Raw genomic sequence first — 115,343 nt, forward strand, 5'->3', positions numbered from 1 at the left:
TGATGGAACGCAGATTTTTATGATGGTTTATGATGGTAATCTATCGGCGCTCATCATAATAATCATAAAAAATCTGCAGCCCATAAAAGTTGAGAGAAAACAATGATTGCGGAGACAGGTATGCACACGGAATAAATAAATTATTCCGCCGTTCAACGAAATTTTCAAGCGATTCAGTTCACCACCTTATCAGCACAGCAACTACTCGCAAAAGCTTCCGGCTTGGCTTTGAAGGCAAAGCCCATACCTAGGATATAACCCATGGCTTCGCGTAATGCATCATTGCTTTTGAATTGCGGATTGGTATTGATGTCGGCATGCACTTCCATGTCTACCTGGTGCTCAATAAAGAGATCACAGAGTTCATAGGCGATCTCTATACTTTTGGCTACTTCAACCAACATCCGCTCTTTGATGTGGTATTTCTGCTTGGTCTTCTCATTGTGAATGTACATGAACCCACCATTGTGTTCGCGCAGAAAAACGATGACCGTTGCAAATTCGGTATCATCGCCCTTAACCTGGCTGTCGGTTCCGATACATACTTTGAGCTTAGTGCCATTCGCAGACTCCCTTTTAATAGCTTCTGCTACAGCTTCTTTGATGGGAAGGTGAATAGGTTCACCATTGAATTTTCTCCAACGCATAAGTGGAAGGTTTTTGTAAGTTACCGATTAATCTGCTTTCCTTGAACGAGTTAAGAATTTCTTATTGTTCACAAGTGTGGATTAGTCCATAGCTGATGGTCCATAGTCCATGGCAAGCACAATTCATCTGCCATAAGCTTCCTAACATTGCTGTCCGGTAAAATCAGCTATGAGCTGCGTGCCTTGAGCTATGCGCCTTTTAATATTGAATTTGCAGCTTCAAATAGCATCGTTGTAACGATCAAATACTTCTTTTATACAAGTATTTTCCAAAAACTATTTCGCAAACCCCTCTATTTATTCTAGAAATGCAGATAGTCTACAATAGCCGGCAATCTTAGCACGGAGCTTGTGGCTCAAGGCTCACAGCCTATTTTCCCCGGACAATAATGGCTTCCTACTATGGACTATCGACCATGGACTATGGACTATGACGCCCCGCAACTTTGTCACATTTTCAATATTTGTACGGAAATTGAAGGTTAATTGCACTCAAATCTTATACATGAAAATTCTCCTGCATTATCTCAAACCTTATAAATGGCTCGTGGTGCTGGCTTTGGTGCTGGCTGGGATCAATCAAACTTTCTCACTTTTCGACCCTATGATCTTTGGTAAACTCATTGATCAGTTCGCCAATAGCCCTAAAATAAACCCGGATGGCAGTTTTCGTACAGAAAGTCAGTTCATCAATGGCATTATGTTCATGTTGCTGCTGTTGGTAGGAACTGCCATGGTGAGCCGAATCGCCAAAGCTTTTCAGGATTATACCGTAAATGTCATCATCCAAAAATTTGGCGCGAAAATCTTTACCGATGGATTGAAACATTCTATGCGCCTGCCCTATCAGGAATTTGAAGACCAGCGCAGTGGCGAAACTTTATCGATCCTTACCAAAGTTCGTTCTGATACCGAGAAATTCATCGGTTATGTCATCAATGTATTATTCGGCATCATTGTGAGTGTGGTCTTTGTATCTATTTATGCTACCAGACTTCACTGGTCGATTGTTCCTATTTATTTGGGTGGCGCTTTGATGATTGCTTTTGTCACCAACTTGCTGAGTAAGAAAATCAAAGTGATCCAAAAAAATATCGTAAAGGAAACCACTTCATTAGCAGGTTCCACCACAGAGAGTTTAAGAAATATTGAATTGGTAAAAAGTCTGGGACTGACAGATCAAGAAGTAAAACGACTCAATACCAACACGTATAAAATTCTGGGGCTTGAATTGAAAAAAGTGAAAAGTATACGTTCACTTAGTTTTATTCAGGGCACCATGGTGAACTTTCTCAGACAGGTCATTACTTTTACCTTGATGTGGTTGATTTATCGTGATGTTTTAACAGTGGGTCAATTGATTTCATTACAGTTTTATAGCTTCTTCATTTTTGGTCCATTACAAGAGATCGGAAGTATCATCATGAGTTATCGTGAGGCAGAAGCTTCCTTACAAAATTTTCATAACCTGATGGGCAAAAAAGTAGAACCCAGACCCGATCATCCTCAACAAGTGGGCACCATTGAAGAATTGGCATTTGATCAGGTAGTGTTCAAACACCAGACTGCTCAATATCGTGCATTGGATGGTATTTCATTTGATGTAAAGAAAGGAGAAACCATTGCTTTTGTTGGACCATCCGGTTCCGGAAAAAGTACTTTGGTGAAATTGTTGGTAGGATTGTATCGTCCACAAGAGGGACATATTTATTATAACAAAGTGAATGGCGCCAATATGAATTTTGATGAACTGAGAAATCAGATCGGATTTGTAACGCAGGATACACAATTATTCGCCGGTACCATCAGAGAAAATCTCAGCTTTGTATACCCACAAGCTACTGAGGCAGAATTACTGGAAGCTTTATCCAAAGCCAGTTGCAACAATTTATTATCACGTGCGGAAAAAGGTTTGGACACCATGATTGGTGAAGGTGGATTGAAATTGAGTGGTGGAGAAAAACAGCGCTTATCTATTGCCAGAGCATTACTCAGACATCCGCGTTTATTGATTTTTGATGAAGCAACTTCTGCATTGGATAGTATCACCGAAGAAGAAATCACCAATACCATCCGTAATATCTCGAGAGAGAAAGAACAGATCACAGTTATGATTGCTCACCGCTTAAGTACCATCATGCATGCAGATCGGATCTATGTTTTAGAAAAAGGACAAGTAGTGGAGACAGGCAATCATAGTTCGCTCATCAATGAAAAGGGATTGTACTATGCTATGTGGAGACAGCAGATTGGCGAAAGAAAAAATTTATCTATACCCGTTTAAACAGAGAAATAAGAAACATGAAATAAGAAATCAGGAAGTGAAATTTCTCTCCGTTTCTGATTTCTTATTTCATGTTTCTTATTTCTTATTTCCTAGTCCCTTCCAAACTTCTTTCTAAAATACTCAATCACCGAAGGATCTTCCAGTCCTTCCATATCACTGAGTTCTAATTCAAGGGCTTTGGTGCTGAGTTGGATTTCAATAAGAGAAAGAAACAAGGAAGCAGCAAAGCAGATCAAACTGATGGCAAATACAATATTGGCGGCGATCATGAATTGGGTATAGATGAGGTACATACAGATGATACAGCCTAAAAAAGTAACCACCCCCAATGCCTGCATATTTTTGATCAGCTTCAATCGGTAACGTAGGTTTTTGATCTGACCATGAATGATATGTTTCTGTTCATGGCTCTGGTATTTATCATGCAAGCTTCGAATACGATTCGATAAAGAAAGGAACCGATTGGTATATGCCAGCATGATGAGGCTAATGGCGGGGAACAGCAATGCGGGTGTGTTTAAGTTGATCTCCATGCTTAAAATTAAGAAAGAACCGGTATTTAGGGGGTGTCAAAAATGAAGTGACCGCCGCGAGATTGGTTTGATGGCTTATGGTTCATGGCTTATAGTCGATAGTCCATGGTCCATGGTCTATAGTAAAAGATTGGGGATGTCTCAAAATAAAGTAACCGCTGCGAGATTTGTTTGATGGCTAATGGTTCATGGCTGATGGTCGATGAACCATGGACTATGGACTAAAAAAAAGAGGCTGTATCAAAAGTCTGATACAGCCTCAATGCTTAAACTAAAACAAAACCCTGAGAAAAATTATTGAATGCGTGCTACAAAATTCACTTCAATATCTGTTTCACCAACGGTTACAGGATCATTGGATCCTTTAGAACCCGGCTTATGTTTCAGGGTAACTTTTACGGTACCCGGACCGCTTACAGCACCACAATTCCATCTGCTGGTAACACCCAAAGGACGACCATTCGGGTCTGTATTCAAACCATTTATAGTAATATTCACCCCATTTGGCTGAAAATAGAACTGATGATCGTTGGCTTCTGCATTGATTTCTATAGTAATATCTTTAGCCGGCGATTTACTTTCATCCAATACCTGAACGGTACAGTTGTACTGCTTGTTAGGCGCTAATATGATTTGTTCATTTTGTGTGGGAGCATTACCGCCCGGACCATCGGCATCTTTGAAAGTAACTGTTGAAGTAGCTGTTCCACCCACTTCAGTAAAAGTCAACCTTAATGTTGTGATCAATTCCTCTTCGTTCTCCGGTTTTTGGGGATCTTTTTTACATCCGGTTGCTACAAAAGTGACCATCAGTAACGCTACCATCAAATAAGAAAGTTGCTTTTTCATACACACTTGATTTTTAGAAATTATGATTTGGTTTTGGGTTCAATGGGAATCTTAATTTTCAATCCAATATTTCTACCCATTTCATCGGAGAAATAACGGAAGGCATTCATGTATTCTCTATACACAACATTCAAGGCATTACTCACGGTTATTGTAAACTGAATTTTTTGATGTTTGGTTTGTAAAATCGTTCCTACTTCTAATCCAAGTAAAGCATAAGCCGGTGGCGGCATCAGATAATCTGATTCCATGGCAGTACTTCCATCCGGTTTCACTACCGGAATATTACCGGTAGCAGGAACACGTGTTTGTCTGCTCACGTATTGTACGGTTGGTTTGATATAGGTTTCTTCCCATTTTTTAAAATCACCCAAACTATATTGAATGCCGGCTTCATAACGATCTGCCGGCATTTGTATCATCCATTCTTTGGTATTCCTGTTTTTAGCACGTACGATCGAGGATTTTGCATCCACTTGAAAATGTGAACTGATCGTATAGGCAGCATTCAAATCAAAACCATGCATGGCCACCGGTGCTTGTCCGAAACGGAAAGTAGGAAACGCTCCCCTGATGGTAAGCTCCGGAGGAAATACAGGAAAGAGATAAATAAATCCGTCAATTCTTTTTACATAAGCACCTGCATCGATATGCCATCTACCTCGGTTATACACCGTATTGAACAAAACACTATTCGATCGTTCAGGTTGCAAATTTGCATCTCCTTTCTCTATTCTTGCAGAGCCATGGTGTAATCCATCACTATATAATTCATTCACCTGTGGCGCCCTCCACGCTGTAGATGCATTGATGGTGAACTGAAGTCCATCAGCTGCTTCATAAGAAATACCGGTATTACCCGATACATTATTAAATCTGCGATCAGGATATTGAATACCACCATTCGAATTGGTATTCACCATACTACGATGATCAAAACGAAGTCCTCCTTCAATCAACCATCTTTGATAATTCCATTTTTCTACAATAAAAGCACCGAAATTGAATGCTTCATAATTTGGAATGAACAAACGGTATTCATAGCTATTTCGCTGATAGCTTCCGGTAATACCGGCTGTTCCTCTGAAATGTCCGGTATTAAAATGATCCCAGATCAGATCAGTACCCAATGTGGTCATTTTCAAATCCAGTTGTGGTACATTGGCACTGCTTTGGAAGCGTCTAACATCATATTCTCTACGCCAATTGTGTTGTAGTGATAAGATCATGTTCAGCTTACCGATATCACCCGTATTGCGAAAAGCTTTTACTTTCATCAATTGATGCTGTACTTGTTGATAAGGTCTATTGATCTGATAAGTAAATCCAACATTACGGATATAATCAGGCGGTTCTTTACTACTGATGGCTTGCATCAGATCTGTAACATTACCAATATGTGATCCGGAGAAGATCGCCAGTTTGGTATTGAAAATACTATAAAAAAATTCCAATCCGTTTGTAGCAGAACGCCAACCCATCGCTGCGGAACCATTGAACTCTTGATTACCTGAATTCGCTAGCCAATAATTCGGTGTTCTGGCATTACCACCACGTTTAACAGTTCCTTGTAAGCGCCAGGAGAAGGCATTATTTCTTTTTGAATTACCCTCTATAATACCAGATAAAGTGCCCTGACGATTATTCGAAAATGCTGCTATATTCAATTCTCCACTCACCCCTGGAACAGAACGTAGTAATTTAGGTTCTACCAATACAACACCTCCAATCGCATCGCCTCCATAGCGAATGGTGCTGGCTCCTTTTACAACTGATAATCGATTGGCCACATAAGGATCAATTTCAGGAGCATGTTCACTACCCCATTGTTGTCCTTCCTGCCGAATTCCATTATTCAGAATCAAAACACGATTGCTGTGTAAACCATGAATCACCGGCTTATAAATATTAGAACCTGTTTGCAAAACACTGACGCCGGTAATTTTCTGCAAAGACTCCCCTAATGAAAGTCCGCGTAGCGCTTCCAATTCCTTCCCTTTGATATCCTGAGAAATGGCTGCGCCTTTGGTGCTGATGGTTCCTCTTACCGTTACATCAGCCAGTTCATTACTGGTATGCGGAAGAAAAAAATTGTGTTTGATATCATCTTTGAAATGAAGATGCTCAGTGATAGGTGTACAACTTACGTGGGAAATATTCACATCATAATTACCGGCACAGATTCCCGCGATCTTGAAATTACCCTCTGCATCAGTAGCCTTACTGATCTTCAATGCAGGTATTTGTATCAGTGCCCCACTTAAAGGCAATCGGGTATCAGCATCGATGACTTTTCCGGAGAAAACAAGCGTACACTGCCCCAGCACCTGAACAATGCTTCCCCCCATCAGAATAAGGAGACATAATAGCCGATATCTTAATTTTTGAAACAAGGTTGTAAAAATAATAGGATTTTTTCATTTTTACATCATTGTTGCAAAAAATTTACCGATTATCTCACTTTTAACATCGCCCTCACCTGCTGAACTACCATATTCTGGAATCGGATATAATAAACCCCCGGTTGTAATCCGGAACCATCAAAAACAACATTGTAATTGCCTGCCTCATATTCTCTGTCGATGAGGTTCTTCAATACCCTTCCCATGGTATCCATGATTTGGATGAGGGTATGTCCACCCGCAGTTTTAAAACTGATATTGGTAGACTGTGTAAATGGATTGGGATAATTGGTAATGAAATTCTCCCCTGACAGGTTCACTGATTTATTACATGCCAATGAGTTGACGATGGGTAATACCTGAAAGTTTTTCAGCATGATCTGCTCCAAGTCATCGGCATCCACACAAAGCCATTTGTTTAAGATGGTAGCATATACACTTCTGAAATCGTATTGAAAAGGAAGGTTATCATTGAAAGAAGCGGTTACGGGAATATTGGGTGTATCTCCGATTACACCTGAATCAACATTTTTACCAAATACAAACATGGGAGCTGCAGATCCGTGATCGGTTCCGGTACTTCCATTGCTTTTGATACGTCTGCCAAATTCAGAAAATGTCATACCCAATACACGATCGTCTACCTTCTGTAATTTCAGGTCATCCTGAAAAGCTTTGATCGAATCGCTTACATTTTTTAAAAGGTTCGCATGTGTACCTGTAGTATGATCTAATGAATTCACCTGAGCAGAATGTGTATCAAACCCTCCATAGCTCACCATATAAATTCTTGTCTTTAATCCACCTGCAATCAATCTCGCTACAATCTTTAACTGAGCTGCCAATGAATTATTCGGGTATTCAGCCTGTTGTGTCACTTTCGCTGAAGCTGCTTTGATCACTTCAGCATATGCGGTGGTTTGTTGTGCTACTTTTCGGATATAAGTCAATTCCTTTCCTGCCGGTGTATTCGGCGCAGGATCCTGAACACCTGCAATGAGGTTATAAAAATTACTGGGATTGGAAATACTCATCCCCATACTTACAGCTGGTCCTTGCAAAGCTAAAGATGTGGTGGATCCAATTTGTATGGCCAAAGGATCCGGCATACTACTATTCGGATATCCATTCGGAAAGTTCGGATACTCATAATTCAAATAGCGACCTGTCCAACCACTGTTCACTACTTCTTTGCTATCACTGGCACTCATCCAGATATCGGTAGCCCTGAAATGAGAAAAATTGGGTTGAGGATATCCTACTGAATGTATCACACTCATCTTTCCGTCATTGTACAAAGCCTGCATGCCCGTCATAGCAGGATGGAATCCGACTCTATCATTCCCCGATAATCCCAATACTTTTTGTTGAGGGATATACATATTGGATCTGGCGCGGATATAATTAGGGAAATATTCAATGGGTATCACGGTATTCAGCCCATCATTCCCTCCATTGAGTTGAACAATTACCAATACATGATCCGTATCTGTTGTTGCAGGAAATAAACCTTGCATCAATAATGATTCAGCACCATAAGCTTTTACGGTCATACCATTGATCAACGAAGGCAGCATCACCCCGGCGGGTACTGTATGGCGTAAGAAATCCCTTCTTCTCATAGTATTGTATTTTATGCGAGTTGATACTCAGCGAGGTTCATTAAATATTTGAGGAGATCACGGATATAATTGCGAACGGTAGTGGCATTGGCCATATCACCCGGATTATTGATATACTGATTCCAGGCATTGGTCCAATAATAATCTTCTGATTGTCCACCCAATAAAATATCCTTTTTGATCTGTGCTTTGGAAGTATCTGAAATGTCCAGTCGATACATCAGTTTCGTGAATTCATTGATCAACTGATTGGGGTCTCCGGGATTGGAGAATGTTTTGGCAAACTCAGCTCCATTAATGATCATACGTTTACCTCCGAAAGTAAATCCATTCATCACCATGGTATCCGTAAACTGATTTCGTTTAGGAAGGGTATCGCTATTAATCCATATCTCATAGAATTGAGGCTCCTGATAATAAGCTTTCCATCCACTCACATCAGGTGGGTCTCCGATATTCTGCTGCAAGTTGTTACATTGATTTACCAAATAATTCCAATGACCATAGTTGATGGTATACTCAGGTGCAGGTTCAAATGGTATCTCGAATTCGCGACATAATCCAACAGTCAAATCTACCGGACTCTTAATCTGACAGCCTCTGGAAAGGATATCATAAAAATGTTCACTCATCAATAAAGTACGTAGTACCGGAGCTACTTCATAATTGGCATTTCGAAAAATGACCGCCAGGGGTTTGATGATATTGTTTTCAACTGTTTCATCAATATCATAATAAACAAACCAGCGATAAAATCTGCGACACATATACTCCGCCACTTCATTGGTAGCAAAGATCATATCGAGCATCGCATCCAGCTCTTCTTCCCCGGCAGTTGGTCCGTTTTTACCGATGATGACAGTATTGTTATAAAAGGAAGAGAATTTTTTGTCTTTTTTATCGTGTCGGTTATTATCAAAAAAGGAAGAGATGGTATTAACATTGTTTCTCCAACCGGTCAATACACGTGCCGAAGCTTGTACATCTTCTTCTGTGAACAATGAACCCGGACCTTTACCGCAACAGAATAGTTCTTGTAACTCACGGCCATAATTTTCGTCGGGTGCAACGGCTTGGTTTAATTGTCCATTCAAATACACCAACATCGCCGGATCAATGGTAACAGCTTTCATTAAGGCTTTAAAATTCCCCAAAGCAAAACTTCGTAAAAGCGCATGATGTTTGTACAGAAACTGGGCATTGACCTCGGTACTCTCCGTTGCGAGATGGTTATGCCAAAACAGGGTCATTTTCTCACGCAGGTTTTGATCTTGATTGATCATTAATCCCATCCACCATTTTTTGAAAGAGTTTCGTCTTAAACTATTAACGGTTCCGTCGTTGTTAGGGTCATTCACCCAGGTATCACCTTGTAAAATATTGGTATCGGGATTGGTAGCATTGGCAGGGGTTGCATACTCTTTTACCGGTGGTGCAGGTGGGTCTGGCGGAAGGGTCAACAACAAATCAACCGCCTGTGCACAAGTAAGTGTCTTAAAATAGGCAATATCACTTCTTTTGGCGCCAAACAATGCACGCTTCAACAAGTGAATGACTTCACTCTCGGTCCAGGGACCCGTATAAGGTGCTAGTCCGGTAGTGGGTGGCGGGGTATCATCTTTCGACTGCGATAATATGCCGCCGGAGGGTTTAGTTAAGGTTACTTCCATACTCAGGCTTTATATAGGATCTTGAAAATCAAATCTTTCCGTTAAAATAACGCTTTTGTACGTTCCTTTTTGCTTTTCGGAAAGCTTTAATGATCAGTTAATAAATTAACAGATACAAATCCGTTACACAATGCAGCATCAGAAGGTAAAATATGTCTATATTTAGGGTAAATCTATTTTACCCCTCATGACCGAGCAGGCTATCATTGCAGGCTGTTTACAAAACGACGCTGCTGCGCAGCGCGAGTTGTACAATCGGTACAGTCCTAAAATGCTGAGTGTGTGCTATCGTTTTGCACCCAACAGAGAAGATGCAGAGGATATGTTACAAGAGGGGTTTATTAAAGTATTTACCCAAATACATACGTTTCAGAACAAGGGCGCATTTGAAGGATGGATCAGACGCATCATTGTGCATACTTGTATCAACTTTCTAAAGAAGCATAAAAAATTCAATGAAAGTTTGGATATCAGTTTCGCTACATCGGTGCATATTAAAGAAGAAACCATTCCTTCCATTATGCAAGCCCGACAGATCATTGAATGCATCAGGTTATTACCGGTAGGTTATCGTACCGTTTTAAACCTGTATGCGTTAGAAGGGTATAGTCATAAAGAAATCGGCATCATGCTGGATATCGAGGAAAGTACAAGTAGAAGTCAGTACACTCGAGCGAAAGCCATGCTGGAAAATATATTGATTCGTAAAAAGATCATTGAGGCACCCAAGCAGGATTATCAATGGCTCGCAGCCTTTAATAAATCCTAGTGTGTTGAATATGGAAAACCAGAAGTACCAAGACGAATTTGAGCAGTTTTTACACGATGAGGTAAAGCAGCACCGTATGTATCCATCCGATCGGGTATGGACCAACATACGTACTGAGTTACATGGACATCGTTCATGGCCGGCACTTACTTTTATTTCTTTATTTATTATTACGGCGCTTACATTAAGTACGGTATTAAGTACCCAAGAGAATTTTCATCCTCAGCCATTGTCAATCCCTAACATTGCCAAGGTGGAGCAAGAAACCATTGCCGCGCATAAAGCAGCCGGTGAAAAAAGCCGTCACTATTTCAATAAACTGGCTCCGGTTCATATTACCATGAATACCATTGCAGCAATGGATTATCCGGCTGCAGATCTGTTTGCGACCAATAATAGTCTATCTCAAACCGATCTCACACTCGCGAAAGAAAATATTCAACAACCGACGATTTCAAATACTAAAAACAATAATAGTTTAGCACTTTTTCCTGTCAAAGCTTTACTGCAACCTCTAGAAGTGATTCAACATTCAGAAGTGGTTGCATCAGAAATCAACACCGCAAAACCGGTTGATGAAACAGTTTCGGCTCAAGATATTCATTTGCTACAAGAGAAAGATCCTACAGCAGATGATTATCTGAAGGATTTTTCTTACAACAAAACTCAGCCATTAAAACGCTCTGCCGTTTCAAAATTTGGTTTTCAGTTTTATATTACGCCGTCTACCAGTTATAGACGTTTATCCGACGAAAAAGTGAAAGAGATCATTCAGCCTGCTGTTGCTTCTTTACCTATAAATACACCGTTGAACCAATTATCAAACGTAAATGAAGTTGTACGCCATCGTCCGGCAGTAGGTTTGGAAGTAGGTTTTGCAGTACTGTACAATATAAGCAGTCGCTTGAAACTCAAAACAGGTTTACAACTAAATATCAGACAGTATCAAATCGAAACATTCCAATCTCGCACTTATGATCCTACTACGATTTCATTGATCAGCTTTAATGGCGTAGAAAATATTACACGTTTTTCTCCTTATAATAATAATGTTGGCTATAAGCAAACAGAACTAGAGAACAAAGTATACCAATTGGCCATTCCAATAGGTATTCAGTGGGATGTGATCAAGGGTAAACATGTAGGTATTAATATGGAAGCTTCTGTGCAACCTACTTTTAACCTGAATAAAAGTGTTTATCTCCTTTCAACCGATTACAGACATTATGCAGAAGGCAATGATTTGGTCAGAAAATGGAATATCAATACCAGTATAGGACTGAATCTTAGCTATAAAGCGGGTAAAACCAGTTGGCAGATCGGACCACAGATTCGTTATCAGCACTTACCTACTTATTCCAATAAATACCCCATCAAGGAATACCTGATGGATTATGGCATGCGTATAGGCTTTACAAGGGCTATTCAATAACCAACTACTATCTGTTTATGGCCATCCACCTAAGGCGGATGGCTTTTTTATGTGTGGTTTAAATAATTTTGTCGGATGAAACAATTAGCAGTGATACTGATGAGCTATTGGCTCTTGGCTTGTGGTGAAAGTGTACAAACAAACCCTCAATTACAACCATCTCCGGATAGTACCCAATTTTACCCGACCGCTTCTTTTTTTGAAAATCAAATAACCATCCTTCCAACCATGAAAAAGAAGATGCTCGTTTTTCATACCAAGGATGGGAAAAAAGATTCTACCCAATTGTCTATAGCTACTTTTCAAGAACTGGTAAAAGAGTTCATAGCAAAAGATATAACCGATGCTACTACAAAGAAGCATTACCGCGAAACCATTTTTCAAGATGCTGCTACCAACAGTTACACTTTGAGTTATACTGCTGTTGACACTACGGTAACAGTAAAAGGAATGGAAGTACTATTGGATGAACAAACCAATCAGGTAAAACGTGTTTTCATTAGAAGTGTATACCGAAAGGGAAATGGCTCTATTATGGAACAACATAATTGGAATACAGCCAAAGGGTTTCAGATCATTCGTTCAATTACGAATGTACAAGGATATACTACGAACGAACTTACTGAAGTTCGATGGGAAGAGTGAAATAAGCAATCAGGTCCACAGGACTCCTTCGGAGAATAAGAAATTTTTATGACGCAGCAGGAATTTCAACAGATAGCACATACCATACCGCTTCAGCCAGGTATCTATAAATATTTTGATGCGGATGATACTTTATTATATGTAGGAAAAGCCAAAGAACTGCGCAAAAGGGTGAGTTCTTATTTTTCAAAAACGTTTACTACTTATAAAACCCATGAACTGGTTCAACGTATTCAACGTATTGAGTTCACGATCGTAGACTCTGAACAGGATGCTTTTTTACTGGAGAACGCATTAATCAAAGAATACCAACCACGTTTCAATATCAATCTCAAAGACGATAAAACCTATCCCTATATCGTCATCAAAAAAGAACCTTTCCCGCGTATTTTTCTCACCAGAAAAAAAATCAATGACGGATCTGAATATTTAGGTCCTTTTACGTCTAGCGGCAAGGTCAGAGAACTGATCAGCTTTATCAGGCAATACATTCCTTTACGCACTTGCAAGTTAAACTTGGGTGATGCACAAATTCGCAGAGGTAAATACAAGGTTTGTCTGGAATATCACCTCGGCAATTGTAAAGGTCCGTGTGAGGGATTGCAGGATGCAGCATCCTATGATGAGGGATTACAACAGGTGAGAAATATCTTAAAGGGCAATCTTGGATCTGTGATCCAGCATTTTAAAAAACAGATGCAAGAACATGCTACGAATCTTGAGTTTGAAAAAGCTGAGTCCGTTCGCAAAAAAATAGAGCACTTAGAAAACTATCAGTCCAAATCTGTCATTGTCAGTAAGCATCTCAGCAGTCTGGATGTATTTGCCATTTTAAAAGATGGCGATACTGCTTATGTAAGTTATCTTATGGTCCAAAATGGAACCATCGTTCAAACACATACCGTACCATTGGAAACCAAACTGGAAGAAACAGAAGAAGAAGTACTGAGTTTTGCCATCAGTAGAATGAGGACCGATTTTAATAGTTTATCCAAAGAAGTGATTGTTCCATTTGAAATAGAATATCCTGATCCAACCTTAGTATTTACTATTCCAAAAGGTGGAGATAAAAAGAAGTTATTAGAACTGGCACTAAAGAATGTAAATTATTTTCAAGAAGAGTTACGAAGAAAGAAAGTATTACATCTGGAAGGGCGTACAGACATGGAAAAGAAAAAAGTATTGTACGAATTACAGGACTACTTGCATTTACAAGAAACACCCGTGCATATTGAATGTTTTGATAACTCAAACTTCCAAGGCAGTTACCCTGTATCAGCGATGGTATGTTTCAGAGATGGAATGCCCAGTAAAAAAGATTATAGACACTACCATGTAAAAACGGTAAAAGGTATCAATGATTTCGCTACTATGAAAGAAGTGGTATACAGAAGATACCAACGATTATTGACAGAAGAAATGCCATTACCGCAATTGGTCATTATTGATGGGGGTAAAGGACAATTAGGTGCTGCTATGGAAAGCATTCATGCATTGAATTTGCATGGCAGATTAACTATTGTTGGATTGGCAAAAAATGAAGAGGAGATTTTCTTTCCGGGAGATTCTGCTTCTATCAAATTGCCTTGGGACAGCAATTCGCTAAAACTCGTTCGCAGAATACGCGATGAAGTTCACCGATTTGGTATTACTTTTCATCGAAACCAACGATCAAAAGGCACATTCAAAAATGAACTGGAACAGATTGATGGAATCGGTAAACAAACGGTCATCGTTTTGCTGAAAGAATTTAAATCAGTAAAAAATATTAGAAATGCAGATAAAAAAGACCTTGTTCATTTAATCGGCAGTAAAAGAACGGATGCTTTATTGGCATTTTTTGAAGAGAAAGAAGAGAAGGAATAAAATAAAAAAGGGGTCAGGATAGAAATCCAACCCCGTTTTTAAAATCCAATATCCTATGAAAAACCGTGGTAAAGTTAAGGAATCCGTTTAATTAATCAATATTCAAATTTGAAAAATTGTATTATAATGTATTTTTAATAAAAAAGGGAGCCTATAGGCCCCCTTTTCTGCATAACATATTGATTATGAGCTCTTAATACTGCCATAGGTCTTGTTCATAGTTGAACAAACGTTCTTTGATATTCTCCCCTTCTAATAACCTAAACAGCGGATCACGAATTAGGGCACTGAGGAAGCGATCACTGGGGTTATTGCTACTGGTTTTCACAATATAGCTTCCGAAAAAGCGACTTTCAAAGAGCTCTTCCCATGTCATTCGACCTGCATAATTCTTTGTATTGTATACATTGTATTTAGTAAGGGTCTTACGCAGATCGGGGTAATAGATCCAGAAAAGTGTTCTGGGGGTTGACTTACCATTGATCACCAGTTTGGCAACAGGAGCTATCCCGATGATGCGTACAAACATACGGCTGGCTTCTTTGTCGAAGATCCATTGTTCTTTTAAACGAAAAGTATAAATAGAGTCAGGATTGGGCGCAAACTTCGTATCATAAATAACTGCGGTATCTACAACATTCGGATTATCGGCATTCTGTACTAACTGTGTATCCAAACGTCCTTTCAGCATTTTAGTGATATCATCATAAGACATTGGCTTGGTAAAACGATCATCTCCCCCTTCTGCAGAGAAAGGAACCACACTGTCGTTTTTGATAGCACTTAGCAAAATAGAGAAGAAACGTTGATCACCCAGATCATCTTTACCCGGATACATGAAAGGCTGGTTTACTTTTTCACGCGCATCAATCTCTCTCCAAATAAATTCACTGAATAACCAATCATCTTCACGAAGATGTTCATATTCCAATGGACGTTTTTCTCTTGTCTGACTGCGGTCTGCCGCAGTTTCGTTACGAAGGCTACGAGGAACTACTTCTCCAAAACCACCCACAATAGTAGTATCCACCGTTTTGCTAGGCTTAATGCTTGCCGGATCTACAGCAGGCCTATTGGCATTGGTAGTTGTTGTTGCCGGTTTAGTAGTATCACGCTTAGCAGCAGCAGAATCCGCCGCATTTCTGGGGCGATTATTATTATTCCGCAAATTGAATTGTGCCATAGCAGTGGTACCTGCTAACAATGAAACCGTCACGCACAATAAGAATGTTTTTTTCATAACCAATGCTTTATTGCAATATGAATGTAATGTTCTGATCTATTTTTCTGGTTCCGCCACCCGGTTGTTTCAGTTTGATTTCACCAATAGTAACGGTAGTACCGGGCTGGCAACGTCTGATCAGATTTTGGGCGTCGCCACTGAATGATGGACCATTCACTTCTGCAAATTCAGGTTCATCGAAACCTTTACCGGTACAAATCAACATATAGCTCAATACTTCAAACTTCACTCCTTCAAAAACGAAATCACGTAAATCAGCGATTACCCCTCTTTGAACACGGAATACATTGGCGTTCATCGTTCCACCTGCACTACCACCTACAATGGCAATTGGATCTGGAACACGTTTTACAGGAATAGCGATACGTTGTGTTGTTTTACCATCGGTGGCCACCACATTTACTGTACCCAGTTGGTTACAAGTAACAATGTATTGTCCGGCACCTGCCTTGGTAAGTGTAGCACCAGCACCCTCAATATTCACTTTTACTTTTTCATCGCCGCCGCCGCCGGTTACGCTCAATGGATTTTCAAGACCTTGATAAAACACGCGCGTTTTATCGGTAGATACCACCAATCCGGAGGGAACACCCACTGTATAACGAACTTCTTTTTCTACAACTGCGGAGGTACCATCGGGTTTTAAATAAGATATTCTTACTTTTTTTACAGCGGCGCCTGAGTTATTTACACGGGTTTTGTATTCAGCTGCTCCTTCTGCATTCAAAGCAACGGCTACCCCATCTACTGTAATATTGGGTTTAGCTGCTTTACTGAATGCGCCGATACCAGCAGTGATCACAAGTTCTTCTCCCGGCATCAGGTATTGAGAATTGGTTCCTGCGAATGCCTGAAATTCATCATAAATCAACTCCACTTGTCCAATCTGACGATGACAATAATCTACCGCTAATGCCTCACTATTTTTAATATCGTTTTCAAACTTGCTTAATATAGTAATTGCCGCTACGGAAGGTGTCATATGAAAATATCCATAAGCCCAATCACCTTTTCCTGCTTCACTCGTAGATGGAAGTGGAGTAAGGTCTAATGGTAATGAGGCTTCAATCTCTTTTTTCATATCCGGATCAATCGCCAACAATTGATCTTTAAATGCTTTTAACCTGCTCAACAACTCCTTACCTCTTCCTTTCCCATTGGGGGGTTCAGAAATGAACATACGGGTTGCTGCATCCAGATTATCTTCTTTATAGGACTCCTTTCCATCTTCGCCAACAGTTAATCCAGACTCTTCTTTCAATTCCTTTTTTAAAGCCTCCATGTAAGCATACAGATCATCAGCTAATTTTTGTGCCTGTTGGGCCTTTGGTAACCATATCTGTGCTTTTTCTCTTGTTTTTGGATCTTCAATCTTTGCTTGAAATGATCTGAATATCTCTGCATTCTTCTTATCTACAATTCCATTCGCAGTCATAAGGCTCCTGTCTACCGTTTTAAAGGCATTCAGAATCTCAGATGAAACATTCAGCGCCAACAGTGCCGTAAGCACGAGGTACATCATATTGATCATCTTCTGCCTCGGTTCCTTTGGTAATGACATTTATCTAAAGTTTTCTATTCGGTTTATAATAGGTTTTGCAAGCAAGGAAATATTAAGCGCGCCCTTGCATAGCTGTCAACATATTGCCATACACCTGATTCAACTTACCCAGGTTATTGGCCAGCACTGCAATTTGTTCTTTTGCTTTCATCGCATCATCTGCACTGCTCGACATTGCCGCTGAAGCTTGTGCCAGTTTACCATAGAACTGATTCAATGCTTTTAAGTGATTATTACTTTCCTGCAACTCCAATTCATAAATAGTATTCAATGAAGACAGATTCTTGGTCAATACCTGTACCTGCTCATGGAATTGTTTGGTTCCTTCAGATGCACTGTTGAAACCAGCCAATGATTGTGTTGCCTGATTCACTGCACCTGATATAGAAGAAAAAGCAGTAGTTGCTTCTTTAGCTTTAGCTGAAAAATCGCCGGTTGATTTCACCACATCGCTAATCTCTCCCATATTATCTACCGTAGTTCCCAATTTCTGGAAGCTGGCACTCAATTTTGATAAGTTAGCCGGTGTAATATCTGCTTGTTGCAACATATCATCCAGACTTTTTAAAGCAGGGTTACCTGCAGCTACCGGTGCAATCGGTGCTCCCATATCTGGAGGAGGCAAAATAGCATAAACTACGAAGATGAGCGCTTCTGTTGTTAGTCCAATCTTCAATGCCCAATCTGCCCATGACAAGTGAAGGATTTTTGCCATGGCACCGAAAATTACTACGGAGGCACCCAGACATACAATAACATTTACAATTCGGTTGGTTGCGGGAGAAACACCTGAAGCCATAATCTTAAGTTTAGTTTTAATAGTTTATTGAATCTCGGATCGTATTCAACGTTCCGGACGGATTTTATTTTTTGGATTTAGGAGCCAAATCAATCACACAACGAAAACCGATGTATGATTTAGCAGTATCCTGGTATTCATAATTACGGGTACTTACCTGGAGGTAATAAGCAATATCTTTCCAGCTACCCCCACGTACCACTTTACGCTTCATACGAGGTAGATCTGAATCGGTTGCTTCAATACGTACATCCGGACTTAAATCTGACATAAAGTTGTATGACCCTTCATAGAAATAAGAACCGGTCCATTCAGCTACGTTACCGGACATATTGTACAAACCATAATCATTTGCCCAGTAAGCATCCGCTTTTACCGTATAGAAACCGCCATCTTCAGGATAGTTACCTCTACCGGGCTTAAAGTTGGCTAACAAACAACCTTTTTTATTTCTCAGATAGTAGTTACCCCAAGGGAACATAGAATTGGTTCTACCTCCACGAGCCGCATATTCCCACTCTGCTTCACTTGGTAAACGATAGTCACCATCTACTGCAAACTTTTTCTTCTCAAGGAATGAGTTCTGATAATGTGTACGCCAATGACAGAAAGCAACAGCTTGTTTCCATGTTACACCTACCACAGGGTAATTACCATAAGATGGGTGAGCGAAATAACGCTTGGTCATGGGTTCATTATAGGAATACGAGAAGTCTCTGATCCAAACAAGGGTATCAGGGTATACTTTCTCATCATACTTTACAATAAAATCTTTCCTAGGTCTATCCGCATTCTCGCGCTTAGCTGCTTCGGGTAAGTTAAAATATTCTACTTTGTATTTAAGTTTACCGGGATCAATTTCGTTTCTTCCGAATAGACGATTATCTGGAGCTAAGTTTAACTCATTTAATTTTTCGATAGTCGCTTTATCATATTTGATCTGGGCTACTTTTCTCCAGTCTACTGCTGAAGTATCATCTTCTTTATTGATACCACCACCATACAAAATCTTAAAAGATAAAGAATCACGTACCCAGTTTACGAACTGACGATATTGGTTATTGGTAATTTCTGTTGCATCCATCCAGAAACCGGGAATTGACATTGATCTATTCCTGTTGGTATAATTAAAACTGATATCCTCATCACTGGGTCCCATATGAAAGGTTCCAGGTGGAATGTATACCATGTTTCTCGGTGTTGTCATACTGGGTCTGGCCGTTGGCGCTACTCCATGCAACTGACCGTCATCAGGTAATCCTTTTGACTTCTTGCCCTTATTCAGGAAGCACGAGCTTAGGCTTAGCGTGAATACGGCCAAGGTAATAGTAGTTAAATAACCTTTCATCTGTTCAACTTAATTTATGACAGTGACAAATATAAGTTCAGAAGCGCAGTTAAATACAGCTTCCGTTTTAAAACCAATAATTTCACAAGGCGGGTAAAGATGATTCCAGTAATTTCAGAATTTTATTTTCACTAACTGAATGGGGCTTTTAGAGCCACTGTCAGTAAGCAAATTACCGCAATTCTTGTTACACAATTGCTAAAAAGTCAACTATTTTATCAGTAGTGTAATCACTACAAGTAAAATTCTGGCATACATACAACAAAACACCGCCGTTTTCGGGCATTTTTCCTGCTAATAACGGGAAAACCTCGGTTTTAGTTTCCGCACATTGGAGTATTTTATATGGGCTATATTTCTCGAGCGCTTGGGGCAGGTACTGACGAGCTCCTTGACCCATCAAAGCCACTTCTTTCCAGCCTGTTACTTCCCCCTGTATTACCAATGCCCAGATGCCGAAAGAAGTGGGGTATTTAACAATAGCTTGTGACAAACTTCCTGTCATTTGCTCCATTCTTTGTAACCAGTTCTTTTGGTCGAATACCCTTCCCAGGTATTGCAAATTGATGGCCATAATGGCATTGCCGCTGGGTGTGGCCCCGTCATACACTTCCTTTTTACGAACAATCACATCTGTTTGGCTTTCTTTGGTATAGAAATAATAACCCGTTTCTTCTTCTCCGAACTCCCGGTTCACCTGCTCCAATAATGTTTTGGCTTTTAAAAGATAGCTACCCTCTCCAGTTATCTCCTGCAAAAAAATATACGCCTGTATCAAGTAAGCAAGATCATCCAGAAAAGCCGGGATCATTGCTTTACCGGCTTTGTAAGTATGCTTCCAGGTTTGGGTTAGGGGGTCATAAAATTTGTCTTCCAAAAAAGACATATTCCGAATCGCTATCTCTTTATAGGCTTCATCACCCAATGCCGCATAAGCTTGTGAAAAAGCGATATTCATTAATGCATTCCAACCTAATAACTGTTTGTCATCCAATGACGGACGAATTCTTTCCCCTCTTTTTTTCAGTAATGTTGCTTTGATCTGCTCCAATTTTGAAAGCCATTCTGCTTCTTCCATGCCGTATTGTTGTGCAAATGCAGATAACTCTTGACGTACATGCAGGATATTGGTATGCTCCCAATTGCCTTCCTCTGTAACCCCATAATATTCACAACATAAAGCAGCATCTGCTGCAGATAATTCTGCTTTGATCTCATTTTTCTGCCAGGTATAAAATTTACCTTCTACTCCTTCGCTATCTGCATCCAGTGCACTGTAAAAACCTTCTTCCGGATGCATCAGCTCTCGTTGTACAAAGCATAGTGTCTCTCGAATGACTCGGGCATATTTGGGAGAATGGGTTAACTGATACGCTTCACAGATGGTACTTACGATCAATGCATTATCGTACAACATTTTTTCAAAGTGTGGTGCCAGCCATTCGGTATCAGTACTGTAACGGGCAAAGCCACCACCTAACTGATCATAAATACCGCCATCGATCATTTTGTCAATGCTTAACAATGCCTGTGTCAATGACGCCTGATGATGATTGAAATAATGATGTCGCAATAGATAACGGATCGTAGCTGTTTGTGGAAATTTAGGTGCTGCACCAAAACCACCCCATACTGTATCAGCCTGCTTTAGCATATTGTTACAGATGTCTTCAAGCATTTCTTGATGAAATGATCCATCCGTTACTATAGATCCTATCCCAAACTGATTGGATTTTAAAAGATGTGCAGTAAGTTTTTCTGACTGCTGATCGATCTCTTCTCTTTTTTCTGTAAAGGCTTTGTGTAATCCACTCAATACTTCTTTCCATGAGGGTCTGTTGTGCGCACGAACCGGCGGAAAATAAGTGCCCCCATAAAAAGGTTTGGCATCAGGTGTCAGAAAAACATTCAATGGCCATCCTCCACTACCCGTCATGGCCTGAACCGCGTCCATGTAAATATGATCGATATCGGGTCTTTCTTCTCTGTCGATTTTAATATTGATGAAATGTTCGTTCATCAATGCTGCAGTTACTTCATCTTCAAAACTTTCCCTTTCCATCACATGACACCAATGGCAGGCTGCGTAGCCAATACTTACCAGAATAGGTTTTTGTTCACTGCGCGCCAATGCCAAAGCCTCTTCTCCCCAAGGGTACCAGTTTACCGGATTGTGCGCATGCTGTAAAAGATAGGGACTCGTTTCGTGAATCAATCGATTGGTATGGGTATGACTGCTTGGCATGGGTGGATATAAATATTGAATAATGAATGTAGTATAACCCTTAACGTGTTATACGATTAAAAATAAGTCACTCTAATTGTTGGAGTTCTATATTGCTCCAGGGCCGAATGGCCCCGTCCTTGTTCCCGGGCTGCATTGGCCTCTGATGAAATCTGCTACGCATGATTTCATCTGTCTTCGCTACGCTCGACACCGACCCCAATGAGGCCCGTCCACAAGGACTGATTAAAAGTTATTACTGCAGCTAGCTCATGCTTTGTAATTTTTGTATCTATTTATTTTCTAAGTAATTAAATATAAGACACCTCAATCCTGAATTTTAAAGACTGCATGCTACAAAAAACCCCTTGACCATGCAAGGGGTTTGAAAAAATATTAGATGAAATATTATTTTTTGGATACGGTTGATGCCAGAAATTGATCCAATGCTGATACCATACTAGGTTTTTGTGGCGATGGCACTTTGATTTCCAATTTCAATCCCGCATCTTCTACTGCTTTAGAGGTATTGTTTCCAAAAGCCCCGATGACGGTTCCGTTTTGTTTAAAACCGGGTAAGTTATCAAACAAACTCTTAACACCACTAGGTGTAAAGAAGCAGATCACATCATATTCTTTTCCTTCAATCACTTCTTTGATATCATTACTAATCGTTCTGTACATGAATGCCAACTGAAACTCACAGTTATTGGATTTCAGCCAGGTAACGATTTCATTGTCTTGCTGGTTCTCGCTGCACACGTAAAGGAACTTCTCATTTTCTTTATGCTTATTGATCACATCGAACATGCTTTTATTGGTACCATCAGCACCATAAAAAACTTTTCGCTTGCGATATAAAATGAATTTTTGCAGGTAGAGCGCCACAGCTTCTGTGATACAGAAGTACTTAGTGTCCTGACCGATGGTTACTTTCATTTCTTCACAAGTACGAAAAAAGTGATCGATGGCATTCCTGCTGGTGAATATCACGGCAGAATATTGCATGATATCGATCTTCTGTTTCCGGAATTCTTTAGCAGGTATTCCCTCCAGCTTAATAAAGGGATGGAATACCAACTCTACTTTGTACTTGCGCTCCAGATCAAAATAGGGCGATTTATCGCTTTCCGGTCTAGGCTGTGAGATCAGGATTCTTCTTGCGGTTTTGGTCGCTCCTGATTGTTTGGATCCGTTCTTTACCATGCTTGCTTTCTGAGATTTTGCAAAATTAAAACCTTCCGCCGATATAATCAGCCATCAGTTTATATAAAACCAATAGCGGCAATATCTCCACCGCGCAAAGGTATAGGAAAAAATGTAAAGCATTCACTTTCAATGTGTTCCTAATATTAGCAAAGGACATAACATAGCGATATAATAATAATAAACCGGTTAACCCAATGGATACCGTAAAAGCCACTTCACGCAGTGTAGACGCCGAAAATGCCATCAGGAAGAGAAAAGGAACCAAACTGATCCCTAATACCTTGTTGACTAAAAAAACGGTGAAAGTATAATTCATCGCTGCTTCTCGGGAATTGAATACCCATCCGGCGAACTGCAAAAAGAGAAATTTTCCGAAATACACGATAGATAATAACCCTGCACCAAAGAAAATCACATGCCAAAAAGGATAATCGAGCCATTCTCTGTGTCGAATAATGAGTGCTCCATAAATACTAGTACTGACAATGAATAAAAGATTTACAAAGACAGACCCCAGGTTATCTTGTAATAGCTGATCACGTGTTTGTTTTTGTCTTAGGGAGGTTTGGAAAAATAACACAAATAAGTTCTTGAAGTAACGTGGAAAAACAGACCGTATAAAAGCGAGTAATAATAATACTCCCATTAACAAATAAAACAGATCATCCAGTGTTCGCGTTTCCCTAAAATCGGAAATCATGAACATCGGTTTTGCAGACAAGGGCAAATAAGGATGAGCCAGGTATTTAGCATAGGTACTGGTATCATTCTTTTGCACAGCCATTATCGCAACAGATGATTGCAGGCTATCAACAGTTGTTGAATCCATTAAAAGAGCAGCAGAATCTGTTTGCGAGAATAAAGAATCTTTTTGTACCTGAGTAGTTTGTATTTGTCTACCGGAATCTAAACGAACCCTTTGTTGAAGTGAGTTACTACGCACCGGTGTATCACTCTGCGCAACCACTAATACCTGTAACAATAAGGTGAGCATCAGTAAAGAAAGTTGCTTCATCAGGTTCATCGATGCAAAAATAAGGGAAGTTGTGGATTAGGTGATGGGTACTAGGTACAAGGTGCTAGGTGCTAGGTGCTAGGTGCTGGTAAAAAACTTAGGGATAAGTCATTAGTACATTAAACGTAATTCCCGATTAACTAGTACCCAGTACCTTGTACCTAGCACCTATCTTTGCCCCATGCCCGGCATCTACATTCATGTTCCTTTTTGCAAGAAAGCTTGTCACTATTGTAATTTTCATTTTTCGACACAGTTACAACTGAAGTCTGATTTGGTAGCGGCTATTTGTAAGGAGGCGGTACTGAGAAAAACATTTTTACAAGAAACTGTTGATACCATTTACTTTGGTGGGGGTACTCCTTCTTTATTATCAGGCTCTGAATTAGAGATACTGCTCAATACCCTGAACGAACACTATACGATTGCTCCTAATGCCGAAATAACACTGGAAGCTAATCCGGATGATATTGATCCAAAGACATTGAATCAATGGCATCAAGCAGGTATCAACAGATTGAGTATCGGTATTCAATCTTTTTTTGAAGAAGACTTACAATGGATGAATCGCGCGCACAATGCTCAACAGGCAAACCATTGTATTGAACTGGCACAAACTGCAGGATTTTATAATTTGACCATCGATTTGATTTATGGCACTCCCGGTCTCACCAACGAACGCTGGAAACAAAATATTGAAACAGCATTAACATTAGGCATTCCTCATCTATCCTGTTACGCATTAACTGTAGAACCCAACACGGCGCTGGATGTTATGGTACGAAAAGGCACGAAAGAAGAAGTGGATGCTGATCATCAGGCTATTCATTTTAATATTCTCACAGAAACTTTACAGAACGCAGGTTTTGAGCATTATGAGATATCCAATTTTGCCAAACCGGGATTTAGAAGTAAACATAACAGTAGTTATTGGCAAGGTAACCCGTATCTGGGCTTAGGACCTTCTGCACATTCTTTTGATGGTCATGTAACCAGACAATGGAATATTTCCAATAACCCGTTATATATCAGCAGTCTGCAGCAAGGAATCATTCCTTTTGAATCTGAAATGCTAACCATGGTTCAAAGAATCAATGAGTACCTGATGACCAGCTTAAGAACCATAGAAGGTATTTCATTGAATTTCTTAGAGAAAAATTGGGGGGAGGAAAGAAAGCAGGAAGTTTTGAAAGCGGCACAAATTCATGTGGTACAGCAAAATATTCAATTACAAGAACAGCATATTATTTTAACAGCTCAAGGGAAATTTTTGGCAGATGGCATTGCTGCAGATCTTTTTGTGGAATAATCTTCAAATCTCACGGCACTGAAGTACCGTGCAATTTAAATAAGCATAACTATTATGACTGAGCTAAAAAAAATGTTCAGCTGGGAAAATCAGCTTGAAGCCTGTAGCTTGTGGCTTGCAGCTCATGACTTGCAGCTATTATTCATGACGCAACAGTTTCCTTAAAAGATGGATACCGATGACTGCACCAAGCAATATCAGTAGTACCATTGGGCTTAATAAGGTAAATGAAACTGGCATGGAATAAAGTTACCACTTTTATCAGACCAAAAAACCTTCTATTTTCTTAAATCCATCAGCGGCAGAATGATGCTCCCATAATATCTCATAAATGGCTGATGCTATGGGCATGATGGCTTTGACACTCTGGTTTGTACGGTAAATGCATTTGGCAGCATTGTAACCTTCTGCCACCATATTCAATTCTAACTGAGCTGCTTTTACAGAATATCCTTTACCGATCATATTTCCGAAAGTACGGTTACGACTATACAGAGAATAACAGGTTACCAGTAGGTCACCTAAATAAACAGATGCTGCATAATTATGTCCCTTCTCCGTTTCAACCCCTTCTTTTTCGTTCAACTTGCGTAAGAATGCAACCATTTCATTAGCACTATTAGCGATATAGACACTAAGAAAATTATCGCCATATTCCAATCCATGTGCAATACCTGCACCCAATGCATAAATATTTTTAAGTACAGCCGCATATTGAACACCTACCACATCATTATTGACAACGGTATTGATATATTCTGTTCCAAAATCAGTAGCGATCTGTTGTGTAGTTGTACTATCTTTTCCCGAGAAAGTGAGATAAGATAATTTTTCTGATGCCACTTCTTCAGCGTGACAAGGTCCTAATAAAGCAAAATAATTTTCTACCGGAAACTGAAAATGAGTAAACAGGTATTCGTGTAATAACCTGTTATCAGTAGGTAAGATACCTTTAATGGCAGAAATGATTTTTTTTCCTTGCAGATCTTCCGGTTGTAATTGTTCAAACACTTGTTCTGCAAAAGCAGAAGGCACTGCAATGACCAACGCATCTACGGCTTGCACTACATCCTTCAGATGATTACTGAGTACCAATTGAGAGGGATTGAAATACGCGGCACTGAGATAATGTGGATTGTGTTTTCGCTTCTCGATGTACTGAATGGTTTCTGCATTCCTTACCCACCAGTAAATATTGTTTCCATTATCTGTAAGGATTTTAGCCAACGCTGTTGCCCAACTCCCACTACCAATGATTCCATATCGCATGCATCAAAGAATTGTTTCGGTACGAAGATAGGAATTGTGGTTGGATGCGGATAGGTAATGGCAAATGGTTCATTGCAAACAAATGACGCTATTCCCTCCGGACTGAAGTCCGGAGCTATTTAAAGCCATTTCTATTCTTAATTGCTTGTAACCTACTACTTGTACCTTTCTTATTTCTTGTTTCTTATTTCTTGTTTCTCACTCTCTACTCTTTTTTCTTTTCTTCAAAAAGCTTATCCTTTGGTACAATTTTTACCAGATTGCCATCTTTTAAGATCTTGCTCACGGTATTATACGGCCCCGTTACTACTTGATCTCCATCATTGAGTCCGTCTATAATTTCAATATAGTTCAAGTCTTGGATAGCGGTTTTCACCTTTACCTTTTTTACTTTATTATCTTTCTGAACAATGAAGACCACTTCTTCTACTGCCTCATCATCAATCCCCGTTTTATCCTCTGAAGATAGTTGTTTGGAAGCACCATCTTTTTCATCACTGTTTTTCTCACGCGTGGTTACTGCATTGAGTGGAACTGCCAATACATTTTCTTTGGTGTTGGTTTGAATATCTGCGCTGGCGCTCATACCCGGACGAAAAGGGAAAGCCCTGCCCGGAATCATCATATCCTTATAACTATCCGGAATCAATCTGATATGTACTTTGTAATTCGTGACTTCAGTACTGGTTGCTGTGGTTGTTGCTTGTGTATTCGGATTGGCAATTTTATATACCAGCCCTTTGAATTTACGATTGGTATATGCATCTACTTCCACCAATGCTGTATCTCCTAGTTTTACTTTGGGTATATCATTTTCACCAACATCAACACGTATTTCAATGCTTCGCATATCTGCTACACGCATCATTTCTGTTCCTGCCATTTGCGCGGTTCCTACTACTCTTTCTCCCTTCTTTACTGCCAACAAACTAATCACACCATCCATCGGTGCTACCAGTGTGGTTCTGGATAGATCTTTATGAGCTCTTGCCAACTGTGCTTCAGCTCCCATGATAGATGCTTCTGTTCCTTTTAATCCTTCAATTGCCGCTTTATAATTGGCTTCTGCGGTGCGGTATGCTTGTTCAGCCTGATCGTATTCTTGACGTGAAGTTACTTTCTCGGTATACAATTTTCGCTGACGTTCAAAAGCTGCTTTGGCATTATCTAATATTGCCTTTAATCCCGGAATATTGGCATTGGAATTGGATAATTGTGCTTTTGCTTGCTCAACGCCGGCAGCAAACTGATCGCGCTGAGTAGAATAAATATCTGCATAGATACGAGCCAACACCTGTCCTTTGCGAACACTGTCGCCTTCATTTACATTCAATTCAATGATCTCTCCACTTACATCCGGACTCACTTTCACCTCAATCTCAGGGTATACTTTACCACTGGCATTTACTGTTTCGATGATGGTTCTGAGTGCTGCTTTTTCTGCAGACACATTCAATCCTTCATCTTTCCCAATAACACCTGTTTTTTTCAGTCCAATAAATGCACCCACAACAACTACTAACCCTACAATCGTCCACAATAGTTTCTTGTTCATAATAATTTTCTTTTAAATCCGCGATACTGATGCTTGGGTTACAGTTTTAGACCTTGACCTTTATAAAACTCCAATACTTTCATTCTAAATACATATTCATATTGATTACTCAACTGCTGCACTTTGGCACGCAATAGATTATTTTGATTGGTGATTAATTCCAATGAACCCAATAATCCTACCTCATAACGCTTTAAAGCAAAATCGTATGCCTTTTGTGCATTTTCTACCGCTTTCTTACCTGCATTGAATTTTTGTAATGACGCAGTGGCGTTATTATATGCTGTATAAATATCTTGTTTCAGTTTAAGATCAGCTTGGGTTTTCTGTAACTCTACATTTCTCAGATCCAACTTAGAACGTTGATAAGCATTTCTGCTCTGACCACTGTTAAAAATGGGAACAGATAAGTTGATACCCACGTTTTGTCCAAAGTTGTTACTGATTTGATTCGCCCATCCATTCCATAAACCTCCAAAACTTCTACTTTGCTGATTAAAACGATAGAGTGGCTCTTGAACATAATAATCAACATTGCTCACTGTTACTTTAGGTTCAGCACCGGTGATGGGACGGTATCCTAAGAATGTAAACCCCGTTGTACTTTTAAAAGAATTGGAAAAGTTGCTGGCCAGATTCCCACCGAAACTCAGTGTAGGATACATTTGTCCCTTTGCCGCTAGTACTGATTTCTGTGCTGCTTTGATTCTGAAATCATTGGCTTTTTGTAATGGCTGAGTGGTCATGGCCAATTGATATACCAACTCCGGTTGTAAATCGCCAAAGCTTTCAAGCGGAATACTTTCTACCGGAGGAGTATCGATTTCAAAAGCAATAGCCGGATCAAGGTTGAGTAATCCTTTCAGATTTAAAATATTCAGTTCATAATTGGTAACAGCTGTCACATAATTACTGCTATCATTCGCTAACTGTGCTTCTATTTCAGCCTGATTTAATTCCGGTAAAACACCTGCTTCCACTCTTTTCTTAGTAATATCCAACTGAGATTGTGATTGTGCGATCTGTACTTGAGTAATCTTTACTTGTTCTCTCGATGCCAATACTTGCAAATAGAAATTCGCCACATTAAGTGATACATCATTCGCAGCCCTCTCCACTTCAGCTAAGGCAGCTTTAGCATTAAAATCAGCTGCTTGTAAAGTATAACGCAGACTTCCATTATTATACAATTGAATACTGGCGTTCATGCCGAAATTCTGATACAGGAATTGACTGGTAGAGAACTGGTTGGTAGTTGGATCGATAGATCTACCAAAACGAACACCGGTTCCCGAGTTCATATTCAAGGAGGGGTACTGACTTAGTTTTGCCTGACGCGCTTGTAACGCACTGATACGCGCTTGAATATCTGCCTGTTTCACAGAAATATTATTCTGTGTAGCATAATCCACACATTTACGCAGATCCCATTTTTCATTGGTTGTCTGTGCCTGGACTTGTAAAAAAATAACACACCCAAGAAGGGTCAAAAGCTTCTTCATATATAACAAAAATAACGGTTTCCCTAGCAGATCGATAAATTTCTGATGGGCGGAGCTGAAAGACATTTATCCGTTAATAAAATGTTATGAAAGGACCTTTATTACATCAAACGCCTGTTGTAGATCGGCAATGATGTACTCCGGCTCCTCCAATCCCACATACAAACGGCAACTCCTATGTATGTCTAGCTCCGCATTAAAATCTGCCCGCTGCAGTCCCGCACATTTTGGAATGATCAGGGATTCATGTCCTCCCCAACTCACTGCCATGAGTATGTGTTTCAGACTGTTACAGAATTTCTCGATGGTTTCACAGGACTGGGTTTTGATAGTGAATGTCAATAATCCACATCCTCCACTCATCTGGCGTTGTGCCAGCTCGTATTGAGGGAAAGAAGGATGCAATGGAAAGATAACCTCTTCAACACGCGGATGAGATAAAAGGAACTCTATTACTATTTGGGTGGTGCGAGTAATCCGCTCCAATCTTGCAGGTAATGTGCGTAGCCCTCTAATCAATAGCCATGCATTAAAAGGTTGGATACCGGACCCTATATTATTGTATTCACTATTGAAGATACGTTCAATTTGTTGTTTGCTGCCACTTAAAACACCCGCAATTACATCACTATGCCCACTAATATATTTTGTAGCAGATTGTAATACCAGATCTATCCCCATTTCATAAGGTTTTTGATACAGGGGCGTACAAAAACTATTATCACAAATGGTTATCATATTTTTTGACCTGGCCAGTTGGGCTACCGCAGACAAATCCTGCAAGTCAAACATCCAGCTATTGGGTGATTCCAAATAGATAACAGTGGTATTGGACTGAATGGCATTTTCGAAATTGGTGATGGAACGTCCGTCGATATAGGTAACCGTTACACCAAAACGAGGAAGAATTTCATCGAACATTTTCCTAGCCCAGGTATATGGATCTTTCACACTAACGATATGATCACCTGCTTTCACATTTGCCAATACCGATGCAAAAATGGCAGCAGCGCCACTGTTGAAAACCAAACAATCTTCTGCACCATCCAATGCCGCTAGTTTTTTTCTTAAAATCTCTACCGTTGGATTTAATCCACGACTATATAACCATCCACCATATTCATTTTCAAATGCTTTTCGAAGGTCATCTACCGTTTTGAAAGCAAAATTGCTGGTTTGTACTATTGGGGGTGATACTGCACGAAAATATTCATCCCGATCTTCTCCCAATTCATTCAATATGTATGAAATATCCATGAGCTTATACTTGTTGTTCAGGCGTGTTGGTTCTGAATTTTGAAGTGAGGAAATAAATGAGCATGAAGCCGGCAAGTACCACCAGTCCTACCAATGCCGTATCCGGTGTTTGCATGGCGATACTGATACCTACAAATAAATAAGCACTCATAAAAATCAATGGCATTAAAGGATATAACTTCATCTTAAAAATGCCTGTGCCATCCAAATGTTTGGTTCTCTTACGAAGAATAAAAATGGTAGCACTGGAGGCAACCATACCAAAACAATCTAAGAAAATAGTGAAGTTGAGTATCTTATCAAAAGTTTGTGCAAAGAATAAAATTACAATACACATCGCTGCGAATACAGTCAAGGAAATCGTAAAAACCTGATTATTGGGATTCTGTTTTGAAAAGAATGCCGGCAAAGTTCTTTCCTGACTCATTGCGTACATCACCCTCGGATTACTCATCAACAATGCATTGACATAAGCCAATACTCCAAAGAATAAAAAGAAAGAAAAAATATCCGCCCCTCGGGTACCAAATGTTTTTTCCATGACCACATAGGCAATTTCTCTTTCTCCTTTCATTTGATCAAACCCCACAATGGTATAATAACTAAGATTCACCAAGAGATACAAACCGATAATAATAGCAATACCAATAAAGATGCCTCTCGGAATATTTTTTGCAGGTTGATTCACTTCATTTCCAAAATTGATGGTCTGTTGGTAACCTCCATAGGTAAAAGAAACAGCAATCAAACTAATACCCAAACTCTGTATCCAACTCATCGATGAACCAGTAGCTTCCGGAAGTACTGTAGTTGCAGCGACAGTAGCTGTGTGATCCTGCGGAAAGAAAAGCGCAAGAATCAATACCACAATCATTCCAATTTTGATCAGCATCAAAATATTTTGCGCTCGTGAACTCATACGTAGTCCCATTAGATTGATACCATAGAAAACAATAATAGCTACACAACTGATCAATGCTTTGTCAATATCTGTCCAATTATACCCCGGAAATAATTTTGTAATATATCCACTACCAATCAATGCTACCGCACTCAAACTTGCCGCATTACTGATGAGAATGATACAATTAATAGCAAAGGCAATACTGGGATGATATGCATAAGAAAACACTTTATAATATCCGCCCGTCACCGGATATCGACTCCCGATCTCAGCATAAGTCAGTGCTCCGCAAAGAGCTACAAATCCGCCTAGTATCCAAGCCGTAAAATACACTGAGGGTTCGATAGCATCTTTGGCACTGGTAGCCGCCGTTCTAAAAATTCCCATCCCAATCACCAGACCCACAACGATCATGGTAAAGCTGAACAAATTAAGTTTTTGATTTCCCTGCATAATGAATTGATATGGTGTTAAATGTAAGGAAAAGATGGGTTATAGTCTATGGTCGATAGTCCATAGTCCATGGCAGATGGGTCATGTAGAGTAGCTGATAGTTCATAGCAAATAGTAGAAAATATTTTGGAACGGGTAATAATCTTTGCAATCTCTTTACCATGAGCTATCATCTATTGTAATGAACTATTAGCCATATGCTATGGACTATCGACTATCGACCCCCTCAACTTTTCCCCCTCCCGTGTAAAACTTAATTTTCAGAAAACAAAGGAGCCCCTACTTTTGCTACCGTATTTGGTTCTCGCTATATGCGGGATTAAAAGGGAAGTCCGGTGTGAATCCGGCGCTATCCCCGTAGCTGTAAGTTCTTGGGTGGTTTGCTTATAGCTAATAGATCATAGCTAATAGACTATTTGCTATGATCCATTAGCCATTACCCTCTCACCGCTGTCGTTTCTACTAACCACTGTTCCTAATTAATGGGATGGGAAGGTTCAATGACAGAGAACAAGCCAGAAGACCTGCCAGACACAAACGTTCATTCACGGCTTTCGGGTGAAAAGCATGGAATGTAAATGCTGTCTGCAGCGGCTATTTATGTTTCTCCGTTTTTTAAAATTTCCTGAAAGCTCATTGTTCAACCTTATAACAAACAACAATGAGCAAAACAATTACGCTCCTTGCATGCCTGCTGTCTGGCACCCAGGTATTTGCACAAAAAGACACGGTTATCCTTGATGAAGTAGTGGTAACTGCCAACAAAATTGAACAGAAACAAAGTAGTACCGGTAAAGTGATCTCTGTGATCACCAAAGCCCAAATTGAAAAAAGCGGTGGTAAGAGCATTTCCCAATTACTCAATGAACAAGCCGGGATCACCATTAATGGTGCTTTCAATAATATCGGTAGCGTTCAAACCGTGTATATGCGCGGGGCTTCTCCTGGTCGTACATTGATCATGATGGATGGAATTCCATTGAATGACCCCTCTACCATCACTACAGATTTTGACCTGAATTTGTTTTCCATTAATGATGTTGAAAGAATTGAAGTGTGCAGAGGTGCTCAATCTACACTATATGGCAGCGATGCCATTGCGGGGGTAGTGAATATCATTACCGTAAAAAAAGATGCCCAAAAAGCATTCAATGTAAAAGCAACTTTGAGTCAGGGTAATCTTGGTACATCCCGCAATAATATTCAGTTGTATGGTAAGAAAAATAAATTCACTTACACTGCCCGTTATGCACGTTTATTTACCAATGGATTTTCATCTGCCTATGACAGTACAGGTATTCGTAATTACGATAAAGACAAATACGATGGTTCTGTTGCCAACGCCCAATTGATGTACCAGGCCAACGATCATCTCATGTTCAAAACATTTCTGATGCACAGTCAATACAAAGCAGGTATTGATGCAGGGGTATTCAATGATGACCGTGACTATAATATCAATAACACATCACTGATCACCGGTACCGGATTTCAATACAAGAAAGGCGCTTTCGCATTGACCGGAAACTATCAATACAGCGAACTCGGACGCAATTACAGAAACGATAGTGCGCATAAAACCAGTACTATTTTTGAAGACAACAGTTATAACGCTATTTCTCAGTTTGCTGAATTGTACAGTTTAGTGAAACTGGGTGCAGGTTTCACATTGCTCACAGGTATTGATTATCGCTATGGGTCGTACAACCAAGACTATTTCGCGATCAGCTCATTTGGTCCATTCAGAAGCAGGTTTCGTGATACCTCTATGTCACAAACCGCCTTGTATGGTTCATTGATCTATAGTAGCGCCGATAAGAAACTGAATATCGAATTTGGCGGACGTTATAACGATCATTCTCGTTATGGCAACAATGCTACTTATACTTTCAATCCTTCTTATAGTATCAATGATGCCGTTCGTGTATTTGGTAGTATTTCAAGTGGATTCAAAACACCTTCATTATACCAGTTGAGTTTGAATGCCAACTTGAAAGCAGAAAAATCTGTGAACTATGAAGCAGGCATCAGCTATCAAAGCAAACAACTGAGTACTCGACTTATCTATTTTAATAGAAAGATCAATAACGGTATTGACTACAACTATATCACGTTCAACTATTTCAATTATGTAAAACAGATTGTGAATGGTTTGGAATGGGAAATAAATGCGAAACTGGGCAAAAAAGCAGGTATTACTGCCAACTATACATTATTGCTGAGTGAAGAACTAACCCAAAACCGTTTGTCCACCAAAGACACAGTTACTTACGATTATCTCTTACGCAGACCCAAGCACCATTTCAATATCAGTGCCAATGTGGACTTGTGCAAGGGATTGAATGTAGCGGTTACCGGCAAATATGTAAGTCAACGTTTTGATATTGGCGGATTCAGAAGAGCAGATGTTTCATTACCATCTTATTTTATTCTTGGTGCTTCAGCTGATTACGTACTGAATAACAGCGTTCGCTTCTTTACTGATGCACAGAATATTACCGGCAAAAAATTCTTTGATGCACGCGGATTTAATGCCATCCCATTTTTGTTTAATGCCGGGGTGACGTTTAATTGGTAATAAGTCAAAAATCAAAATGCAAAAGTCAAAAAAGGCATAGTAACTAAGTAGCTAATTTGCACTACTATTTACCATGGACTATTAACCATTAGCTATTGTCACTTTTGACTTTTGCATTTTTAATTTTTCTTCCATGACACATAAACATGAGATAAAACATTGTCCGCGTTGCACTAAAACATTTGAGTGCAAAGTGGGCAATATTCCTGCCTGTCAGTGCAGTGGTCCTAAACTCAGTTATGAGGAACGTGTTTATATTGAGAGTAAATACACAGATTGTCTCTGTAAAAACTGTCTGGAAGCCTTGCAGTTTGAGTATAAGTTGGTGAGGAATCATGTGTTTAGATTTTGATGGTGATTAATGAGTAGTGAATATTCAGTAGTGAGTTAGGAGCAATCCATAGTTCTTCAAAAAATTACTCACTGCTCACTACTGACTACTCACTATTCCCTACCTTAGTCTAAACTTCCACCACCATGACCTTCCAACTCGACCATCTGCTGACCATTACTTTTACTTTGTTTGCAGTGATTGATATTGTGGGATCGATTCCATTGTTGATCTCTTTGAAGGAAAAGATGGGTGGAATACGTTCTACACAAGCCACTTTAATATCTGGCGCATTAATGATTCTTTTTCTGTTTGCAGGAGAAGCTTTTTTAAAGATTTTAGGATTAGACATTCGTTCTTTTGCAGTAGGTGGTTCTGTTGTGATTTTTTTATTGGGATTGGAAATGGTGTTAGGACATGAGATTTTTAAAGGAGATAAAGATGCCAAATCAGGATCGGTAGTGCCCATTGCTTTCCCCATTATTGCAGGTAGCGGTACACTTACAACCGTCATGTCTTTAAAAGCCAACTATGAGGAATTGTATATTCTCAGTGGTATTCTGATCAATTTGGTGGTGGTTTATATTGTGTTAAAGTCTTTGAAAGTTATAGAACGCGCATTCGGACAAGCCGGTTTATTGGCAGTTCGTAAATTTTTTGGTGTAATTCTGCTGGCCATTGCGGTGAAAATCTTTAGTAGCAATATTGCTGCTTTCGGAAAGTAATCCGAACTTCAAACTATCCGATACATCCGCAAACATATCGAACTCATTTTCTGGATCAGTGCATTGATCTTATTATTCTTTTTACCTGATACGGAAGGTCAGCAATCATTATGCCCCTCACAGCTATTAGGACTGGGTAAATGTCCGGGGTGCGGTATTGGACATGCCATTCATGATGCCTTGCATTTTCGTTTTCAGGCTTCCTTTTATCATCATCTATTCGGAATTGTGGGAGTAATCATTATATTTATAAGGATAAAGCAACTTATACAACCTTTACGCAAACAACATGAAACCCAACCTCTACAATCTGATCCCCGCTCTTGAAGGCGAAGAGCTGGTGTATTTACAAAACCTTACTTCAGATTTATCACCTGAAAGATTGCAAAACTTCATCGCCGTTTATAATGGTAAAAGAAGAAAAACCGATCAGATACTACTTGGCTGTATACTTGGCTTTGTACTGGTAGCAGGGGTACAAAGATTCATGGTCAGACAAAATGGAATGGGTTTGTTATACCTTTTCACTGCCGGACTCTGTTTCATTGGAACGATTGTAGATACTATTAATCACAAACAGCTTACGTTTGAATACAATAGCCAAATGGCAAGAGAAAGTTTGGCAATGGTGCATGCGATGTATTAGCTATGAGCCATCAATAATTTTTGCATGAAAAAGATGATAATTTGTTGGGTATTACTTGTATTCGTTGCTATTAACGGTAAATCCCAAACCAATTCCAAAGAACTCCGCCATGTAGTGCTATTCGGCTGGACATCAAAAGCAGATTCCGCTGCTATTGATAAAGTGGTTCGTGCATTTAAAGAATTATCCAATCAAATAAAAACCATTAAAAAATTCGAATGGGGAGAGAATAATAGTCCAGAGAAATTGAATAACGGTCTTACCCATTGTTTCCTGCTCACTTTTTCCAGTGAAAAAGATAGGGATGATTATTTGGTACATCCTGCCCATACAGCTTTCACCAAACTGCTACCGGGGTTACTTGAAAAAGTAACAGTACTGGATTATTGGGTAAAGTGATTTTTGATTGAATCGCATATGGAACGCGGATAGTCATGATTTTCATGATAATCCGCGTTCTATTTTAACCCTACTAAAGAATTAACATATCCTCGCAATAGCGGTTTTTAAAAACTGCTTACTTTTAAATGTAACATTAAAGTATCTGCCATGGAACTTAAGTTTCATCAAAAAATTTCATCTCATTCTTTAGCCATCATACTTGTTTCGATCGGGTTCCTTTTTACACTTATAAAAGACTTTAGCCAAACAGTTTTCACTGATTCAGCTTACTATTTTTCGGAATCTTTTTTATTCAGCAGTTTTTGGTGGTGGTTTATTCCATTTTGTATACTTCAAAATAAAATACTGAAAAAAGAGTCTTTATCTTTCAAGCATCAGATTTTGCTCTATTTTTTCTTTGTTGGGACTCACCTATTTACATGTGCTGTATGGATTGATTTGATCTCTAGTATTTTTTATGAACAAAGATTCCTCTTTTGGAAAGGCATGGGATTTAGTTTTGCAGAAAATGGGTATTCACTTTTATTGTTATATGGTCTCCCTTTCTTTTTCAAGTCCTCAAAATTCCAAGAAGCTATCATTCAGCCATCATCACCTCTTGATAAAGTTCACTCATATAGTCCTAACCTTCTTGTACATGAGGGTCATCAAACAATACTGGTAACCAAACAAGAGATACTGCATATTCAGTCAAGTCCACCTTACGTGTTGATACATACCCCATCCAGAAAATACTTGCATAAAACTACGCTCGGAAAGATACAGGAGGAATTACAGTCTGATCAGTTTATACGTATCCATAAATCTACGATTGTAAATATCCAACAGATCGCTTCTTTTCGCTCGCGGCAGAATGGCGATTATGATATTGTGTTAAAGGACCAAACATTATTACGTCTAAGTAGAAATTATGCGTCTGATTTTAAACGGGTGATGGGTTCGATCACTCAGGATACGACAATATAAACTCATCTTATAACATCACATTTGTTGGGCGAGTACATTGACAGGAATTTTGTAGCAAAAATTCATGATGTCCAACTATCTTTCTTCTCTCACAATCATCTGCTTATTAGCATTCACATCCTGTGAAGCACAACCTACCCATCAAAAAAAAGACACGGTTCCGGTAGGCGGTAGTTGCGAAACCTGCGAACTGATGTTTGAAGGAATACCTGATAAGGTTGAATCTTCAGATACCAGTGCAGGGTGGTATGAGAATGCCCAACAATTAATGATCACAGGACGGGTATTTCAGTCGGATGGGAAAACGCCTGCCCCCAATATCCTCATCTATTATTGGCATACGGATGCCAAAGGTTTGTATAGCAATAAAATCGGAAGCCATGGGAAAGCAGCACAACACGGTTATTTACGCGGCTGGGTAAAGTCTGACAGTAATGGGAATTACATGATTCATACATTGAGACCTGTACCTTATCCGAAAGAAGATATCCCGGCTCATATTCATCTTTTGATCAAAGAATCAACAATTGCTAACCCTTATTATGTTGATGATCTTGTTTTTGATGAAGACCCTTTATTGATCAAACATTTGAAGAAATATCCTGCAGAAGAAAGAGGTGGCAATGGTATACTTCGTGTACTGCTGAATGGAAAAGTACAGATAGCAGAACATGATATTATACTAGGACTTAATATTCCCAATCATCCTGCCACAAAAGACTTACCCAAGGAATCAGGACTATCTATTGGACAAGATCAACCTTCCTTTATACCTTATCATGCTTATGGACCCGATAAGGGCAGCAGGGCTTGTCCGGTTTGTAAATACGGACGTTATCACGGCATCATTTTTTATACCGGCAATAGACCCGATTGGCCCTCTATTAAACAGTGGCTACAATTTCTGGAAGTTAGTGCGGAGCAGTATAAGGATTCACTGAAAGCCTATTTTGTATATGGCGATGAAAGAAATTATAATGCTGCAGACAGACAGCAATTGCTAGAGTCTCTTGGGAAAGAATTGAAATTACAAAGAACAGCGCTTACTTATGTCCCATCCATGAATGATCAAGAAACAGAAATGTATTTAAACAAAATAGATCCTAATGTAGAGAATACGATCATCATTTATAAACACAGAAGAATCGTAGGAAAATTTGTAAACCTGTCACCAACCGAAGATCATTTCAACACAATTAAAACGGTGATCGAAACATCAAAAGGGAAGTATTTTAGATTGAAGGGATTACCTCATGAACAATAATTAATAGTCATAAAAGAAAGAGAATGTAAACTTTTTGAAACTTGTTTCTTCCTTCTTGTTTCTTACCCTTGTGGCCTCGCCATCCGCCGCGGCGGAGAACCTGGGTCTGGAGCTTCGGAAACTCTCAAATACAATTAAATTATTAATCCTTGTTACTTACCGTTGTGGCCTCGCCATCCGCCGCGGCGGAGAACCTGTGTCTGGAGCTTCGGAAACTCTCAAATACAATTAAATTATTAATCCTTGTTACTTACCGTTGTGGCCTCGCCAGGAATCGAACCTGGATCTGGAGCTTCGGAAACTCTTATACTATCCATTGTACTACGAGGCCATTATAATAAATTACTTCAAATAACTAAAAGAACTTTGACTAACCTGCAGCTTAAGCTTTGCCCCAACACTACTGTTCGGATTATACTATCTCCGCCCTGGCGGATACTACAAGGCCATTTTACATTGTGATATCGCAAAAATAACAGAAACTATATTAACTACCTGAACAACTGTTGCATCGCTGCTTTTAGGAATATACCAGTGGGTACACTATTCATGATATGCAGGTCATCCCATACACTGGTTTCATTATCTAAAAAACGAAGTACACGCTGAGGCGGATTCTTTTGAAAGATCGCTGCAAATATCTGATCGCCGTTGAGTTTTTTATGGTGTAATACACTCAATAATACACTATCGTACAAGCGAAATTTTTTCGCATTAATACTATTATCAGCTTTAGGAACACGATTGTTTTTTAAAGCATCCACCACACTTGCTGTTCTTTTTTGTATGAACTGAAATGCATATCCACTGCTTCCTTTGGCTTGTCCGCCTGCAATTCCAATATAAATGACTTTACCTTCAACTGAAGGGAAAACATGATTGGTCATAGGGATGATTCCAAATTCTTCTTGTTCAATGGTAAATGTATTGATCCCCAGATAGTCAGAAAGATATTGTATCAGCTCCTCCGAATACTTCTCCTGTGGTAATAATGTCTCTGTAAATAAAGTATACTCTACCAGTGCTTTATTAGTTGATACCGGTAATACATACATAAATGTTGTTCCTTCTTTCTGCGACACCCTGAAATCCATAAAAGTAGCTTTGGAAGGGTCAAAGACCGGCGTAGGTGTTTCAATGACCCAACCTTTAAAATGCTGCAGCAACATATATTGTCTGGCTGTGATTTTTGGTTCCCGGAAAAGAATGCTATTGAAAATATAGTCAGCGGTTATCTTTCCTGAAGGCAATGTCAATACGGCTTTATTATTTTCATTCCCAACTCCCAGCACTTCCTCATAATGAAAATGAACATTACTTTTATTGGCTGCCTTTTGTAACACATACTGATAAAAATCAATGCCCCTTATCATTTTATACCGATACGGATCGATAGCTAATGTGGCTGAATAATCATTTGAAAAGAAATCTAACTGTTTCCATTGATGATATACGATTGATTCGAAAAGCCCTTTTTCTTTTTCCCAAAAACACCAGGTTCTGTCGTTTTGCTGTTTTGGCGCTTTATCTACAACCAATATTTGTTTGTCATCAAAAAAAGGGTCTTGCATCATGCGCATAAGCAGGCTCATACCTGCAAGACCTAAACCGGAGATGATATAGTGATAGTGAGTTGTCAGTAGTGAATGGTCAATTGTGAATGGTGAAATTATTGCTTTTGCATCATTTCATCTTTTCGAACTTTATCCCAGTATTTTTTAGCAACGATGAGCATACCGAAACTTTCACCTTCATGTTTGTCTAGATGTTTGTGATGCATTTTATGTGCCCAACGTATGGCTTTAATGTATTTATTGTTACTTCTTGTAAACAATTTAATACGTTGGTGGATGATGATTTCGTGTACCAAAAAATAAGCAAACCCATACATGGCAATACCCGCACCAATACTCACCACCCAATACACTTGATTCATACTTCCTAACATGATACATAACCAACTGGGTATTGCAAAAATGATAAAGAAAGCATCGTTCTTCTCAAAAAATCCGGGACCTTTCTGGTGGTGATCTTCATGCAAATACCATAAAAATCCATGCATTACATACCGATGGGTAAGCCAGGTAATGCCTTCCATGATGCAAAAAGTTACCAGTGTAATCAATACGTATAACATATTACAAATGCCATCTGAGTGTTAAGAAAAACAGAAGCTGTATAATAAACAAATGTACCGCAAAATGGTTGGTCTTATCGAACCGCAAATACCGGAAAAGTAACAGTAGCGCTGCACTGATGAGAAACCAACAGAGATAATTAAAAAAGGGTATCAGCCCTCCTTCCCATTGCCAGAATCCTAATTTCACGGCTACCGGCTCCATTACCCAGTCAAAAAAAACGGTTAACAAAGCTCCATCAAGAACTAGTGAAATAGTGACCATACGCTTGGATAAGCGTCCGCCAGACTCTTCATATTTCAAACTCATCCAGTCAATGGCTTTCTGCATGATCACACCAGAACAATAAACAATCACAAACCAATTTACACCTATCAACCAAGGCACTCCGTTGAAATGTGGACCGAGTACTTGTCCGTAATGATAACAGCCGAATAACTTACCCGTATTTACCCCTATCATTTCAGAACCCATGCCTGTAAGAAATGCAGCCAATAAAAAAAGTAAAAAAGCCTTGTTGGGTTTGGGTTGATTCCAGACCAACAGTGCCGCCATCAAAATCAGGTTCAAGGGAGTGTTGGCAATGAACCAATCTTTATGATCGGTATACAACATACCGATCAGTCCACTCACATGAAACAGAATGGCCAAAAAAGCTGATATGGTTAGTTTATACTTGCTCAATGTCTTTTCCTTTTTCGTGCATCTTCTTGTACAATCGTACTCATGATCTTAGCACTCTTCAAACACAAAGGTATACCACCACCCGGATGAACGCTTCCACCCACAAAATACAGTCCTTCGATTTGTCTTGAAAAATTCGGATGACGCAAGAAAGCCGCCATTCTGGAATTCGAACTTGTTCCATACAATGAACCCTGATAAGAACCCGTTTTTGTTTCAATCAAGACAGGATCTAGTACATCTTCTGTTTCAATCAATGATTCAATATCGGTTTGTAACATCCGATTCAATTTATCAATCACTGCTTTTCGATATACGGTCTTCAATTGTGTCCAGTCTTGTCCAACATTAGCCGGAACATTCACCATGACGAACCAATTCTCTTTTCCCTCCGGTGCTTGTATGCCTGGTTCACACTTAGCAGTTATATTGATATACACTGTGGGATCTTGATATGCTTTCTTCAATCGGAATAAATGATCAAATTCTTCTCGATAATGATTACTGAAGAAAATATTGTGTAATCCCAATTGAGAAAACGATTTATGAATACCCCAATAAAAGATCAGTGCACTACTGCTTCTTTCCTGCTTTAAAATTTTCTTCGCTTTTTCCGGATCATTCAATAATCGTAAATACGTGAAGTATACATCCACATTACTCACAACAATATCAGACAATATATTTTCACCTGCCACTACTACGCCAATCGCTTTGCTATTGTGCCGAATAATTCTTTCAATCGGTTGCTTGAAATGAAAGATCACTCCTTTTTTGGTAGCCAATCGGTATAATGCTTTTGTGATGCTGATCATCCCTCCTTCCGGATAAAACGTTCCTTCATTATGTTCCAAATGTGGGATCAAACTCAACATTCCGGGTGCTTTATATGGGTTACTACCATTATAAGTAGCATACCGATTGAATAGCTGTACTACTTTTTCACTCTGAAAATTTTGTTGATTCACCTGGTGCATACTTTTCATCAAGTGTGATATTCGAACGGTTTTAATGGCTTTTCCAATATTCGCCTTGACCAAAGTCTTTCTTTTATGAAGCGAATGATTCAGAAAAACATTCGCAACCCCATCATATAGTTTAGCAGAACTATTCAGATAGTGTTTTACATGATGTGCAGGCTCTCCTGTTTTTTGTTGCAATTCAGCAGCGAAATCATCTGTATCGGCTGCTGCACGAATCATGGTGCCATCTTCATAGAAGTAATGACATGAATGATCCATTTTCCTATAATGAAAATAATCTCCGATGGGTTCTCCTGCTAGTTCAAACAACTCTTCAATATTGTCAGGTTGCGTAAATAAACTTGGCCCCGTATCAAAATGATATCCCTTTGTTTCAAAGTATCCCAACTTACCCCCGGGTTGATCAGATTGTTCATATACATGTACTGTATATCCCTGAACTGCCAATCTGATAGCTGCAGCCATTCCTGCAACACCTGCGCCAATTACAATTGCATGAGGAGATGTATCCATTATCAATTGTTTTGTTGTTTCAGATACCAATCACGCACTTTAGGAAATGCAATATGAAACCAAACAGTAAAGTCATCAGGATTTTTTTGTAACATTTCCTCAATGGATGCTAATGAATAATACGCATAGTTTTCAACTTCATCAGCATTGGGTTCAATAGCTCCCATATAGGTACCGACAAATACATGATCAAATTCATGTTCGGTTAAACCATTACTAAAAGGGGCTTTGTAAGTAAAGTCAAATGCTTTGGAGAGTGCTGTTTCAAAACCCATTTCTTCTTTTAGTCGACGTAAAGCGGCATCAGCAACTGCTTCACCCGGACGAGGATGGCTGCAACAAGTGTTGGTCCAGAGTCCACCACTATGGTATTTACTGATGGCTCTTTGTTGTAAAAGCAGTTCATGATGGTTATTGAAAATGAAAACACTGAAAGCTCGATGTAGCAAAGCTTTTTTATGTGCTTCCATTTTTTCCATAACGCCCAGTTCGATATCCTGCTCGTTAACCAGTATCACCTGTTCCATACATTAAAAATAAGTCTTCCTGCTTTGTGTGGCTATAGTAAATTCAACTGACTACGGATACCCGCTTTGGCCAGAATAAAAACCTTGCCGTAATCGGGTATTCTAATCCGCTCTTCCATGATATTTTGTGGGCGAACTTTTTTGATTTTTTTGAAGAGAGAGAGATAATATTTATAAGCTACATAAACCCCAAATCGCGCTTTCAAAGGCAGCAATAGAATACCCTCATAAGCATGATCAAAATCTTTTTGAATATCGGCTTCAATAGCAGCTTTATCTTCTGAAGTAAAATTTCTAAAATCGCAACCCGGAAAATATACCCTTTCCAATCCTTCGTAATCAGCTTTTAGGTCACGCAGGAAGTTAACTTTTTGGAATGCGGCGCCAAGGCTTCTGGCATAAGGCTTCAATTGCTCATACATTTTTTTATCCCCTTCACAGAATACAAACAAACACATCAACCCTACTACTTCTGCACTGCCATAAATATATTGTTCATAACCGGCACGATCGTATTTGCGCTGATCAAGATCCAGTTCCATGCTATACAAAAATGCATCGATCAATTCCCTGTCTATTCCAAACTGATTAACGGTGATCTGAAAACTGTGGAGTATCGGATTCATACTGATGCCTTTTTCAATGGCATCATACGTAGCAATTTTAAATTCTTGTAATAGTATCGGTTTATCAAAATCATGAAAAGTATCTACGATCTCATCCGCGAAGCGAACAAAACCATAAATATTAAAAATGGGTGTACGCAGGTCTTTATTCAACAACCTAATGGCCGAAGAAAAACTGGTACTGTATTTTTCCGTCGTGATCCTGCTGCACTCCTGACTTACTTCATGAAACAGATTGATCATGGGTTGTGTTTTTGCTTATGGCCAATAGCTCATGGCCTATTGAAATATTTTTATCCAAATGCTTTTATGACTTCTCCCGCCACTACTTCCCCACTGATCAAACTCGGCGGAACACCTGGTCCAGGAACCGTTAATTGTCCGGTATAGAACAGATTCTTCACTTTTTTACTCCTACATCTGGGTTTTAAAACAGCGGTTTGACGTAAAGTGTTCGCTAAACCATAGGCATTTCCACGAAAAGCATGGTACTCAGATACGAAATCGCTGTGTGCAAAGGATTTTTTGTAAATAATAGCCTCTCGTACCGACTGTCCGAGCTGTTTTTCCAATCGGTCAATCACCCTATTGAAATACATATCGCGTCTTTCTTCGCTGTCATCACTCAGTCCTGTAGCTACGGGTATCAACAGGAATAAATTTTCACATCCTTCCGGAGCTACAGTGGGGTCTGTAACCGATGTGGCACTCATATAAAACAAAGGATCCGAAGGCCATTCACGGGTGGTATAGATTTCTTTACCGTGCACTTCAAAAGAAGTATCAAAGAATAAGGTATGATGATGAATATTATTGAGTCGCTTATTCAAACCCACATAATACAATAAACAGCTCGGAGCCATTACACGTTTATCCCAATATTGATTGGAGTATGTCCGGAATGCTTCCGGTAGTAACCCGGTTTCAATATGATGATAATCTGCCCCACCAATCACCACATCGGCATTGTAATCACCTTTTTGGGTCACTAGTTCTTTCACAGCATGCTTATCAATAGAAATGGTAGTTACTTCTTCCCCAAAACGAAATTCTACACCCAATTCTACTGCCAGATCATACATAGCTTTTACAATCTGAAACATCCCGCCATCCGGATACCAAGTACCGCCTTTGATATCGGCATAATTCATCAAACTATATAGCGCAGGTGTATCTTCCGGCAAAGCACCTAAAAACAAAACCGGAAATTCCATCAACTCTTTCAGCTTCGGATTTGAAAAATGTTTGGCTACATGCGACTTGATAGAGTTGAATACATCTAAACGAAATATACCGGTGATCAATTCCCAATCTAAAAATTCAGCGAGCGATTGTCCTGGTTTGTATACCAATTTTTGAATCCCTACTTCATATTTATAAGCGGCTTCTTTCAAAAATTTATCCAGCTGAACAGCGCTACCCGGCTCAATTTCATCGAATAAACGTCGCAATGCTTCATAATCGGCGGGTATATCAACCGGACCATCAGCCCAGTAAACACGATAGGATGGATCCAATCTTTTTAAATGATAATAATCGGATACTTTCTTACCAAACTGATTGAAATAACGTTCAAATACATCCGGCATCCAGTACCAACTTGGGCCCATATCAAATGTAAATCCGGCTTCTGAGAATTGGCGGGCGCGGCCACCCGGCATGGTGTGCTTTTCTAAAACGGTAACCTTCCATCCTGCTTTGGCCATGAAAGAGGCAGCAGAAAGTCCGGCAAAGCCGCTTCCTATAATAATGACAGACTTGCTCACTCGACTAGTAAATTAGACAAAAAAGTTAATACCGCTGTAATTGGTTTTTGAGCAGTTTACGTGCAAAATGGATCCTGCTTTTGATGGTTCCCAATGGCTCTCCCAACATATCTGCTATTTCATGGTATTTGAATCCATCGAAATACAACAAAAAAGGATTGCGAAATATTTCTGGAAGATGATGAATTGCCTCCTGTACTTCTTTGAGATTAATTTTCGCCACTGCATCATTCGTTACAGCACCCTGGTTGAGATTTAACAAAAACTCATTGGGTGTGCTATCAAAAATGGTGGATTGTTTAGCCTTGCGACGGTAGTTATTGATGAAGATATTACGCATGATGGTGTACAACCATGCTTTAATGTTGGTTCCTACATTGTATTTGTCCTTGTTGGCAAGGGCTCTGTACATCGTTTCTTGTACCAAATCCTTGGCAGCCTCTGCATCACGGGTGAGTGTAATGGCAAAAGGCTTTAAGAACTCGGTATTGTTCAACAGCATCTGATTAAATTCCAATGTAGACATAAACAGTGTGTTTAATTATTTAGGACATAAAATTAAACATAAATATCCTACCCTTCCAAAATTTTGTTTAAATATTTCTTAAAAAAGATAAAACAAACCAAATCAACGGATTACAAATGTTTAAACATCAAAAAAAGGGCCGATTGCAGTTCCAATCGACCCAAATGCTATTAAAATACGATGAGAATTAGGAAAAAGTTGCTACATATTCCATCACTTCAGACAAAGATCTCTTAAAGCTAATATTTGACGGAACGCGTTTTTTGTAAGTCTGCGTCAACAAACCGGAAACAATGATTGGAATATCCGGCATGCGGTTATGTGCATTGATCAAGAACTTCTCGAAGTTGAAATTATGTGCTACGGAAGTTAAGTGTGAATATAGAAAATCAGGTTTTTTGAGGTTCACAACATATTCCACGTCTTTCAATGGAACATTGGAGCCTAAGTAATACACTTTTACACCCCTGCTCTTCAACAGAAAGTACATAAAAAGAAGCCCTAATTCATGGTGTTCTCCTTCCGGCAGAAACAATAAAGTAGTTTTATTGAGAGAAACATGACTGCTTACACCTTCAATACCAATAATCAGCTTTTGTCTGATAATATTGGTCACCAAATGTTCTTGCGCCGGATTAACATGATTGGTAAGCCAAAGAATTCCGATTCTTTCGAGAAAGGGGAAGATGATCTGAGTAATAGTTCTTTCAACTCCTTTTGCCATGATATAGTTATCCAGAACGGTTTCGAAATCCTCCATTCTCAGATCCACCATACAATGAATCAAATCATTGACAATACGCTCTTGTTGTGCTTGTGCCTGCGTCAATGAAAGAATTTTTTCTTTCATTTCTACTGGCGTCATGCGATCAATATGGGAGATCTTGTACCCATACTTGTTCAACAAGGCAATGTTCAATACTGTTTTTAATTCGCTATTGCTGTAATAACGAATATTGGTTTGCGTACGCTGTGGATTTAGAAATCCATAACGTTGCTCCCAGATCCTGATCGTGTGGGCTTTGATACCGGTCAGGTTCTCCAAATCTTTGATGGTAAAAGCGTCCATACCATAATAAACAGGCAGGAGGCTGTTTTGTTTAAAAAGAAAAGATTAAAACTTAATCAAAAAAATGTTGAATTTATTGATAATCAAATCGTTTAGAGACTCCACAAAGCATCTGTTAAAAGTTATTTTAGGTTCATGAGGTAGGCACCATAGCCACTTTTTGCATATAGCTCTGCCAGTTTCCGAAGCTGCTCCTTATCAATATAGCCCATTCGCCAAGCTACTTCTTCAATACAACCAATCTTTTGACTTTGTCGCTTTTCAATAACCCTGACGAACTCACTGGCATCGCTCAATGAATCAAAAGTACCTGTGTCTAACCAAGCTGTTCCTCTGTTCATAATACCCACTTTTAATTTCCCTTGTTGTAGGTATTCATTGTTTACAGTTGTAATCTCATATTCACCACGTGCAGATGGTTGAATTGATTTTGCGATACGCACTACCGAATTATCGTAGAAATAAAGTCCGGGTACAGCATAGTTCGATTTAGGCTTCACAGGCTTCTCTTCAATAGAGATCACTTTTTTATGTTCATCAAATTCAACCACACCGTAACGTTCCGGGTCATTCACCTCATAGGCGAACACTGCAGCACCTTCTACATCATTGAAAGATTGAACAAGTTGACTAAAACCTGCACCATAAAAAATATTATCGCCAAGGATCAATGCAACTTTATCATTCCCAATAAACGACTCCCCGATTACAAATGCTTGTGCCAGTCCATTGGGAGTGGGTTGTACAGCATATTGAAAATTGCATCCCAATTCTTTTCCATTACCCAATAGTCTTTTAAATTGATCACTATCCTCAGGCGTGGTGATGATCAATATTTCTTTGATACCCGCTAACATTAAAATAGACAGCGGATAATAGATCATGGGTTTATCATAGATCGGCATTAACTGCTTACTGATTCCCTTTGTGATCGGATACAGCCTTGTTCCTGAACCACCGGCTAGAATAATACCTTTCATACTTTAAAATTTTAAAGAGTTTGACACATCCTGAAAAGCAGGTAGAACCTGATCCTTTTCAGATAATATCAAATTCGTATCAGGCAGTTGCCAATTGATTGCCAAATCCTTATCGTTGAAAATAATGCCTCTTTCTGATGCTTTGTTATAATAGTTATCACACTTATAAAAAAAGACTGCTGTTTCACTCAATACAACAAACCCATGTGCAAAACCTCTTGGTACAAAAAGTTGCTGGTGATTGTCTTCTGTTAACTCAATCGTGAAGGTTTGTCCATAACTAGGAGAATTTTTCCTAATATCTACTACAACATCCAACACTTTTCCTTGTAAAACCCTTACCAGCTTGGCCTGTGCATGTTCCCCTTCCTGAAAATGGAGTCCGCGTAAAACCCCCTTTTGAGACTTAGACTGATTGTCTTGAACAAAATCAATATCCAAACCTGTTTCTGAAAAAAATGTTTTTCGATTAAAGCTCTCAAAGAAATATCCTCGCTGATCACCATGTACGGTATCATGAATGATATAACAATCTGCTAAAGGTGTTTTTTCGATTTTCATATTTATCGATTACCATACATTGATTCATAATAATGTTGATAGGCGCCGGAAGTAACATGTTGTAACCATTCTGTATTGCTCAAATACCAATCAATTGTTTCAGATAAACCTTCTTCAAATGTTACACTGGGCTCCCAACCAAATTGTTCTTTGATCTTACTTGCATCAATGGCATATCTTCTATCGTGTCCGGGTCTGTCTTTTACATAAGTGATCAATTGTTCACTTTCACTTTTTGTTCTTCCTAATTTTTCATCCATCAATCTACACAGCAATTTAACCAGATCAATATTTTTCCATTCATTAAAGCCACCAATATTATAGGTTTCGCCTGCTTTACCTTGATGGAATATGGTATCAATAGCTCTGGCATGATCTTTTACATAGAGCCAGTCACGAGTGTATAAACCATCGCCATAAACCGGCAATGGTTTCTTTTCAAGAATATTATGAATAAACAAAGGAATCAATTTCTCAGGAAAATGATTAGGTCCATAATTGTTAGAACAGTTCGAAACAATCGAAGGCAAATGATAGGTTTCGTGATAAGCCCGAACAAAATGATCAGAGGACGCCTTACTGGCTGAATAAGGTGAACGGGGATCGTAAGCTGTGGTTTCTGTAAAAAAGCCGGTTTCTCCTAAACTACCAAATACCTCATCAGTAGAAATATGATAAAACAAATGATCACTCATATTTTCCGCCCAGAACTTTTTAGCTGTATTCAATAAGTTAACAGTGCCAATGATATTCGTGTATACAAAATCCAATGGCGACAATATGGAACGATCTACATGGGATTCAGCCGCCAGATGAATTACATCAGTAATTTGATACGCTTGAAAAACCTGTTCCAGTGATTCTGCATCCAAAATATTGGCTTTTATAAAGCGATAATTAGCTTGCTGCTCTACATCTTTCAGATTCTCCAGATTACCGGCATAGGTCAGTGCATCCAGATTAATGATGGTATAGTCGGGATATTTATTAACAAATAATCGGATCACATGAGAACCAATAAATCCGGCACCTCCGGTAATCAATATCTTTTTGCTCATATATGTTGTACTGAATGGCTGCAAAATAAGCAAATGCGTGGATATGACTCAGATACCCACTATTCAGCTTAACAGAAATTTCGCTTACTACTGATTGGACTCTATTTGCTGAATAAATAGGTCTATTTATTATCTTTCACTTCCAAACAATTGCTATGAACCAACGATACTACTCTCTCGATGTTTTTCGTGGAGCTACTGTTGCCTTAATGATATTGGTAAATAATCCCGGAAGCTGGTCGCATATCTATGGCCCATTGGAACATGCCCCCTGGCATGGTTGTACTCCTACAGATCTGGTTTTCCCCTTTTTTCTGTTTGCTGTAGGTAATGCCATGGCATTTGTGATGCCTAGATTTGAGCAAGCCGGACCTGCTACATTTTGGAAAAAAATAATCAAAAGAACTGCATTGATATTTTTGATCGGTTTACTCCTGCATTGGAGTCCGTTTGTAAAATGGGAAGATGATCATCTGGTAGCCAAAAGTCTGAATAACCTTAGAATATTTGGTGTACTCCAAAGGATTGCACTTTGTTATTTCTTCGCTTCGATCATTGTTTTTTATGGTAAAACAAAGGGGTCATTTGTATTCAGTGGTATTTTACTCTTACTGTATTGGTTCATTACTGTTTGGTTGGGCACGCCGGGTGATCCATTTAGTTTAGAAGGATACTTTGGTACAGGCATTGATAAAGCTGTTTTAGGTGAAGCACATATGTACAAAGGTGAGGGTGTTCCTTTTGATCCGGAAGGTATTACCAGCACAATGCCATCTATTGTACAAGTGGTGTTTGGGTTTATGGTGGGACAATACATTCAGCAAAAGGGAAAGACTTATGAAATGCTCACCAATTTGATGATTGCGGCAGTGGTATTGATTGTGGCAGGATTATGCTGGGATCTTGTTTTCCCCATCAATAAAAAAATATGGACCAGTAGTTATGTACTGTACACTACAGGACTTGCCATGCTTACGATCAGTGTTTTGATTTATCTCATCGAATTCAAAGAGATCAAAGGAGCCTGGAGTAAATTCTTTGATGTATTTGGAAAAAATCCTTTGTTCATTTTTGTATTGAGCGGATTCTTACCCAGATTACTTGGATTGATTCGTTTTGCAGATGGAGAAGAAACCACCACCCCTCTATCTTGGTTCTGGAATCATATCTGTAAACCCATATCAGAAGATTTAAGAAATGGATCATTGTTATATGCTATAGTAATGATCGTATTCTACTGGCTGATTGTTTATTGGATGGATAAGAAGAAGTGGTATGTGAAGGTTTAACTTATGTTTCATAGCTTATAGTTCATAGCAGATAGCAAGAAGATTGGCTATACGCCATGAACTATAAGCTATTAGCTCAATCGAACAGCTGGGTTGCCGGTATATACACCTGGTTCGGTGATGTCTTTTGTAACTACTGCTCCGGCACCTATGACAACATGATCACAAATAGTAACGGGGAGAATAGTGGCATTGCTACCAATACTTACATGATTCCCTATAAATGTTTTCTGCCATTTTGATGGGTCTCCTCCGGCAGGTTTACCTTGTTGAAACTTATCATTTACAAACATCACACCATGACCTATAAAACAATCTTGACCAATGGTTACCAATGAACAAATAAAACTGTGTGATTGTACTTTTGTTCTGTCGCCAATCACTGCCTCTTTTTGAATTTCTACAAAAGGACCAATAAAACATTGATCTCCAATCTTGCAGCCATATAGATTACAAGGTTCTACAATGGTAACATCCTTACCAAATGTAACATCGCGAATAGTTGATGGTATAGATCGAAAAGACATAAATACTTAATTGTTAGATGCCGCATACATACGCTCAATCAAAGCAATTGTACGTACACTTTCTTTTGGATCAACATAATAGGGTTCTCCATATTGTAAGGTACGAAGCATTGAATGATATACCTGCGCCAATGACTTTTGTGGATCTGTTGATGCTGAGATAATGGGACTTTCTATTTCTTGGTATACTATTTCATTCAAATAAGTACCCCCAATTTTCACAGTTCCCTTTTCCGCAATTATGGTAACAGAACCCTCCATATTTTTTTGATAGGCATTGGTTGAAAACTGAATCGTACCAATGATATCTTTTTCAAATCGTAGCAATACAGCCCCTTCATCTTCCAGTAATTCTGTTTGAGGATGATTTGCGTTGTGCATCATGACAGACAGTTCTTTCACTTCACCAAAATACCAAAGTAACAAATCTATAAAATGACTAAACTGCGTAAATAACACTCCTCCGTCGAGCATTTTATTTCCATGCCATGGGTGTTCGTAGTAAGTAACATCTCTATGCCAAAAACAACTTACTTGAACACTGAATATTTTACCAAGCTTACCCGTTTGAATAGCCTGATAAACAGCTTGTACCGGATCATTGAACCTATTTTGCAGTACTGTAAATAAATATTGCTTTGATTGGATGGCTGTTTCAACTACCGCTAAAGCATCTTGTTCAGTTAAAGCAAGGGGCTTTTCTACCAACACGTGATAGCCTGACTGTAAACATAGTTTAGCTTGAGAGGCATGTAATCCATTAGGCGTACAGATGACAATAATATCAATGGCTAACCTTGCTGACAATAATGTTTCAAGGGAGGAGAAAAAAACCGTATCAGACCTATTGATCCATGACGTTTCCCGATCAGGATCCGAATCGCAAATGGCTACTAAAGTTCCTATAGTATCAATCTGGAGCAGATGTTTTTTGGCAATCTGTCCACACCCTACTATAGCGAACTTTATTTTTTCCATGTTATGAGAAAATTTGTTCTGCTTTACTAATACTTTCCGGCTTACCCACATCTACCAATACGGCACCTGTATGATCATACCCAAGAATAGTATGTTTCTCGCAGAGATCAAGATAAACATCTACCATTGAGAATTTTCCGTTACGCTCCATTAGTTTTAATAGTAACGGATCTATGATATGAATTCCGCTAAAAGCCATTTCTTTTAAATTTGGAATTGTTGTTGAGATACTAGCAGGTTTCTCTTCACCTGTTTGCACGTTACGCCAACCTCTTAAACATAGTGTTGTATCAAACAAAAAATAACGAGAAGTTTTTCTTTCACTAATTGCAAGTGTAGCAAGTGGCTTAGAAGATTGATGTGCATCTATCATTGCGCCCATATCCATAGATGTGAGTATATCTACATTCATTAAAACAAAAGGAGATACTCCTTCAAAATACCATCCGGCTTTTTTTAAGCCGCCACCTGTTTCTAAAACCTCATCAGTTTCATCAGAAATGGTAATCTTGCTTCCCCATCCGTTATTCTTTTGAACAGCATCCCTGATCTGATCCGCAAAATGATGCACATTCACCAATACTTCAGAGATACGAAATTGTTGCAGGTATTCAATATTTCGTTGCAATAAACTTTTACCATTCACCACCGCCAATGCTTTGGGGTGATGATCTGTCCAGGGTTTTAAACGTGTACCCAGTCCGGCTGCCAGTATCATTGCTTTCATAAGCTGCTTATTTAACCCAGTTCTCCCGATTGGTATGTTGTAACTGTACTTTCACTTTGTATTTATTCCTGAGGTGCCTGGCCGTTTGTTCAGCAGCATACACACTTCTATGTTGCCCACCGGTACAGCCGAAATTAATCATAAGGTGTTTGAAATCTCTTTTTAAATAATCTTCTACTGTAATATCAATCAGATCCCATACACTATTCAGGAATTCATTCATCTTAGTACGTTGTTCTAAAAAGTCCTGAACCGGTTTATCCAATCCACTTAACTTTTTATACTCATCAAATCTTCCAGGGTTGAGGATACCACGCATATCAAATACAAAGCCACCTCCATTATCACTTTCATCAGTAGGAATTCCTTTTTTATAACTGAAACTGCTGATCTGTATCACCAAGGGCGTTTGTTCATTGGCTTGTGGAGGTTCGAAACGTACAACCATTTCATCAGCTACCACTAATTTCAATACCCGATCAAATTCAGGCGTGATGATGCCGATACGCTTGTGTTCAATAAAAAATTTCAGATTGCGCAACGCCAAAGGAATGCTGGCTAAAAAGTGTGCTTTTCTTTCAAATAATCCGCGAAAACCATAAGCACCCATGACTTGTAATAAGCGGATCAATACATAGCCATTGTACTGACTTACAAATGTGATACGATCAACCGGCTCTTTTAATAGTTGATCAATCTGATCCATATAATAATCCAACAAACTATTCTTCCACTCCTCGCTTAGTTCTGCTTTCGCCTGCCAGAGTAAAGAAGCCACATCATATTGTAAAGCACCTTTCATTCCACCCTGAAAATCGATAAAACTCACTTCACCATCTTTTACAATGATATTTCTGCTCTGAAAATCTCGGAACATAAAATACTTGTATTGTGTATGGGTGAGGTAAGTGCTCAATGCTTCAAAATCATCCAACATAGCTTGTTTATCGTAGGGAAGCTGAAGTGTATCAAGGAAGTAATATTTGAAATACAATAGATCACTCAAAATGGCTTGCTTACCAAACTCTTTGGCAGTAATACACCAGTTATAATCCAGCCCTTGATCTCCCTTGATTTGAATTTGTGCCAGTGCAGATAAACTTTTCTGAAATAACTGATAGGGGATTTCCGTATGCCCATGTTTTTCCAGTTGATTCAATAAGGATTCTGTACCCAGATCTTCTTGTATATAAATAGTATTGTCTTCATTGACACCTAATATTTCAGGAACAGGCAAACCCGCTTTTTTGAAATGTCTACTAAACTGGATAAAGGTGTTGGTTTCCTTTTGATTACTATTATAGGTGGCAATATAACTTTCATCAGCTGTATAAATTCTAAAATACACCCTATCACTACCACTCTGAGGTAGTTTCTCGATACGCTCAGCTATTTGATTTTTTAAAGAAGAAAAAAGATTGTGGATACCTTGTATCACCGCTTCCATGTTGACATTGATTTGTGGCGAAAATAGTGAATAGTCCATGGTCTATGGTTGATAACCATTGGATTATTATTTTTTTCTCGAAAGATAATAGACAGGGAGTCCAACTAAGGTGATGAGTATCCCTAAAACAGAATGAATAACCTGTGTTTGTCCATGCTGATAATGACTGATATCATTCACCAAAGTAACGACCAGAAAAAAAGCAGTGAATATGACAAAGACCGCCGGTACAAAAGGATAGCCCCATACTTTATACACCCTTTTTTCTTCTTTCATTTTCTTTCTTAACAGAAAAACACCTAAAGCGCTCATGCCATAAAAAAACCAACTCACAAAAATGAGAATATCTGTAAGCATGTCAAATGAACCACTGATGATCAAACAAATAGTCCATGCCGCATTGAGCCAAAGTGCATTACCTGGTGTCTTGTACCGAGGTTGTACTTTACCGGCCCAAGCAAATAACTTGTTGTTATCAGCCATGGCAAATGTTACCCTTGATGTGGCGAGGATATTGGCATTCGTAGTTCCCAAAACAAAAAGCATTACCATAAGTGTAATCAGTACACCGCCTATACTTCCCCAAGCAATATTGGCTGCATCTGAAGCAATGAATGAAGAAGCTGCTATTTGTTGAACAGGCATCAGGTATACAAAAGCTAAGTTCACCAATACATAAACGATGATACAAAAGCTTAATCCCAAGAATAAACTTTGCGGAATATTTTTTTGCGGCTCTTTGATTTCACCGGCTACAAAAGATATATTGTTCCATCCATCATAAGCCCAGAAAGCTCCTGCCAACGCAGCCATATAAGCACTCAACATCATCCAATCGGTGGGCACATGTGTTGTGCCTTGTAAAATATTGGATACATCTCCTTTGCCTGAGAAAAAAATACCACCGATCAACAATAGAATGGCTGCAGCTTTCAAAGCAGTAAGAATACGTTGTACCCTTCCGCCATATTGAACACTGCGATAACTGATGGCAGTAAATATGACGATCACTAGAATGGTCAAAAATTTAACACCCAGGTTTTGCAGAGGAAAAAAAGTTCCGATATAAGGAATGACCAAGCTAAAAGATTGTTCAGTTGCAGTATTGAGTCGAGGCAATTCAATGAGGTATCCAGTATACTGTGAGAACACATAGGCAATCGAAGCATTACCAGCTGTGTTAAAAACAGCAAATGCAGCCCAGCCATAAATAAACGCAAATCCGTTACCATACATTTTTTGAAAGAAGACATATTGTCCACCCGTTTCGGGGAACATGGCTGCTACTTCCGCATTGGACAATGCTCCGAATAATGTAATGATACCTGCTACTACCCAAACACTCAACAATAAAATAGGTGATTGCAACTGAGCGACCATCAAAGAGGGCTTCATAAAAATACCCGACCCAATGACGCCACCCACCACGATGGCAATAGCAGTATTTCTATTCAGTTGACGGAGCAGGGTGGGCATGGTTAAAGATAAGAGAGATTTTTGGAGAGTTGATAGTTGTTAGTTGACAGTTGACAAGGGTTCATGACTAATGGGGATGTCGTATAGTTCAACTATGAACTAATAGTCTTCTATAATCTGTCAACTATCAACTGTCAACTCACATCAAAACAACCGCCCCTGCTCCCCAGGCCGCCTAAATCTTGTCGCATCGAGCTCCCATCGCTCCGCGTTGAGTTGATAGAGTTTATTGTACTTGATAAATTGTTGTCTTACCATATCTGCAATCGGACCTTCGCCACGCATTCTCACACCATAGCGACTATCATTCACTTGTCCACCATGACCATTTTGAATTAGGTGCCAGACTTTATCGGCCCTATCGGGAAAATTTTTATAGAGCCAATCATGAAAAATCAGTTTGATGGCTCCATTCAGGCGAATAAAAGTATAAGCACTGAATACAGCACCATGTTCACTGGCTGCTTTCATGATACGTTGCATTTCATGATCATTCAAACCGGGTATCATCGGACCTAACATTACTCCCATTCTTACACCTGCAGAACTTAATTCTTTGATCACTCGTAATCTTTGCTTAGCCGTTGTTGTTCTGGGTTCCATGGCCCGGCGCAAGTCTTCATCAAAAGAAGTGATACTCACCAATATGCTTACTAGATTTTTCTTCGCCATTTCCTGTAGCAGATCTTTATCGCGTAGAATACCTGCATTCTTGGTAATCATTCCCACCGGTTGATTGAATTCATTACATACTTCTAATAATTGTCGCGTTAACCTGAATTTTTTCTCTGCCGGCTGGTAGCAATCTGTATTACCACTCAAACTAATGGGTACAGGCTCCCAGTTTTTGTGCATCAAAAATTTACGCAGTAATTGTGGTGCATTTTTTTTGACGATGATCTTTCGCTCAAAATCCAATCCGGCACTATAACCCCAATATTCATGTGCATTTCGCGCATAACAATAAATACAACCATGCTCACAACCCTGATATGGATTCATACTGTACCACATACCTACATCCGGACTCTCCACTTTATTCACAATACTTTTTGCTTGGTCTTCCAGATACACAGTTTCTTCATTGGGTTCTGTCCAATCGTCAATCGCTTCTATATGTTCCCTAACCCTTTCGTTTTTTAAAAACCGATTACGCGGATTGAATTGTGCGCCACGCCCTTTTAGATAGGATGATTCCTCTTCCATAACTTTTCTTTCTTCGCTTATGATGCGATTGTTAATATCAAATTAATCAGCACTTACCAATCAAAAAGTGAACTTTGTTCAATGGTTTGTTTGTGCCCAAGCAGCTTGAATCGTTGTATGACTTCATACTTTTTTGCATCCATCTGTTTTCTCATCAGTAATACATGATTCGCCATGAATTTGCCTGTAAACTGAGTATTACTGTATTCCAACCATCCTTTCTCATATTGCCAAGGCAATAGTTTTCTGGCAATGGTCATATGCGGATCCATGATAAAATGCGGCTTGTGCTCTTTATCGGTTTTGATCATCGGTTGCAAGGGTCGCAATGACTTCACCAATTCAATGATGGTATTTTTTGTTTTTACCTGAATAAAAATGGTATGTGTTGGGAAACTGCCAAAGTCACTCAGCTCTACCATAAAAGGATCTGCAGCTGCAATGATGCGCTCTAACCTGGGTATCCACCTCGTTTCTGCCATCGTGTATTGCAAACAACTCAGTAAAGTGATATGAGGTTTGGAATAAACAGCAGTGGGACAGTCATAGCTTTCCGAAAAGTGTTTTTTCAATTGCAGTATCTGTTGCTGCAAAGCCTCATGGGGTTCCAGTACCAATAGGTATTCAGAAAAATGATGACCATTCAAAGAAGTAAACATAGCGGGTATAAGTTTCAAGCATCAAGAAACAAGGATCAAGAGATATATCTTTATTAAGCAGGTTGTAGATGAAATACGTTGATCTGTCTGCCTTTTTCCTGTTCGTGATTGTATCTGACGAGTAAGAGTTCTTTTACTTCGAAAGAAAGATCTGTCTTACGAGTAGCATATTCAGCTTCCAATTCTCCAAATACATGATCAGCTACTTTTCCCGTTAATGGCAAATAAGGATGCGTGTATCGTTTTACCGGCGGACAATCATAACTTCTTACATACTGATCTATCACTTGCAGAGCCGTCGCTAGTTCCTGAAAAGGTTCTTGCTCTTGTACACGCAGGTAAATTTGTTTGGACGATAAAGCACCAAACCCAGCCATACTCACCCGAAAGCTTTGTTGTAAGCTGATGATGCGATGCATCCATCGGATAAGGGTGGGCTCCATTTCTTCTCTGGCCATAAACTGTGCTACCATAATACCTGTGGGTTGAGGTAGCAAAGCGGTTTGATACCTTCTTACCAGATATTGTTGTTCGGCATGAATGCCTGCCCCTGTGACTGTATCGGGATATGCCATCAACTGATAACTATTCAATAAAGTGCCTGGAGCGGCTGTCCATCTTTCGCTGATTACAGTATGTATTTCCATAAACAAAATTTTACCGTGTCAATTATTTTAGCATAAATTTACTAAAATATTTAGCTAAACAAAATTTATTTATATGGATGGGGAACAGTGGTACGGAGCTGCCTACAAAGGCTCCAAACAATACAGTCAGTGGGAAGTTCCCACTGCCAACGCCACCGGTTTTGGTGCCGCTGCAGATGATTATATGGAAAGAGGCATTGACCTCAATGAACAACTCATCCGCAACAAACCGGCTACCTTTTTTTTCCGCATGAATAGCGAAGCCATGACAGGCACCGGTATTTATCCCGGTGATATCTTGATCGTAGACAGAAGTATCCGCAATGCCAATGGCCGTGTAATCGTAGCCATTCTCAATGGTGAATTGCTGGTTCGAAGATTTCAAGATGCCTTCAACAAAAAAAGATTACTCGCCGAAAACAAAAAGTTCGGAGATATTGAATTGGATCCGTATGGAAGTTTCGCGGTGTGGGGAGTGGTACTTTATAATATTCATACTATATAACCCCCTTTCCCCCTGCCCCCTGAAGGGGGGTATAAGTGAGCTAGTATGAAAAAGACGATGTATTATGATGCTGGGCCTATTGCATTTCAGCGGGCGAAGGAGCTACGTAAGCAACTTACGGATGCTGAAGTCATTTTATGGAATCGGTTGAAGCAAAATTTACTGGGTTGTAAATTCAGAAGACAACATCCCCTCGCAGGCTATATTGCTGACTTCTATTGTCACCAACATCGATTGGTAATTGAAGTAGATGGTTCTATTCATAATAGACCAGACAGAAAGGAATATGATCAAGAACGCGATGCAGAACTCCGAAGTTTACAACTTACTATATTAAGATTTACGAATCATGAGGTCTTACATAACACAGACCAAGTCATCAAAACCATTTTAAAATACATAAAATCCCCCCTTTAGGGGGCTAGGGGGCTATGAAGGCGATTGTTGATTGTAATAGTTTTTATTGTTCCTGTGAACGATTATTCAGACCTGAACTGAAGCATCGTCCGGTAGTGGTATTGAGTAATAACGATGGTTGTATCATTTCACGCAGCGATGAAGCCAAACAATTGGGAGTGGAAATGGCCGGACCGTATTTCAAAGCCAAACCATTGATTGAGCAATATGGTGTCGCCACTTTCTCCTCCAATTATAATCTGTATGGTGATCTGAGCTGGCGTGTAATGGAAACATTGCGCATGATGCTACCACCCGGTTGTGTAGAAGTATATTCAGTGGATGAAGCTTTTCTGAACCTTGATCATATTCCAGCAGAACAATTATCTGCCTTTGCATTACAACTAAGAGAAACCGTAGAAATGTGGACAGGCATTGCGGTATCCATCGGCGTAGCCCCTACCAAAGTATTGAGTAAGGTAGCCAACAGGCTTGCTAAGAAAAATAAAGTAATCACCAATTGCGTACTCGTTTTAGATACCCCACGCAAAATTGAACAGGCATTGAAAAAAACTCCGATAGAAGATGTATGGGGTGTGGGGCATCAGTATGCAGTAAAACTACAGCGCATGAATATTCTGAATGCGTATGATCTCAGCATCAGAGATATTCATTGGGCAGGCAAACAACTGGGTGGCGTTACAGGTGTTCGTTTGGTCAGAGAACTGAAAGGCTCGATCAGCAGAGAAATGGAAGATGAAAGAATCAGAAAAAAAATGATCGCCACTACCCGTATGTTTGGTTCACCGGTATCCGAACTCAAAGACATCAAAGAAGCAGTAGCTACTTATACTTCAAGAGCAGCTGAAAAATTACGCCGACAATATTCCGCTGCCAATACCATCAGCGTATTTGTGGTTCCCAAGCAACCTTCTGTTGAACCTTATTTCAAACACGGACCCACACTCAGTAAGTATACTACTTTACCAGTCGCCACTTCTTTTACACAAGAGCTTATCAAACCCGCGATGGCATTGGTAGAGGAACTCTATGAAGAAGGAACACTTTACAAAAAAGCCGGTGTGATCCTCAGCGGTATCGTACCCGATGATTCCGTACAAGGTAATTTGTTCAAAACACCCTCGCAAAACCACAACCGTCTACTCATGGATATGATGGACAATGTCAATTTCGCCATGCGAGACGACATCATCAAGTTCGCCTCCTCCGGCACTACTCGCAACTGGAAAATGCGACAAGAATTACGCAGTCCACGTTATACAACGAGATGGGAGGAGTTGTGCGAGGTGGGGTGAGGAGTCCATGGTCGATGGTCCATGGTCCATAGTTAAGCAGGTATTTTTCTTGCTATGGACTATCGACCATGGACTATGGACTAAAACAAAGACTGTTGCTGTTGCACAAACACTGGCTTTTTCAGTTCAAGTCCGCAGGCGGCATTGAGTTTGTCTACCATGTACACCGTAAGCTCGGGAGAAAATGCTTCATCGTGCATATGCATGAAAAAATAGATCTCTTCCATTCCCTGATTGATCCAGTATTTCATTCTTTCAATCCATGCATCCACACGTGTATAATCTGTCGGATGCAAACTATTACCTACATAACGAATAAAGGTTTTAGAAACCGTCAAATGCATGTGTGCACAATCTCTTCTACCGCTGGTATCAGTAATGACTGCGCCGATACTCATTTCTTTCAACCTAGTAAACAATTCTTCACTGATATCCGGTTTGGTAAACCAATCGGGATGACGTACTTCCATGAAGAATTGCATATCGGTGGGGAGAGACTTGAGAAAATCAAACAACTCTTCTTTTCGTTTCGGAGAAAAGCTATCGCTTACCTGAACGAATACTGGTCCGAGGTGCTCCTTAAATGCGATGATGCCACGTAAAAATTCAGTGGTGATAAAATCCTTGCCCTTCAGGTTACCACGATGGGTAACACCTTGATACATTTTTGGACAAAATTTAAAATCCTTTCCTACCGCCTTATCCACCCATTTTTCAATACCTGCAGCACCATATACCTTATAATGAGTAGCATTCAGCTCAATGCTATTATAGTGCTTTACATAATGCTCTAGAAAATCTTTCTCTTTGGTTTTAGGCGGATAGATTTTACCAATCCACTCCGTACGCCCCCATTTGGCACAACCCAAGTATACTTTGGGATGCTTTTGTGGCTTACCTTTCAATACCTGTTGATTGAATGCAGGCTCTGTGGGAAGGGTAAAATCAATCGTATTTAATTCCGATTCATGTACGCGGCCAAATTCCATACCAGTAAGTTTGTATACAAAGCTAACAGGTTTATATTTCCTTTATTCAGCATTTACCCTTCGAACATGAAAAAATACTTATTGCTTATCTGGCTATTGCCCATCATCGTAACAGCACAGCAAAGACCCAATATTATTTATATCATGAGTGATGATCATGATGCCAATGCGATTAGTGCTTATGGCTCTCAACTATTAGCTACACCGAATATTGACAGACTTGCAAAAGAAGGAATGCTGTTCAAGCAAGCATTTGTGGGAAATTCAATCTGCGGTCCGGCAAGAGCAACTCTGTTAACCGGACAGCACTCGCATAAAAATGGAATGAAAGATAATCGTACTCGTTTTGACGGTTCACAAATCACCATGCCTAAGTTGTTTCAACAATACGGTTATCAAACTGCTATCGTAGGTAAATGGCATTTACATACTTATCCAACCGGATTTGATTACTGGAAAATTTTACCCGGGCAGGGGCTGTATTACCAACCCAGATTGATATCAATGACAGGCGATACGAATACCTACGCCGGTTACGCTACAGAAGTAATCACCAAAGAAGCCATTGATTGGCTGGATAAAAAAAGAGATGATACAAAACCATTTTTACTATTGCTACATCACAAAGCACCCCATCGCTATTTTTTCCCTTCTCCTAAAAATATTGAAGCATTCAGAGATAAAATTTTTCCCGAACCTGCTACCCTATACGCAGACACTACAGGAAAAGGCACTGCATGGAAATTGCAGACCATGAGCATATTACATGACATGAAACTATCTAGCGACCTCAAAGTAGACCCTGTTTACTTAATAGATATTCCATGGCTGAAACCTGATTCAGCTGAGATCGCTTACTATAACAGCATTTTTAATAGAATACCTGTTACTGAAAGAGAACGAATAAAAAAGATCTATTCCATACGCGGAGAAATATTACAACAACAAAAACCCAAAGGCAATGACTTATTGAAACTCAAGTACCAGTGGTACATGCAAGACTATTTAGCCTCTGCAGCTTCAGTTGATGAAAGCGTTGGGGAGATATTGAATTATCTGGATAGTACCGGTCTTGCAAAAAATACAATGGTCGTATATACTTCAGATCAGGGTTTTTATTTGGGTCAAAATGGTTGGTTTGATAAACGATGGATGTATGATGTATCTATGCGTACTCCATTGATCATACGTTGGCTGGGTAAAATCAAAGCCGGTAGTAGCAATGAAACCATGGTTCAGAATATTGATTACGCGCCTACTTTTTTAGCTATGGCAGGCATTACCGTACCTACTTCCATGCATGGGCTTAGCTTACAGCCATTACTTATTCAGCAAAAAACCACCTGGAATAGAAAAAGTTTGTACTACCACTTTTATGAGTATGAGGCTGATCATACGGTATTACAACATTTGGGCGTAAGAACTGAACGTTACAAACTGATCTATTTTTATACAGTCAATGAGTGGCAATTATTTGATTTACTGAAAGATCCATCAGAACAACGTAACCTGATTCAGAACAAAGCCTATTCCGGGATCCTTGCTGATATGAAAAAAGAGTTGCTGCGTTTGCGTGATCAATATGATGACCATGAAATGGCAGGCGAACTAAAATAATGACAACGATAAAAAAATGATAGATCATTACAATATAGCATTTCTTGATTCGTCCATCTAAAGGTATGGATCAGGCATGGCAACTACCGGCTAACATGAGCGATTCCCGCGGCAAGCATATCACTGAAGTCATCAATACTTACAGCAAGCGATTGATGGGGTTTATCCGTAAACGGGTAAGCAGTGAAGCCGATGCAGAAGATATTCTGCAGGATGTCTTCTATCAGTTCATTGGGAATACTACCCCTATTGAACAACTAACCAGCTGGCTATTCACGGTTACCCGAAATAAGATTACCGATAAACAAAGAAAGAAAAAGCCGGAATTACTGGAAGACCTTTACGCTTCTGATTCCGATGAAGGTTTTGAATGGTCGGATCTTTTCTTTGATGATGAAAACAATCCTGAATCGGAATACATGCGTTCCTTGTTCTGGGATGCCTTGTATACTGCTTTGAATGAGTTACCTGCCCCGCAAAGAGATGCATTTGTATTGAATGAAATTGAAGGCATTCCTTTCAAAGAAATCGCAGAGCAAACAGGTGACACCATCAATACCCTGATCAGCCGTAAACGCTATGCAGTATTACACTTGCGTGAAAGGCTAGGGACTTTAAAAAATGAATTATTGAACCACTCCTAAATAGAATATGATGAACAAGAAATTTTGGATCAAAAAAGTAGTAGGGCTTACCGTACTTGCCATCGCAGGAATAGCTTTGCTTACCTGGGTGGTAATGTTGTTATGGAATGGTGTACTCGCAGAAGTGGTACCCGTTTCTACCGTTACCTACTGGCAGGCTTTGGGCTTATTGGTATTAAGCAAAATATTGTTCGGTGGCTTCCGTGGTAAAGGGGGCGATTATAAAAAACGCTGGAAAGAAAAAATGGAAGCCAAACTGGAAGGATTGAGTCCGGAAGAAAGAGAAAAAATAAAAGAGGAATGGCGTAACCGATGCAACATGTGGAAGCGGAATAGTGTCGAACCGGATGCCTAAATAGAATATACGACCATCACCTAACAACTGTAAGCATGCAAGTTCTTGTTTTTAAAACCAATCTGGAAGACCAGGGTCAGATTCTTCATGCGGGTCAATTATTGCATCCCATTCGGGGCATACATCGCTGGAATGTAGATATGCATGATATTGACAATATTTTAAGAATAGAAGCAGACCCTACTTTATCGCCCCGAATCATTGAAAATACGCTTCAAACCGGCGGTTGGCTATGTGAGGAATTGACCGATTGATCGCTTCATTTTAAACTATTCTTCGATTATTCGAAAAATAACGACGGTAAATTCTTCCAACCCCTTATTTTTGCGCAATTTGTCGCAAATGAGCCATCCTACCTTATCATCCAACGAATCAATCCCATCCGCTAAGAAAAAGATCATTGTTTTAGGCAGTGGTCCAAACCGCATCGGACAAGGTATTGAATTTGATTATTGTTGTGTACATGGTCTTTTGGCCATTAAAGAATGTGGTTATGAAGCCATTATGGTGAACTGTAACCCCGAGACAGTTTCTACCGATTTCGATATGGCAGATAAACTGTATTTCGAACCCGTTTTCTGGGAACATCTCTGGGAAATCATTGAACTGGAGCAGCCTTATGGTGTGATTGTTCAGTTGGGTGGACAAACAGCCCTCAAACTGGCGAAGCGTTTACACCAAAAAGGTATTCGCATCATTGGTACCTCTTTCGATAGCATGGATATTGCTGAAGACAGGGGTAGATTCAGTGATTTGCTGAAAGAACTCAATATCCCTTATCCGGAATACGGAACAGCCTACACTGCCGAAGAAGCTATTGAAGTGGCGAATAAGGTTGGGTATCCGGTATTGGTGCGTCCGAGTTATGTGTTGGGCGGACAAAGAATGCGTATTGTGATCAATGATGAGGAAGTGGAGAAAGCGGTGATCAGTTTGTTGAAACATATTCCGGGTAATACTATTTTGATCGATCATTTCTTGGATCGTTGTCAGGAAGCAGAAGTGGACGCCATTTTTGATGGTGAAAACTTTCACATCATGGGTGTGATGGAACATATTGAACCGGCAGGTATTCATAGTGGTGACAGTAATGCCGTACTTCCTGCTTTCAATCTTACACCACTGGTTGTAGAGACCATGGAATATTACAGTGAAAAGATTGCAAGAGCACTCAATATCAAAGGCCTTATCAATATTCAATTTGCAATCAAAGATGGTAAAGTATATGTGATTGAGGCCAATCCAAGGGCTTCACGTACCACTCCATTTATTGCGAAAGCATATCAAATCCCTTATCTGAATATTGCTACCAAGATAATGTTGGGTGCCAATAAACTGACAGATTTCACCATGGATAAAAAACTGGAAGGGTATGCAATCAAAGAACCTGTTTTCAGTTTTGAGAAATTCCCGGGCGTCAACAAAGAACTCGGACCTGAAATGAAGAGTACCGGTGAAGCGATTCGTTTTATCAAAGACTTAAGAGACCCTTACTTCAGAACTTTGTATAAAGAAAGAAGTATGAATCTTTCTAAATAACAGGTATAAATACGTAGTATTCTTACTTGAATTGACAGACCGCGTTCCACAACGCGGTCTTTTCATGTAGGTTTAATAATGCGTGTATTGTCTATCCCACTTTATAGGAAAATTCCCTTCATACGAATACTGCCTTGTTTTATTGCGGGTATTCTGATTCAATATTACTTCCCACATGCAGCCTTCTTGCCTGCTGTTGTCCTGCTGATATCCCTGCTGCTATTGATGATACACGCATTCATTTCAGTAAGATCAAAATTTCGTTTCAGAAAACTAACAGCAACATTATTATATACCTCTTTGTTTTGTATAGGGTCGCTGCTGACGCGAGAGAGAAATATTTCTTATCAAAAAAATTGGATCGGAAAATATGCAACAGAAGCAAAGTCAATTTTATTGCAATTTTCTTCGCAACCCATCGAAAGAGATAAAACATGGAAAATAGAAGCCAACATACTCGCTTTTCAGGATCAACAAGGATGGAAAAAAGCTTCCGGTAGAATTTTGTTGTATATAGATAAACGTACAAAAGGGTTACAGAAAGACCAGCAGATCATTACAGAAAAATCTTTACAGCCTATTACTCGAATGCAAAATCCGGGCAGTTTCGATTATGCTGCCTATTGCGCTCGACAAGGCATTTATCATAGCTTGTATTTGACAGCAAAGGATTTTTATGTTGCACAACAAACCAAAAAAGCTAAGAATATATTGACTCAGGCACAGGAATATGTTAAGGACATTTTTCAACAGTATATCCGAGGACAACAAGAAAAAGCCATTGCGGAAGCATTGACGATTGGCTACAAATATGATTTGGATGACGATCTTTTACAAGCATATAGTAATACAGGTGTAGTACATGTAATCGTAATCAGTGGTATGCATCTTGGATTGATCTATGGCATTCTATTATTCTTTACAAAACTGCTTCAACGCAACACCATCTCTAGATGGATCAGAACTTTATGTATACTATTACTGATATGGACTTTTACCTTGCTAACAGGTGCCGGGCCCTCGGTATTAAGAGCGGCTGTTATCTTTTCGCTGATGATGTTGGGAGAATCATTGCTTCGCAAGAACAACACTTATAATACGCTTGCGGCATCGGCTTTTTTATTATTATTAGTGAACCCTTTTTATTTATGGGATATCGGATTTCAGCTATCCTATCTAGCCGTACTGAGTATTATTTGGTTATCCGGACCACTGTATCGATCCGTGTATATTTCTTTTCGCCCGTTTCGTTATGTATGGCAGTTGATGGCTGTTACAATCAGTGCACAGGTATTAACAACACCTATCATCTTGTATCATTTTCATCAATTTCCCAATGTTTTTCTTATCACTAATTTACTCATTGTACCTCTATCAGGATTGGTACTATATGGTTGCATTGTTTTACTAGTCGTATCTCCTTCCCATGCTGTAGCCATGATTGCAGGTAATATTATTGAAAACATATTAAGGGTAATGAATCAAATGATTCTCTTTTTTGATCAATTGAATTTTACAGTCACCAATCATATTGAGCTTCATTTTATTCAGGTAGTACTTTACTATGTGATGGTGATAACGATTGGATGTAGAATTATCTATAAGAAACCCATATATACAATAATAGGAGGCGTCAGTGGTCTCGTAATAGTTGGTTTCCATAGTAATCGTCAAATCACCATCCGAAATACCGGACGTTTGGTTATTTACCAGTCCCGCGGACAAACCATGACTGATATTGGTAGCGGAGGTGCTTATTATTCATGGACTAGTGATCACCCGGATAAAAAAGCTGAAAAATTTCTCATGTCTTCCCGAACTCAACTTGGTTTGGTACAAAGAATGGGTATATTATCTACCAAAGAATATCCTGTTGTACGTATCAAGCAACACCGTTTGGTCTTTACAGACAAAGCCCCGATTCATGGGTCTTTTCCGGTTGATATTGTGGTTGTACAACAAGGTTCTTTTTTGAATATGAGCGATTTACATCGTGTTTTCAATGCCCGCCAGTACATATTTGACGGAAACAATGCCTTGTGGAAAATCCGGAAATGGAAAAAAGAGGCAGACAGCCTACATTTGCGCCACCATTCGGTACCTGAACAAGGTGCTTTTGTAATGGAATACTGACGATTGCGCCAACCATTCACTCATACCACCGGATTCCCGGTGATAAACCAAACTGTTCATCATGCAAAAAAAGATTCAATCTGCACTTATTTCCGTTTTTTATAAAGATGGTCTTGAGCCATTGGCTAAACGCTTACAATCAGAAGGTATCACGATCTATTCCACCGGTGGCACCCAACAATTTTTGGAAGGTTTAGGGATTCAGTGTGTTGCGGTGGAGAGTTTGACAACCTACCCTTCCATTTTAGGAGGTCGTGTAAAAACGCTACATCCTGTTGTATTTGGTGGAATATTGGGTCGCAGATATGAAGCACAGGATTTGGAGGAGATGAAGCAATACAAAATACCAGAGATCGATTTGGTGATCGTTGACCTCTATCCTTTTGAAGAAACCTTGAAGCATACAAGTGAAGAAAAAGCCATCATCGAAAAGATAGATATCGGTGGGCCATCCATGATACGTGCTGCTGCTAAGAATTTTAAAGATGTGGTAGTGATTGCTGCCAAAGATGATTATGCATCACTTGAAAAAATACTGGCTGAGCAAAAAGGCTCTACAACTATTGAACAACGAAAAGTATTTGCTGCGAAAGCATTTGAAGTAGTAATGCACTATGATATTGCCATCAGTAATTATTTTAATCCCGGACACCAACAATCATTGCGTTATGGTGAGAATCCACACCAGCAAGCCGTTTTTCATGGCGACTTAACTCAATTATTTGATCAGTTGAATGGTAAAGAACTCTCTTATAATAATCTGGTAGATGTTGATGCAGCGGTTCAGTTGATCAGAGAATTTACAGATACCACTTTTGCAATCATTAAGCATACCAATGTATGTGGCATCGCTGCTTGCAGTTCTGTAAAAGAAAGCTGGGATGCAGCACTCGCGGGTGATCCGGAAAGTGCATTTGGTGGAGTATTGGTTACCAATGGTACTGTTGATAAAGCCACTGCTGATGCCATCAATGAAATTTTCTTTGAGGTATTGATTGCGCCTTCTTTTGATGCAGATGCTTTAGAAGTATTGAAAAGCAAAAAGAACAGGATCTTATTACAATTGAAACCCGGCACTCCTGTATTGAAAGCTCCATCCAAATCCATTTTAAATGGTGTATTAGAACAAGGTGCTGATGAAGGTAATTTTGAGAAATGGGAAGAAGTAGGTGGCAGAACTAGCACTGCTGCAGAACAGGAAGATCTTCGTTTCGCCAATCTGGTATGCAAACACTTAAAGAGTAATGCCATTGCATTGGTAAAAAATAAACAACTGGTAGGAAAGGGATGCGGACAAACCAGTCGCATTGATGCACTCAGACATGCCATTGAAAAAGCACATCAATTTCAGTTTGATCTGAAAGGTGCGGTATTGGCATCGGATGCATTCTTTCCTTTCAATGATTGTGTACAGATTGCTCATCAAGAAGGTATTGAGGTTTTCATACAGCCGGGTGGTTCTGTAAGAGACAAAGACAGTATTGCCTATTGTATAGAACATCAGCTGGCAATGGTAATGACGGGTATGCGTCATTTCAGACATTGATCATGACAGTAAAACAAAAAGCATATATCGGTTTAGTAGCTACCAGTATTCTCTGGGGCACTAGTTGGGTGGCCAGTAAAATTGCTGTTCAACAAGGTGTACCCGGATTGGAAGTAGCTGCTATCCGTCAATTTTTGGGTGGTAGTTTGTTTGTTGCGTTCTTTTTAATCAGAGGAGAAAAACTACCCACCTTCAAACAATTACTATGGCTTACAGGAATGGGGATGCTTTTATTTGTAATCGCCAATGGATTTGCTACGGTTGCACTCTTATACATCCCCAGTGGATTTGCTGCTTTAATTGCAGCACTCTATCCCTTATCTGTTGTAGTGATTGAGAAGTTATTTTTTAAAAATACCAAAATCACTGCCATTACTTTTATAGGAATGTTATTAGGAATTACAGGTATCGGCTTTGTTTTTTATGATAATGCATTTCATAATTATACAGAAGGATATATCTGGGGATTGTTACTTTCTGTCATTGCCATGTTGAGTTGGAGTGTGGGAACTATCATCATTGCCAGAAATAAAGTAAAGATGAATGCCTATAATGCCACCGGTTGGCAAATGTTGATGGGTTCCTTTGTACTGATGATCATGACATTGGTTTCGGGTGAAAGCATCCCACTCACCAGCGTGCCTGCGAATACATGGCTGGCCATTACATATTTGGTACTTGCCAGCTCAATAGTGGCGTTTGTGGCTTTCATTTATACGATGAAACATCTTGAACCCGCCATTGCTTCCTTGTACGCTTATATGAATCCGCTGGTAGCCATCTTATTAGGAACCATGATCACGAATGAAAAATTAACGATCAATATCCTTATTGGTTCATTGATCACACTGATTGGCGTGTTTCTGGTGAATAGAAGTCTCAAAAAACAAAGAGAACAAGCTTTGGCTGATGTAGATGAGATGTAGTATCAGCAATGTTTACCAAGAAAATCTTCATACAGTTGTCGCCATATCATCCATTCAAATTGCTCTGCTAAAAAGTGATTATGTAGAATAAAGGAGAACGTACCCTCCACCTGCTTTACGCTTTCATAGAAGCTATTCATTCGCTCAAATGCCATTTCTGTATTCAATCTTTCATAGAAGATAGCCGTGCTATCCATATAACAGAATGGATGGATCAATAGGGAAGTTATTTTTTCATTTTCCAGATCATACCAATAAAAAGGACGAGCAACAGATGCCCTAAAACCATTGACAGACCCATATCCCAATGAATAATCATGTTGAATACCCAATGCGATCAATAACCGATAAGTATCAGGAAAATTCATCATTAAATAATGCTGTCTGGATCGATTGACTTTTTTATCGGTATGATACGCCAGTAACTGACATTCTCGTTTCATGGTATCCATACTACCGAAGCTTTGTGTTGATGGATGAATACCGACATTGTATCTTTCAGTATGTCTTTGTACCAATTGCTGCATTCCTTTTGTGTAAGGGTCTATGTTTTTATCCAGCGAAGTCCTTTTTTCTGCCAACAGAAAAAAGTAAACAGGATCTAGGTGATACTGTTCATGCAATTGATCTAACCATTCATACACATCATATGGATCTTTTTGCTTTACTGCCAATACTTTCATCCTATTGGTAACATGCTCAAATTTCCCTTGTAAGAAGTCTATAAAATAACCAAGAATATTTCTGAAAGGCGATTGCCATATGTAGCGATACGCTTCATCAATATCATAGCTGGGTTGTATGGTAAAAATACGAACCGGTAAATGCCAGGATGATCGTTGTTGTTTTAGGATGAGCTCCAGTTGTTGCATCCATAGATCAATCAATGGCTGATCGATGAACTGATGCTTGTATGCAGTGCTATTGGTATGTGCGTATCGACCATATCGGTCTTTCTCATGAGGTAAATACTCTTCGTAGCGAGATAACAGATAAAATGAAGCAGAGAAAATATCAAAAGGTATAGAACCGTTTGTTGCAAAAAAGATGGGTAATCCATTCCATCGTTGTACATCAATCTCTACTTCATGAATGGTATCCTCCATCAATAATCTTGAGGGCAGTACCCATAATTCATTCTCGAAAAGAGGTGTAGGAGAATAATTGATCTTTATATTTTCATCATGCTGATACTCTTCAATTGATGTGGTGATCCTGGCTGATCCTTCAAACAGATGTGCTACAATATATTGCAGGCGTGGACTGATATGTGGAGTATAAATGACCGGCACAATGATTCAGTGAGACCTGTTATTTTTTTTGTTTCTCCTTCCACAACTCATTAAAGGTTTTCTGACTGAAATCCAGTTCTGATCGATGCATCGACCATCCTTTGAATACCTTGTTCACTACCCAATTCTTCATTTTGCCATTCCCCATATTCATCATGATACGGTTCAAACTCGCCATCTTCCAAGCTTTCCAAGCAACACGTTCAGCGATGGTACTAGAACCTTGCACGACTGCTTCATGACGATTATCCAATAACAATTCATGCAGATTGATTCTTACCGGACATACTTCCGTGCAATTACCGCACAATGAAGAAGCATAACTCAGGTGTTTATAATCATCTACTCCGCGAAGGTGTGGTGTGATCACTTTACCGATGGGACCACTGTAAGTGGTTTCATAAGCATGTCCACCAATATTCTTATACACCGGACAAGCATTCAAGCAAGCGCCGCAACGAATACAGTACAAAGCTTCACGGCTCGTTGGATTGGCGAGCAGATTGGTTCTGCCATTATCCAACAATATCACGATCATTTCTTCCGGGCCATCGGTTTCATCAGCTTGTTTCGGACCAGAGATGACAGTGTTGTATACCGTTACCTTTTGTCCTGTACCGAAAGTTGAAAGCAAAGGCCAGAAAAGTGACAGATCCTTGATAGATGGAATCACTTTCTCAATACCCACGATCACGATATGTGTTTTGGGCCAAGCGCAACTAAGTCTTGCATTTCCTTCATTCTCCGTAAGCGCAATGCCTCCAATATCAGCAATAATAAAATTAGCACCTGTAACGCCTACTTCTGCTTCTACATATTTTTCACGGAGTTTTTGTCGCGCAACCAATGTCAGTTGCTCGGGAGTAAGATCTGGTCTTGTACCCAGTTTATTGGCAAAAAGTTTGGCTACATCTTCTTTGCTTTTATGCATGGCAGGTGTAACAATATGGTAAGGCGGTTCCCCATCCAATTGTTGTATGTATTCACCTAAATCCGTCTCCACACTTTCAATCCCATTTTTTTCAAGATAGTCATTCAAGTGTATTTCTTCCGTGACCATGCTTTTGCTCTTCACCAGTGTTTTGCAATGCTTCTCTTTACAGATCTTACCGATCTCTGCCAATGCTTGCTCTGTATCTTCTGCCCATACTACACGTGCACCTCTGGCTGTAATCTTTTTTTCAAATTCTAACAGGTATTGATCCAAATGTTCAATGGCTTCCCATTTGGTATTTTTTGCTCGTTCTCTTGCATCCATTACATTGGTGAACTGTTGCTTGCCAATAGGAACTACGGCATTGTATTTACCAATATTAAAATTGATCTTTCTTCTGTGTTCCAGATCAGCAGCTTTAATGGTACTTTTTGCAATAAAAGAGGCGGCAGTATCTGTCATAAATTGATGTTATGCTTTTTTCATGTGTTCAGCAGTGGCTGACAACGCTTCATAAAATTCTTCCCCGTATTTTCTGATCAAAGAATCTTTCAGAAAAACATATACAGGTACTTTTAGTTTCTTACCTAATGAACAAGCTGCTTTACAAAGATCTGCACGAGGTTCATAGTTCACATATTCAATATCGGGATCTCTTTTGCTCTTTTTGGTTTTAATCGGAAAAAGATGGCAACTCAAGGGTTTTTTCCAATCCAGTTTGCCATCATTGTACGCTTGTTCAATCCCACACTTTATAATTCCTTTTTCGTCACGATAACCATAGGCACAGATACCGCTATTGATGGTAGGTGTTACCCATCCAAATTCTTGATCATATAAATATTTACCCTGACGCTCTACCTCTTTTATACCTTCCGGTGTCATATAAGGCTTGATGACATCATAGTATTCTTTCAATTTTTCAAGTTCCCATTTTTCCATGGGCGCTCCGGCATCTCCATCTTCACAACAACCGCCTTTACACTTGGTAAGATCACATACAAATTGCTCTTCCAGTACTTCGTCACTGATCAATTTATTATCAATAGCTATCATGAAAACAGTTATTAAAATATGGGAACGAAGATAACCAGATTTAGTGGCGTATACATCTTTTGTATAAGCTAAGATTTAACAGGGTAACCGGTAACATTCGTATGTTTTCAGCGTATACATAGTATACTGGTTACTGAAGGGTAGTTCAGTGTTTGCCTGAGAGCCGCCCATTCCTGGGCGGCTGTATTATTTTTTCCAGCGAAAACTGTTGATCAGATGCCGTACATCCTGAAGAATAAATGCATTCACAATGCCCAAAGAATCTGCATTGGGAGTAGCATCAAAATACATCGCCCCACGTAAAAAATGGCGTGTAGAGTCTGTCAGATAAAATTGATTAGCAGTAGCCACATCCCCTCCCACAGAAAAGAACATTCCATGGACGCCATTCGGCGTTATCATTAATGAATCATCAATCGAATATGCTTTTGCAGAATGTTTACCTGTAAGCACAAATGCATGTTTCACCAAAGTATCAAATCTGTTAGGACCTATTTCTTTATAACTGATATACACTCGACCATTGAACTGAGGAAACTCTATATTGATCCACCACGGATTCTCCGTTGCATCTCCAAAAAAAGTACTGTCTTTTACTACATTAGCATATACCGGATATTCGAACGCATAAGGATACCCTGTTGTATCAAATTTTTTGTACGCTTTTTCAGGAAAATCGATCTTGAAATAGCCGTTGGGTTTGGGGGTGAATGAACTATTGCAAGCAGTGAATATGAGAATAGTTAATAGTCCATAGACCCTGGTCAATGGATGGATATGATTCAACAGATTCCTATTTTTTCTTCGCATAAGTAAAATCCAACACGTTTAAAGCCCTCCAATAATGTTTCTCGCTCCTACCATGGACTATGGACCATGGTCTATGAACCATAAGCCATGAACTATAAGCTAATGCCCTCTCTCTTAATCATTAACTTAATCTTCTGAATACGATTCTTTTCGAGCTCCAGCACTGTAAATTCGAAATCACCACTGTGTAAAATAGCACCTGTCTTGGGTATATCACCTGCAATCTCAAGTACCAATCCGGCCAGTGAATCACTTTCACCTTTTATTTCATCAAAAGTTTCAGCGGGTATGTCCATAATCTTGCATGCATCATGAATCATGGTACGACCTTCAAAGACATAGTTGTTGTCATCAATTTTTTTGAATACAGTGTCTTCTTCATCAAACTCATCTTTGATCTCACCAATTACTTCTTCCAAGATATCTTCCAAGGTTACGATACCACTGGTACCGCCGAATTCATCTACTACTACCGCAAAATGAATTCTTTTTTGTTGAAACTCCTGTAATAAGTCTTCAATAGGCTTTTGCTCATGCACAAAAAATGGCGGACGCATTAACGGATGCCAGTTATAATCATTGTGTTCATGAAGATATGGTAGTAGATCTTTGGTGTGGATCATTCCAAGTACTTCATCAAGGTCTTCTTTGTAAACAGGTAGACGACTATAATTCAGTTCTTTTACCAGTGTAATTAATTCACCAAATGAAGTTCCATATTCCACACCATGAACATCCATACGGGTCTTCATGATTTGTTTCACGGAGATATTACTGAACTTAACAATACCCTTTAGGATATTCTTCTCATTTTCAGAAGCCGTTTCATTGGTAGTAAGATCAATGGCATGATCCAGTTCTTCCAAGCTATACGCACTTCCTGTTTTGCTGGCTAGTTTTTTTTCAATGATATCCGAATATTTCACCAACCATTTACTCATACCGGCAAATGTATATGCCACAGCCTGTACCACCGCTCCAAAGTCTTTGGCAAAACGAATATTGTTTTGTGTAGCCAGCACTTTCGGCATCACTTCGCCAAAGAGCACCAATAAAAAAGAGACAGCCAATACTTTAATGAGAAACTCTACCCATACTGCATTGAACTGTTCAAAGTTGAACATATTATCAATAAGCAGGTTTGAAATAATGATAATGGATATATTGATGAAACTATTAGCAATCAATAAAGAAGCCAATAAGGTTTTGGGCTGCTCTAATAGATCTACAATTCTTTTGTAAGAGGGTATCTGCTTAGACTTCAGGTTGTTGATGTCTTTGTAAGTGAGTGAAAAGAAAGCCACTTCAGATCCTGACAAAACGAAAGAAAGAAAAAGCAACACAACCAGTATCATCACAAGTACAGTGGTACCTTGTGGATGAATGGCCGATAAGAGTTGGGTATACAATACCGAGTGATAATCCAAAACAGGTGTTTTTAGTTAACAATGAATGACAGGTGCATTCTTTTCATCACAAAAATACATTGCGCAGGGTTATCAGAAAGGCAATGATTCTCCGGGATCAGACAATGGTGGCATATCATCGCCTGTATAACCATCAATACCTTCTCCGGAAACATGTCCACCGGAACCGTCACCACGTTTATCCAGCATGATCAGGTTATCACCTACTACTTCCGTAGCAAATTTCTTATTACCTTCTTTGTCTTCCCAACTACGGGTACGCAAACGACCTTCCACATAAATCAAACTCCCCTTGTGCAAATACTTTTGTGCCAGTTCTGCCAGCCCTCGCCACAAAACAACAGTGTGCCATTCTGTTTGGGATATTAATTTCCCCGAGCGGTCTTTGTAGGTTTCTGTGGTAGCTAGGGGGAATTTCGCAACGGCAATATTGCCTTCTAAATGTTGTACATCGGGGTCTTTTCCCAGATTTCCAATGAGCATCACTCTGTTAACACCTCTCATACGATTGATTTTTTGTTCGTCGCAGATTAATCACTCTTAAAAATAACTTTTTTTAAGCAACAAAAGAACAGCTCACAAAAAATTAGGATTTTAACTGAGGCAGGTAGGATGTAATCAATTTGGGGAAAGCCAGTTCTTGGATTTGGGCTACCGTCTTCCAGTCACCACCCTTTAAAGAAGCAGGTTTTTGCTTCAATTGCAGATGTATAAACTGTCCTTTGATTTGTTGATGGGTTAACTGCTGTACCAATGGCTCAGCTATCTTTCCTATTACCGGTTCATGAATATTCAACTGATCCCTTAACCAATTTTGAATCAAAGAATGATCCCAGCGTACCTGTTTTTCGGTTTCTACCAGGTAAAACTCAAATAACTGTTGCCAGATATCTTTTGCAGTTCTTTGTTGTACCCAAATTTTTTGCCGGTATTCCAAGATAAAATAGTTGAAGTACCTCGTTCTTCTTTGTAATGTTTTCTCTTTAACCGGAAGTTGATTTACCTTACCTGTAGACAATGCCGCGCAACCATTTTGGAGTGGACAGGCAGCGCATAATGGGGACATTGGCTTACAAACAGTGGCGCCAAAGTCCATGATAGCTTGATTGTACAAAGCCGGTTCTTTCTTGTCTAGCATTTGGTAAGCCAGATCATGAAATATTTTTTTCCCTTCTGTGCTATCGGTAGGGGTATCAACTCCCATGTAACGGGCTAAAACACGAAACACATTACCGTCTACTACTGCATAGGGTAAATTATAAGCAAAAGATGCAATAGCAGCAGCTGTATAAGGACCCACCCCTTTCAGCGCTAGCAATGCTTCATAAGTATCTGGAAAAAGTCCATTGCGTTGGTGTACAATTTCTCTGGCTGTGTATAGTAGGTTACGGCATCTATTATAATAACCCAAGCCTTCCCATAATTTGAATACTTGTTGGTCGGGGGCTTTTGCAAGATCTTGAATGGTAGGATATTGTTCAATAAATCGATGATAATATCCCATTCCCTGCTCAACACGGGTTTGTTGTAAAATGATCTCGCTCAACCAGATCCTATAAGGTTTTTTTTCTCCTTTCCATGGCATTTCCCGGTCATTTTGATGGCGGTGCCAGTCCATTAATATCTGAGTAAACGACTTTTTCATCCTAAGAGACAAAGATGCTCAAAACAACGCATGATTGGTAATAAAGTTGATAGACTGTAGAAATATTTTTAATATGAACAAATCTTAACCAATTGCATGCTCTTTGAATCATTTATCTATCAATCAGTAACGCACATAAAATTTACACTATCTTTCTTGCAAATACCATTTTTTTTGTCGTACTTTAAATCTGATTCATAAAATAACATTATACAAATGAGAAAGTCAGATCTCATCAACCAGATTTCCGATAAAACGGGTATACCGAAAGTGGATGTACTGGTGACGCTAGAAACCATGTTCAAAGAGGTAAAAGAAAGCCTTTCCAACGGACAAAATATTTATATCCGTGGCTTTGGCAGCTTTATTACCAAGAAGCGTGCAGCCAAAATTGGTCGTAACATCAAGAAAAACGTAGCAGTAGAAATACCTGAACATTATATTCCTGCCTTTAAGCCGGCAAAAGAATTTGTAAGTGAAGTGAAAAGCAAACGGAAGTCGGACTAACTTCGCCGAAATTTCCGATCAGTGAAGAAACAGCAACTTCTGTTAGCGGGTGGAGGCTTGGTTATATTTATTCTGTTGTACTTTTTTAGTCCAACCGTCTCCCCCAGTAAACATGTCCATAAAGAAGGCGAAGCGCCACATAGTACTGTAAATCAATCGATTAAGTTTGAAGACCTCTTAGTAAAAGCCAAGGAGCGCATTACTCCGGAGCAGGTTGCTCGCTTAGGTGCCCTTGAAAATTCCGTTGTAAGAGGGGATATTAATGAACAAAAGATCCATGTTTATCATCAGCTAGCACGCTTCTGGGCTGATTCCGCCCGCATTTTTGAACCCTATGCCTGGTATACCGGCGAAGCTGCTAAGTTGGAAAATTCTGAAAAAAGCCTCACCTTTGCCGCCCATCTGTTTTTAGATAACCTAATGACAGAGGGTGAGCCTGCCATGCAAAATTGGCTGGCCTCACAAGCAAAAGTTCTTTTTGATCAGGCATTAAGCATTAATCCGGCAAATGATTCGAGTAAAATCGGATTGGGCGCTTGCTATCTTTTCGGAAACATTTCAGATAACCCAATGCAGGGTATTCTAAAGATCAGAGAAGTAGTAGAGAAGAATCCGGGAAATGTATTCGGACAAATGATGCTCGGATTGGGTAGTAAGAAAAGTGGTCAATATGATAAAGCCATTGAACGCTTTTTGAATGTATTGAAAGTTGATCCGGAAAATCTGGATGCCATTTTCAATCTGGCTGAATCTTATGATATCCATAATGAGAAAGCCAATGCGATCAAATGGTATGAGGAAGCAAAGAAAAGAGTGGCGATACCGGAAGCTAAGCAAGCACTGGAAAAAAGAATCGCTGAACTGAAACGATAAATTTATTTTTTAACTGTATAAAATTACTTTGGTATGCCTTGTGGTAAGAAGAGAAAGCGTCATAAGATCGCTACACACAAACGTAAAAAGCGTCTGAGAAAGAATCGTCATAAGAAGAAGAATAAGTAATTCTTCGGATTACCGATCATGATACTAAACGGGTTTAATCTTGCTACGGCCTGATTAAACCCGTTTAACACTTATCTGGAAGCAGCCTTACCTTCCTCCTTTTCGCAACTTTACCTTTTCCTTCCTAGGCTGCCTTAACGGATGTTGTGGATGTTGATCTACCGAATACCGGTATGTGATTTTGTATTTAAAAGTTGCACTTTGTGAACAAAGAATTAATTATTAATGCTGCTCCAACAGGTGTAGAAATAGCATTGTTGGAAGATAAAAAATTGGTGGAGCTGCACAACGAAAAAACGGACGCCAACTTCGCAGTGGGTGACCTTTATCTGGGTAAAGTCAAAAAACTGATACCCGGACTCAATGCCGCGTTCGTAGATGTGGGGTTTGAAAAAGATGCCTTTCTACACTATACCGATCTGAGTCCTTATGCTCGCTCTATTATCAAGTTTACGCAAATAGCGATGACGGATAAAGGAGATCAGCCTTTTGATTTTGCGAAATTGCAAGCTGAACCTGAGATCCTAAAAACAGGAAAGATCAATGAAGTACTGAATGGCAAACCACATGTACTCGTTCAAATCTTAAAAGAACCAATTGCTGCAAAAGGACCTCGTTTGAGTTGTGAGATATCGTTACCCGGAAGATTTGTGGTAGTAACACCTTTCAATGAGATTGTTGCCGTATCCAAAAAAATACACTCTTCCGATGAACGTAAACGTTTACACAAAATCGTTGAAGCAATTCGTCCGAAAAATTTTGGTGTGATTGTTCGTACTGCAGCTGAAGGAAAAAGTACAGCAGAATTACATCAGGATATGTTGTCATTGGTAGAAACCTGGAAAACCATTCAGCATAATTTAAAAGGTGCTGTTGCACCAGTCAGGATTCTGAGTGAAGAAACAAAAACAACCAGTATACTGAGAGATCTGCTGAGTGCAGATTTCAATCGCATTGTTGTAAATGATAAGAATTTGTTTCAGGTAACGCAATCCTATATCCAACGTATTGCACCCGATAAAACGGATATTGTTTCATTCTATCATAATGGGCTTCCCATTTTTGATCAGTATGGTGTAACCAAGCAAGTAAAATCATCATTTGGAAAAACAGTGAACTTACCAAGTGGTGCTTATCTGATCATTGAACATACGGAAGCCCTGCATGTCGTTGATGTGAACAGTGGTTATAAGAGCGTAAGTAATAACCAAGAAGAAAATGCACTGGAAACCAATCTTGAAGCTGCAGAAGAAATTGCCCGTCAGTTACGTCTACGAGATATTGGTGGTATCATCGTTGTTGACTTCATTGATATGAAGTTACCTGATAACAAAAGAAAGGTTCAGGAAGCCATGGAGCAATTCATGAAAGCCGATAGAGCCAAACATTCTGTTCTTCCAATTTCAAAATTCGGACTACTTCAGATCACGCGTCAACGTATGCGTCCGGAAGTGAATATCAATACAGCAGAGAGTTGTCCTGCTTGTAATGGAACAGGAAAAATCACTTCTACATTATTATTGGAAGATGAGATCGAAAAGAAATTACATTATCTCGTTACACACTCACATAAGAATCTTACCATCGTTGTACATCCGATTGTTCATTCTTATCTTACAAAAGGATTATTCTATTCTATCATTAAGAAATGGAGAAAGAAACACAAAGTGAAAGTAAAGGCACAAGCCAATACCAATTATCACCTCACAGAGTTTAGATTCTTTGATGAAAGAGAGGAGGAAATCAAGTTTTAGTGTGAATGGTGAATTGTCAATAACAGAGAAAGGAACTTACTCATAATTGACAATTCACCATTCACAATTCACCACAACACCTCTTAATCATCATTTCTTGATCCATTCAAAAAGATCAACACATATTGAATCAGCGTAGCTACTGAAGCAAGTGCTGCTACAACATAAGTCATCGCTGCCCACTTTAAGGCATCCTTTGCTCCTTCCTGCTCTTTACCTACCAATACACGTTTGTTTTCTAACCATGCCAATGCACGGTTGCTGGCATCAAATTCTACAGGTAATGTAATGACTGAGAAAAGCGTGGTGAGGGCAAATAAAATGATACCCCCTAATAATAACATCGGGAATGTATTGATCAACACAATACCTGCCAATAATACCCATTGAACGATTGAGCTGCTGAATTGAACAAAAGGCACCAATCGGCTTCTCAACATCAGCCAATTATAAGCCGTAGCGTGTTGAACGGCATGACCACATTCATGGGCAGCCACAGCCGCGGATGCAATACTTGTTCCACTATACACTTCCGAACTCAGGTTCACAGTTTTATTCATGGGATTATAGTGGTCGGTTAGGAAGCCCTCAACAGATATTATTTTTACATCATATATTCCGTTGTCGCGGAGCATTTGTTCAGCCACTTCCTTACCACTCATGCCATTGGTGATGGGCAGGTGGCTATAATGGGTAAATTTCGACTTTAAGCGCATCGAAACCAGAAAGCTGATTCCGACAAATAATAAAGACAATAATAAGATTGAGTTCATACGACTTGTTTCGGAGACTGCTGCAAAATGCCTACCAAACCCAAAAATGGGTATTTGGCACCTTAAAATCACTGATTCCTGACAAAAAGCACCAAAAAAAATGACATTTTTCCCCACTTCGACAAAATGGCTGTAACCCGTTTGATTAACAAACTGTTAAGGTCATTTACGAAATTTTTCGGATTCAAAAAATTATTCACAGAACCCAAAAATTATTTTGCCATGTGCCTCGGTTTTGTAACTTAGTGGTAGAATTTAATGGGTTAGTAAGTAAACAGGGTCAACAGCAATGTTGGCCCTTTTACATGCCCGTCAGTACTGCGTTTCAGCGTTTTTCTACTTTCATGAATAGCAAATTTTTGATTCTAAAAACTGTTGATTTTACACAAGATTTCATCATTTTTTTTTGTGCATTTTTTTACTGAAAAGAACTCATCATTTCAACAGTACCTTTAACCAATGAGTAAGATTAAAACAGCTTTTTTCTGTAGCAATTGTGGTTATGAAAGTGCGAAGTGGATCGGAAAATGTCCGGCTTGTTCTCAATGGAATACTTTCACCGAAGAAATATTGGATAAAGGAAATGTGAAGGAAGAAAAATGGGATGACTACAAAGAAGAAAAAAGAAAAACAAAAACGATTTCCTTAAACGAGGTTCAGACAACCGAAGAAAAAAGAATCAAAAGTCAAGATCCGGAATTAGATCGAGTATTGGGGGGAGGTATTGTTCCGGGAAGTATTGTTCTGGTAGCAGGTGAACCGGGTATTGGTAAGAGTACTTTGTTTTTACAAAACGGATTACTACTCAAGCAACTAAGGGTTTTATATATCAGTGGTGAAGAAAGTGAACAACAAATTAAAATGCGGGCAGATCGGTTAAAGATTCAGTATGAAAATTTTTATTTGCTGACAGAAACATCTACACAAACTATTTTTCAGGAAATCAAAAAGCTGAAACCTCAATTGGTCATTGTTGACTCTATTCAAACTTTACAATCTAATTTGATTGATTCTTCTGCGGGCACAGTTTCACAGATCCGGGAATGTGCTGCCGAATTTCAACGCTTTGCAAAAGAAACCAATACTCCTGTTTTCTTGATCGGACATATCACCAAAGACGGCGCTATCGCCGGTCCGAAAGTGCTGGAACACATGGTAGACACGGTTTTGCAGTTCGAGGGCGACCGTCATTATGCTTATAGAATCCTAAGAACTTTGAAGAATCGTTTTGGTAGTACCGCCGAGTTGGGCATTTATGAAATGACAGGTGATGGTATGCGGGTAGTAGCCAATCCATCAGAAATTTTAATTGCACAAAGAGAAGATCAGTTAAGTGGTAGTGGTATTGCTGCTACACTGGAAGGTATGCGTCCTTTACTGATTGAAGTGCAGGCATTGGTCACGCAAAGCGTGTATGGAACACCTCAACGTACAGTGACCGGTTTTGATACCAGAAGATTACAATTGTTATTGGCAGTTCTCGAAAAACGTGGAGGTTTTCAATTTGGAATGAAAGATGTTTTTGTAAACATTGCAGGTGGTATTAAAGTAGAAGACCCTTCCATTGATCTTGCAGTGATCTGTGCTTTACTCTCTTCCTATGAAGATGTTCCACTCCCCCCTCATGTATGTTTCGCAGGTGAGGTAGGATTGAATGGAGAGATCAGAGCCGTTAATAAAATAGAACAACGTATTGCCGAAGCAGAGAAACTCGGATTCGAAAAAATATTTGTCTCCAAATACAATAAGAAAAGTTTCAACGCACAAGCTTACAAGATTCAGGTAATTGCATTGAGTCGCGTAGATGAAGTGTATCAGCAACTTTTTTGAGTGAAAAGTGAAAGGTCAAAAGTGAAACGGAAGTACGCTTTTCACCTTTCACTTTTCACTTTTGACTTTTACATTTTGACTTCCATCATTTCTGCGGCAAATACTTACTCCCGAGCATGTAGTTTCGGAGCATGATATCCATAGCAAAATCCCTTCTACAACTCGTATATCCGCATTACTGTATAGGTTGCGGAAGCGATTATTTGAGTCTCCACCAGCAGATTTGCAGCCGCTGTACCCATCAGCTACCGGAAACGGGGTTCTTTCGCCAGCCCAATAATCCGGTTGAAAAAGCCTTTTTTGGCAGAATTCGGGTGGAAAACGCCGCTGCCTTGTACTATTTTACCAAGCAGTCATTGGTGCAGGAACTGATGGTACAGCTCAAATACCATCAGAATAAGCATGCCGGACTCTTTTTGGGCAGAATGATGGGGTATGCGCTGAGATCCGAGCCCCGCTTCGCCGACGTAGATCTACTTGTACCGCTTCCTTTAAATCCTAAAAAACAATTCAAAAGAGGATATAACCAGGCCGAAGTGATTTGTGAGGGTATTAGGGAAGTCTGGTCCAGACCTTTGAACGCAAAAACCATTCAAAGGAAAAAGTTTACAGATAGTCAAACTACCCGAAACCGGCTATCTAGGTGGCAGAATATGGAAGCCGTATTTCAGGTGACAGCACCAGATCAATTGATGAATCAGCATGTTTTACTCATAGACGATATCATAACGACCGGCGCTACCCTGGAAGCCTGCGGACAAACATTGATGTCGATACCCAATTGTAGACTTAGTATTGCTGCTGCCGCATATACATTGTAGGTACCATTTTCATCCATTCACAGAAATGCTATAACAATTCCCTTATTTAAGTGTTATTTTGAAAAAAATCTATTGTATGAAATACATCCTCACATTAGTAGCAGTGGTTATGATGTCTGCCTTCACTTTACCCGATAATGGCAGTATTCACGCTTTCAAGGTAAAATCTATTGAAGGCGGCACTATCGATTTCGCTAAATTCAAGGGAAAAAAGATACTCATTGTCAATACTGCATCTAAGTGTGGCTATACCCCACAATATGAAGCTTTGCAAAAAGTGTATGATCAGTATAAAGACAAGCTGGTAATCGTAGGTTTTCCCGCCAACAACTTTGGTGGACAAGAGCCTGGTAGTGATGGTGATATTCAAGAGTTTTGCAAAGCCCGTTTTGGTGTAAAATTTCCATTGGCCAGTAAAGTGAGTGTAAAAGGAGAAGATATGGCACCTATTTACCAGTGGCTGACAAGTAAAGCGAAGAATGGTGTTTTGGATGCAGATATCAAATGGAACTTCAATAAGTTTTTGTTGGATGAAAATGGAAAAATGATCGCTTATTTTCCAAGCAAAGTAACTCCCGATAGCGATGATATTTTGAAATACGTAAAATAAATTAGCTTTCGAATCAAGGAATCCCGACCCATACAACTGGTCGGGATTTTTTTTGCTTCTCTATTTATCAAAAACATGCACATTTAAAGTAGCAGCATACAGTATATTTATAGCTCAAAAATTGTTGGCATGTCTTATCCCTATCAGATCAAAAGTTTTGAAGCCTATCAGGAAGCGTATCAGAAAAGCATACAAGATCCTGAAGCATTTTGGAGTGCAATTGCTGAGCATTTTACCTGGAAGAAAAAATGGGATAAAGTTCTGGAATGGAATTTTACAGAACCCAAGGTAGAATGGTTCAAAGGAGGAAAATTAAATATTACGGAGAATTGTTTAGACAGACATCTTGCCACCAAAGGCAATCACCCTGCCATTATTTGGGAACCCAATGCCCCTGATGAGAATCATCGCATACTTACCTATAAAAAGTTGCATGAGAAAGTGTGCCAATTTGCACATCTACTTAAAAACAATGGCGTAAAAAAAGGAGATCGTGTTTGTATATATATGGGTATGATCCCTGAACTCGCTATTGCAGTTTTGGCTTGTGCCAGAATTGGCGCCATACATTCCGTTGTGTTTGGCGGTTTCTCTGCACAAAGTATTGCTGACAGATTAGAAGATGCCAAGGCTGAATTCATCGTTACCTGTGATGGCGCTTACAGAGGTGCGAAAGATATTCCTTTGAAGAGTGTCATTGATGATGCATTGATTGGAAACAAGACTGTGAAACGTGTTATTGTTGCCACACGCACACGCACACCCGTATCCATGATCAAAGGAAGAGATGTGTGCTGGGAAGATGAGATGAAACAAGTGGAAGAAAAAGGCATCACTTTTATTGAAGCAGAAGCAATGGATGCAGAAGATCCATTGTTTATCCTCTATACATCCGGTTCTACGGGAAAACCCAAAGGAGTGGTACATACTGTAGCCGGATACATGATCTATACCAATTACACTTTTGTAAATGTATTTCAATACGAACCCGGACAAGTACATTTCTGTACAGCAGATATTGGCTGGATCACCGGACATAGTTATATCGTGTATGGACCACTAAGTGCCGGTGCTACATCATTACTATTTGAAGGCGTTCCTACTTGGCCAGATGCTGGCAGATTTTGGGATATTGTAGACAAATACAAAGTCAACATTTTATATACGGCCCCTACCGCTATTCGTAGCTTGATGGGATTTGGTTTAGGCCCTTTACAAGGAAAAAATCTTTCCTCCCTTAAAGTATTGGGAACTGTGGGTGAACCCATCAATGAAGAAGCATGGCATTGGTATGATGAACATGTAGGCAAGAAAAAATGTCCGATCGTTGATACCTGGTGGCAAACAGAAACAGGTGGATGTCTCATTTCCAATCTGGCAGGCATTACTCCCGCCAAACCCGGATGGGCGACACTTCCAATGCCGGGTCTGCAAATGGTATTGGTAGATGAAAATGGAAAAGAGATCATACAAGAAGGGGAAGAAACCATTTCCGGCAATCTCTGTATCAAAGCACCTTGGCCATCTATTTTAAGAACCACTTATGGTGATCATGAAAGATGTAGAACAAACTATTTCGCTACTTATAAAAACATGTATTTCACCGGTGATGGTGCTTTAAAGAATAAAGACGGTTTCTTCCGTATTACCGGTCGTGTAGATGATGTGTTGAATGTTAGCGGACACCGAATTGGTACTGCTGAAGTGGAAAATGCCATCAATATGCATGCAGGTGTGGTGGAAAGCGCTGTAGTGGGTTATCCGCATGATATCAAGGGACAAGGCATTTATGCTTATGTGATTTATCAAGGATCGCATACGCAGGATACACATGGTACGGGAGATCTGGTGAGAAAAGATATTCTGCAAACAGTGACTCGAATTATTGGCGCCATTGCGAAACCTGATAAAATTCAATTTGTAAGCGGACTACCCAAAACAAGAAGCGGTAAGATCATGCGAAGAATTCTTCGAAAGATCGCAGAAGGAGAAACAGAAAATCTGGGTGATACATCTACACTGCTTGATCCGGGTGTGGTAGATGAGATTAAGAACGGGAGATTATAACTTATCTTTATTCGGATGAGAAAAATATACTTCCTGATTGTATTCTCCATAATCATTTGCTCTTGCTTACAAGCGCAAAGCCTCATTCCTTTTATTGAGAAAAATCGATTTGGTTTTCTTCATAAAACCAATGGAAGAACCGTAATACCTCCTCAGTTTATTTTTGCAAGTGCATTTAAAGACAGCATGGCAGTAGCTGCAATCGGGAATTATATTGTATCTTCTCAATATGGGTTCATCAATGAAAAAGGAAAATGGATCATCACTCCCCAATTCAATTCAGCCGATCAGTTTTTTGAGGGTAAAGCAAGAGTGCAAAAAAATGGTAAATGGGGTTATATCAATAAAAAGGGAGTCATCATTATTCAGCCACAGTTTTCACAATGTCATAATTTTTCAGAAGGGCTTGCACCTGCATCACTAAAAAATAATTTGTGGGGATTGATTGACAGCTCCGGAAAATTTGTATTGCAACCTATTTACTACAATATCAGTTCTGTTTTTGCAGGTGTTGTTTGTACACAGCAAAATATGACTGATAAGTGGGAGATCATAACTATCAAAAACAAAACAAATATCAAAACTTCCTTCACACGCATGAATGGTTTTGCGGATAGTGTGTCTGCTGCTCGTGATACTAGCAACAAATGGGGATTTGTAGACTTAAGCGGACAATGGATCATTCCGCCTACCTATACCAATGCCGGAAATTTTAGTGAAGGTCTTGTCGCCGTTCAAAAAGATTATAAAAGTTGGGGCTTTATCAATAAAAAAGGAGAATGGATCATAGCACCTCAATTCGATCGCATGGGCAGTTTCAACAATGGATTGGCCATGATGGAAATGGGGAATGATATCGTTTATATCAATAAAGAAGGAACAATTTTATACCGTTTTCAACGATGATTGTTGATGCATCAATTATCCCTTGATTAGATTCAACGCTTTACCATCCCATCCGGGGAATAAGCCTTTTGTTTGCTTCAATTTCAGATGTCCCATCGCCACATCACTGAATACTGCTCTAAAATCTGTTGAAACAGGCAAATCACGTCCGTCTTCCAAATCAGATTTCGCTAATGATTTTATTTGATGATACACTTTACCTCCTACAATATCATTACCCAAAACAAATAAACAACTGGCTCTTCCATGATCTGTTCCACCGGTCCCATTTTGATGTGCCGTTCGGCCAAATTCTGTCATGGTCATCACAGTAACATCATCCTGATAAGTTCCCATATCTTTCCAGAAAGCTGCAATACTATCACTGAAATCACGCAGGTTACGAGCAAATGCACCATTTACAGTTCCTTGATTGAAATGCGTATCCCATCCACCACTTTCTGCAAACGCCACTTCCATGCCTACATCCATTTTAATTAATGTTGCAATCTGTTTCAAAGAATTTCCAAATGGCGAATTGGGATATACTGCACCATTGGCAGGTTGATAATTTTTAATATCAGTAGATTTCAAAATCCGCATCGCTTCAAAACTCTCTTTGCCTGTTTTATTCAATAACTGATTACTGGTTTGATCATACAAAGACTCAAATGATTTGGCGGCCATATTACCAGCCATGGGATTGCCTTGCATTTGTATGGCAAAGTCCTGAAGATTACTAATGGCCAAAGCCTCTTTATCACCATACAAACTACGTGGTAATGCATTTGTGATACTTACAGCACTAAAGGGTGTTGCTTCATGTCCGGTCAACCCAATGGCTCTATTCAACCAACCACTCGTAGTACCTTTATTGAAAGGTGTTCCACTCTCCATGAAATCCTGCGCATCGAAATGACTACGTGTGTTGTTCGGACTACCGACACCATGCACAATACCCATTCGTCCCTCTGTAAAATAAGAAGACAAACTTTGAAGTGATGGATGCAATGCAAATTGTCCATCCAAATCCAGCATACCCCCCTGTGTTTGTGCCGGACTCATGTACAAAGTTGGACGCAGTGTTTTCAAATTTGGGTCAGCAAACGGACTCACCGCCATCAATCCATCCATAGCTCCTCTTTGAAAAATACAGATCAGAACTTTATTTCTTTTATAGGGTGGAATGATCTTGCTACTCTCTGCTGCACGTGCAATAAAGTTGGGAACACCACCAAACCCCGCTGCGAACAAGGCCATAGCGCCTGATTTCATAAATGCTCTGCGATGAATCATTTGTTTAGTTTTTTTATGCTGTAAGTTTTTAGCTTCAAGCTGCATGCCTCAAGCTACAAGTACAAATACTATTAACTGTTCATTTCACTTTTCACCTTTCTCCGATGGAGTCCTATGGACACTTTTCACGTCTTCTCCTCACTTCCGTTGAAACTCCGGAGAACCAATAATGATCCCCACCACCTGCGCCATACTTGTTATTTCTTTCTTGTAATCTTCCTTGTCTCCTGTCACTTGTCTTCTTGTTTCTTCTTCTCCTTCCTCATCCATATTATTATTCTTTGCTTTAGCAGCTGCAACAGCTATTTTTTCTTCCACATTTGCATCACGTACCATAGCTGTTAGTCTTTTAATGTTTTCTTCGTTATCTCTCTCCGGTAACAATATCTTACTGAATGCACGCAGCGCTTCATCAGCACTTTCGGGTTCGTGATCGTTGTTTAATGCTAAGAGATTTACACGAACACCCGGAATCTTTTGAGTAGCCAATGCCAATCCAAAGTTCATTCGATTCAAGAGCGCTCCACTATTGATCCAAAAGTTAGCGCGATCGGGAAAACCTGTAGGTGCCTGATAGTAATAAACCCTTTGTCCCATTTTACTACACCAATTAAATACCTGAAAAGGTTGCATGACTTGTGCTTTTGTAGCCCGCAGTGCACTGATAGCGAATTCAAAAGGAGATTTAATTTTTTCACGCAATGCTTTCTTTGACCAGAAATCCGGATGATTCACCATAGCAATGATCATGGCTTTAATATTTCCATCTGTTTGCTGATAAGTATTTGTCAACGCTTTAATTAATGCCTGAGAAGGTTCATCCGATACAAAACGTATCGCCATTTTTGTTGCAATAAATTTAGCTGTAGAGACATGGGATGCCAACATATTCAATACTGCTACGCCTTCTTCATACCCATCTGTTCCGCTGTATTTTTTGCCAAGAATGATTTTTTCACTTTCATCGTGTTTATCGCCACGAAATAAAAAATCTCCATCTATAATCAGTCCCCTTCTTTTCAGTTGTACTTCATCAAGATTTTCAATCAACCGCATCGCCGGACCATTTTTAAACATGGGTCGTACAGACCAGCCTGTTAATGCTCGTGCTAGTTCTGTTACATCTTTCTGTGTATAACCACCATCTACACCCATGGTATGCAACTCCATGACTTCTCGCGCATAATTTTCATTCAAGCCTTGTGTTCTTCTTGCAGCAACAGCTTGTTGTAATAAAGCATTCCCTTGCATGGTTGTATCATTCAATCTGGCTTCTGCTCTTTCTCTTGCAGCACGCAGCATGGCATTATTTTGTTGTCTGCGTGCACGCTCATTGTCATTGCTTACACTTAATGCATTATCGAGATACTCCAGCATCGCAGGGTGCTTGGCTGTTGCCAATAACATATTTTTAAAGTTTCCGAATACATGCGGTCTGATAGCATCACGCTCATAACTCATTACATATTGCTGCGATTGTCCTTTGGTTAACGATACATTGAAATGGTTGAACCAGAAATCTGTCAACACTTCTTTCAATTGATTATTACTATATACCGCACGAAGAACTTTCTGGTTTACCAATTGACGATGCAACTCTTGTACCGGTTTTACTCCGGATGCTCTCATCACTTTAGCTAACTCTTGTCTGTATTTTTCACGGTCGGTATTACTGAGTGAATCATTACGAATAATCTTTTGCTGAATACCCAAGCGTATGATCTGCGCAGGAGTTAAATAATGATTTACAATCTCTTCATTATTCATCTTCAAGGCATCAAAATCTGCCAAACGTTTATCCAGTTTTGTGTCAGGTACAGAAGCTTCCAGCTGTTGTTGTAACCAGTTTTCTAGACCCATCTTTACTACCTCATCGATTTGTCCGGGTTGTATGCCGAAACTAAATCGATTCAATAAATGGGCTGCCGCTTGTTCTTTGGAGAGACCTGCCTGCTGATAAGGCATTCGAATGGTAGAAGAATAAGGATCTACAGGAATGAATGCTGTGGATGCTATCAATGAGAAAACTGCAATCGATCGTTTCAGCCACATGGTTTTTCTTTTGTGTTTTGACGGGTGAATGGGGTGGAAGTTTAAATTGTTCTGGAGAAAAAAATTGCCACTGAGGGCACAGAGGAACACAGAAACCTTTCTGTGCCCTTCAGTGTCTTCAGTGGCAATAAAAATATGCGTTCTAAGCTAGCTACTCCGTTTTCTTCATAGCCACCCTGTATAATATAAGTCCCATTAAAGCAAAGAACAAAGTACCTAATAGGAAGTATCCATTTTCGGATAACAGTTCTACCAGTCCATGTTCCATACTGATGTTCCTCAAGAATTGTTCTCCTCCGGAGGTTCCCGTAATGAATGCAATCACCACCCCTGCCACAGCACCACCAGCTACCAGTCCGGTTGCAAACAAACTACCCTTACTGAGTTCCTCTTCTTCAGTACTCACTTCTTTTTTCTCTTTTTTCTGACGACCTTCTACCAATCCACGTACCGCACCACCAATAAAGATTGGGAGTGTAGTCGCTAATGGCAGATACACACCGATAGCAAAGCTGAGTGATTTGATACCACAGAGTTCCATCACCACTGCCAGGAACATCCCTACAATCACATACTGCCAATCTAAATTCTGGGAAAGAATTCCTTTGATCAATGTCGCCATCAAAGTAGCTTGAGGTGCAGGATATTTTTCAGTACCGATAGCATGTTGCACACCCTGTTGTACCATTTCAGTAGTTGGCTTATCAAGAAACTTCACTGTGATACCAATTACAATGGAAGAAACGATCGCACCCACAAACAATGCGATCTGTTGATTACGTGGTGTGGCACCTACAATATAACCACTCTTCAAATCCTGAGAAGTAGCACCGGCATTGGCTGCAGCGATACAGATCATACCACCTACAACTAATACAAGCGGTTCATATGCTTGTCCTGACCATCCCAAACTCAAGAATATCAAACTGGTTCCCATCACCGTAGCAATGGTCATACCGCTGATCGGATTATTGGAAGACCCGATCAATCCAACAATACGTGATGAAACCGTTACAAACAAGGCACCGAATAATACCACCAGAATACCGATCAGAATTTTCTGAAGAAATCCATCGCCCGGTAAGCTTGGAATGATGGAGATGATAGCGATCAATGCTAAACTACCAAGTCCTACTACTTTCAAGTTAAGGTCTTTATCTGTTCTGGATATTGAACTCTCCGCAGCTGAAGATCCACCACGCAGAGAGGCCATACTTCCTTTCACGGATTTGACAATAGTAGGAATGGTTTTCACCAATGTAATGATACCACCCGCAGCAACTGTTCCAGCGCCTACTTGTCGAACATAGGCATAGTAGATCGCAGCAGAATAATCATTGAAAGTATGTGTTACAGGATCCCATCCTCCTTTACCACCTGCATTGGCGATATCAGATAGATAACCCAGCTTCACCAATTGAATAGCAATTACATCAGGCGGCACAAGTGTTGACAATAAAGGAATGAAAACCATCCAGCTTAAAACACTACCTGCTACCAACACACCTGCGATCTTCGGACCAATGATATAACCCACACCTAAATATTCAGGGGTGATCTCACCACTGACTTTTGCAGAAGGGAAAAATTTATTGATCTGTTTCGTGGCATAAAAAGGTGTTTCAGCAATCACATGCACAACTTTCTGAAAGATGGCATACACAAATGCAACACCTAAACCCCAGAAAGCAGTTTTAGCAAAATCACCACCACGCTCGCCGGCTTTTAATACATCACCACAAGCCGTTCCTTCAGGATAGGGTAGGTTATCATGCTCGTTTACGATTAGTGCTTTACGCAAAGGCACCATTAAAAGTGTACCCAACAATCCACCTACAATGGCTAGGATCAGAATGGTGAGATAGTTAAAATATTCTGCGCTACTGGGTGAAGAAAGAAAAAGAAAACCCGGTAAAGTAAATGCCACACCTGCTGCAATACTTTCTCCTGCAGATCCTGTTGTTTGAATGATATTATTCTCAAGGATGGTGGTCTTCAAAAATTTTCTTCCCAGCGTAATAGCGATCACCGCAATGGGAATAGACGCTGATACTGTTAGACCTGCCTTTAATGCGAGATACACAGTAGCAGCACCGAAGATGACACCAAAAAGACTCCCCACGAGAATCGATTTTACCGTGAGTTCTTTCATGTTTGTTTCCGGAGAAACAAAGGGTTTGAATGTTTTTTTGGGTTGAGACATGAGTTGGTTTTTAGATGAAGCAAGCAATTTTTTCGGTATACAGATGAATCTTTACCGATAGTTTCCAATACTTTTAAATTTCAAAATACGATTTATGTCTGATATACAAAATGAGTCGACTAAAGTCAGAATGCCAAAATCGATTCCGTACATTATAGGTAGTGAGATCGCAGAACGATTCAGTTTTTATGGTTTACGTTCTATCATGGTGACTTTTATGGCAGTCACTTTTTTCAATCCAACCCTCAATCCGGCACTTACGGCTGAAGCAGATGCAAAAGCTAATGAAATGTCACATTTATTTGTTACGCTGGCGTATTTCATGCCGATGGTTGGTGCAATAATGGCCGATTGGTTTTTTGGGAAATACCGGGTTATCCTACTTGTATCGATTCTTTACACATTTGGACATCTGATACTTTCTGTATCAGGCGACAGTTATACTATTTTTAGTTTAGGACTAATCGTTATTGCCTGTTGTGCCGGTGGTATTAAATCATGCGTATCCGCCAATGTAGGCGACCAGTTCAACAAATCGAATGAACACCTGCTTTCAAAAGCCTATGGTTGGTTTTATATGAGTATTAACCTGGGTGGAACACTAGCGCCATTATCTATTCCATTACTTAAAAAATATTATGGGCCTGAAATCGCTTTTGGTGTACCTGGTATACTAATGGCGATTGCAACTGTTGTATTCTGGCTTGGTCGAAAAAAATATGTTCGGATTAAACCTGCTGGTATCAAAAAAGAGAACTTTTTTTCCATTTCTATTTATGCATTGATAAAGCTATTTAGCCGGAAACCTGGCCAAAAAGTTTGGGAAGCAGTTGCAGAAAAATATTCAGTTACATCCATCGATGGTATCAAAGCGGTGTATCGTGTACTGGCCGTATTTGCTTTTACACCTATTTTCTGGGCGCTTTGGGATCAAAACCTTTCTGAGTGGGTCTTGCAGGCTACACGATTAGACCTAAAACTAGTCGGAGATTTTTCCATTTTACCTGAGCAGATCAATTTTATCAATCCCCTTTTTTTAGTACTACTGATCCCCGTTTTCAACTCATTTCTGTTTCCTTATCTGGATAAAAAGGGAATACGAGTAACCCCTTTAAAAAAGATAGGTGCGGGATTGGTCATCATAGGCCTTTCATTCACCATCATTGCATTCTTACAGGAAAGTATAGATGCAGGAGGTAAACCTTCGGTATGGTGGCAGATACTGGCTTATATTTTATTGGCAGCATCTGAAATACTGGTTTCCGTTACCTGTCTTGAATATGCCTATACACATTCACCGATATCCATGAAAAGTACCATGAGTGCCCTGTATTTACTAGGTATTTCCGCTGGAAATTTACTCGTTGGACTGATCAATGGAAACATAGTGGACAAAGGCTTTTTCAGTCAATTCACAGGTGCCAAATACTACTGGCTATTCATCGGTATCTTGGCTGTTTCCTTTATTTTATTCCTTTTAGTGGCTAAACGTTTGCCTGAGAAACGTTATGTTGGTGTAGCAGAGGAAACCGAAAACTAATTTTTCAGCATGAGCGCGGTCTGTACAAAAAAATCCCCCGCTCATGCTGAAAATCCTGCATAGAGACTACTTTCGCCACCTGAACTTCATTTTATGAATATTCTTTTACTTGGATCAGGTGGCCGTGAACATGCACTGGCATGGAAAATGTCGCAGAGCCATCATTGTGATGCCCTTTTTATTGCACCCGGTAATGCCGGTACCTCTCAATTCGGTACCAATTTATCGATGGCTGTCACAGATTTCGAAGCCATCAAACAAGCTTGTATTGAAAACAAAATCGATATGCTGGTGGTAGGACCGGAAGAACCCTTGGTGAAGGGCGTATATGATTTTTTTGAAAAAGATCCTGCACTACAAAGAATTGTGGTGGTAGGACCTTCTGCAAAAGCTGCACAATTAGAAGGCAGTAAAGCATTCAGTAAAAAATTCATGCAGCGTCACCAGATACCTACGGCAGGGTATGCTGAGTTTACTGCAGACAATTTTGAAGAAGGAAAAAAATACATTGTAACGCATAGTTTACCTGTTGTATTAAAAGCGGATGGACTTGCTGCGGGTAAAGGTGTTGTAATTGCTTCAACACATGAGGAAGCATTACAAACATTTGAAGAAATGATTCTTCATAAACAATTTGGTGATGCTAGTAGCAAAGTAGTGATTGAAGAATTCTTGAAAGGTATAGAAGTAAGTGTATTTGTTTTAACCAATGGATCAGATTATCAGATTATCGGTCATGCAAAAGATTATAAAAGAATCGGCGAAGGCGATACCGGCTTAAACACAGGTGGCATGGGCTGTGTAAGCCCTGTACCTTTTATGGATGATGTATTTATGCGCAAAGTAGAAGAACGCATTATTGTGCCAACCGTAAAAGGATTGGAACAAGAAGAACTCATCTATCATGGTTTTATTTTCTTCGGACTGATGAATGTAAATGGTGAACCTTTTGTGATTGAATACAATTGCAGAATGGGAGATCCGGAAACTGAAGTGGTAATGCCACGTTTACAAACTGATCTGGTTGCTTTATTTGCTGCGATGGATAACGGTACACTCGCTGATGCTAACATTGCTTATGATGAAAGATACTGTGCAACAGTAATGGCAGTTAGTGGCGGTTATCCGGGCGATTATGAAAAGAATAAAATCATTCATGGATTGGAACATGCTACTGCATCAAAAGAAGTCATCGTATTTCATGCAGGTACAACACAAAACGAAAACAATGTTTTAACAAATGGTGGCAGGGTTTTAGCAGTAACCGCGTACGGAAATAATATTGCGGATGCTGTGAACAAATCAAAAAATAAATTGAAAGAAATATCGTTTGAAGGAATGTATTTTCGGAGGGATATTGGGTTTGAGTTTGGGGGGAGTGAATAGTCCATAGTTAATAGTCCATAGACCATGGTTGAAAACCTTGCAAGGAAATTAAAAACTATGGACTATCGACCATGGACCATGGACTCTTCTCCAGCCCGCGAAAAATCAGTATTTTAGGCTTTGTTATTTCAAGTAATTTCATCCACCTTTGCAATCATTGACGAACAAATAAGAACTTTTTCTATACAATGGGATTATTCAACTTTTTTACGCAGGAAATAGCCATGGATCTGGGTACCGCTAATACCCTCATTATCCATAATGATGAAGTAGTGGTAAATGAGCCATCGATCGTGGCCCTGAACCGTAACAATATGAAGGAAGTACTTGCCGTAGGTAAGAAAGCCCTCATGATGCACGAGAAAACCCATGAAAGTATTCGTACGGTTCGTCCGCTGAAAGATGGTGTAATTGCCGATTTTAATGCTGCCGAGTTGATGATCAGGGAGTTGATCAAGATGATCTACCCCAAAAAACCCCTTTTCCCACCCAGTTGGAGAATGGTGATTTGTATCCCTTCCTCTATTACCGAGGTAGAAAAACGTGCCGTTCGTGATAGTGCCGAGCAGGCAGGAGCCAAAGAAGTATACATGATCCATGAACCCATGGCTGCGGCGCTGGGTATTGGCATTGATGTGGAAGAGCCTGTAGGAAATATGATCATTGATATTGGAGGTGGTACCACCGGTATTACAGTAATTGCCCTTGCAGGTATTGTGTGCGACAAGAGTATCCGTGTAGCAGGTGACGAGTTTACTGCAGATATCATGGAAGCCCTCCGTCGTTACCATAGTTTATTGATTGGTGAGCGTACCGCTGAACAGATCAAAATCAATGTAGGTGCTGCCATGAAAGACCTAGATAATCCACCGGATGATATGCCCGTAAATGGTCGCGACCTGGTAACAGGTATCCCTAAACAGATCATGGTCAGCTATCAGGAAATCGCTGAAGCATTGGATAAAAGCATTTTCAAAATTGAAGAAGCGATCCTGAAAGCGTTGGAAACCACACCACCTGAATTGGCTGCTGATATTTACCGCAGAGGTTTATACCTCACCGGCGGTGGCGCTTTGTTACGTGGACTGGATAAGCGTTTAAGTGCAAAGATCAAATTACCGGTTCATGTAGCGGATGATCCTTTGAAGAGTGTAGTACGTGGTACCGGACTGGCACTGAAAAACTATCAGCGTTTTCCATTCATTATGAGATAACACCGAAACCGGTGAATGTATCCGATCATTTTGAATGTCCTAATCAAAGTTTGCGTTGAAGAATATATTTCTTTTCATACGGCGTTATTTCACTTTCCTGAGCTTTTTACTGCTTCAGGTATTTGCCATCGTTTTATTGACCCGTTCCAGCAAAACGCATGAGGCTTTCTTTTCTGATGCAACCAGTGAATTAACCGGAAAACTCAATGAACGTTATAGTAATCTGCGCAGTTATTTTAGTCTTTCAGAAACCAATCGACAATTAGCAGAAGAGAATAATCGACTGAGAAATCTCTTGGCCAGTAATCATATCGCCCCGGATAGCACTACCATCAACTATACAGATACTACATACAGAGACTCAACCGGTCGTTATCGTAAGTTCACCTGGCTTCCTGCCAAAGTCATTGGTAATACCGTCACACTTCAAACAAATTTCCTAACCCTAGAAAGAGGCAGTAATCAAGGTGTGAAAAAAGGAATGGCAGTTATTGGACCAGAGGGAATTGTGGGAGTAGTAGTTGAAACCAGTGCCAATATCAGCAAAGTCATGAGCTTACTTCACCGCAATAGCCGTGTAAGTGCCATGCTCAAAAAAGACAATAATGCAGGTAGTATTGAATGGGATGGCAGTGATCCTTCGATCCTAACGCTTCGCAACGTTTCTAAAAGTGCGAAAGTAGTGAAGGGCGATACCGTTGTTACCAGCAATTATTCCGCGAACTTCCCTTCAAATTTGATGGTGGGAACTGTAGCATCCATTGTAGCAGACCCGTCCAGTAATTTTTATACGCTGAAAATCAAAACAGCCACCAATTTCTTTAGTATTCAATATGTTTACTTAGTAGAAAATGTCCGTTTTGCTGAACAGGTACAAATTGAAAATACCCCATTGACCAACCAATGAGTAGTCTTGTAAAAAATATTGTTCGATTTACTCTGTTCATCTTTTTACAGGTATTCATCCTCAATGAGGTTCCACCTCTGCATCGGTTCATTGTTCCCTATGTTTACTTCTTATACATACTCTGGTTGCCTTTTAATATGAACCGGGTGTTATTGATGGTCATCGCATTTATTTTTGGTCTCACACTCGATTCTTTTACCGGAACCTTAGGACTGCATGCCGCTCCGTGTGTACTGATTGCATTTATTCGCCCATTTATGCTGAGCATACTGCTACCCCAAGAAACCATTGAACAGAGCTATAGCGAACCGGGCAGTAGGAGTATGGGCTGGGCTCCTTATAGCCTCTATGTAGGCTTACTCACTTTTATCCATCATTTCTATCTTGTACTCATAGAATGGCTCCAATTCGGAGACTTCCTCTACTTCCTCGGAAAAGTGCTGGGTACCACTGCTATCAGCTTACTGATGATTTTCCTTGCAGAGCTATTGTTCCTGCGGAAAGGAAAGTATAGAACGAATGCGGCTTAGAAATCAAAAGTAAAAAGTCAAAATTCAAAAAGGGAAAAGTTTTGAATTTTGACTTTTTACTTTTGATTTTGACTTCTTCACACTTTTGCAAAATTTTTTTCGTTTGATCCATAACAAAGCGTCAAATTTGTAATACACTTCACTTTTAAGTTTAGTCCCAAGATCTATGCCTGTCTTCAACCAGAGTCGCAGCCGTGTGATACAGTTTATTTTTGCAGGTGTTTTCATTGCTATCACGGGGCAATTGATCAACCTGCAGTTGTTTTCTGGTCAGTATAAACTGGCTGCAGATAACAATGCTTTTTATCGGAAAGTCATCTATCCCGATCGCGGTATTATTTTCGACCGAAAGAAAAGAGGGATTCTGGAAAATACCATCAGTTATGATTTGGTTGTCATTCCATCAGAAGCTCGTGGTACCGATACAATGACCCTTTGTAGATTATTGAATATAGATACTGCTGCTTACAAAAAGAGGATGCGAGACCTTATCTTCAAAAATACAAGTGTAAAACCCAGCGTTTTTGAGGCCTTGCTAACCCCTGAAATGTTCGCGAAGTTGAATGAAAACATGTATCGTTTCCCCGGCTTTTCTTTGAATGAACGTTCTGTTCGCACATATCCTTACAATGTAGGAGCTGCAGTATTGGGTTATATGGCAGAAGTGGATACCGGATTTTTACGTCGGCATAAAGGAGAAGGGTATGAAATGGGGGACTACTTTGGCAGTACCGGATTGGAAAATATTTATGAGAAAGTGTTGATGGGACAAAGAGGTATCAAACGATATATACGCGATAACAAAGGTCGTTTACAAGGCTCTTGGGAGAACGGTGCATATGATACAGCCGCAGTTGCCGGAAACAATTTATACTCCAGTATTGATGTGGAGCTACAAGAACTTGGTGAAAAACTGATGCAGAATAAAGTGGGCAGTATTGTAGCGATTAATCCTAAGACTGGCGGTATATTATGTATGGTGAGTGCACCAACCTACAATCCCAACTACCTCACAGGCAACCAACGAAAAAAACACTTGGTCGATATGTTATACTTCGACCCACGACTTCCTTTGTTGAACAGAACGGTGGGCACATTCTATTCACCCGGCTCTACATTCAAAACAATGGTAGGGATTATTGGTATGAATGAAGGAGTCATTGATGATAACTTCACCGTGAGTTGCGGTGGTGCCTATTATGGTTGTGGCAGACCGATGGGATGTCATGCGGCAGGTACTTTCACTTTAAAACCTGCTATTTCAAAATCATGTAATAGTTATTTCGCTGCTACATATAGACGTATTCTCGAAAATGGTAAATATCCTAACCGTGACAGTGCATTGAGTTCATTCAATCAATATGCTTATTCATTTGGTTTGGGTAGAAGATTGGGGGTTGATTTACCATCGGAGAAAATGGGTAATATGCCTACTCCTAAATATTATCATGGCATATTTGGTAAGAATTGGCAATCCTGCAATATCATTTCCAATAGTATTGGTCAAGGTGAAATCACCACTACCCTTACCCAACTTGCGAATGTAATGGCCATCATTGCTAATAAAGGATGGTACTATACACCTCACCTGATTGATTCTATTGAAGGTGGCGATGAGTTTAGTATGTTGGATAAGTTCAAGATCAAACATAAGACCAAAGAAATTCCTGAATATGTATGGGAAGAAGTGCATGAAGGCATGCAGGGAACCATGGAATTTGGTACCGGTTTTTATGCAAAAGTTCCGGGTATCAATGTGTGTGGTAAGACAGGTACGGTGGAAAACGCGTACCGTGGTGAAAAATTAAAAGACCATGCTTTCTTTGGTGCATTTGCACCGAGAGAAAATCCACGCATCGCTATTGCTGTGATGTGTGAGAACGCGGGGTATGGTGCTACTTCCGCTGCGCCTATTGCCAGCTTATTGATTGAAAAATATTTGAAAGATTCCATCAGCGGTAATGATCGAAAAGCTAAAATTGAACAGTTGGCTAAAATGGATCTGATTCCACCTCAGATGAAAAGACAAATGGCGAAAAGAGATTCTTTGAGGCAGGCGCAACAAATGGCTGCAGCTAAAAAGGCAGCGCGTGACACTTCGGGTGTACAAGAAGCTCCTGAAGAAATGGAAACAGAAAGCACGCCTACAAAGCCAAATCCCGCAAAGACCCCTAAAAAAGACAGTGGTAGAACAGCAGCAGTTCTTCCCGAAGAATTACGCAAATCAACTACTGTAAAAAGAAAAACTGCGGCATAACATGAACAGAAGAAATCAAAATATCGTCACGCAGGGGGTTGATTATGTTGTTATTTGGTTGTATGCCATTTTAGTAGCCATTGGCATTCTTTGCATCTTCATGGTGGAGTATCGTCCTGAAACAGATTGGTTGGCTTCGTTTTTAGATGGCAAGACCAGCTATAGCAAGCAATTGATATTTGCCGGTGTATGCGCTATTGCTGCCACTTTTATTTTATTGACTGATAGCAAATTGTTCACAGCATTTGCGAATCTGTTTTATCTCTTTGGTATTCTTTTAATGATCGCAACTTTTGCAATTGGTAAAAATATCAATGGATCAAAAAGCTGGATACCATTGGCAGGTGGATTTAACCTTCAACCTGCTGAACTGTGTAAGATATTTGTATCATTGGCATTGGCGAAATACTTATCCAGACAAGAAATTGATTTTTCAAAAATTCGCTCACAATTGGTAGCAGGAGCTATCGCCTTGGCTCCGGCCGTGTTATCGATTCTACAACATGAATTAGGGCTTGCATTGGTATACACAAGTTTTGTTATTGCCATGTATCGTGAAGGCCTACCCGCACAAATTTTGATTGTTGGTTCTTCTTTTGGTGCACTGGTTGTTGCGACGCTCATTTTAGAGCCCAACGTTTTAGCAGTGATCCTTACCATGATCGCCGCCGCAGTCATTTTTGTTTTGCGCAAACAAATCAAAAAGAAAAAAGGGTTATTAACAATTATCATTACCATTTGGCTGGTTTGTGTAGGTGTTCAACGATTTGTGGTTCCTTATATCTTTAATAATGTATTGGAGTGCTATCAGAGTACACGTATCTATAGCATGGTGGGTAAAGAGTATAACTGTGAAGACAACAAGCGTGCACAGGATAAATCGACCTCTAATAAAACCGTTCGTAAACCGGATGATTACAATGTGCGACAAAGTAAAATTGCCATAGGGTCAGGTGGTTTTTTTGGTCGAGGATTTTTGAAAGGCACGCAAACCCGTGGCAAATATGTACCAGAACAACGCACCGATTTCATCTTCACATCACTGGGGGAAGCATTTGGATTCGTAGGTTGTTTTGTATTTCTATTGTTATACCTCTTCTTATTATACCGTATTGTTATGATTGCTGAGCGTCAACGTAGTACCTTCAGTAGAGTGTATGCATACAGTGTGGTGAGTATATTTTTCTTTCATATTGCCGTAAATGTGAGTATGACCATTGGTTTGTTTCCTATTGTGGGTATTCCATTGCCACTCATGAGTTACGGAGGATCGTCTTTGCTTACTTTTACAGTATTGATTTTTATTCTGCTGCGTTTAGATGCAGATAGACAAATGGTTTTACGTTAAATAGTGTAGTGTGTATGAAAATTATTCCACTTTCGGAGGGCAGTTTTACCATTGATAAAACAAAGATTTTTGTTCCATTTGATACAGAAAAAGAAGAACTGAATAATAGACCCATTGGTAGTTTATTGGTGGAGATCCAGCCATTTGTGGTGATTACTGAAAAAGATGTGATACTGCTGGATAGTGGTCTTGGTTACAATGAAGCAGATGGCACCCCACAACTATACAATAACCTGCAACGTGCAGGCATCAATCCTTCACAGGTTACAAAAGTATTGATGAGTCATTTACACAAAGACCATGCAGGTGGCGTAACCATTGATGGCAATAGTGGTCAAGATAGATTCATCGCTTTCCCTTATGCCACGTATTATGTGCAACAAAGAGAAATGGAATTTGCTTTAGGCATCGGCTCAGCATCGTATATACCGGAAGATTTCAGATTATTAGAAGAGTTTAGCCGTGTTGAATGGTTAACAGAAGATGAAGGATTCATAGATGGATATATCCGTTACCAGTTAACCGGGGCACATAGTAAATACCATCAGGTATTTTGGATCGAGGAAAACGGACAAACGATTTTTTTTGGTGGTGATGACGCTCCGCAACTACAGCAAATGAAAAGCAGGTTCGTAGCCAAATATGATTACGACGGAAAAAAATGTATGGAACTTAGAAAACAGTGGTGGGAAGAAGGTCAGAGCAAAGGGTGGACTTTCCTCTTCTATCATGATATTCAATCACCGGTTTGGGGACCATTAAAATAGTAATCCTATTCTCCGTCTTTCTTTTCTCGCATTTTACGACGTAACTCCATACGATCCTGCAACTCTTTACGAACTACGTTCATGAATTCACGTTCAGCAACCAATGCTTTGTTTACTCTTTCATCTGATACCAATACTTTTTTGAGCTCAACACGATAACGCTTACGAATATTCAATACAGCTTCTTCAAAAGCAATAATATCTTCCTTGTTATCTTGTTTTGCCTTCCGTACTTCTGCACTGTGACTATTATACAATGGCCAGAACTTTTCAGCTTCTTCGGTCGTCAAAGCAAGATGTTTGGTGAAATAAGCCACTTTTAGTATCTCAATATTCTCACGTGGCCCTCGCATTCTTTCGCCGGGAGGCTGTGCCTGAACATGACTATAGGCAATAAGTAACATTAAAAAGGAAATTGTAAAGCGTATTCTTGTTTTCATGATCAGTTATTTAATATCTACTGTTTCTGTTGATCCTGTAGATTCTTGTAAGTACTGTTTCAGTTCATCATCCGACATATCACCCAAATGATCGTTTACATCCGGTAATTCATCTATTTGTAAAGATTCTCGATCAGCCGTAGCAATCACTAATTTCTCAGCACTACTTAGATAATTCGTTAATTCATCTTCACTCAGTTTAGATATTTCATTGGAAACATCCATTTGTGCATATTGATCAGTATTAACTGATTCAATGGTTTGATTACCGTTATAAATAAAAGCTGCTGTTACCAACAAGCCTATCATTACCGCCGCCACTACAAAACGCATCCATGGGCTTTTTCTGAAAGCAGGCATCGAAATAACCTTTCCTGTATCAATTGTTGCTTTCTCTGCAATTATTGCTTGAATATCTAATTCAGGAACGGTATTGGTTTGATAAGGATTGGTTTTAGGTATCGACTGTAAGAATGGTGCTACTTCCTGTAATTCGTCACTCACTTCAGTATGTCTTACTGCTAGCAAAATAGTATCAGGAAGCTGTTCAAAATAATTTTCCGGCACTACAAATACATTGGTTTTGTCGGACAATCCAATACTGATTCGCTCCAGGATTATTTCAGATAAAGCATCAAAATAACCAACAGGTACCATATAAGGTACTGCAACCGGCCAAGCATTAGCAGCACTTACTATGCTTGTCAATTCTATTGTTATTTCTTCCCTGTTCTGCATATTCATTAGATAACTGTGGTGTTCGTAGGTTTAATATTCCAGCATAAATGCCTCAATTTTTTTTGCAGCATGGTGATAGCTTGCTTTTAAAGCCCCTTCACTTGTATCCAGTATCCGACTCATTTCTTCATAGGGCATTTCATCATAATACCGAAGATTAAAGACTACTCTTTGCTTTTCCGGTAATTGTTGGATGGCTAATTGTAATTTCCACTCCAGTTTATTGGCATCAAAATTACTGTCAGCCTTTATTTTATTACTCAATACTTCCCCTACCTCGTCCATGCTAATGGATGCTTTTCGCTTTTGCTGCTCAATAAAACTTAAACATTCATTGGTAGCAATCCGATACAACCAAGTGTACAAGCGACTGTCTTCCCGGAAGTTTTCCAACCCCTTCCAAACCTTAATGAATAGGTTCTGCAATACATCATTGGCATCTTCATGATCAACTACCATTCTCCGAATATGCCAGTATAGTTTCTCCTGGTACTTTTTAATGATACCTGTAAATCCCTGCTCTTTTGTAGCCGGCTCCCGAAACTGTTGCAGTAATACCAAATCGTCTGATTGCATGCAGGGCTATTTTACGCTAATATAAACGCTCCTACACGTTGGACTCGCGTTTTATCCAAAAGTTTAATCCATCAATAACTAACATTTGTTTTGTAAAATGTTATAAATCATTGGTTTATTGAGCGAAATCTGTTAGTTTTTAGGATAAAAATGTATATTAGGGTATGTCATCGCGTCAATATATCCAACAATTCAGGCGTAACGTAACGGATAAATATACCATTTACAACAGCCTTTTTGCTGCCCTGCCTTTTTCAGGTATTGCCAATGTAGGAGCTTTATTGCCCATTCTTTCTCAAACCTGTGAGGATGATTATAAATCAGGGAAAAATCCGGTTGAAATCATCAACGACTTTTTTTTACAGCATACACCGGTTCGTGATGAAAAAGAAAAAGTAGATCGCTTGTTCAAGTTTGTTCAATACATCGAGCGACAAGTGGTATTGTTTGATGCCATAGAAGACGCCGCATTCAATACCGTTAACAATATCGAAGGTCCGGGCAGTTTAAAAGCCCTGTACAATGAAGTAGTATTTGCGGGCAAAACACAAGCTTTAAAAAATAAATTGAAAAAATTTAGGGTTAGAGTGGTATTGACAGCCCATCCCACACAGTTTTATCCGGGTAATGTCTTGGGTATTATTCATGATATGAGCGAAGCCATTGCTAAAAATGACTTCCATACCATCAATGAATATATTCAACAATTAGGCATCACCCCTTTCTTTAATAAAAAGCAACCCACTCCCTATGATGAAGCGTTGAACCTGATGTGGTACCTGGAAAATATCTTATACCATTCTATCGGCAATATTTACAATGTTATTGAACGAGATATTTTTGATCACACTTATGACGGCGATAACCCTTTTATTGAATTAGGTTTCTGGCCGGGTGGTGATAGAGATGGTAATCCATTTGTAAATGCAGCAACCACACTCAAAGTAGCAGAAGCCTTACGCAGTTCTATCACCCTGTGTTATTACCGGGATATCCGCAAACTCAAGAGAAGGCTCACTTTCTACAATGTAGATATATTACTGCAAGAACTGGAAGCCATATTGTATGAAAATGTTTTTCGTCCAACAGAATCGGAGCCTATTCAAGCTAATACATTACTTGAAAAACTCTTCATCATCCAGCAGTTGGTGAAAGAAAAACATCATGCTTTGTTTTTACAAAGACTGAATAGTCTAATCCATAAAGTGAAAATATTCGGGACTCATTTTGCTACGATTGATATTAGACAAGATAGTCGTATTCATACCCAGGTCATTCAAAATATTCATGAAACACTGATCAACATTCGTGGCAAGGGACTATTGCCCGATGATTACAACCATCTTCCTACTGATGAAAAAATTACCGTACTCAGTTCACTGGAAGATCAGCTCGATCCAACCCTATTTGAATCTATTACGCGCGACACCCTCGAAAGTATCTATGCCATTCAAACCATTCAACACCAAAATGGTGAAGCAGGTTGTAATCGCTATGTAATCAGTAATTGTCAGAGTAGTTTGAATGTAATGGAAGTATATGCGCTTTTCAAACTATGTGGCTGGAAAGAAGAATCACTGACCGTAGATATTGTTCCGCTTTTTGAAACCATTGATGATTTGGGCCAAGCTGAACAAACCATGAATATATTGTATCAATTCCCTTTGTACGCGCATCATTTGAAGAACAGAAAAATGCAACAGACCATCATGCTGGGTTTTAGTGATGGTACAAAAGATGGTGGATACCTTCAAGCCAACTGGAGTATTTATACGGCTAAAGAAAACCTGACCGCAATTTCCAGAAAGTACAATATCAAAGCAAAATTTTTTGATGGTCGTGGTGGACCTCCATCAAGAGGCGGCGGAAAAACACATAAGTTTTATGCTTCCATGGGTTCCAATATTGAAAATGAAGAAATACAACTGACCATACAGGGACAAACGATCACATCAAATTTTGGCACCATTCAGTCCTCGCAATACAATCTTGAGCAATTGATAAGTGCCGGTATCAGTAATGAATTGTTTGCCGACTCGAGAATCCAATTATCGCAACATGACCGTTACTTAATGGAAGAATTGGGTAACATTAGTCATGCCACCTATCAACAATTTAAAACACATCCTTTATTCCTATCATACCTGCAACAATTCAGTCCATTGAACTATTACAGTAAAAGTAATATTGCCAGTAGGCCTGCTAAAAGAGGCAGTGGCGGAGCTTTACGTTTTGAAGATTTACGCGCGATTCCTTTTGTAGGCAGTTGGAGTCAGCTGAAACAAAATGTACCGGGTTTTTTTGGTGTCGGTACTGCATTAAAGAGTATGAAGGAAAAAGGTTTATGGGATGATGTAAAAGCCATGTTCAGAAATGTTTTATTCTTCCGGACCCTGATCGATAACAGCATGATGAGTATGCTCAAATCATTTTTCCCATTAACAGAATACATCAAAGAAGATCCTGAGTTTGGTGTAGTATGGCAATTGGTAAAAGACGAATTTGATCTCACCTGTAATATGGTACTGGAATTAGCAGAAGCTACTCAGCTCATGGATGATGATCAACCCGGACGAGCATCCATCCAAATGCGTGATAAAATTGTTTTGCCGCTTCTCACCATACAACAATACGCACTACACCAAATTCGAAACCATAAGGGTGATGGACCTGAGAAAGAAGTTTATGAAAAACTGATTACCCGAAGCATGTTCGGCATCATCAATGCCGGCAGAAACTCGGCCTAGAGAAATCATGAATAATGAATGTCCAATTTCGAACTTCGAAGTTGGACATTCGACATTTATTATTGATCATTCTCCTCCGTCTTTCCAGTTCCAGAGATGTAAGCAAGCATAGGTTCTATATGGGCTCCAATTAGCCGATATCTTGAGCATTCTTGTTTTCATTTTCTTTTTATCAGCTGCATTGATCTTATACAGTTTACACATGGCTTGTTGAATACCGAGATCATCTACCGCAAATACATCTTCCCTACCCAGCGTAAACATCAAAAGCATTTCAACAGTCCATTTGCCTACTCCTTTAATATCGGTGAGTAGCTCAATGACAGATTCATTATCCATCTGTAATAGTTTCTTATCTGTGATCTTGTGTTCTATACAAAATCGCGCTACATTCTGTACATAACTCACTTTAGCATTACTCAAACCAATGGCACGTAGGGTTTCAAAAGGCGTATCTAATACCTGCTGTGGTTTAGGTTCTTTACCATTGTAGAGTGCCAAAAAACGATGAAAGATCACTTTAGCTACTTTAGTACTCAACTGTTGACTCATAATACTAGCCATCAATCGTAATGGGATATTTTTATGGAGTTTTAGTGTATGAGCATCCCCAGTTAAAATAGTAGCCAGTTTGTGGTCTTTTTTGAGATGTTTGATGTATTCCATATCAGCAAGTTAGAGAATCGATTTCAACCTGAAAACTTACCTTGCAAAGAATTATGAAAAGGCATCTTCAATTCACTGCAGATGGTTCTCATACCATTCAAATCGATGAACTCAATATTACTTATCATAGTAAACATGGGGCCATCCAAGAAAGTCGACATGTTTTTATAGACGCAGGAATCAATTACCTGTATCAGGCTAAAGAGCTTAAGCAATATCAAATCTTGGAGATGGGTTTTGGTACAGGACTGAATGCACTACTCACTGCTATTTTCTCTGATCAGATGAATGTGCATGTCAACTATCATAGTGTCGAAGCTTTCCCTTTAACGGCTGAGGAGGTAGGCATGCTCAACTATGGAACGCTGTTGCAACAGATATCCGTTTTTTCACAAATCCATACAGCACCCTGGAATACAGCCACTCCTATTCATCCAAAATTTGAATTGTACAAATATCATTGTGAGTTGAATACTTTTGTAACACAGCAACAATTCGATATCATTTATTACGATGCATTTGCCCCTACTGCACAACCCGAATTATGGACAGTTGAAATTTTTGAAAAATTATTCCACTTGCTAAAACCGGAAGGCATACTGGTGACTTATTGCAGTAAAGGAGTGGTAAGAAGATCCATGGAAGCCGCTGGTTTCAGAGTCACTAAACCACAAGGTCCGCCCGGAAAAAGAGAAATGGCAAGGGCTTTCAAGGACCATTAATTTTCAGTAGCTTTCTGAAAATTATCCGCATGAGAAAGCTTCTTTTTTGTTTTCTATTTTTTCAGCTCACATTTTCATTTGCACAGAACAAAGACGAGCAAACCATCCGAAATATGCTTGATCGCCAAACCAAAGATTGGAATCGTGGCGATATTCCTGCATTCATGAAAGGTTATTGGGAAAGTGATAGTCTCATGTTCATCGGCAAAAATGGTGTTACATATGGTTATCAAACCACGTTGAACAATTACAAAAAGAATTATCCGGATGCCACAGCCATGGGGCAGTTACAATTTCAAATTCTTCAGGTAAAACCTTTGGGAAATGGTCACTACTTTGTACTAGGGAAATGGATGCTAAAAAGAACCATCGGAGACTTGAGTGGGCATTACACACTGTTATTTAAAAAGATCAAAGGAGAGTGGGTGATTGTAGCGGATCACAGTAGTTGAGTGTAATATTTTATGCAGATTTTCTACTAATACTAAAAATCAACAAAATGGTAGCAATTATTTTAGGGGTGATTATTCTCATTGTAGGTATCGTCCTCAAAAATCAGGAAAGAGAAGAGTTGCGTAAACTCGCAGGGGGTATTCGAATATTAGCCTTGATCATCATCATCGTTGGTTTTCTTACTTCTTGTATCAAACAAATAGATGCAGGTCAGATTGGTGTGAAAAGTTTGTTTGGTAAAGTATCCGATGATGTACTCACCAGTGGCTTGAATATGGTAAATCCATTGGTAGATGTAAAAACAGTGGATATCAAAACACAGAACTATACCATGAGTGGCGTTCATGATGAAAGTACTAACAGCACTTCAGGAGATGATGCCATTAAAGTATTAACGGCCGATGGATTGGAAGTAGTCATAGATCTTACAGTCTTATATCGCGTAATTGGTACCGAAGCTCCCCGTATTGTAAGAGAAACCGGACTTGATTATAAAGATAAAATTGTGCGTCCTCTCACACGTACTAAAATTCGAGACAATGCAGTTTACTTTACAGCTATTGAATTATACTCTAACAGAAGGGATGATTTTCAAAACCGTATTTTCAAAAGCATTGAAACAGATTTCAAGAAAAGAGGATTGATACTGGAACAATTGTTAGTAAGAAATATCACTTTACCTGCCAATGTAAAAACTTCTATTGAAGAAAAAATAAAAGCAGAACAGGAAGCGCAGAAAATGGAGTTCGTATTGCAAAAGGAAAAACAAGAAGCAGAAAGAAAGCGTGTAGAAGCCCAGGGTATTGCTGATTATCAGCGTATCATGAGTAGTGGATTAACCGACAAACAATTACAATACGAACAAATTCAGGTGCTGAAAGGATTGGTAACCTCCCCTAATTCAAAAGTAATTGTAATGGGTAAAGGAAATACACCCGTGATTCTGGATACAAAAGATCAGAAAAATTAAGCGGCAGTTTTTTGAGGGATTATAGCATAATATACCATCAGTCTGCGAAATAAAACATGCCCGAAGAAAACACCAATGACGGATGATAAAATGTCTAGATAATCAAAGGTTCTTCCGAAAACAGGAATTAGTTGCAGGTATTCATTGATGACTACCAGTAATAAACCAAAGCAGCAGGTAATGTTCAAATCTCGATCATTCTCTAGTCTGAAAAAGCGTTGAAAGAACCAACAAGCCCCGAAAGGCAATAAAAAAGAGCCGATCAAATTAGGAGCCAACCCGATTAATGGTTTGAAAGCCGGATCAATATGTACGAAGGGACGTACCAGAAATTTGATCGTCCAGATCACCAGTGTACCAATGATCATGATCTGTTTGGATATTCGTTTTAAGGGCATTCCGTTCGGTTTCAATGATGAAAATAAGAAAATAGCGATGTAATTCACTACATCGCTATTTTTTATGCAACGAATGAATCTAATAAAAATTACTCTTCGAAATTCAATGGCTTACTCCAAAGACGAATAATATACCACAAATAGGCAGTGAGACTAGCTACAAAAAAGCAGTAAAAAAGAACATTTCCTAACTTGATTTTCTCATGTATAAACGCATAATCATACATGATTCCAAAAGTAGAATTGAGAGCCAGCCATAAAAGACCCAGTGAAAGGGTATTCACGATTCTCAGTAGATATTTTCTTACGGCAGGTTCCAAAATGCATCTTTTGTAAACTAACTACAACTGCGGTACCCGATTGTTCTACGTAATCTAAATTATTTCGCGAAAGCATCCCATTAATCCATGCTTTGATTACTGGCTGCAGCAATCTTCAACAACCGATCGAATTGCGCCGGTGTAAGGTCATTGTAAAAATAATAAATAGGATTCACCGGATTTCCATAACGATGTACTTCATAATGACAATGCGGACCGGAGCTCTTTCCAGTATTCCCAACATACCCAATTACTTCCCCACGTTTTACTCTTTGTCCAACCCTTGCTTTGATACGGAACATGTGTCCATATAAAGTTTCATAACTATTTCCATGATTGATCACCACCCGGTTACCAAATCCACCGGTATTAAAGCCTGCATCGGTTACCACGCCATCTGCTGTTGCATAAATAGGTGTACCGTGAGGGGCTGTAAAATCCATACCCAAATGCGCTCTTCTGTCTTTATAAATAGGGTCAATACGATACCCATAGCCTGACGCAATACGGGTAAGGTTTTTATTGCTGATAGGTTGAATGGCCGGAATCGATGCCAAGAATTTCTCCTTATTCTTTACCATCTGTGTGATCTCGTCAAATGACCGTTGCTGATAAGCCATTCGAAGCGATAGATTATTCAGTTGTGCCGTCATGTTTTTGATCAGCTCAGTAGACCCCATGGTCTGTAACAATTGTATCTCTTTTCGCTTCTCCATTTCACGAATACGGGCACTATCCGGAATAGGCTTGGATTCAAAAATGGAGCGATACACTTCATTATCCCGATTGGCCAATTCATCCATTTGAAGGGTTAATTGTTTCAGCCTTTCCTCCAATACACCATAATTCTGCCTTAGATCTTCATTCTGCTGGCGCAGGAGTTTTTCTTTCGGAGAATCAATATAACGGAAGGCGATGGCAAAAATGATCATACCGGTTACAATAGAAGCAGCAATAAAACCAAATAATTGCAATAACCGAACCCTGAGCGGGGTTTCCAGCTTCTCATACCGGAGTGTATGGGTATTGTAATAATATTTGATCTTCTTCATATGTTGGGGGGCGCCGCCATGAACGGCACAAAAAACGCATGTTTTGGGTATTTTTTGCTCTGGTTGAAGGTAAAGCCTTGAAATCTTACTGCTTTCCAAGAAAGGTCAATTCCTTACCTTTGATGCCCTTTAAAAGCGCTCAAAGATAGCTTCTGAGCAACTAAAATACAGTTTTTAAAATATATACCCAGATGATGACCAGCGCCGAGATCAGAAAGAAGTTTCTGGATTTTTTTGCCTCTAAGCAGCACCATATCGTGCCTTCTGCGCCAATTGTGGTAAAGAATGACCCTACCCTCCTATTTACCAATGCAGGGATGAACCAGTTCAAAGACTATTTTCTGGGCAATAAACAAGCCGCTTCTCCAAGAATTGCAGATACACAAAAATGTTTGCGTGTAAGTGGTAAACACAATGATCTGGAAGAAGTAGGCGTGGACACTTATCATCATACGATGTTTGAAATGCTGGGCAATTGGAGTTTTGGCGACCCTGCCCGTCCGGCAGGCGGGTACTTTAAAGCAGAAGCCATTGCCTGGAGTTGGGAATTATTGACTGAAGTCTACAAATTAGATAAAGACCGCTTATACGTCACCATTTTTGAAGGTGATGATAAAGAGGGAATCCCACGTGATGAAGAAGCTTTTCAAGAATGGAAAAAAGTAATTCCCCAAGACCGAATTCTACTCGGAAATAAGAAAGATAATTTCTGGGAAATGGGTGATACAGGTCCCTGTGGACCTTGTACTGAAATCCATGTGGATTGTAGAACGTCAGCAGAAAGGAAAGCAGTGGATGGGAAAACGCTGGTAAACAACGATCATCCGCAGGTGATTGAAATCTGGAATAATGTATTCATTCAATTCAACCGCTTAAAAGATGGAAGTCTGGAATCATTACCTGCCAAGCATGTTGATACCGGAATGGGTTTTGAAAGATTGGTACGTGTGATCCAAGGAAAGCAGAGTAACTATGATACAGATGTTTTTACCGGAACCATTGCAGCAGTTGAAAGCATCACAGGAAAAAAATATGATTACAGCGATAGCAAACAGGCGATAGCTTTTCGTGTACTGGCTGATCATATCCGTGCCATTTCTTTTACAATTGCTGACGGACAGCTTCCTTCGAATACCGGAGCCGGATATGTGATCAGAAGAATTTTAAGAAGAGCCGTTCGTTATTATTATTCTTATCTTGATTATAAGCAACCGTTATTACACCAACTGGTTCCTGTAATTGCTCAACAGTTTGCAACGGTATTTCCGGAATTACAGCAGCAACTGGACTTTGTTAGTAAGGTAGTGAAGGAAGAAGAAGACGCATTCCTCCGCACATTAGATAAAGGATTGAAGCGAATTGATGATATTATTCATTCAGCTAGTAATAAAACAATTCAGGGCAAAGCTGCTTTTGAGTTGTTTGATACGTATGGCTTCCCGTTGGATCTAACAAGATTGATCGCTACAGAAAATAATCTGACTGTTGATGAAAAAGGATTTGAAGCAGAAATGCAACAACAGAAAGACAGAAGTCGCGCTGCTACTGCTGTTGATACAGAAGATTGGATCACTTTAAAAGAAACTACCAACAATAGCTTTGTCGGATATACCACACTAGAAACCAATACCCTCGTTACTCGATACAGAAAAGTAAAAGCCAAGGGAAAAGAAGCCTATCAACTGGTATTGGAAAACACACCTTTTTATGCTG

103 protein-coding genes, 1 tRNA gene and 1 riboswitch (1 of these 105 running past the window's edge) are annotated in these 115,343 nt (G+C 39.5%); of the genes, 47 read left to right on the top strand and 57 right to left on the bottom strand.

The genetic code is table 11. The features are described from left to right. Positions 1-173: 173 nt before the first annotated feature. Entirely contained in the window at positions 174-647 is a 474-nt protein-coding gene (locus tag ACTIEV_RS00005) for a ribonuclease H-like YkuK family protein (RefSeq protein ID WP_178888921.1), read from the bottom strand. A gap of 505 nt (positions 648-1,152) precedes the next feature. On the opposite strand from ACTIEV_RS00005, the gene ACTIEV_RS00010 reads away from it, so the two are divergent. After that, entirely contained in the window at positions 1,153-2,931 is a 1,779-nt protein-coding gene (locus ACTIEV_RS00010; protein ID WP_322195899.1) for an ABC transporter ATP-binding protein, read from the top strand. A gap of 92 nt (positions 2,932-3,023) precedes the next feature. On the opposite strand, the gene ACTIEV_RS00015 is transcribed toward ACTIEV_RS00010, so the two are convergent. The 5 genes from ACTIEV_RS00015 to ACTIEV_RS00035 all read right to left on the bottom strand — a co-directional run bounded on the left by ACTIEV_RS00015 (position 3,024) and on the right by ACTIEV_RS00035 (position 10,010). Continuing rightward, a complete protein-coding gene (locus ACTIEV_RS00015; protein WP_322195898.1) occupies positions 3,024-3,467 on the bottom strand; it encodes a DUF2721 domain-containing protein in 444 nt (147 codons plus the stop codon). Positions 3,468-3,761: 294 nt separating this feature from the next. Next, positions 3,762-4,316: a hypothetical protein gene (locus tag ACTIEV_RS00020; protein WP_322195897.1), complete on the bottom strand. Its 555-nt coding sequence runs from the start codon at positions 4,314-4,316 to the stop codon at positions 3,762-3,764. 20 nt (positions 4,317-4,336) lie between these two features. Continuing rightward, a complete protein-coding gene (locus ACTIEV_RS00025; RefSeq protein WP_322195896.1) occupies positions 4,337-6,664 on the bottom strand; it encodes a TonB-dependent receptor in 2,328 nt (775 codons plus the stop codon). A 104-nt stretch (positions 6,665-6,768) separates the two neighbouring features. Beyond that, positions 6,769-8,340, bottom strand: a complete 1,572-nt coding sequence (locus ACTIEV_RS00030; protein WP_322195895.1) for a DUF1501 domain-containing protein — start codon at positions 8,338-8,340, stop codon at positions 6,769-6,771. A gap of 11 nt (positions 8,341-8,351) precedes the next feature. Further along, entirely contained in the window at positions 8,352-10,010 is a 1,659-nt protein-coding gene (locus ACTIEV_RS00035) for a DUF1800 domain-containing protein (protein ID WP_322195894.1), read from the bottom strand. 187 nt (positions 10,011-10,197) lie between these two features. On the opposite strand from ACTIEV_RS00035, the gene ACTIEV_RS00040 reads away from it, so the two are divergent. The 4 genes from ACTIEV_RS00040 (at position 10,198) to uvrC (ending at position 14,722) form a co-directional block, all read left to right on the top strand. Further along, a complete protein-coding gene (locus ACTIEV_RS00040; protein WP_322195893.1) occupies positions 10,198-10,779 on the top strand; it encodes an RNA polymerase sigma factor in 582 nt (193 codons plus the stop codon). 10 nt (positions 10,780-10,789) lie between these two features. Continuing rightward, positions 10,790-12,211 carry an outer membrane beta-barrel protein gene (locus ACTIEV_RS00045; RefSeq protein WP_322195892.1) on the top strand — a complete coding sequence of 474 codons (1,422 nt, stop codon included), beginning with the start codon at positions 10,790-10,792 and terminating at the stop codon, positions 12,209-12,211. A gap of 75 nt (positions 12,212-12,286) precedes the next feature. Further along, the gene (locus ACTIEV_RS00050; RefSeq protein WP_322195891.1) at positions 12,287-12,856 is read left to right on the top strand and encodes a hypothetical protein; all 570 of its coding nucleotides are present in this window, start codon (positions 12,287-12,289) and stop codon (positions 12,854-12,856) included. 48 nt (positions 12,857-12,904) lie between these two features. Continuing rightward, positions 12,905-14,722, top strand: coding sequence for an excinuclease ABC subunit UvrC (gene uvrC, locus ACTIEV_RS00055; RefSeq protein ID WP_322195890.1), 1,818 nt, complete (start codon positions 12,905-12,907; stop codon positions 14,720-14,722). Between the two features lie 193 nt (positions 14,723-14,915). On the opposite strand, the gene gldN is transcribed toward uvrC, so the two are convergent. The 7 genes from gldN to ACTIEV_RS00090 all read right to left on the bottom strand — a co-directional run bounded on the left by gldN (position 14,916) and on the right by ACTIEV_RS00090 (position 24,130). Next, positions 14,916-15,962, bottom strand: coding sequence for a gliding motility protein GldN (gldN, locus tag ACTIEV_RS00060; RefSeq protein WP_322195889.1), 1,047 nt, complete (start codon positions 15,960-15,962; stop codon positions 14,916-14,918). 10 nt (positions 15,963-15,972) lie between these two features. After that, complete coding sequence (locus ACTIEV_RS00065) at positions 15,973-17,526, bottom strand: GldM family protein (protein ID WP_322195888.1); 1,554 nt, start codon at positions 17,524-17,526, stop codon at positions 15,973-15,975. Between the two features lie 52 nt (positions 17,527-17,578). After that, positions 17,579-18,325, bottom strand: coding sequence for a gliding motility protein GldL (gene gldL, locus ACTIEV_RS00070; RefSeq protein WP_322195887.1), 747 nt, complete (start codon positions 18,323-18,325; stop codon positions 17,579-17,581). A 64-nt stretch (positions 18,326-18,389) separates the two neighbouring features. Beyond that, complete coding sequence (locus ACTIEV_RS00075) at positions 18,390-19,673, bottom strand: SUMF1/EgtB/PvdO family nonheme iron enzyme (RefSeq protein WP_322195886.1); 1,284 nt, start codon at positions 19,671-19,673, stop codon at positions 18,390-18,392. Positions 19,674-19,860: 187 nt separating this feature from the next. Then, positions 19,861-21,918 carry a thioredoxin domain-containing protein gene (locus tag ACTIEV_RS00080; protein WP_322195885.1) on the bottom strand — a complete coding sequence of 686 codons (2,058 nt, stop codon included), beginning with the start codon at positions 21,916-21,918 and terminating at the stop codon, positions 19,861-19,863. Between the two features lie 387 nt (positions 21,919-22,305). Further along, positions 22,306-23,103 (bottom strand): uroporphyrinogen-III synthase, encoded by a 798-nt coding sequence (locus tag ACTIEV_RS00085; RefSeq protein WP_322195884.1) that lies wholly within the window; start codon positions 23,101-23,103, stop codon positions 22,306-22,308. Between the two features lie 25 nt (positions 23,104-23,128). Beyond that, positions 23,129-24,130 carry a DUF4271 domain-containing protein gene (locus tag ACTIEV_RS00090; RefSeq protein ID WP_322195883.1) on the bottom strand — a complete coding sequence of 334 codons (1,002 nt, stop codon included), beginning with the start codon at positions 24,128-24,130 and terminating at the stop codon, positions 23,129-23,131. 172 nt (positions 24,131-24,302) lie between these two features. On the opposite strand from ACTIEV_RS00090, the gene hemW reads away from it, so the two are divergent. Next, the gene (gene hemW, locus ACTIEV_RS00095) at positions 24,303-25,430 is read left to right on the top strand and encodes a radical SAM family heme chaperone HemW (RefSeq protein WP_322196488.1); all 1,128 of its coding nucleotides are present in this window, start codon (positions 24,303-24,305) and stop codon (positions 25,428-25,430) included. Positions 25,431-25,691: 261 nt separating this feature from the next. Here hemW and ACTIEV_RS00100 read toward each other — a convergent pair whose 3' ends face one another. The 5 genes from ACTIEV_RS00100 to ACTIEV_RS00120 form a co-directional block, all read right to left on the bottom strand. After that, complete coding sequence (locus ACTIEV_RS00100; protein WP_322196489.1) at positions 25,692-26,699, bottom strand: NAD(P)H-dependent glycerol-3-phosphate dehydrogenase; 1,008 nt, start codon at positions 26,697-26,699, stop codon at positions 25,692-25,694. A 205-nt stretch (positions 26,700-26,904) separates the two neighbouring features. Next, entirely contained in the window at positions 26,905-28,254 is a 1,350-nt protein-coding gene (locus ACTIEV_RS00105; RefSeq protein WP_322196490.1) for an efflux RND transporter periplasmic adaptor subunit, read from the bottom strand. Between the two features lie 38 nt (positions 28,255-28,292). Beyond that, positions 28,293-29,756, bottom strand: a complete 1,464-nt coding sequence (locus ACTIEV_RS00110; protein ID WP_322196491.1) for a TolC family protein — start codon at positions 29,754-29,756, stop codon at positions 28,293-28,295. A gap of 84 nt (positions 29,757-29,840) precedes the next feature. Continuing rightward, positions 29,841-31,013 (bottom strand): trans-sulfuration enzyme family protein, encoded by a 1,173-nt coding sequence (locus tag ACTIEV_RS00115; RefSeq protein WP_322196492.1) that lies wholly within the window; start codon positions 31,011-31,013, stop codon positions 29,841-29,843. Between the two features lie 4 nt (positions 31,014-31,017). Continuing rightward, the gene (locus ACTIEV_RS00120) at positions 31,018-32,370 is read right to left on the bottom strand and encodes an APC family permease (RefSeq protein ID WP_322196493.1); all 1,353 of its coding nucleotides are present in this window, start codon (positions 32,368-32,370) and stop codon (positions 31,018-31,020) included. Between the two features lie 281 nt (positions 32,371-32,651). Continuing rightward, a riboswitch (cobalamin riboswitch) is annotated at positions 32,652-32,916 on the top strand. Between the two features lie 115 nt (positions 32,917-33,031). Here ACTIEV_RS00120 and ACTIEV_RS00125 point away from each other — a divergent pair. The 8 genes from ACTIEV_RS00125 (at position 33,032) to ACTIEV_RS00160 (ending at position 39,282) form a co-directional block, all read left to right on the top strand. Then, positions 33,032-34,948, top strand: a complete 1,917-nt coding sequence (locus tag ACTIEV_RS00125; protein ID WP_322196494.1) for a TonB-dependent receptor plug domain-containing protein — start codon at positions 33,032-33,034, stop codon at positions 34,946-34,948. Positions 34,949-35,081: 133 nt separating this feature from the next. Further along, positions 35,082-35,300: a cysteine-rich CWC family protein gene (locus tag ACTIEV_RS00130; protein WP_322196495.1), complete on the top strand. Its 219-nt coding sequence runs from the start codon at positions 35,082-35,084 to the stop codon at positions 35,298-35,300. 125 nt (positions 35,301-35,425) lie between these two features. Then, complete coding sequence (locus ACTIEV_RS00135) at positions 35,426-36,004, top strand: MarC family protein (RefSeq protein ID WP_439515868.1); 579 nt, start codon at positions 35,426-35,428, stop codon at positions 36,002-36,004. Positions 36,005-36,067: 63 nt separating this feature from the next. Continuing rightward, positions 36,068-36,331 (top strand): DUF2752 domain-containing protein, encoded by a 264-nt coding sequence (locus ACTIEV_RS00140; protein WP_416194686.1) that lies wholly within the window; start codon positions 36,068-36,070, stop codon positions 36,329-36,331. Further along, the gene (locus ACTIEV_RS00145) at positions 36,294-36,650 is read left to right on the top strand and encodes a TM2 domain-containing protein (protein ID WP_322196499.1); all 357 of its coding nucleotides are present in this window, start codon (positions 36,294-36,296) and stop codon (positions 36,648-36,650) included. The genes ACTIEV_RS00140 and ACTIEV_RS00145 overlap by 38 nt, the downstream gene beginning before the upstream one ends. A gap of 24 nt (positions 36,651-36,674) precedes the next feature. Next, complete coding sequence (locus ACTIEV_RS00150; RefSeq protein ID WP_322196500.1) at positions 36,675-37,049, top strand: Dabb family protein; 375 nt, start codon at positions 36,675-36,677, stop codon at positions 37,047-37,049. A gap of 489 nt (positions 37,050-37,538) precedes the next feature. Further along, the gene (locus tag ACTIEV_RS00155; RefSeq protein WP_322196501.1) at positions 37,539-38,018 is read left to right on the top strand and encodes a LytTR family DNA-binding domain-containing protein; all 480 of its coding nucleotides are present in this window, start codon (positions 37,539-37,541) and stop codon (positions 38,016-38,018) included. A 67-nt stretch (positions 38,019-38,085) separates the two neighbouring features. Continuing rightward, positions 38,086-39,282, top strand: a complete 1,197-nt coding sequence (locus ACTIEV_RS00160) for a dioxygenase family protein (RefSeq protein ID WP_322196502.1) — start codon at positions 38,086-38,088, stop codon at positions 39,280-39,282. 259 nt (positions 39,283-39,541) lie between these two features. On the opposite strand, the gene ACTIEV_RS00165 is transcribed toward ACTIEV_RS00160, so the two are convergent. The 13 genes from ACTIEV_RS00165 to rfbB form a co-directional block, all read right to left on the bottom strand. Then, a tRNA-Arg gene (locus ACTIEV_RS00165) sits at positions 39,542-39,613 on the bottom strand. Positions 39,614-39,773: 160 nt separating this feature from the next. Next, positions 39,774-40,955: a lycopene cyclase family protein gene (locus ACTIEV_RS00170; protein WP_322196669.1), complete on the bottom strand. Its 1,182-nt coding sequence runs from the start codon at positions 40,953-40,955 to the stop codon at positions 39,774-39,776. Continuing rightward, positions 40,952-41,419 carry a sterol desaturase family protein gene (locus ACTIEV_RS00175; protein ID WP_322196503.1) on the bottom strand — a complete coding sequence of 156 codons (468 nt, stop codon included), beginning with the start codon at positions 41,417-41,419 and terminating at the stop codon, positions 40,952-40,954. The genes ACTIEV_RS00170 and ACTIEV_RS00175 overlap by 4 nt, the downstream gene beginning before the upstream one ends. 1 nt (position 41,420) lies before the next feature. Beyond that, positions 41,421-42,071 (bottom strand): carotenoid biosynthesis protein, encoded by a 651-nt coding sequence (locus ACTIEV_RS00180; protein WP_322196504.1) that lies wholly within the window; start codon positions 42,069-42,071, stop codon positions 41,421-41,423. Positions 42,072-42,100: 29 nt separating this feature from the next. Continuing rightward, on the bottom strand, positions 42,101-43,600 hold the full coding sequence (gene crtD, locus ACTIEV_RS00185) for a 1-hydroxycarotenoid 3,4-desaturase CrtD (protein ID WP_322196505.1): 1,500 nt from the start codon (positions 43,598-43,600) through the stop codon (positions 42,101-42,103). A 2-nt stretch (positions 43,601-43,602) separates the two neighbouring features. Next, positions 43,603-44,127 (bottom strand): isopentenyl-diphosphate Delta-isomerase, encoded by a 525-nt coding sequence (idi, locus tag ACTIEV_RS00190; protein ID WP_322196506.1) that lies wholly within the window; start codon positions 44,125-44,127, stop codon positions 43,603-43,605. Between the two features lie 32 nt (positions 44,128-44,159). Then, positions 44,160-44,996, bottom strand: coding sequence for a phytoene/squalene synthase family protein (locus tag ACTIEV_RS00195; protein WP_322196507.1), 837 nt, complete (start codon positions 44,994-44,996; stop codon positions 44,160-44,162). Between the two features lie 50 nt (positions 44,997-45,046). Next, positions 45,047-46,519 carry a phytoene desaturase family protein gene (locus ACTIEV_RS00200; RefSeq protein ID WP_322196508.1) on the bottom strand — a complete coding sequence of 491 codons (1,473 nt, stop codon included), beginning with the start codon at positions 46,517-46,519 and terminating at the stop codon, positions 45,047-45,049. A 25-nt stretch (positions 46,520-46,544) separates the two neighbouring features. After that, positions 46,545-47,045: an RNA polymerase sigma factor gene (locus ACTIEV_RS00205; protein ID WP_322196509.1), complete on the bottom strand. Its 501-nt coding sequence runs from the start codon at positions 47,043-47,045 to the stop codon at positions 46,545-46,547. Between the two features lie 187 nt (positions 47,046-47,232). Beyond that, positions 47,233-48,114 carry a MerR family transcriptional regulator gene (locus tag ACTIEV_RS00210; protein ID WP_322196510.1) on the bottom strand — a complete coding sequence of 294 codons (882 nt, stop codon included), beginning with the start codon at positions 48,112-48,114 and terminating at the stop codon, positions 47,233-47,235. Between the two features lie 122 nt (positions 48,115-48,236). Continuing rightward, positions 48,237-49,094 (bottom strand): glucose-1-phosphate thymidylyltransferase RfbA, encoded by an 858-nt coding sequence (gene rfbA / locus ACTIEV_RS00215; RefSeq protein WP_322196512.1) that lies wholly within the window; start codon positions 49,092-49,094, stop codon positions 48,237-48,239. Positions 49,095-49,097: 3 nt separating this feature from the next. After that, positions 49,098-49,655 (bottom strand): dTDP-4-dehydrorhamnose 3,5-epimerase, encoded by a 558-nt coding sequence (gene rfbC, locus ACTIEV_RS00220; protein WP_178888881.1) that lies wholly within the window; start codon positions 49,653-49,655, stop codon positions 49,098-49,100. Positions 49,656-49,657: 2 nt separating this feature from the next. Further along, the gene (gene rfbB / locus ACTIEV_RS00225; protein ID WP_178888880.1) at positions 49,658-50,713 is read right to left on the bottom strand and encodes a dTDP-glucose 4,6-dehydratase; all 1,056 of its coding nucleotides are present in this window, start codon (positions 50,711-50,713) and stop codon (positions 49,658-49,660) included. 155 nt (positions 50,714-50,868) lie between these two features. Here rfbB and ACTIEV_RS00230 point away from each other — a divergent pair, with 155 nt between their 5' ends. Then, a complete protein-coding gene (locus tag ACTIEV_RS00230; protein WP_178888879.1) occupies positions 50,869-52,002 on the top strand; it encodes an acyltransferase family protein in 1,134 nt (377 codons plus the stop codon). A gap of 71 nt (positions 52,003-52,073) precedes the next feature. On the opposite strand, the gene ACTIEV_RS00235 is transcribed toward ACTIEV_RS00230, so the two are convergent. The 8 genes from ACTIEV_RS00235 to ACTIEV_RS00270 form a co-directional block, all read right to left on the bottom strand. After that, positions 52,074-52,529 carry an acyltransferase gene (locus tag ACTIEV_RS00235; RefSeq protein ID WP_178888878.1) on the bottom strand — a complete coding sequence of 152 codons (456 nt, stop codon included), beginning with the start codon at positions 52,527-52,529 and terminating at the stop codon, positions 52,074-52,076. Positions 52,530-52,535: 6 nt separating this feature from the next. Next, positions 52,536-53,507, bottom strand: coding sequence for a Gfo/Idh/MocA family protein (locus ACTIEV_RS00240; RefSeq protein WP_178888877.1), 972 nt, complete (start codon positions 53,505-53,507; stop codon positions 52,536-52,538). 1 nt (position 53,508) lies between these two features. After that, the gene (locus tag ACTIEV_RS00245) at positions 53,509-54,234 is read right to left on the bottom strand and encodes a nucleotidyltransferase family protein (RefSeq protein ID WP_322196513.1); all 726 of its coding nucleotides are present in this window, start codon (positions 54,232-54,234) and stop codon (positions 53,509-53,511) included. Positions 54,235-54,241: 7 nt separating this feature from the next. Then, positions 54,242-55,720: a RapZ C-terminal domain-containing protein gene (locus ACTIEV_RS00250; protein ID WP_322196514.1), complete on the bottom strand. Its 1,479-nt coding sequence runs from the start codon at positions 55,718-55,720 to the stop codon at positions 54,242-54,244. Positions 55,721-55,747: 27 nt separating this feature from the next. Further along, complete coding sequence (locus ACTIEV_RS00255; protein ID WP_322196515.1) at positions 55,748-57,157, bottom strand: APC family permease; 1,410 nt, start codon at positions 57,155-57,157, stop codon at positions 55,748-55,750. Between the two features lie 144 nt (positions 57,158-57,301). Continuing rightward, a complete protein-coding gene (locus ACTIEV_RS00260; RefSeq protein ID WP_322196516.1) occupies positions 57,302-58,363 on the bottom strand; it encodes a PA0069 family radical SAM protein in 1,062 nt (353 codons plus the stop codon). Positions 58,364-58,416: 53 nt separating this feature from the next. Continuing rightward, complete coding sequence (locus tag ACTIEV_RS00265; protein ID WP_322196517.1) at positions 58,417-59,022, bottom strand: 2'-5' RNA ligase family protein; 606 nt, start codon at positions 59,020-59,022, stop codon at positions 58,417-58,419. Between the two features lie 53 nt (positions 59,023-59,075). Beyond that, a complete protein-coding gene (locus ACTIEV_RS00270) occupies positions 59,076-59,669 on the bottom strand; it encodes a hypothetical protein (RefSeq protein WP_439515869.1) in 594 nt (197 codons plus the stop codon). A 73-nt stretch (positions 59,670-59,742) separates the two neighbouring features. Between ACTIEV_RS00270 and ACTIEV_RS00275 the strand changes: the two genes are divergently transcribed. Genes ACTIEV_RS00275 through ACTIEV_RS00285 form a run of 3 tightly spaced genes read left to right on the top strand, consistent with a single transcriptional unit; the run spans position 59,743 to position 61,886 of the window. Continuing rightward, positions 59,743-60,174: a LexA family protein gene (locus ACTIEV_RS00275; protein ID WP_322196519.1), complete on the top strand. Its 432-nt coding sequence runs from the start codon at positions 59,743-59,745 to the stop codon at positions 60,172-60,174. Positions 60,175-60,219: 45 nt separating this feature from the next. After that, complete coding sequence (locus tag ACTIEV_RS00280; RefSeq protein WP_322196520.1) at positions 60,220-60,591, top strand: endonuclease domain-containing protein; 372 nt, start codon at positions 60,220-60,222, stop codon at positions 60,589-60,591. Between the two features lie 14 nt (positions 60,592-60,605). Beyond that, positions 60,606-61,886, top strand: coding sequence for a Y-family DNA polymerase (locus ACTIEV_RS00285; RefSeq protein ID WP_322196521.1), 1,281 nt, complete (start codon positions 60,606-60,608; stop codon positions 61,884-61,886). 80 nt (positions 61,887-61,966) lie between these two features. On the opposite strand, the gene ACTIEV_RS00290 is transcribed toward ACTIEV_RS00285, so the two are convergent. After that, a complete protein-coding gene (locus ACTIEV_RS00290) occupies positions 61,967-62,875 on the bottom strand; it encodes a DUF72 domain-containing protein (protein WP_439515870.1) in 909 nt (302 codons plus the stop codon). Between the two features lie 66 nt (positions 62,876-62,941). On the opposite strand from ACTIEV_RS00290, the gene ACTIEV_RS00295 reads away from it, so the two are divergent. From ACTIEV_RS00295 to ACTIEV_RS00330, 8 genes are all read left to right on the top strand, one after another. Next, on the top strand, positions 62,942-64,492 hold the full coding sequence (locus ACTIEV_RS00295; protein ID WP_439515871.1) for a sulfatase family protein: 1,551 nt from the start codon (positions 62,942-62,944) through the stop codon (positions 64,490-64,492). 44 nt (positions 64,493-64,536) lie between these two features. Then, positions 64,537-65,136 carry an RNA polymerase sigma factor gene (locus ACTIEV_RS00300; RefSeq protein ID WP_322196524.1) on the top strand — a complete coding sequence of 200 codons (600 nt, stop codon included), beginning with the start codon at positions 64,537-64,539 and terminating at the stop codon, positions 65,134-65,136. Between the two features lie 10 nt (positions 65,137-65,146). After that, the gene (locus ACTIEV_RS00305) at positions 65,147-65,491 is read left to right on the top strand and encodes a hypothetical protein (RefSeq protein ID WP_322196525.1); all 345 of its coding nucleotides are present in this window, start codon (positions 65,147-65,149) and stop codon (positions 65,489-65,491) included. A gap of 35 nt (positions 65,492-65,526) precedes the next feature. Then, positions 65,527-65,745 carry a hypothetical protein gene (locus ACTIEV_RS00310; RefSeq protein WP_322196526.1) on the top strand — a complete coding sequence of 73 codons (219 nt, stop codon included), beginning with the start codon at positions 65,527-65,529 and terminating at the stop codon, positions 65,743-65,745. A gap of 88 nt (positions 65,746-65,833) precedes the next feature. Further along, positions 65,834-67,030 carry an ATP-binding protein gene (locus ACTIEV_RS00315; RefSeq protein ID WP_322196527.1) on the top strand — a complete coding sequence of 399 codons (1,197 nt, stop codon included), beginning with the start codon at positions 65,834-65,836 and terminating at the stop codon, positions 67,028-67,030. Between the two features lie 87 nt (positions 67,031-67,117). Continuing rightward, positions 67,118-69,163, top strand: a complete 2,046-nt coding sequence (locus ACTIEV_RS00320) for a ComEC/Rec2 family competence protein (protein WP_322196528.1) — start codon at positions 67,118-67,120, stop codon at positions 69,161-69,163. A 61-nt stretch (positions 69,164-69,224) separates the two neighbouring features. Then, on the top strand, positions 69,225-70,709 hold the full coding sequence (purH, locus tag ACTIEV_RS00325) for a bifunctional phosphoribosylaminoimidazolecarboxamide formyltransferase/IMP cyclohydrolase (protein WP_322196529.1): 1,485 nt from the start codon (positions 69,225-69,227) through the stop codon (positions 70,707-70,709). 2 nt (positions 70,710-70,711) lie between these two features. After that, the gene (locus ACTIEV_RS00330) at positions 70,712-71,635 is read left to right on the top strand and encodes a DMT family transporter (RefSeq protein WP_322196530.1); all 924 of its coding nucleotides are present in this window, start codon (positions 70,712-70,714) and stop codon (positions 71,633-71,635) included. Between the two features lie 2 nt (positions 71,636-71,637). Here the strand turns inward: ACTIEV_RS00330 and ACTIEV_RS00335 are convergent, their stop codons facing one another. From ACTIEV_RS00335 to mutY, 7 genes are all read right to left on the bottom strand, one after another. Then, on the bottom strand, positions 71,638-72,927 hold the full coding sequence (locus ACTIEV_RS00335) for a polysaccharide deacetylase family protein (protein ID WP_322196531.1): 1,290 nt from the start codon (positions 72,925-72,927) through the stop codon (positions 71,638-71,640). Positions 72,928-72,946: 19 nt separating this feature from the next. Continuing rightward, a complete protein-coding gene (locus ACTIEV_RS00340) occupies positions 72,947-74,323 on the bottom strand; it encodes a LutB/LldF family L-lactate oxidation iron-sulfur protein (RefSeq protein ID WP_322196532.1) in 1,377 nt (458 codons plus the stop codon). Positions 74,324-74,332: 9 nt separating this feature from the next. Further along, entirely contained in the window at positions 74,333-74,917 is a 585-nt protein-coding gene (locus ACTIEV_RS00345; protein WP_322196533.1) for a DUF3109 family protein, read from the bottom strand. A 186-nt stretch (positions 74,918-75,103) separates the two neighbouring features. Then, positions 75,104-75,727 carry a hypothetical protein gene (locus tag ACTIEV_RS00350; protein ID WP_322196534.1) on the bottom strand — a complete coding sequence of 208 codons (624 nt, stop codon included), beginning with the start codon at positions 75,725-75,727 and terminating at the stop codon, positions 75,104-75,106. Between the two features lie 92 nt (positions 75,728-75,819). Continuing rightward, the gene (gldE, locus tag ACTIEV_RS00355) at positions 75,820-77,154 is read right to left on the bottom strand and encodes a gliding motility-associated protein GldE (RefSeq protein WP_322196535.1); all 1,335 of its coding nucleotides are present in this window, start codon (positions 77,152-77,154) and stop codon (positions 75,820-75,822) included. Positions 77,155-77,226: 72 nt separating this feature from the next. Then, the gene (locus ACTIEV_RS00360; protein WP_178888785.1) at positions 77,227-77,658 is read right to left on the bottom strand and encodes a single-stranded DNA-binding protein; all 432 of its coding nucleotides are present in this window, start codon (positions 77,656-77,658) and stop codon (positions 77,227-77,229) included. Positions 77,659-77,740: 82 nt separating this feature from the next. Beyond that, positions 77,741-78,799, bottom strand: a complete 1,059-nt coding sequence (gene mutY / locus ACTIEV_RS00365; RefSeq protein WP_322196536.1) for an A/G-specific adenine glycosylase — start codon at positions 78,797-78,799, stop codon at positions 77,741-77,743. Between the two features lie 216 nt (positions 78,800-79,015). Here mutY and ACTIEV_RS00370 point away from each other — a divergent pair, with 216 nt between their 5' ends. The 3 genes from ACTIEV_RS00370 to ACTIEV_RS00380 all read left to right on the top strand — a co-directional run bounded on the left by ACTIEV_RS00370 (position 79,016) and on the right by ACTIEV_RS00380 (position 82,062). After that, a complete protein-coding gene (locus tag ACTIEV_RS00370) occupies positions 79,016-79,306 on the top strand; it encodes an HU family DNA-binding protein (protein ID WP_133474522.1) in 291 nt (96 codons plus the stop codon). A 21-nt stretch (positions 79,307-79,327) separates the two neighbouring features. Continuing rightward, a complete protein-coding gene (locus ACTIEV_RS00375) occupies positions 79,328-80,179 on the top strand; it encodes a tetratricopeptide repeat protein (protein ID WP_322196537.1) in 852 nt (283 codons plus the stop codon). 332 nt (positions 80,180-80,511) lie between these two features. Next, complete coding sequence (locus ACTIEV_RS00380) at positions 80,512-82,062, top strand: Rne/Rng family ribonuclease (protein ID WP_322196538.1); 1,551 nt, start codon at positions 80,512-80,514, stop codon at positions 82,060-82,062. An 83-nt stretch (positions 82,063-82,145) separates the two neighbouring features. On the opposite strand, the gene ACTIEV_RS00385 is transcribed toward ACTIEV_RS00380, so the two are convergent. Next, positions 82,146-82,835, bottom strand: coding sequence for a zinc metallopeptidase (locus ACTIEV_RS00385; protein WP_322196539.1), 690 nt, complete (start codon positions 82,833-82,835; stop codon positions 82,146-82,148). 459 nt (positions 82,836-83,294) lie between these two features. Here ACTIEV_RS00385 and radA point away from each other — a divergent pair, with 459 nt between their 5' ends. The 5 genes from radA to ACTIEV_RS00410 all read left to right on the top strand — a co-directional run bounded on the left by radA (position 83,295) and on the right by ACTIEV_RS00410 (position 89,069). Continuing rightward, on the top strand, positions 83,295-84,665 hold the full coding sequence (radA, locus tag ACTIEV_RS00390; RefSeq protein ID WP_322196540.1) for a DNA repair protein RadA: 1,371 nt from the start codon (positions 83,295-83,297) through the stop codon (positions 84,663-84,665). A 131-nt stretch (positions 84,666-84,796) separates the two neighbouring features. Continuing rightward, the gene (locus ACTIEV_RS00395) at positions 84,797-85,486 is read left to right on the top strand and encodes a ComF family protein (RefSeq protein ID WP_322196541.1); all 690 of its coding nucleotides are present in this window, start codon (positions 84,797-84,799) and stop codon (positions 85,484-85,486) included. 76 nt (positions 85,487-85,562) lie between these two features. After that, the gene (locus ACTIEV_RS00400; RefSeq protein ID WP_322196542.1) at positions 85,563-86,096 is read left to right on the top strand and encodes a glutathione peroxidase; all 534 of its coding nucleotides are present in this window, start codon (positions 85,563-85,565) and stop codon (positions 86,094-86,096) included. A gap of 129 nt (positions 86,097-86,225) precedes the next feature. Continuing rightward, on the top strand, positions 86,226-88,163 hold the full coding sequence (gene acs, locus ACTIEV_RS00405) for an acetate--CoA ligase (RefSeq protein ID WP_322196543.1): 1,938 nt from the start codon (positions 86,226-86,228) through the stop codon (positions 88,161-88,163). Between the two features lie 15 nt (positions 88,164-88,178). Continuing rightward, on the top strand, positions 88,179-89,069 hold the full coding sequence (locus ACTIEV_RS00410) for a WG repeat-containing protein (RefSeq protein WP_322196544.1): 891 nt from the start codon (positions 88,179-88,181) through the stop codon (positions 89,067-89,069). Between the two features lie 15 nt (positions 89,070-89,084). Here the strand turns inward: ACTIEV_RS00410 and ACTIEV_RS00415 are convergent, their stop codons facing one another. The 3 genes from ACTIEV_RS00415 to ACTIEV_RS00425 form a co-directional block, all read right to left on the bottom strand. Beyond that, positions 89,085-90,344 carry a DUF1501 domain-containing protein gene (locus ACTIEV_RS00415; protein ID WP_322196545.1) on the bottom strand — a complete coding sequence of 420 codons (1,260 nt, stop codon included), beginning with the start codon at positions 90,342-90,344 and terminating at the stop codon, positions 89,085-89,087. A 138-nt stretch (positions 90,345-90,482) separates the two neighbouring features. After that, on the bottom strand, positions 90,483-92,396 hold the full coding sequence (locus ACTIEV_RS00420) for a DUF1800 domain-containing protein (RefSeq protein ID WP_322196546.1): 1,914 nt from the start codon (positions 92,394-92,396) through the stop codon (positions 90,483-90,485). 151 nt (positions 92,397-92,547) lie between these two features. Next, positions 92,548-94,599, bottom strand: coding sequence for an OPT family oligopeptide transporter (locus ACTIEV_RS00425; protein ID WP_322196547.1), 2,052 nt, complete (start codon positions 94,597-94,599; stop codon positions 92,548-92,550). Between the two features lie 94 nt (positions 94,600-94,693). Between ACTIEV_RS00425 and ACTIEV_RS00430 the strand changes: the two genes are divergently transcribed. The 8 genes from ACTIEV_RS00430 to ACTIEV_RS00465 all read left to right on the top strand — a co-directional run bounded on the left by ACTIEV_RS00430 (position 94,694) and on the right by ACTIEV_RS00465 (position 104,548). Next, positions 94,694-96,139 (top strand): POT-type proton-dependent oligopeptide transporter, encoded by a 1,446-nt coding sequence (locus tag ACTIEV_RS00430; protein WP_322196548.1) that lies wholly within the window; start codon positions 94,694-94,696, stop codon positions 96,137-96,139. A gap of 93 nt (positions 96,140-96,232) precedes the next feature. Beyond that, complete coding sequence (gene purD, locus ACTIEV_RS00435) at positions 96,233-97,525, top strand: phosphoribosylamine--glycine ligase (RefSeq protein ID WP_322196549.1); 1,293 nt, start codon at positions 96,233-96,235, stop codon at positions 97,523-97,525. A 188-nt stretch (positions 97,526-97,713) separates the two neighbouring features. Then, a complete protein-coding gene (locus ACTIEV_RS00440; protein ID WP_439515872.1) occupies positions 97,714-98,739 on the top strand; it encodes a rod shape-determining protein in 1,026 nt (341 codons plus the stop codon). A gap of 55 nt (positions 98,740-98,794) precedes the next feature. Then, positions 98,795-99,646, top strand: coding sequence for a rod shape-determining protein MreC (mreC, locus tag ACTIEV_RS00445; protein ID WP_322196550.1), 852 nt, complete (start codon positions 98,795-98,797; stop codon positions 99,644-99,646). Then, positions 99,643-100,176: a rod shape-determining protein MreD gene (gene mreD / locus ACTIEV_RS00450; RefSeq protein WP_322196551.1), complete on the top strand. Its 534-nt coding sequence runs from the start codon at positions 99,643-99,645 to the stop codon at positions 100,174-100,176. The genes mreC and mreD overlap by 4 nt, the downstream gene beginning before the upstream one ends. A 166-nt stretch (positions 100,177-100,342) precedes the next feature. Continuing rightward, on the top strand, positions 100,343-102,433 hold the full coding sequence (locus tag ACTIEV_RS00455; RefSeq protein WP_322196552.1) for a peptidoglycan D,D-transpeptidase FtsI family protein: 2,091 nt from the start codon (positions 100,343-100,345) through the stop codon (positions 102,431-102,433). A 1-nt stretch (position 102,434) separates the two neighbouring features. Continuing rightward, the gene (gene rodA, locus ACTIEV_RS00460) at positions 102,435-103,781 is read left to right on the top strand and encodes a rod shape-determining protein RodA (protein ID WP_322196553.1); all 1,347 of its coding nucleotides are present in this window, start codon (positions 102,435-102,437) and stop codon (positions 103,779-103,781) included. 14 nt (positions 103,782-103,795) lie between these two features. Then, positions 103,796-104,548 (top strand): MBL fold metallo-hydrolase, encoded by a 753-nt coding sequence (locus tag ACTIEV_RS00465; RefSeq protein WP_322196554.1) that lies wholly within the window; start codon positions 103,796-103,798, stop codon positions 104,546-104,548. 5 nt (positions 104,549-104,553) lie between these two features. Here ACTIEV_RS00465 and ACTIEV_RS00470 read toward each other — a convergent pair whose 3' ends face one another. Genes ACTIEV_RS00470 through ACTIEV_RS00480 form a run of 3 tightly spaced genes read right to left on the bottom strand, consistent with a single transcriptional unit; the run spans position 104,554 to position 106,302 of the window. Further along, positions 104,554-104,988 (bottom strand): hypothetical protein, encoded by a 435-nt coding sequence (locus tag ACTIEV_RS00470; protein WP_322196555.1) that lies wholly within the window; start codon positions 104,986-104,988, stop codon positions 104,554-104,556. Between the two features lie 6 nt (positions 104,989-104,994). Further along, positions 104,995-105,726 carry a hypothetical protein gene (locus tag ACTIEV_RS00475; RefSeq protein WP_322196556.1) on the bottom strand — a complete coding sequence of 244 codons (732 nt, stop codon included), beginning with the start codon at positions 105,724-105,726 and terminating at the stop codon, positions 104,995-104,997. Positions 105,727-105,756: 30 nt separating this feature from the next. Then, a complete protein-coding gene (locus ACTIEV_RS00480; RefSeq protein WP_322196557.1) occupies positions 105,757-106,302 on the bottom strand; it encodes an RNA polymerase sigma factor in 546 nt (181 codons plus the stop codon). 164 nt (positions 106,303-106,466) lie between these two features. On the opposite strand from ACTIEV_RS00480, the gene ACTIEV_RS00485 reads away from it, so the two are divergent. After that, positions 106,467-109,049 carry a phosphoenolpyruvate carboxylase gene (locus ACTIEV_RS00485; protein ID WP_322196558.1) on the top strand — a complete coding sequence of 861 codons (2,583 nt, stop codon included), beginning with the start codon at positions 106,467-106,469 and terminating at the stop codon, positions 109,047-109,049. 66 nt (positions 109,050-109,115) lie between these two features. Here ACTIEV_RS00485 and ACTIEV_RS00490 read toward each other — a convergent pair whose 3' ends face one another. Further along, positions 109,116-109,715 (bottom strand): DNA-3-methyladenine glycosylase family protein, encoded by a 600-nt coding sequence (locus ACTIEV_RS00490; RefSeq protein ID WP_322196559.1) that lies wholly within the window; start codon positions 109,713-109,715, stop codon positions 109,116-109,118. A gap of 53 nt (positions 109,716-109,768) precedes the next feature. Between ACTIEV_RS00490 and mnmD the strand changes: the two genes are divergently transcribed. Genes mnmD through ACTIEV_RS00505 form a run of 3 tightly spaced genes read left to right on the top strand, consistent with a single transcriptional unit; the run spans position 109,769 to position 111,860 of the window. Then, on the top strand, positions 109,769-110,437 hold the full coding sequence (gene mnmD / locus ACTIEV_RS00495; RefSeq protein WP_439515873.1) for a tRNA (5-methylaminomethyl-2-thiouridine)(34)-methyltransferase MnmD: 669 nt from the start codon (positions 109,769-109,771) through the stop codon (positions 110,435-110,437). Positions 110,438-110,466: 29 nt separating this feature from the next. Continuing rightward, entirely contained in the window at positions 110,467-110,889 is a 423-nt protein-coding gene (locus ACTIEV_RS00500) for a YybH family protein (protein ID WP_439515874.1), read from the top strand. Between the two features lie 47 nt (positions 110,890-110,936). Beyond that, on the top strand, positions 110,937-111,860 hold the full coding sequence (locus ACTIEV_RS00505) for a prohibitin family protein (protein ID WP_250687273.1): 924 nt from the start codon (positions 110,937-110,939) through the stop codon (positions 111,858-111,860). On the opposite strand, the gene ACTIEV_RS00510 is transcribed toward ACTIEV_RS00505, so the two are convergent. Together ACTIEV_RS00510 and ACTIEV_RS00515 are read right to left on the bottom strand one after the other, a co-directional pair. Then, positions 111,857-112,258 carry a hypothetical protein gene (locus ACTIEV_RS00510; protein ID WP_439515875.1) on the bottom strand — a complete coding sequence of 134 codons (402 nt, stop codon included), beginning with the start codon at positions 112,256-112,258 and terminating at the stop codon, positions 111,857-111,859. The genes ACTIEV_RS00505 and ACTIEV_RS00510 overlap by 4 nt on opposite strands. A 400-nt stretch (positions 112,259-112,658) precedes the next feature. Continuing rightward, positions 112,659-113,630, bottom strand: a complete 972-nt coding sequence (locus tag ACTIEV_RS00515; protein ID WP_322196562.1) for a peptidoglycan DD-metalloendopeptidase family protein — start codon at positions 113,628-113,630, stop codon at positions 112,659-112,661. A 191-nt stretch (positions 113,631-113,821) separates the two neighbouring features. Here ACTIEV_RS00515 and alaS point away from each other — a divergent pair, with 191 nt between their 5' ends. Next, a protein-coding gene (alaS, locus tag ACTIEV_RS00520; RefSeq protein ID WP_439515876.1) for an alanine--tRNA ligase crosses the window boundary here: on the top strand, positions 113,822-115,343 show its 5' portion. 1,118 nt of this gene lie beyond the right edge of the window; 1,522 of the gene's 2,640 nt are visible here — the first part of the coding sequence; its start codon is at positions 113,822-113,824; its stop codon lies off the right edge, out of view.

This window comes from Sediminibacterium sp., assembly GCF_051861365.1.
Taxonomy (GTDB): Bacteria; Bacteroidota; Bacteroidia; order Chitinophagales; family Chitinophagaceae; genus Sediminibacterium.

What these genes read in the sequence shown, in the direction of transcription:
- ACTIEV_RS00440 (WP_439515872.1), top strand. Translation starts at nt 97,714, where the DNA reads ATGGGATTATTCAACTTTTTTACGCAGGAAATAGCCATGGATCTGGGT.
- uvrC (WP_322195890.1), top strand. Translation starts at nt 12,905, where the DNA reads ATGACGCAGCAGGAATTTCAACAGATAGCACATACCATACCGCTTCAG.
- ACTIEV_RS00175 (WP_322196503.1), bottom strand. Translation starts at nt 41,419, where the DNA reads ATGTTATACGTATTGATTACACTGGTAACTTTTTGCATCATGGAAGGC.
- ACTIEV_RS00045 (WP_322195892.1), top strand. Translation starts at nt 10,790, where the DNA reads ATGGAAAACCAGAAGTACCAAGACGAATTTGAGCAGTTTTTACACGAT.
- ACTIEV_RS00270 (WP_439515869.1), bottom strand. Translation starts at nt 59,669, where the DNA reads ATGGAAATACATACTGTAATCAGCGAAAGATGGACAGCCGCTCCAGGC.
- ACTIEV_RS00410 (WP_322196544.1), top strand. Translation starts at nt 88,179, where the DNA reads ATGAGAAAAATATACTTCCTGATTGTATTCTCCATAATCATTTGCTCT.
- ACTIEV_RS00295 (WP_439515871.1), top strand. Translation starts at nt 62,942, where the DNA reads ATGAAAAAATACTTATTGCTTATCTGGCTATTGCCCATCATCGTAACA.
- ACTIEV_RS00265 (WP_322196517.1), bottom strand. Translation starts at nt 59,022, where the DNA reads ATGTTTACTTCTTTGAATGGTCATCATTTTTCTGAATACCTATTGGTA.
- ACTIEV_RS00115 (WP_322196492.1), bottom strand. Translation starts at nt 31,013, where the DNA reads ATGGATATTTCATACATATTGAATGAATTGGGAGAAGATCGGGATGAA.
- ACTIEV_RS00430 (WP_322196548.1), top strand. Translation starts at nt 94,694, where the DNA reads ATGTCTGATATACAAAATGAGTCGACTAAAGTCAGAATGCCAAAATCG.
- ACTIEV_RS00485 (WP_322196558.1), top strand. Translation starts at nt 106,467, where the DNA reads ATGTCATCGCGTCAATATATCCAACAATTCAGGCGTAACGTAACGGAT.
- ACTIEV_RS00135 (WP_439515868.1), top strand. Translation starts at nt 35,426, where the DNA reads ATGACCTTCCAACTCGACCATCTGCTGACCATTACTTTTACTTTGTTT.
- radA (WP_322196540.1), top strand. Translation starts at nt 83,295, where the DNA reads ATGAGTAAGATTAAAACAGCTTTTTTCTGTAGCAATTGTGGTTATGAA.
- ACTIEV_RS00110 (WP_322196491.1), bottom strand. Translation starts at nt 29,756, where the DNA reads ATGAAGAAGCTTTTGACCCTTCTTGGGTGTGTTATTTTTTTACAAGTC.
- ACTIEV_RS00360 (WP_178888785.1), bottom strand. Translation starts at nt 77,658, where the DNA reads ATGAGAGGTGTTAACAGAGTGATGCTCATTGGAAATCTGGGAAAAGAC.
- ACTIEV_RS00145 (WP_322196499.1), top strand. Translation starts at nt 36,294, where the DNA reads ATGAAACCCAACCTCTACAATCTGATCCCCGCTCTTGAAGGCGAAGAG.
- ACTIEV_RS00420 (WP_322196546.1), bottom strand. Translation starts at nt 92,396, where the DNA reads ATGTGGCTGAAACGATCGATTGCAGTTTTCTCATTGATAGCATCCACA.
- ACTIEV_RS00260 (WP_322196516.1), bottom strand. Translation starts at nt 58,363, where the DNA reads ATGGAAGAGGAATCATCCTATCTAAAAGGGCGTGGCGCACAATTCAAT.
- ACTIEV_RS00040 (WP_322195893.1), top strand. Translation starts at nt 10,198, where the DNA reads ATGACCGAGCAGGCTATCATTGCAGGCTGTTTACAAAACGACGCTGCT.
- ACTIEV_RS00205 (WP_322196509.1), bottom strand. Translation starts at nt 47,045, where the DNA reads ATGTCTACATTGGAATTTAATCAGATGCTGTTGAACAATACCGAGTTC.
- ACTIEV_RS00285 (WP_322196521.1), top strand. Translation starts at nt 60,606, where the DNA reads ATGAAGGCGATTGTTGATTGTAATAGTTTTTATTGTTCCTGTGAACGA.
- ACTIEV_RS00130 (WP_322196495.1), top strand. Translation starts at nt 35,082, where the DNA reads ATGACACATAAACATGAGATAAAACATTGTCCGCGTTGCACTAAAACA.
- ACTIEV_RS00340 (WP_322196532.1), bottom strand. Translation starts at nt 74,323, where the DNA reads ATGACAGATACTGCCGCCTCTTTTATTGCAAAAAGTACCATTAAAGCT.
- mnmD (WP_439515873.1), top strand. Translation starts at nt 109,769, where the DNA reads ATGAAAAGGCATCTTCAATTCACTGCAGATGGTTCTCATACCATTCAA.
- ACTIEV_RS00075 (WP_322195886.1), bottom strand. Translation starts at nt 19,673, where the DNA reads ATGAAAGGTTATTTAACTACTATTACCTTGGCCGTATTCACGCTAAGC.
- ACTIEV_RS00100 (WP_322196489.1), bottom strand. Translation starts at nt 26,699, where the DNA reads ATGCGATATGGAATCATTGGTAGTGGGAGTTGGGCAACAGCGTTGGCT.
- rodA (WP_322196553.1), top strand. Translation starts at nt 102,435, where the DNA reads ATGAACAGAAGAAATCAAAATATCGTCACGCAGGGGGTTGATTATGTT.
- ACTIEV_RS00455 (WP_322196552.1), top strand. Translation starts at nt 100,343, where the DNA reads ATGCCTGTCTTCAACCAGAGTCGCAGCCGTGTGATACAGTTTATTTTT.
- ACTIEV_RS00065 (WP_322195888.1), bottom strand. Translation starts at nt 17,526, where the DNA reads ATGTCATTACCAAAGGAACCGAGGCAGAAGATGATCAATATGATGTAC.
- ACTIEV_RS00400 (WP_322196542.1), top strand. Translation starts at nt 85,563, where the DNA reads ATGAAATACATCCTCACATTAGTAGCAGTGGTTATGATGTCTGCCTTC.
- ACTIEV_RS00155 (WP_322196501.1), top strand. Translation starts at nt 37,539, where the DNA reads ATGGGATTTAGTTTTGCAGAAAATGGGTATTCACTTTTATTGTTATAT.
- ACTIEV_RS00305 (WP_322196525.1), top strand. Translation starts at nt 65,147, where the DNA reads ATGAACAAGAAATTTTGGATCAAAAAAGTAGTAGGGCTTACCGTACTT.
- ACTIEV_RS00210 (WP_322196510.1), bottom strand. Translation starts at nt 48,114, where the DNA reads ATGGACGCTTTTACCATCAAAGATTTGGAGAACCTGACCGGTATCAAA.
- gldN (WP_322195889.1), bottom strand. Translation starts at nt 15,962, where the DNA reads ATGAAAAAAACATTCTTATTGTGCGTGACGGTTTCATTGTTAGCAGGT.
- ACTIEV_RS00025 (WP_322195896.1), bottom strand. Translation starts at nt 6,664, where the DNA reads ATGGGGGGAAGCATTGTTCAGGTGCTGGGGCAGTGTACGCTTGTTTTC.
- rfbC (WP_178888881.1), bottom strand. Translation starts at nt 49,655, where the DNA reads ATGAAAATCGAAAAAACACCTTTAGCAGATTGTTATATCATTCATGAT.
- ACTIEV_RS00490 (WP_322196559.1), bottom strand. Translation starts at nt 109,715, where the DNA reads ATGGAATACATCAAACATCTCAAAAAAGACCACAAACTGGCTACTATT.
- ACTIEV_RS00230 (WP_178888879.1), top strand. Translation starts at nt 50,869, where the DNA reads ATGAACCAACGATACTACTCTCTCGATGTTTTTCGTGGAGCTACTGTT.
- ACTIEV_RS00310 (WP_322196526.1), top strand. Translation starts at nt 65,527, where the DNA reads ATGCAAGTTCTTGTTTTTAAAACCAATCTGGAAGACCAGGGTCAGATT.
- purD (WP_322196549.1), top strand. Translation starts at nt 96,233, where the DNA reads ATGAATATTCTTTTACTTGGATCAGGTGGCCGTGAACATGCACTGGCA.
- ACTIEV_RS00395 (WP_322196541.1), top strand. Translation starts at nt 84,797, where the DNA reads ATGATATCCATAGCAAAATCCCTTCTACAACTCGTATATCCGCATTAC.
- purH (WP_322196529.1), top strand. Translation starts at nt 69,225, where the DNA reads ATGCAAAAAAAGATTCAATCTGCACTTATTTCCGTTTTTTATAAAGAT.
- ACTIEV_RS00005 (WP_178888921.1), bottom strand. Translation starts at nt 647, where the DNA reads ATGCGTTGGAGAAAATTCAATGGTGAACCTATTCACCTTCCCATCAAA.
- rfbB (WP_178888880.1), bottom strand. Translation starts at nt 50,713, where the DNA reads ATGAGCAAAAAGATATTGATTACCGGAGGTGCCGGATTTATTGGTTCT.
- hemW (WP_322196488.1), top strand. Translation starts at nt 24,303, where the DNA reads ATGCCCGGCATCTACATTCATGTTCCTTTTTGCAAGAAAGCTTGTCAC.
- gldL (WP_322195887.1), bottom strand. Translation starts at nt 18,325, where the DNA reads ATGGCTTCAGGTGTTTCTCCCGCAACCAACCGAATTGTAAATGTTATT.
- ACTIEV_RS00370 (WP_133474522.1), top strand. Translation starts at nt 79,016, where the DNA reads ATGAGAAAGTCAGATCTCATCAACCAGATTTCCGATAAAACGGGTATA.
- ACTIEV_RS00515 (WP_322196562.1), bottom strand. Translation starts at nt 113,630, where the DNA reads ATGAAGAAGATCAAATATTATTACAATACCCATACACTCCGGTATGAG.
- ACTIEV_RS00105 (WP_322196490.1), bottom strand. Translation starts at nt 28,254, where the DNA reads ATGAACAAGAAACTATTGTGGACGATTGTAGGGTTAGTAGTTGTTGTG.
- ACTIEV_RS00275 (WP_322196519.1), top strand. Translation starts at nt 59,743, where the DNA reads ATGGATGGGGAACAGTGGTACGGAGCTGCCTACAAAGGCTCCAAACAA.
- ACTIEV_RS00010 (WP_322195899.1), top strand. Translation starts at nt 1,153, where the DNA reads ATGAAAATTCTCCTGCATTATCTCAAACCTTATAAATGGCTCGTGGTG.
- ACTIEV_RS00290 (WP_439515870.1), bottom strand. Translation starts at nt 62,875, where the DNA reads ATGGAATTTGGCCGCGTACATGAATCGGAATTAAATACGATTGATTTT.
- mreD (WP_322196551.1), top strand. Translation starts at nt 99,643, where the DNA reads ATGAGTAGTCTTGTAAAAAATATTGTTCGATTTACTCTGTTCATCTTT.
- acs (WP_322196543.1), top strand. Translation starts at nt 86,226, where the DNA reads ATGTCTTATCCCTATCAGATCAAAAGTTTTGAAGCCTATCAGGAAGCG.
- ACTIEV_RS00020 (WP_322195897.1), bottom strand. Translation starts at nt 4,316, where the DNA reads ATGAAAAAGCAACTTTCTTATTTGATGGTAGCGTTACTGATGGTCACT.
- ACTIEV_RS00160 (WP_322196502.1), top strand. Translation starts at nt 38,086, where the DNA reads ATGTCCAACTATCTTTCTTCTCTCACAATCATCTGCTTATTAGCATTC.
- ACTIEV_RS00240 (WP_178888877.1), bottom strand. Translation starts at nt 53,507, where the DNA reads ATGGAAAAAATAAAGTTCGCTATAGTAGGGTGTGGACAGATTGCCAAA.
- ACTIEV_RS00050 (WP_322195891.1), top strand. Translation starts at nt 12,287, where the DNA reads ATGAAACAATTAGCAGTGATACTGATGAGCTATTGGCTCTTGGCTTGT.
- ACTIEV_RS00480 (WP_322196557.1), bottom strand. Translation starts at nt 106,302, where the DNA reads ATGCAATCAGACGATTTGGTATTACTGCAACAGTTTCGGGAGCCGGCT.
- ACTIEV_RS00150 (WP_322196500.1), top strand. Translation starts at nt 36,675, where the DNA reads ATGAAAAAGATGATAATTTGTTGGGTATTACTTGTATTCGTTGCTATT.
- ACTIEV_RS00350 (WP_322196534.1), bottom strand. Translation starts at nt 75,727, where the DNA reads ATGCGAAGAAAAAATAGGAATCTGTTGAATCATATCCATCCATTGACC.
- ACTIEV_RS00415 (WP_322196545.1), bottom strand. Translation starts at nt 90,344, where the DNA reads ATGATTCATCGCAGAGCATTTATGAAATCAGGCGCTATGGCCTTGTTC.
- ACTIEV_RS00090 (WP_322195883.1), bottom strand. Translation starts at nt 24,130, where the DNA reads ATGAACCTGATGAAGCAACTTTCTTTACTGATGCTCACCTTATTGTTA.
- rfbA (WP_322196512.1), bottom strand. Translation starts at nt 49,094, where the DNA reads ATGAAAGGTATTATTCTAGCCGGTGGTTCAGGAACAAGGCTGTATCCG.
- ACTIEV_RS00085 (WP_322195884.1), bottom strand. Translation starts at nt 23,103, where the DNA reads ATGGTAAAGAACGGATCCAAACAATCAGGAGCGACCAAAACCGCAAGA.
- ACTIEV_RS00425 (WP_322196547.1), bottom strand. Translation starts at nt 94,599, where the DNA reads ATGTCTCAACCCAAAAAAACATTCAAACCCTTTGTTTCTCCGGAAACA.
- ACTIEV_RS00250 (WP_322196514.1), bottom strand. Translation starts at nt 55,720, where the DNA reads ATGGACTATTCACTATTTTCGCCACAAATCAATGTCAACATGGAAGCG.
- ACTIEV_RS00475 (WP_322196556.1), bottom strand. Translation starts at nt 105,726, where the DNA reads ATGCAGAACAGGGAAGAAATAACAATAGAATTGACAAGCATAGTAAGT.
- ACTIEV_RS00030 (WP_322195895.1), bottom strand. Translation starts at nt 8,340, where the DNA reads ATGAGAAGAAGGGATTTCTTACGCCATACAGTACCCGCCGGGGTGATG.
- ACTIEV_RS00280 (WP_322196520.1), top strand. Translation starts at nt 60,220, where the DNA reads ATGAAAAAGACGATGTATTATGATGCTGGGCCTATTGCATTTCAGCGG.
- ACTIEV_RS00385 (WP_322196539.1), bottom strand. Translation starts at nt 82,835, where the DNA reads ATGAACTCAATCTTATTATTGTCTTTATTATTTGTCGGAATCAGCTTT.
- ACTIEV_RS00195 (WP_322196507.1), bottom strand. Translation starts at nt 44,996, where the DNA reads ATGATCAATCTGTTTCATGAAGTAAGTCAGGAGTGCAGCAGGATCACG.
- ACTIEV_RS00120 (WP_322196493.1), bottom strand. Translation starts at nt 32,370, where the DNA reads ATGCAGGGAAATCAAAAACTTAATTTGTTCAGCTTTACCATGATCGTT.
- ACTIEV_RS00080 (WP_322195885.1), bottom strand. Translation starts at nt 21,918, where the DNA reads ATGCCAAGCAGTCATACCCATACCAATCGATTGATTCACGAAACGAGT.
- ACTIEV_RS00470 (WP_322196555.1), bottom strand. Translation starts at nt 104,988, where the DNA reads ATGAAAACAAGAATACGCTTTACAATTTCCTTTTTAATGTTACTTATT.
- ACTIEV_RS00235 (WP_178888878.1), bottom strand. Translation starts at nt 52,529, where the DNA reads ATGTCTTTTCGATCTATACCATCAACTATTCGCGATGTTACATTTGGT.
- ACTIEV_RS00035 (WP_322195894.1), bottom strand. Translation starts at nt 10,010, where the DNA reads ATGGAAGTAACCTTAACTAAACCCTCCGGCGGCATATTATCGCAGTCG.
- ACTIEV_RS00255 (WP_322196515.1), bottom strand. Translation starts at nt 57,157, where the DNA reads ATGCCCACCCTGCTCCGTCAACTGAATAGAAATACTGCTATTGCCATC.
- ACTIEV_RS00315 (WP_322196527.1), top strand. Translation starts at nt 65,834, where the DNA reads ATGAGCCATCCTACCTTATCATCCAACGAATCAATCCCATCCGCTAAG.
- idi (WP_322196506.1), bottom strand. Translation starts at nt 44,127, where the DNA reads ATGGAACAGGTGATACTGGTTAACGAGCAGGATATCGAACTGGGCGTT.
- ACTIEV_RS00510 (WP_439515875.1), bottom strand. Translation starts at nt 112,258, where the DNA reads ATGCCCTTAAAACGAATATCCAAACAGATCATGATCATTGGTACACTG.
- ACTIEV_RS00465 (WP_322196554.1), top strand. Translation starts at nt 103,796, where the DNA reads ATGAAAATTATTCCACTTTCGGAGGGCAGTTTTACCATTGATAAAACA.
- ACTIEV_RS00015 (WP_322195898.1), bottom strand. Translation starts at nt 3,467, where the DNA reads ATGGAGATCAACTTAAACACACCCGCATTGCTGTTCCCCGCCATTAGC.
- ACTIEV_RS00245 (WP_322196513.1), bottom strand. Translation starts at nt 54,234, where the DNA reads ATGAAAGCAATGATACTGGCAGCCGGACTGGGTACACGTTTAAAACCC.
- ACTIEV_RS00505 (WP_250687273.1), top strand. Translation starts at nt 110,937, where the DNA reads ATGGTAGCAATTATTTTAGGGGTGATTATTCTCATTGTAGGTATCGTC.
- ACTIEV_RS00330 (WP_322196530.1), top strand. Translation starts at nt 70,712, where the DNA reads ATGACAGTAAAACAAAAAGCATATATCGGTTTAGTAGCTACCAGTATT.
- mutY (WP_322196536.1), bottom strand. Translation starts at nt 78,799, where the DNA reads ATGAAAAAGTCGTTTACTCAGATATTAATGGACTGGCACCGCCATCAA.
- ACTIEV_RS00345 (WP_322196533.1), bottom strand. Translation starts at nt 74,917, where the DNA reads ATGATAGCTATTGATAATAAATTGATCAGTGACGAAGTACTGGAAGAG.
- ACTIEV_RS00500 (WP_439515874.1), top strand. Translation starts at nt 110,467, where the DNA reads ATGAGAAAGCTTCTTTTTTGTTTTCTATTTTTTCAGCTCACATTTTCA.
- ACTIEV_RS00125 (WP_322196494.1), top strand. Translation starts at nt 33,032, where the DNA reads ATGAGCAAAACAATTACGCTCCTTGCATGCCTGCTGTCTGGCACCCAG.
- crtD (WP_322196505.1), bottom strand. Translation starts at nt 43,600, where the DNA reads ATGGATACATCTCCTCATGCAATTGTAATTGGCGCAGGTGTTGCAGGA.